We start from the raw sequence: 115343 nt of genomic DNA on the forward strand, positions 1-115343 counted from the left end.
ACGCGGCCCTTTATAAAGGGGAGCCAATTCCACGGGAAGCAACCAAACCATATAGCGAATACATCAAATGGCTGGATAAGCAAAACAAAGAGGAGGCGCTCACTTACTGGGAAAACTACCTCGAAGGCTTTGACCATCAGGCTGATTTCCCCAAGAAGAAGCATGTGGCGGAGGATCGTGCTTATCTGCATATCGATTCTCATTTCACCATATCTCCTGAGAAGACGCAGCAATTGATGCAAATTGCCAATCAAAATCAGGCCACTATGAGCAGTGTAGTTCAATCCCTCTGGGGCATTTTGGCGAGCAAGTACAAAAATTCGGACGATATTGTATTCGGTTCTGTTGTATCTGGTCGTCCTCCCCAGATCCAAGGCATTGAGAGCATGGTTGGCTTGTTCATTAATACGATTCCAACTCGAATCCAAACGAACGGACAGCAATCGTTCAGCGAGCTGCTTAAGACTGTTCAAAAGCAGGCCTTGTCGTCTGCTGCCTATGATTTTGCCCCTCTTTATGAGATTCAGAGTAAAACACAACTGAAGCAGGAATTGATTGATCATTTGGTGACGTTTGAAAACTACCCGGATAATTCCTTGAAGCACATGGAGGATTCCCTAGGTTTTCAGTTCACTGTTGAAAACGGAGAAGAGCAGACCTCCTATGATTTTAACGTAGTAGTAGCTATCGCACCTTGGAACGAATTGTATGTGAAGTTGAGCTATAATGCAGCGGTTTATGAGCAGGCATTCGTAGACAGAGTGGAAGGCCATTTGAAAACCGTCATCGACCAAGTCATTCACAACCCTGATGTGCTGCTTCAAGATATCGGGATCATCACAGATGAGGAAAAACAGCAATTGCTGGTAGCTTATAACGACACAGCAGCTGAATATCCGCGGGACAAAATGATTTTTGAGCTCATCGCAGAGCAAGCAGGCCAAACGCCAAATAAAATAGCGGCTGTCTGCGGGGATGAAAGCCTTACATATCAGGAGCTTTGCGAACGTTCGAACAAGTTGGCCAGAGCTCTTCGCGAGAGAGGAATTACCCAAGGCAGCATCGTCTCGATTATGGCGGAGCATTCGCTGGAGTTGATTGTGGCAATCTTGGGAGTCTTACAGTCAGGCGGAGCCTATTTGCCGATTGATCCAGAGTATCCGATAGAGAGAATTCAGTATTTATTGGAAGACAGTCAAACGACGATTCTCTTAACGCAGTCTCAGCTTCAAGAAAAAATCGAGTTTAAAGGGGATATCCTTTATCTCGACAATCCCTCCTTGTATGAAGGTGACAGCACGAATCTTGTTACCGAGTGCACACCTGATGATTTGGCTTACATGATCTATACGTCTGGCTCCACTGGGAATCCGAAAGGTGCGATGATTACCCATCAAGGTCTGGTCAATTACATTTGGTGGGCTAACAAGGTGTATGTCGAGGGTGAAGCTGTAGACTTTCCGCTCTACTCTTCCATTTCATTTGATTTGACCGTCACCTCGATCTTCACACCACTTATTTCGGGCAACACCATCTATGTTTACAGAGGAGCAGACAAGGTACAGGTCATTTTAGACATCATCCAAGACAATAAAGTGGGAATCATCAAGCTGACACCCACTCATCTGAAGCTGATTGAAGAAATAGACGGCTGGAAGAGCAGCATCAGACGGTTTATTGTCGGTGGTGAGAACTTGCCAACTCAATTGGCGAAGAGAATCTATGAGAACTTTGGACAGAATGTCAAGATTTTCAATGAGTATGGACCTACCGAAACAGTTGTGGGCTGCATGATATATTTGTATGACCCAGAAAAACCCATTCAAGAATCAGTACCAATCGGAGTCCCCGCAGACAATGTCCAGCTTTATTTGCTAGATTCCTCCATGCAGCCGATACCCGTTGGCTCCATTGGTGAAATGTATATATCTGGAGATGGAGTAGCTAAAGGATATTTCAATAGACCAGAACTGACCCAGGAAAAGTTCATCGATAATCCGTTCCGTCCGGGGACCAAAATGTATCGAACAGGCGATCTGGCGAAATGGCTGCCCGACGGCCATATGGAATACTTGGGAAGAATCGACCATCAAGTCAAAATTCGTGGGCATCGGATTGAGATGGGCGAAATTGAGAAGCGTTTGACGCAGCATGAATGGATCAAGGAAGCCGTCGTTATCGCTGAAAAGGATGACAGTGGTCAAAATGTGCTCTATGCCTACATGGTTTCCGAGCAGGAGTTGACCGTATCTGAACTACGAGAGTATCTGGGAAGTACGCTTCCTTCCTACATGATCCCGTCCTTCTTTGTCCGTCTGGAGGAAATTCCGCTGACAGCCAATGGAAAAGTAGAGCGGAAGAAATTGCCGAAGCCTGACGGTGCAGTTGTTACTGGAACAGCGTACGTCGCTCCTCAGAATGAAACGGAAACAAAATTAGCTGAGATTTGGCAACAGGTCCTGGGGGTTAGCCGAGTAGGCGTTCACGATCATTTCTTTGATTTGGGCGGGCATTCACTGAAGGCCATGACCGTCATCTTTCAAGTCTCCAAAGCGTTGGAAGTGGATTTGCCAGTAAAGGCACTGTTCGAGAACCCGACCGTAGCCGAGCTGGCTGCCTTTATCTCGAAATCGGGGAAAAGCAAGTACACAGCCATTCAACCGGTTGAGGTCAAAGAATTTTATCCCGTATCTTCTGCTCAAAAAAGAATGTATATTCTTCAGCAATTTGAAGGAAGTGGCATCAGCTATAACATTTCGGGTGCAATGTTGCTGGAAGGAAAGCTGGATTACGATCGTTTTGCGAGCACCGTCCAACGACTGGCGGAGCGCCACGAAGCCTTGCGCACCTCCTTCCACCGTATCGATGGCGAACCTGTACAGAAAGTCCATGATGAGGTAGAAATCCCAATCCTGATGCTGAAGTCTACGGAAGACAAGGCGGAGCAGATCATGCGAGATTTCGTCCGTCCTTTTGACCTCGGAATCGCTCCGTTGATTCGAACAGGCTTGGTCCAGTTGGGCAAAGACCGTCATTTGTTCCTGCTCGACATGCACCATATCATCTCGGACGGTGTTTCGTCCCAAATTTTGCTGAGTGAATTTGCCAAGTCGTACCAAGGGGAAGCCTTGCAGCCTCTTCCTCTCCAATACAAGGATTTCGCTGCCTGGCAAAATGAGCTGTTCCAGACGGACGTGTACAAGAAGCAGGAGCTCCACTGGTTGAATACGTTTGCTGATGAAATACCTTTGCTCAATCTGCCGACTGATTATTCGCGTCCAACCATTCAAAGCTTTGAAGGGGATCTTGTGCTTTTTGACACAGGAAAAGAATTGACGGAGCGTTTGCGCCAGGTGGCAACAGATACGGGAACAACCCTGTATATGGTCTTGCTCGCGGCTTATTATGTGCTCCTGTCCAAGTATTCCGGTCAAGAGGATATCATTGTAGGCACGCCTGTCGCTGGTCGTTCCCATGCCGACGTAGAAAATATTATGGGGATCTTTGTGAATACGTTGGCGATGAGAAATCAGCCTGCGTGCGACAAAACCTTTACGCAATTCTTGCAGGAAGTGAAACAAAATGCGCTGGCGGCCTATGACAATCAGGATTATCCATTTGAAGAGCTGGTGGAAAAGCTGGCGATTCAACGTGACATTAGCCGAAATCCTTTGTTTGACACCATGTTTTCTTTGGAAAATGCAAATCAGCAGTCACTGCAAATCGAGCAGCTTACAGCAGCTCCGTATGAGTTGTTTAACAAAATTTCAAAGTTCGATCTTGCTTTGAATGCGAGTGAATCGCAATCCGACATTCAATTCCAATTCGTATTTGGAACGAAGCTGTTCAAGAAAGAAACCATCCAAAGAATGGCCCATCATTATCTGGAAATCTTGCGTACCATTCCTGCACAGCCGAATGCCAAGTTAGCAGAAATCGACATGATGACAGAAGCAGAAAAACGTGCTCTCATCCTGAACGTCAACGATACTTTTGTCGAACGTTCCGCAGATCAGGTTTTGCATCAATTGTTTGAAGAGCAAGTAGTGCTTACGCCAGATCAAATAGCTGTAGCCTATAACGGATACACCTTGACCTACCGCCAGTTGAACGCCCGGGCCAATCAAGTAGCTCGTTTGCTTCGGAGTAAAGGAACGCAACCAGATACATTGATCGGAATTATGGTAGACCGTTCCATCGGGATGGTCGTGAGCATGTTGGCTGTCTTAAAAGCAGGTGGTGCGTATACGCCAATTGATCCTACATACCCGCCAGAAAGAATCCAATACATGCTCAGCGACAGCAAAGCTCCGATTCTACTGACACAGCGTCATTTGAAAGAGACAGTAGAGTATGCAGGAGAAATCATCGACGTAGACGATGAAGCGATTTATGCAGGTGACGATACCAATCTTGACAATGTCAATGGCAGGGATGACTTGGCCTATGTCATCTATACATCTGGATCGACAGGAAATCCGAAAGGGGTTATGATCGCGCATCAAGCGATTTGCAATCACATGCTGTGGATGAAGAATGCCTTCCCACTGCGTACAGAAGATGCTGTCCTGCAAAAAACGCCGTTTTCCTTCGACGCTTCCGTATGGGAATTTTATTTGCCGCTGATTACGGGGGGACGCCTGGTACTGGCAAAGCCGGACGGACATCGAGACATCGAGTACATGACTCGCATAATCAGGGAAGAGAAGATCACAACTTTACAGATGGTTCCTTCCTTGCTGGACCTGATCATGACCGAACCGGGATGGAGCTCTTGCACGAGCTTGCAACGCGTATTCTGCGGTGGAGAAGCACTAACACCTGCACTTGTTTCGCGCTTTTACCAGACGCAAACGGCCCAGTTGATTAACCTCTATGGTCCTACAGAATCCACGATTGATGCGACATACTGGATTTGCCCTCGTTTGCCGGAGTATGGTGTGATTCCCATTGGCAAACCGATTGATAACGTCCGTTTGTACGTCGTAAATGCGAGCAACCAGCTCCAGCCTATAGGGGTTCCAGGAGAACTGTGCATTGCTGGCGATGGTTTGGCCCGCGGCTACTGGAATCGTGAAGAACTGACAGCAGCCAGCTTCATTGACAATCCGTTTGAACCGGGGAGTAGGATGTACCGCACTGGAGACATGGTAAGGTACCTAGCCTGCGGCAACGTGGAATATCTCGGACGCATCGACCATCAGGTCAAAATCAGAGGCCACCGGATCGAACTGGGTGAGATCGAAGCAAGACTTTTGCAGCATGAATGGGTAAAAACGGCTATTGTCCTTGCCCGTCCAGATGAAAAAGGGCAAAACAACCTGTACGCCTATATCGTTTCCGATCGGGAAATCAAGACAGCCGACCTGAGAGCTTATATGGCGTCCCATTTGCCAGCTTATATGGTTCCTTCTTATTTTGTTTATTTGGAGAAGCTGCCGCTCACAGCAAATGGCAAAGTGGATCGCAAAGCATTGCCTCAACCTGAGGGAGCAATCTCATCTGAAGCCGTGTTTGTAGCGCCGCGCAATGAAGTGGAAGCCACGCTCGCAGACATTTGGCAAAGTGTACTTGGCGTGAACCCAATCGGGGTACACGATCATTTCTTCGAGTTGGGCGGACATTCCTTAAAGGCGATGAATGTCATCTCTTTGATCCATCGTACCCTTCAAGTAGATGTGCCGTTGAAAACATTGTTTGAATCGCCTACGATTGCTGACTTGTCAGCATATATCGCTACTGCTGGCAAAGGCAAGTATACGACGATTGAACCTGTTCAAAAGCAGGAGTATTACTCCCTGTCTTCTGCCCAAAAGAGAATGTTTATTCTCCGACAAATGGAAGGTGCAGGTATCAGCTACAACATGCCGGGCCTCTTGTACATCGATGGCAAGCTGGATACAGAGCGTTTGCAACAAGCTCTCAAAAGTTTGGTGAGACGCCATGAATCTCTGCGCACCTCGTTCCATTCCATGAAAGGAGAGACTGTTCAGCGCGTACATGAAGATGTCGAGCTGGCAATCTCGTTGATGGAGTCAACAGAGGGAGAGCTCAAACAAATCGTCGAGCAATTTATTCAACCGTTCGATTTGGAAAAAGCTCCACTAATGCGCGCTGGACTTGTCAAACTGGCTCCAGAACGCCATCTTTTCATGCTGGATTTTCACCATATTGTCGTCGATGGGGTATCGATTGGCATTTTAGTTCAAGAGCTTGCTCAGCTTTATCATGGGGAAGAGCTGCCAGAACTGAACATTCAGTACAAGGACTATGCCCATTGGCAGAATCAATGGTTCGAGACGGAAGAGTTTGCTGCTCAGGAAGCCTATTGGATCGATGCCTTTGCGGGAGAAATTCCTGTATTAAATCTTGCAACGGATTATCCGAGACCTTCTGTGAAAAGCTTCGAGGGTGAGCGGTTGGTTTTCGGCTCCGGTGCCCTTTTGAAAAAAGAACTGAATCGACTTGCCCAAGGTACAGGAGCTACGCTCTACATGGTTTTGCTGGCGGCCTACAATGTACTCCTTTCCAAATACTCTGGACAAGAGGACATTATTGTTGGTGCGCCTACCGCTGGGAGGTCCCATGCAGAAACGGATTCGATCATCGGTATGTTTGTCAATACACTGGCATTGCGAAACGAGCCAGTGGGGGCTAAGACCTTCCTTAGCTTTTTGGCAGAAGTAAAAAACAATACGCTGAAAGCCTTTGAGAATCAGGATTATCCACTGGATGAGCTGATCGATAAGCTGAACATTCAACGGGATCTGAGCCGCAATCCTTTATTTGACACCGTATTTATCTTGCAAAATATGGATCAGAAGCCCTTCGAAATGGAGCAACTGACGTTTACACCCTATATGGCCGAAGTGAATCAGGCCAAGTTTGATCTGTCATTAGAGGCGTACGAAGAAGATGAGGAGATCATCTTTAGCCTTGATTACTGCACCAAATTATTTACAAGAGAGACGATTGAAAAAATAGCGGCACATTTCATTCGAATCCTTCATGCAGTTATTGAGCAACAAACCATTACCTTATCCGAAATTACGATGCTTTCTGATGAAGAAAAGCATCGCTTGTTAGTAGAATTCAACCAAACGCATACGGAATATCCGCAGAACAAGACACTACATGAGCTGTTTGAGGAGCAAGTGGACAAAACACCACTGGTTGCTGCGGTTGAAATTGGCGATAAGCAGATGTCCTATCGCGAATTGAATGAGCGAGCAAACCAGCTTGCTGTTACCTTGCGTGAACGGGGAGTAAAGGCTAACGAATTCGTAGGAATCATGGCAAACCGTTCTGTAGAAATGGTTGTGGGAATCATGGCCATTTTGAAAGCAGGTGGAGCCTATGTGCCTATCGACCCCGAATATCCAGAAGATCGTGTGGCCTACATGCTGGAGGATTCCGAAGCCCGTCTGGTGCTTACCCAAAAACATCTTGGAGCTAAGCTGGCTTCTAGTGTGAGGGTGGAATGCTTGTATCTGGAGGAAGAGAAAAACTATTCTCCCAACCGTTCGAATCTCGAGCCGATTCAATCCGCTTCCGATTTGGCTTATGTCATCTATACATCGGGGACAACTGGCAAGCCAAAAGGAGTAATGATCGAGCATCGTAGCATTGTCAACAGCGTGTTGTGGAAAAAAGAGGAGTATCAGTTTAGCGTCCAGGATAGAAATCTGGTGCCTCTGTCCTTTGCCTTTGACGGCTTTGTTCTTTCCTTCTTTACACCGATTCTTTCCGGTTCAACCGCCGTCTTGGCGAAGGATGAAGAAGCCAAAGACCCTGTCTCTCTCAGAAAACTCATTGCAGCTGCGAGATGCACCCAAATGACATGCGTGCCAAGTTTATTCCAAGCGATATTGGAATGCGGTTCTGCTGCGGATATCAGCTCCCTGCAAACCGTCACACTAGGGGGCGAAAAAGTATCTGCACAGCTCGTTGAGAAGAGCAACCAGCAGAATCCGCAACTGGTCATCGCCAATGAATACGGTCCGACAGAAAGCAGTGTCGTCGCCACGTGGCAGCGAATTTCGCAACTGGATTCTACAATAACGATCGGACGTCCCATTGCCAATACCAGCATCTATATCGTGGACAAATTCCATCAGCTACAGCCAATCGGCGTCATCGGGGAAATTTGCATCGGTGGCCACGGTTTGGCACGTGGATATTGGAACAAGCCGGAACTCACAGCGGAGAAGTTCGTTTCTCATCCGTATTTGGAAGGCGAGCGCATGTACAAGACGGGAGATCTAGGAAAGTGGCTCCCTGACGGAACGATTGAATTTATCGGTCGCTTGGATGAACAGGTAAAAATAAGGGGATATCGGATTGAGATCGGCGAGATTGAGTCGGTTATGCTCTCCTTTGAAAAGCTGACTTCGGCTGTCGTGATTGTCCATGAAGATCAACAGGGCCAAACGTCGCTTGCTGCTTATTTTACGGCAGAAGAAAAGCTTGAAGTCTCGAATCTGTGGACGTATCTGGCACAAAGCTTGCCGTCTTACATGATTCCTGCGTACTTGATTCAGCTCGATCATCTCCCGCTTACTCCAAATGGAAAGATTGACAGGAAAGCCTTGCCGAAACCAGAAGGCAGACCTGTAACGGGAGCAGAATATGTGGCGCCAACAAGTCCAGTGGAAAGCAGGCTGGTGGAGATTTGGGAACAGGTGCTTGGACTAAGTGAAATCGGTGTCCTCGACAACTTCTTCCAGATAGGCGGGCATTCCTTGAAAGCCATGTCGCTCGCCGCACAGATCCATCGAGAGTATCAAGTCGAGCTTCCACTCAGAGTGCTCTTTGCGACACCTACCATCCAGGCATTGGCACAGTATATCGAGACAAGTGGGAAAGATACGCATATACCGATCCAGCCTGTACCGGAGCAAGCGTATTATCCCGTTTCTTCTGCACAAAAGAGGATGTTTGTCCTGCGCCAGTTTGAAGGAACAGGCACAGTCTATAACATGCCAAGTGTGATGTTTATTGAAGGCGATCTGGATCATGCACGCTTTGAAACCGCGATACAAGGGCTGGTCAAGCGGCACGAATCGTTTCGGACATCCTTCCACACAGTGAATGGCGAGCCTGTTCAGCGTGTACATGAGACAGTCGAACTGGATGTTAGCTATGAGGATTTGACCGAAGACCAGGTCGAGCAAACCATCGAATCATTTGTGCAAGCATTTGATCTGGAGAAGGCTCCGTTATTGAGGGTCGGACTCTTCAGATTGGGAGAGAAGCGACATCTTTTCCTGATGGATATGCATCACATCATTTCGGATGGGGTATCTGTAGGAATCATCATGGAAGAATTCTCGAAGCTGTATCGAAACGAATATTTGCCAGAGCTTACTGTTCAATACAAAGATTTTGCTGTCTGGCAGACTGATCTATTCCAAACAGACATCTATACAAAGCACGAGAACTACTGGTTGAAGTCCTTCGCGGGTGACATTCCGGTGCTGAATCTGCCCAGCGATTATTCTCGCCCGCTGGTTCAAAGCTTTGAGGGAGATTGCATTACGTTCCAGACAGACAAAACGCTGATGGACGATTTATACAAGCTCGCCCATGAGAACCAAACCACGCTGTTTATGGTCTTGTTAGCAGCTTACAATGTACTCCTTTCCAAATACAGCGGCCAAGAAGACATCGTAGTGGGAACGCCGATTGCCGGCAGATCGCATGCGGATGTAGAAAAAGTCTTGGGGATGTTTGTCAATACATTAGCTTTGCGAAACTATCCTGAAGGAACGAAATCGTTCCAGGCATTTTTGGAAGATGTCAAACAGAATACGCTGCAAGCATACGCCCATCAGGATTATCCGTTTGAAGCGTTGGTCGAAAAACTGGAAATCCAGCGTGATCTTAGCAGAAACCCACTGTTTGACACCATGTTTATTTTGCAAAACCTGGACAAAAAAGCTTATGAGCTGGATGGGCTGAAATTTGAAGCCTACTCCGGAGATGGGCAGCAAGGTAACGCCAAATTCGATCTCACACTGGAAGCGCATGAGGATGAGACAGGAATTCATTTTGGGCTCGTATACTCCACGAAATTGTTCCAAAGAGACACGATGGAAAGAATGGCAGGTCATTTCCTCCAGGTGCTGCGAGGAGTCATCGCGGACCAAACAGCGGCGTTGCATGAAATCAATCTGCTCGATGAGGAAGAAAAACACCTTGTAACTGTTGCATTCAACAACACGTTTGCCGCGTATCCACGTGAAAGCACGATTCAGGAGCTGTTCGAGGAGCAAGTAGAAAGAACACCCGAGCATACTGCGGTTGTGATGAATGAACAGATGCTGACGTATCGGGAGCTGAACCAAAAAGCAAATCAGATCGCAAGTGCTCTTCGCCGATTGGAAGTAGGAAGAGACAGCGTTGTAGGTTTGTTGGCAGATCGTTCTCTCGAGATGATCACAGGCATTATGGGGATCATCAAAGCAGGAGGCGCCTACTTAGGGATTGACCCAGAGCATCCAGGTGAGCGCATTTCTTACATGCTCGAAGATGGCGGCGTGAAGGTTGTCCTTGTTCAAAGACATCTGTTGCATCTCGTCGAAGAAGGTCTCATTCCAATCGTTTTGGAAGACGAGAGTCTGGAGCAAGAAGATGACAGCAACCTGACCAATTTCAATGACGCCAAAGACTTGGCCTATGTGATGTACACGTCGGGTTCAACGGGAAAACCAAAAGGTGTCATGGTAGAGCATCGCAATGTCACCCGATTGGTCAAAAATACGAATTACGTTCAGGTACGCGAAGAAGATCGCATGATTCAAACGGGCGCTATTGGCTTCGACGCCATGACGTTTGAGATTTTCGGAGCTCTGTTGCATGGGGCTGGCTTGTTCCTCGTGAGCAAGGATGTTCTGTTGGATGCGGAGAAGCTGGGCAGCTTCCTGCGAGAGAATCGGATTACAACGATGTGGTTAACTTCACCACTGTTTAACCAGCTTTCGCAAGACAACCCGGCGATGTTTGAAGGTTTGCGTGCGTTAATCGTCGGTGGCGAAGCACTGTCGCCAAGACACATCAACAAAGTGAACAGCACCCATCCCGCTTTGGAAATTTGGAACGGATACGGCCCGACAGAAAACACAACTTTCTCTACATGCTATTTGATTGAGAAGGAATTCGAAGACAATATTCCGATTGGGAAACCGATCACGAACTCCACTGCCTATATCGTGGATCGCTACAATCAGCCGCAGCCAATCGGGGTGCCAGGTGAACTGTGCGTAGGTGGAGATGGGGTAGCCAGAGGTTATTTGAACAAGCCGGAATTAACCGCCGAGAAGTTTGTTCCGAATCCGTTTGTTTCTGGTGAAAACATGTACCGCACAGGGGATTTGGCAAGATGGAAGGCGGATGGAACGATTGAGTATTTGGGACGTATCGACCAACAGGTAAAGATCAGAGGATATCGGATCGAGCTTGGGGAAATCGAGAGCGTTCTGACCAATCTGGAAAAGGTAAAAGAAGCTGTTGTTACGGTGATGGATGATACGAACGGCCAAAAAGCTCTCTGCGCTTATTTTGTTCCAGAAGAGGAACTCGACGCAGCAGAGCTGAGAGAGGCTATTTCCAAAGAATTGCCTAGCTACATGGTTCCATCCTTCTATGTTCAAATGGATAAACTGCCTTTGACGGCAAACGGGAAGGTCAATCGTAGAGCTTTGCCTGAACCATCTGGGGATCGGGTACAGAGCTCCACATATGTCGCCCCGCAAAACGCAACTGAGCAGAAGCTGGCTGAAATTTGGCAAGAGGTTCTGGGTATTCATCCGATAGGCATACACGACAACTTCTTTGAACTGGGTGGTCACTCCCTGAAGGCTATGAATGTAATCACGCAGGTGCATAGAGCATTTCAGGTAGAGCTTCCGTTAAAAGCACTGTTTGAATCTCCTACGATCCATGAGCTGGCTGCTTATATCACTGCGAGTGAAATTGAACAGTTCGAGACCATCCAACCAGTAGAGCAAGCAGACTTTTACCCAGTCTCGTTCGCTCAAAAAAGAATGTACATCCTGCATGAGTTTGAAGGAAGCGGGATCAGCTACAACGTGCCAAATGTGTTGATCATAGATGGCCAACTGGATTACAAACGATTTGAACATGCGATCCGAACACTAGTAAAACGGCATGAATCCTTGCGAACATCCTTCCATTCGAAAAACGGGGAACCCGTGCAACGAGTCCATGAGGATGTCACGCTGCTCATCGGTATTTCCGAGGCGACAGAAGACCAAGTAGAGCAACGCATTCAGGAGTTGGTTCAGCCGTTTGATCTCGAGGTGGCTCCGCTGTTCCGGGTGCACTTGTTGAAGCTGGGAGCAGAACGACACTTGTTCTTCATGGATATGCACCACATTATCTCCGATGGTGTATCGCTTGCAGTCATCGCCAAGGAGTTTGCGAGCTTGTACGAAGAAAAGCAGCTCCCTGACATGCGTATCCAGTACAAAGATTTTGCTGCTTGGCAGACGAAGCTGTCCCAGTCTGAGCGTTTCCAAAAACAGGAGGATTATTGGACGAATGTCTTTGCAGGGGAGATTCCGTTACTCAACCTGCCAAATGATTTCCCAAGACCTACTGTTCAAAGCTTCGAAGGCGACACGGTAGCGATCGGTACAGGAAAGCACTTGCTTGCGGAGTTACGACAACTCGCTGCAAATACGGGCTCCACACTGTTCATGGTGCTTTTAGCGGCCTACAATGTGCTGCTGTCCAAATACGCAGGACAGGAAGAAATCGTAGTCGGTACACCGATTGCAGGTCGATCCCACGCAGATGTGGAACGAATCGTCGGCATGTTTGTCAACACGCTTGCCTTGAAAAATGTGGCAGGAGGCAGCCTGACCTTCCGCGAGTTTTTGGGTGACGTAAAACAAAATGCGCTGCAAGCGTTTGAACATCAGGACTATCCGTTTGAACATCTCGTAGATAAGTTGCAAGTACGGCGCGATTTAAGCCGAAATCCATTGTTTGATACGATGTTCAGTCTGGGGCTTTCGGACTCCTCTGCATTCGAAATTGCTGGACTCAACATGTCTGCTTATCCGGTAGATGGCAAGATCGCGAAATTCGATATCGCTCTGGATGCGATGGAACAACAGGATGAGCTTCTCGTGCAGTTCAATTATTGCACGAAGTTGTTTACAAAAGAATCGATCGACCGCATGGCAACTCATTACGTCAATCTTCTACAGACGATCATTGCCAATCCAGATCGCAAGCTGGCAGAGATCAATGTTTTGTCAAAGGATGAGATGGAGCAAATGCTGCATGATTTCAATGCAACAAAAGCCGCTTATCCAACAAATAAAACGTTCCAGGAGCTATTCGAGGAGCAGGTCGAAAAAACACCGAACCAGGTGGCTGTCATCTTCGAGGATGAGCAGCTAACGTATCGGGAATTAAATGAAAAAGCGAACCAACTCGCACGTGTTTTGCGCCAAATGGGAGTCAAGCCAGAGAGCAATGTCGGCATCATGGTAGACCGCTCCTTGCACATGGTGGTAGGGACGCTCGGTATTTTGAAAGCCGGCGGCGCATACGTCCCGATTGATCCAGACTATCCGTTGGAGCGTCAAGCATTCATTTTGGAAGATAGCGATGCGAAGCTGTTCCTTACCTTGCAAAAGATGAATACACAGCTTGCATTCCCGTACGAAACTCTCTATCTGGATGAAGAGGGGTTGTATCAGGGAGAAGCGAGCAATCTGGAGCCTGTGGCACTGCCGGAACATGCCGCTTACATCATTTATACTTCCGGTACGACTGGCAAGCCAAAAGGGGTCGTGATCGAGCACCGGAGCTATGCGAATGTCGCGTTTGCATGGCAGGATGAGTATCACTTGGATACCTTCCCGGTTCGTTTGCTGCAAATGGCGAGCTTCGCCTTCGACGTATCGACTGGCGACTTTGCCAGAGCATTACTGACAGGAGGGCAACTGGTCATTTGCCCGAATGAGGTCAAAATGGACCCTGCTTCCTTGTACGAAATCATCAAGCGGTATGAAATTACTATTTTTGAAGCGACGCCAGCTTTGATCATGCCGTTGATGCATTACATTTACGAAAATAAGCTCGACATCAGTCAGATGAAGCTCCTGATTCTCGGAGCAGACAGTTGTCCGGCAGAAGACTTCAAGACCTTGCTCGCCAGATTCAGCCAGACGATGCGCATTGTTAACAGTTATGGAGTAACAGAGGCATGCATCGATTCCAGCTATTACGAAGAAACAGATGTCTCATCCATTCGCTCGGGAACGGTACCGATCGGAAAACCGCTGCCGAATATGCAGATGTATGTGATGGATCAACAATTGAATCTTCAACCTGTTGGAGTCGTGGGTGAGTTGTGCATCGGTGGAGCAGGGGTCGCTCGCGGTTATTTGAACAGACCTGAGCTGACGCAGGAGAAGTTCGTACCGAATCCTTTCGCACCAGGTGAACTCTTGTACCGTACGGGTGATCTGGCGAAATGGCGCGCGGATGGCAATGTAGAATTCCTGGGTCGTAACGATCATCAAGTGAAAATCAGGGGTGTACGTATCGAGCTGGGTGAAATCGAGACACAGCTACGCAAGCTGGACGGAATCTTGGAAGCAGTTGTCATCGCGCGAGAGGATCACAGACAAGAAAAGTATTTATGCGCGTACATGGTCGCAGAACATGAGATCGACACAGCACAAATACGTAAGGAATTGCTGAAAGAATTGCCTCAAGCGATGATTCCATCGTATTTCGTAACGCTTGAAGCGCTGCCGCTTACCGCAAATGGGAAAATCGACAGACGTTCCTTGCCGGCGCCAGATGTATCCATGCTTAGAACAACGGAGTACGTAGCACCTCGTACGGAATTGGAAGCACAATTGGCTCGCGTATGGGAGCAAGTGCTGAATGTGGAGCAAGTAGGGGTTCTGGATGATTTCTTTGCAATTGGCGGTCATTCCCTGCGTGCGATGAGTGTGATTTCGAGCATGCATAACGAATATCAAGTCGATATTCCACTTCGTGCTTTGTTCGAAAAACCGACGATTCAGCAATTGGCTGCACACATCGAAGAGACAGCAAGAGGATATGTCATTTCGATTCAACCAGCACCTGGGCAAGAGTATTATCCTGTTTCATCTGCTCAAAAGCGCATGTATATTCTCCATCAGTTCGAGGGAGTCGGCATCAGCTACAATATGCCTTCCACTATGCTGATCGAAGGAAAGCTGGAACCGGAACGATTAGAGACAGCGTTCAAGCAGCTGATTGCGCGACATGAAAGTCTTCGTACCTCTTTTGCCGTTGTAAATGGAGAACCTGTTCAGAAGATTCACGAGGAAGTTTCTTTTGAGCTTTCGTATACAACGATTACAGAAGACCAGGTACATGGGGTTCTTTCATCCCTTGTTCAGCCATTCGATCTGGGGGTAGCGCCGTTGCTTCGCGTCCGTCTCTTGCATATTGGAGAAGATCGTCATGTGCTCTTTACCGACATGCATCATAGCATTTCCGACGGTGTATCCTCCGGCATTCTCCTGTCTGACTTGGTGAAGCTGTACCAAGGGGATGTTTTGCCAGAGCTGCGAATCCAGTACAAAGACTTCTCCGTATGGCAACAGGAGCTTTTCCGATCCGATGCCTTCAACAAGCAAGAAGAGTACTGGGCTCAAGTGTTTGCAGACGACATTCCAGTGCTGAACCTGCAAACGGATTTCACCCGACCAAGCATTCAAAATTTTGCAGGGGATCAGTATGCCATCGGAACTGGTAAACAACTCATGGAAGGCTTGAAACAGCTGGCTCGAGAAACGGGAACGACACTGTACATGGTGCTCCTCGCGACGTACAACGTACTGCTTTCCAAGTATTCCGGGCAAGAGGACATCATCGTGGGCACACCGATTACAGGCAGATCCCATGCTGATCTGGAACCAATCGTCGGTATGTTTGTCAACACATTGGCGATGAGAAACAAGCCGCATGCCGGGAAAACCTTCTCCGAATTGTTGCTGGAGGTCAAGCAGAATGCATTGGATGCTTACGCTCATCAGGATTATCCGTTTGAGGAGCTGGTGGAAAAACTGGACATTCCGCGAGACTTAAGCAGAAATCCGCTCTTCGACACGATGTTTACTGTGCAAAACACCACGGATGAATCTATCGAATTGCGCGGCTTGACACTCGCTCCGTTCATGACTGATCAGGCTGGCAACCATTCCAAATTTGATTTAACGGTGATTGCCACAGAAGAGCGTGAAGAGATTCGCATAGGTGTGGAGTACAGCACAAGCTTGTTTACAAGAGAGACAATTCAACGATTAAGCAACCACTTCATGGCTATTGCCCAAATCGTTGTGCAAAATCCGAATATCCGCTTGAGTGAAATCGACATGCTCTCGACGGATGAGAAGCAGCAAATTTTCGAGAAGTTCAATGATACAGCTGTTGACTATGTACAAGACAAAACGCTGTATCAATTATTCGAAGAGCAAGTCGCGAAGACGCCAAATCAGGAAGCCATTCTCTTTAACGGTCAGTCACTGACTTACAGCGAGCTCAATGAGCGGGCCAACAGACTGGCAAGAGTTCTGCGCACCAAGGGAGTCGGATCTGATCGTCTGGTAGCAGTCATGGCGGAGCGTTCACCAGAGATGATCATTGGCATCCTCGGTATTTTAAAGGCAGGCGGAGCGTATGTACCAATCGACCCAGCGTATCCACAAGAACGCATCCAGTACCTGCTTGCGGACAGCAACGCAGCACTGCTTCTCTGCCAATCTCATTTGTCAGAACTATTGTCTCGCGTGTCGAGCGGGCTTGACTGGCTTGATCTGAACGCAGAGCTTGATGTGGAGATGGATGGCTCCAATCTCTCATCACTCAATCAACCGACCGATCTCGCCTATGTGATCTATACATCGGGTACGACCGGTAAGCCGAAGGGCGTCATGATTCCGCACCAGGGAATCGTTAATTGCTTGCAGTGGAGAAGAGATGAGTATGGATTCAGACCGGGAGACAAGGCGTTGCAGGTATTCTCTTTTGCCTTCGATGGATTTGTAGCCAGCTTGTTCGCTCCGCTTCTCGGAGGTGCTACTTGCGTCTTGCCGAGAGAGGAAGAAGCCAAAGATCCGGTAGCGCTGAAAAAGCTGATTGCCCAGGCGGGAGTTACACATTATTACGGTGTACCGAGTCTGTTCCAGGCGATTCTGGATTGCTCGACTGCTGCCGACTTCTCTCCTCTGCGTTGCGTAACATTGGGAGGCGAGAAACTGCCTCCGCAGCTTGTGCAAAAAACGAAAGAAAAGCATCCAGCAATCGAGATCAACAATGAATACGGTCCGACCGAAAACAGCGTTGTCACCACCATCTCTCGTTCGATTGAAGCAGGGCAGGATATCACGATTGGACGACCGCTAGCCAATGTACAGGTTTATATCGTAGATACGCAACATCAGTTGCAACCGATCGGCGTAGTGGGAGAGCTATGCATCGGCGGACCTGGACTTGCAAGAGGTTATTTGAATAAACCGGAGCTCACACAAGAAAAGTTCGTTCCGAATCCGTTTGTGCCAGGGGAGCTCATGTATAAAACGGGTGACTTGGTGAAATGGCGGACAGATGGCACGATCGATTACATCGGCCGGGCTGATGAACAGGTGAAGGTGAGAGGTTACCGCATCGAGATCGGGGAAATCGAGAGCACGATACTCGCTTACGATGGCATCGATCAAGCAGTGGTGGTTGTGCAAGAGGATGACGTAACGGCCGGACAGTATCTTTGCGCTTATTTCGTCCCAGCAGCAGAGATATCCGTTTCCGAGTTGAGAAGGCATCTGGCGAAGGAACTGCCTGCTTACATGGTTCCAAGCTATTTCGTTCAGTTGGAGCAACTTCCACTCTCGGCCAATGGAAAAGTGGATCGCAAAGCGTTGCCGAAGCCAAAGCCATCGGATGCGGCCACTCGTGAGTTCGTGGCACCAAGGACTGCGACCGAACATCAATTGGCTGCCATCTGGCAGGAAGTTTTGGGGATAGACCCGATCGGCATCACTGACCATTTCTTTGAACTGGGTGGACATTCATTGAAAGCAACGCTGTTGGTTGCAAAGGTGTATGAGTACATGCAGATTGAACTGCCGTTGAACCTCATCTTCCAGCATCCAACGATTGAGAAGGTAGCGGATTTCATCACGCACAAGAACTTTGAAGGCAATTCCGCTGGTGCCATTCTCTTAAATGAAGAGGCGGCGAGAAAGGTATTCTGCTTTACGCCGATTGGAGCCCAAAGTGTCTATTACAAGAAGCTTGCTGACGAAATCAAGGGCGTCTCCCTGCATAGCTTTGATTTCATCGAAGAAGACAATCGACTTGAGCAGTACATCAAGGCCATCGTGGCGATTGATCCAAAAGGACCTTATACGCTCATGGGATATTCCTCGGGAGGCAATCTGGCTTTTGAAGTCGCAAAAGAACTGGAGAACCAAGGATATGTCGTGACCGACCTCATCTTGTTCGATTCGTACTGGAAAGACAAGGTGATGGAGAGGACTTTGGCGGAAACGGAAAGTGACATTGCCCAGTTATTTGCCGAAATCGGAGAGAACATCGAGATGTTCAACATGACGCAAGAAGACTTCAATTTGTACGCTGCCAATGAATTCGTCAAGCAAAGCTTCATTCGGAAAACGGTCAACTACGTGATGTACCACAATCAACTGATCAATACGGGTGCAACGAACGCAGCGATCCATCTCATTCAATCAGAGCTGGAATCGGGCGAGGAAGATTTAGTCGCAGTCAAATGGAATGAAGCCGCTTGGACACAGGCTACGAAACGACTGATGACGTACGAAGGGTACGGAATTCACTCCAGAATGTTGGGAGGAAATTACGTGTCGATGAATGCCTCTATCCTCCGAGACATCCTGCAAGAGCTGTTCATTCTGAAATAAGATCGCGGCTTTGTGATGATTCCCCTTGGGAACGCGTTTTCCAAGGGGAGTTCATCCAATACATCCTTGGAGAGGAGCAGCAAATGATTTTTACCAAGCAAGCTCAGCACAGAAAGAAAGAGCCCGTGTTTGGCTGGGTACTCTCATATGTAAAGCCTTATCGAGGTTGGGTCTTGATCTGTATCATTGCCTCGCTCCTAGTGGCTGTGGCAGACATTTGGATGGGAATCCTGATCAAAACCATGGTCGAACATACGAACAACTTCGACAAGCTGGTCAGTATTGCCCTCATCATTTTTTGTCTGACCATTGTCGGCTTTCTCTCAAAATATTTCATCACATATTCAGCAGCTAGATTCAGTTCAAGTGCCATGAGAGATTTGAAAAACAGCATGGTTTCTCATCTTGAAAAAATCCCCATGTCCACTATGGATAAATATCATTCCGGCGATCTCGTTTCGCGCTTAACAACGGATGCCCAAATCTTGCAAAGTTTTTTGCAAAAGCATTTTTTCCAGTTTTTTTATTTGCCAGTTGTTTTTGTCGGAGCTCTTGGACTATTGTTGACAATCAATTGGAAGTTAATTATCTTTAGCGTCGCAATCCTGCCTGTTGCTATTGCAATCACAGGATGGATGAGCAGACCGATTCAAAAATATTCGGAGCAAATGCAGGACCATCTGGGTCAAACGAACGCGATCGCGCAGGATACGCTCTCCGGGATTCACATGGTCAAAGCTTTTCAATTGGAAGGCGTCCTGTATCGTAAATACCATGCGGGTATGAAGCAGGTTTTGAAAAATGCGTTCCAGGCAGAGAAGAAGCGCGCGTGGATGACAGCACCAGGGATATTATTGTTTTCTTCCCCAATCCTGTTTTTTGTCGCTTATGGTGGGTACTTGATTCAGGTGGGAGAATTGGATCTGGGCAGCTTGGTCATTTTCAGCTATTTGCTTCACTTTATTATCGAACCACTTTCACTCGCCCCCGTGTTGTTTGCCCAAGTACAAGAGATTTCTGGTGCAGCAAAGCGGCTGCAAGAAATTTTTTCACAGCCAGTCGAACAAAATGATCAGCCTGCGATTCCTGTTGATCCACAAGCGATTCCTGTACAGTTTGAGAACGTTACGTTTGGCTACGAACAGGCAAGGATTCTTGATCATGTTAGCTTTACGCTATATCCGAACAAGACCGTTGCGTTAGTAGGGGCCAGCGGAAGTGGAAAGAGCACCATCATGAAATTGCTGTGCGGGTTTTATCAAATGGAACCAGGCAACGGAAGACTGAATGTTTTCGGGCATTCCATGTCGGATTGGAATATGCCGGACATGCGGAGCTATCTTTCCATGGTTTCTCAGGAAACGACGCTATTCCCCGTGTCTATTGCAGAAAATATCTCATATGGACGCATTCATGCGACACAAGACGAGATCATCGCAGCGGCAAAAGCAGCCAATGCGCATGACTTCATCATGGAGCTGCCGCAAGGATATCAAACAAAAGTGGGGGAACGCGGCTCTCGTTTATCCGGAGGACAGAAACAGCGCCTCGCCATTGCCCGAGCGATTTTGAAGGACGCCCCGATTCTGCTGCTGGATGAACCAACGTCTGCTTTAGATACAGAATCGGAAGCTTTGGTACAGGAAGCACTGGAAAATGTGATGAAAAATCGGACTGTTCTCGTCATTGCTCATCGACTGTCTACGATAAAAGACGCGGATGAAGTGCTTGTTTTGGAGCAAGGACAAATTGTTGAACGAGGCACACACTATGATTTGCTTGCCCAAGGCGGCGTTTACACCAGATTGTATCAGAAACAGTTTGCCACAGAGATGCATAGCTCGCTGGCAGCAGGGGGGGTATAGGCATGTTCATCCAGAATTTGATGCGGGAACTACTTCAACTGCTGTCGTTTATGAAATCGAAAAAGCGAGCGTATATTTTGGGGCTCGTGGGTGACGGAATCGGTCAAGCTGCTGTATTGGTATCCTTGCCTTTTGTGTTCAAGGACTTGACGGATTTTGCGAACACAAAAGACCCTGCTTTATTAACCAGAGCGATTATCACAATGGCTGTGATGTTCCTCTTGCTGAGTATCCTGTCTCCATTTTTTAGTTACATCTATCGTCGATGCGTTCGTGAGCTAATTGTCAACATTCGGCTTCAAGTCTATCAACGATTAAGCAAGCTGCCTTTCGATTACTATGAGCAGCACCATTCGGGAGATACGATGTCGAGACTGGGCAACGATGTGGTCCTCATGGAAAACGCGTACGCAGAGCAATTGAAAACATTGAGTATTATCCTGCTGTCGCTGATCGGCTCGATCTTAGGTATGTTTGCTATGGATTGGAAAATTGCCGTTGTCCTATTGCTCGTAAGCGCATTGACTCTGTATGTGAATACGCTGTTTGCCAAGTCAGTACGGCGCATTGGAGATCGAATGCAGCAGCAGATGGGGATTGGGACAGAAAGATTGAACGATTTTTTGTCCGGGTTGCCCATCATCAAAATGTTTCATTTACATAACGTTGTGACCGCACGTTACACGGAAGCAAACGAAGAAGTAGCTTCGTCTGCTATCAAGCAAGGGCATAAACAAGGATTATTGGAAGGAACCAATTTTTTCATCCAATTTGTAAGCTTCGGGGGAATGCTTGTTTTTGGAATCATGATGGTTTCCAAACAAATAATCGGGTTGGGCGTGCTGGTCGCTCTCGTTCAACAACAGATGCTTGTGACACTGGCATTTCTCCAGCTTGGCCAAGTCATCACAGCGTTGCAGAGCTCGCTTGCAGGCGCTTCTCGGGTCGTCGATTTTCTGAAGGAACCTCTCGAACCAGAAGAGTATCAGAAGAGCTCCGACAAACACCAGCATTGCGAAAGCATGCTGAAGCTGGAGCAGGTCGTTTTCGGATACAACGATGCTACAAATGTGCTGGATGGTGTTTCGTTGCGAGTCGAGCAAGGTCAAATGGCTGGGCTAGTCGGAACGAGTGGAAGTGGAAAAAGCACCGTCATGAAGCTTCTGCTGGGGTATTACCCACCTGTGAGCGGCTCTCTCTATTTACTGGGCAAGCCCATGGGAGCTTATTCTCTCGCAGAAATAAGAAGCTTGATCTCGTACGTGCCTCAGGATGCCTTTTTGTTCGAAGGAACCATCGAAGACAATATTCGTTACGGCTGCTTGGATGCTTCGGAAGAGGATGTCATCAAGGCAAGCAAAGCGGCGTATGCGCATGATTTTATTATGGAACTGTCAGATGGCTACCAGACAAAAACAGGAGAGCGCGGTGCCAAGCTATCTGGCGGACAGCGTCAGCGAATTGCCATTGCCAGAGCTATCCTGAAAAATGCACCGATCCTTCTATTGGATGAAGCAACCTCCGCTCTGGATGCTGAATCGGAATATTGGGTGCAGCAAGCATTAGCTGCTCTCATGAAAGATAAAACAGTACTCGTTATCGCTCATCGCCTGTCGACAGTGGAGGATGCCGATGTGATTTACGTGATGGATCAAGGAAAGGTCATCGAGCAAGGGGCCCATGTCGAGTTAATGCAGTACAACGGCACGTATGCCAACTTGTATGAAGTGCAGCAGCGAAAGGATCGAGCAGAACAAGTCAGTAGTCTTGAATTGACAGAAAGAAGAGTGAGTGCTACATGATTGCCATTTACGCTTTGAAATGTCCTGCTGTCATGGAGAAAGAGTTGTTCAACCAATTTTTGCAAGCACTACCCGAAGAAAAACGGGAACGGGTCAACCGTTTCAGAAATCCCGCTGATTCCTATCGGGCGTTGCTCGCTGACGTGCTCGTACGCTCTCTCATTTGTGAAGCCTACGAGATTTCCAATGACGAAATCGAGTATGACTACAATGCATACGGAAAACCTTTTTTGAAATCATTTCCCAACTTCTGCTTTAACGTCTCGCATTCCGGAGAATGGGTGGTCTGCGCCACGAATGATTCGCAGGTGGGGATTGATGTGGAGCAAATATGTCCAATTGATTTGGATATTGCCACTCATTATTTTGCACCAGCCGAAGTAGAAGATCTCTTGGCAAAACATCCGGATGAACAGGTTTCCTATTTCTACGACCTTTGGACTTTGAAGGAGAGTTATATAAAAGCGAGAGGCATGGGGCTGTCTATCCCGTTACAATCATTCGCCATTCGAAAAAACCTAGACCAATCGATTACGATATCGCAAAATGATTCGCGCGATGCTTGGTCATTTCATCAGTATGAGATCGATCCAGGCTACAAATTGTCAGTATGCGCGACTACCAATCAGTTTGCTGCTCAAGTAGTCATGAAGGATTTACAAGATGTACATCAGGCCATTTTTCATAGAAAGATGTCGAGGTAATCACGTAATGAGGAAAGGGCGGGGAAAGAGATGAAATTGTTCTGCTTTCCGTACGCAGGTGGGCTTCCCAGCATCTATTACGGTTGGAAGCGGGTACTGTCGCCAGCGTTATTGGAAATTGATCCATTCGAGGTGCGGCCTTCATTACAGAACGATAGCATGGTTCTTTCCACTTCGTTTTATGAGGTCTTGGAGGATGTATACAAACGGATCACGCCAGAGCTGGGGGAAGAACCTTTTGCTTTTTTTGGCCACAGCATGGGCGGATTAATCGCGTTTGAACTGACGCGAAAGCTGTTGCAGAATGGAAAGCCACTGCCCCAGCACGTGTTCCTGTCTGCATCCCGCGTGCCACATGCCTATCACAAAATGGTGAAAACATACAACCTGCCGCATAACGAGTTCATCAATTCGCTACGTACACTTGGGGGTACTCCCAATGAAGTTTTGGATAATCACGAGCTCTTGGAGCTATTTTTGCCTACGATTCGCGCTGATTTCCAGGCTGTGCAGACATACGAAATGAATAACGAGCTTCCCAAACAAATCCCTGTCAACATGACGGTTTTGTTTGGGAAAGAAGATTCTATTGAAATCCAAGATATTGTGGCGTGGCGAGACTATTGCGGGCGAGAATGCAAATTTTACCCCATGCCTGGTGGGCATTTCTTTATTCATCAGCAAATGAATACGATCCTAGTGATCATTCAAGACACATTGAAGATAGAACAGGCGGTTGCAATCCGTACGCAATTCTAGCGATTGTGTACGGCAACAATAAATCCTAAGGTGAAGGTTGGTGTTCTTTTTATGAATCAGAAAGCACTATCTCGTTTGCTGGCGGCTGTTACATTATCAACGGCGCTAGTCTACCCGCAAGCAGCAAGCGCCGCAGCTCCAGCTCCGGTTTTGCATGACGACAATCCAAGTGGTCATTTTGGTGACTGGTACACAGGTGCAGTTCCTCCCAACGCATCCGACGACAAGCCCGTGATCCTGTTTGTCCAAGGTCTGCACTCCACCTACAATACCTGGTATACAACAGACGGATTTTATGATGCAGCCTATAACGCCGGGTATCGTACCGCCTTTGTACAGTTGAAGGACGCGGATGGCACTGGTGGCAACATGTGGACAAACGGAGCCAAGCTCGCCGAAGTCATCAAAAAGGTCGCAAATTATTATGGTGTTTCCAAAATCAATATTATTGCACATTCCAAAGGTGGCATCGATACGCAGACAGCACTCGTCCACTATGGCGCGCATCCGTATGTCAACGTTGTTCACCAGCTTTCTACACCAAACAAAGGTTCAGAATTGGCTGACATGGCTTACAGCAATTGGGCGGGATGGCTCGCTGACATTCTTGGCAAAAAAGACGATGCCGTGTATTCCCTGCAAACATCATATATGGCCAACTTCCGCGCGCAGACTGACAACCGAAGCGAAAATAGTTCTACAAAGACATACATGGCAGCCGGAACAGGGGATGATGGCTGGTTTAGTGCTACCTGGTTTGCTCATGCGGTTCTTCCTGGTGAAGATGATGGAGCCGTTTCCGTTGAGTCTGCCTTCGGTTTGCCTTATGGGATCAAGAGCTTTACAAAAGACATTTCCCACGGTCAAATAGCGAAAGCCTCGCAAACATGGGATCTGGTCCAGCCTAAATTGCAAAAGTCCTCGATTCGCGAACGTGCAAATAAAGTAAGCAAAGAAAAATTAAAAGAAGCCACTGTGGAAGAGAGCTCCGTCATTCTCCGAGGCGGCGAAGTGGAAGACAACGCCTCCGAAACATTTTTCCTGGAGAGCGGAATCGATAAACTGAGTCTTGACACGATGACCTCGTCAGAAGACACCATTGTGACCTTGATCAGTCCGTCCGGCAAAGAGTATGAGGCGGATATTAGTAAACAAAGCGAATCAGACGATGAACCCGAGATATTCAAAGATGCGGTTCATCACTTCATTGAAGTAGAGGAGCCTGAAGCAGGAGAATGGACACTTGAAGTAGAGGGCTCTGACGACGCCTTTTTCATGGTTGGTTCGGTGGATGGCGGAGAAGAAGCGAAAGTAAAAGCGAGCAAAAAGGTATTCAAGAAAGGCGACAAAGCGAAGATTTCCGTCGACCTGGGCAAAAACGAAATTGATCAATCGTTACTGGAAAAAGCAAACCTGACTCGTTCAATGAACGGCGAAAAAGCGAGCGTCCTTGATGAAGTGAAGTTTGCCGTAAAAGAAGATGAGCTAACTGGCAATTTTACCGTGCCGACGAAGCCAGGTGTTTATAATCTCTCCTTTGACGTAACTGGCATCAATGAGAATGGCGAACCATTTACACGCTCTATTAATTACAACTTTGCGGTAACAAATAGTGATGGAGAATTAGAAAAATAAGAGCAAACCATTTCACGGCCCTGAAAAAGGGTCGTTTTTTTCTGCATACAACTGCATCTCATAGACACGGTATTCATTCTAATGAGCTTTCAAGGTACTATGAGATTAAGACTCATGTAGCATGAGAAGATACTAGTCAGTAGGAGCATATCAAATCAAATCACGATTCAGCCATATTCACAAAGAAAAAAGGTGAGACCATGGATAAAAAGATACATGTACTAGTTGTGGAAGATGACAGCGATATCAATAAACTATTGTGTACGGTTGTCACGAAGAGCGGGTACATTGCCCAAGCAGCCTATTCGGGAACAGAAGCGAATCTCTACTTGGACAGACAGGAATGGGATCTCGTACTACTTGATCTGATGCTTCCGGGACTCACCGGTGAACAATTACTGGAGAAGATCAATGAGGTGTTTCGGACGCCAGTTATTATTATCTCAGCCAAAGATGAGCAACAGACGAAAATAGCAACACTTCGTACTGGAGCAGATGATTTTATTACAAAGCCGTTTGATATTGAGGAGGTGTCTGCACGCATCGATTCCCATATGCGAAGATACATGCGATTCTCAAATCCGACTCCAAGTAATCGATTAACGTACAAGGAGCTGGAGCTGGATAAGGAAACCAAATTCGTGACGATTAACGGTTCCGAAGTAACTTTGACAGCAAGAGAATTTGCTATTTTAGAGCTGTTCATGTCGTATCCGAAAAAAGTGTTTTCGAAGGCGAATGTTTTTGAAAGTATCTGGAACGAGGAGTTTATGGGGGATGACAATACAGTGGGTGTACATATCAGCAATTTAAGAAGCAAGCTGGCAAAAGCCAATCCCAAACAAGAATATATAGAAACGCTATGGGGGATGGGCTATCGACTTCGATAACGGAACCAACTTAATGTTTTCTTAAGATTCTCTTTGGGATCTCTTATGGCGAGCATTTGATAATGAAGGTATCGCCAAAGGGAGGAGGTGTTCGGCAAATGGCTGAGCTAGTTCTTAGAACAAACGATTTAACCAAAGCTTATAAAGGCAACATCGCTCTTGACAAAGTAACGCTTTCGATTAAACGGGGATCGATCTACGGGTTTATCGGACAAAATGGCGCAGGGAAATCTACGTTGATTCGGATTGTGAACGGGCTTGTGTCCCCTTCGTCCGGTTCCGTTGAGTTGTTTGGAGCAAATAGTGAACGGGAGCTTGTCCTTGCTAGAAAACGTATTGGTTCGATAATCGAAAGTCCTGCGTTATTTCCTCATATGACCGCATGGGAGAATCTCGAAGTACATCGCATACAAAAAGGAATACCGGGGCGCAAATGCATAGAGAATACACTGGAGCTAGTTGGATTACAGGAAGCTGGCAAGAAAAAATCCATGCATTTCTCCGTGGGAATGAAGCAACGTCTTGGAATCGCTATCGCTTTACTTGGCGATCCTGAATTTTTAATTTTGGATGAACCTACTACAGGACTTGACCCGACGGGAGTCATAAAATTGAGAGAGCTCCTGAAAAGATTGCATTCGGAGAACCAAACGACGATCTTGATCTCAACGCATATCCTCAGTGAGTTGCATTTGCTTGCCACTCATTATGGAATCATCCATAAGGGAAAGCTGCTGGAACAATTGACGGCAAATGAACTGCATGAAAAGTGTAAGCAGTACTTGCACATAAAAGTAAATGATACAAGTAAGGCCGCTACGATTATTGATCAGGAACTGCATACCAGCAATTTTGAAGTGATGCCAGACGGTGTGATCAGGCTGTATCAATCCGTTCATGATCCCGGTATGGTTTCTTCGATCCTTTTCAAAGCGGGACTCACAATTGAACAGTTCATGCCGATGGGTGAAGATTTGGAGAGCTATTTCGCTAACCGGATTCAAGGAGAACGCTATGTATAATCTCATCAAATCCGAATGGTATAAGCTACGGAAGGACCGTTCCTTCAGGACACTAGCGATGATCATAGTAGCACTATCGATCTTTTGGCCGCTTTACTGGCATTTCGATAATCTGCTGGATGGTGATCCTCTATTTACAGGGTTAGAATCCTTCCAGCGAGCTATTTCCGGCAACACATTCATTATCAAGGTGTCCTTGTGTATCCTGGCAGGCTTCTTTATATCTAGCGAGTATTCAACCGGGGTCATGAAGAACATGGCAACGAGCGGGAATAGCAGAATGAAAATTTTTACGGCAAAACTGTTTGTGTACTCTTGGGGTGTAATCCTTCTTTCCCTACTGTTTCCTGTTTTCAATATGGTTATCAGCACCTTGTTGTCTGGATTTGGGGCGATGGATGACCAAGCAGTAGCGTTGCTAGTCTTGAGAACAATGCTAGGTACCATACTGTATTCAGCGTCATTTGCCTCGGTCGCTGCATTGTTTGCCATTATCTTCACGAACAGCGGTAAAACGATTTCTGCCTCGATCATCTTCTTTTTGACCATCGATGTCATTTTTACAAACATAGGTGAATTTATCCCTGTCTTTGAAACTGTTTATGAGAATAGCGTGTTTTCATTGGTGGAGGATATTGGGGGTATTTCGCCAAGCAACACAGAATTATGGCGCTTGACGGTGGTTCCGATCCTCACATTTGTTGGCTGTGGACTTGCCGGCTGCTGGGTTTACAGGAAAAAAGAAATTAAGTAGGTAGGAAGAAGGAAGGCGGAAGGATCGAGATGCTATTTGTGGTGTTTGCAGCATGTACTATAGCAGCTGCTGCTATGATCCGCTTGTATGGTCTGAAACGAGAAATAAAGCGAATAACCCATCAGCTGGAGTCATATACGAAGGGATCAACCGAGAAAAAGATCGATATTGCCTTGTTTGATCAGGATTTAGAGACATTGACCGAGGAAATCAACAAGTTGCTTACACTTATTGTGGAGGCAAACGCATTGCGTAGAAGGACTGAAAACGAGCTCAAGCAAGGGATTGCGAATATCTCACATGATTTGCGCACCCCGCTCACATCCATTCTGGGTTATATCCAGCTTATGGAGTCGGAAGGTGTAACCGAGGCGGAGAAGATGGAGTACTTGATTATCGCCAAGAACCGAACGAAGCGTCTGCAAAAGTTGTTACATGACTTTTTCGATCTATCGGTTATCGATCATGCTGACTTTGAACTGAAACTGGAAAAGGTGGATATGAACACGCTCATTTCGGAGGTCTTACTGGGATTTTATGATCGGTTCAACGAAAGCAGCTTGGAACCAATGATTCAATTGCCGAATGAGAAAATCTTGCTCTACGCAGATGAATCGGCTATCAAGCGTGTTGTGGAAAATCTATTGGCAAATGCAGCTACTCACGCTGTTGGCCCAGTTAGGATTCGCCTTGAGAAGCAGGAATTGAAGGTTGTTTTTTCTGTAAGTAATCATGCCCGCCATTTGAATCAGCAAGATGTGGCAAAGCTCTTCGATCGTTTTTATACGTCTGATCCGACGAGATCGGGTAAGGGCACAGGCCTGGGTCTGTCCATAGCCAAGAGTCTAATGCTCAAAATGAATGGGGAGCTGACAGCAGAGCTACAAGGAGAATCACTCATTATGAAATGTGAATGGCAGCTTTATGAAGGAAGGGAATAACATGGCGTATGCCAAAATCACTTTGACTCTTATCTTTTGTTTGACTATGATTCTTACCTCTGTTGAGAGTGTCTATGCGCAAACAGACTTTCCAAAGGATCAAATTGATCATTTCATTCGATCAAAAATGGAAGAGAATCATATTCCGGGATTAGCGGTAGCGATTACCCGTGATGACAAAGTCATTTTCTCAAGAGGATATGGAAAAACAGCAGACCAAAGTCCAATATCTGGGGATACCCCATTCGCTATTGCTTCGCTGAGTAAATCATTTACAGCATTGGCTGTCATGCAGCTAGCTGAATCCGGACGAGTGGATCTAGATAAACCGATTGCTCACTATATTCCCTCGTTTCAGCTGAATGATCCCCGTGGAATGACAATCACAGTTCGTCAACTTTTGAGTCATACAAGCGGCTTGACCGACACCGTTTACCCAGATATGACGATTCATCCTCAGCCCGACTCGTTAGAAGAAGTCGTGCAACGATTGCATGAAGTTACCCTCCATAGCGAGCCCGGCAGTGAATTTCATTACAATAATACGAATTACCAACTGTTAGCCAGGCTGGTAGAAGTAGTCAGTAAGGAAAAGTTCCCTGATTATTTGCAACGGCATATTTTCACTCCACTTGAAATGAAACGTACTTTTCATGTCTCAAATACAAAGCAATTGATTGAAAAGTCCAGTACAATTTCTGGCGGACACTATTTCCTATTTGGAAAACCAATAGCTACTGAAGAACCTGAATGGTTCGTTGAAGGCGCGGCAGGGATGGTTTCAACAATCAACGATATGGCTAAATGGTTGATCATACAGGGAAATAGTGGAAAATACAACAATGTGCAGCTGCTTAGTAGCGAGGGGATTAGAACCATGCATTCACCTACAGGCCCTAAGGAATCATATGGTCTGGGCTGGGAAATCTCTAAAACCGCTGATGGAAAAAAACAAATCGAGCATGGGGGAATTTTGTGGACCTATCAAGCGCAAGAGCTTGTAATACCTGATCAGAAGCTTGGCATTGTCATCTTGTTCAACAGTGGCTTGAATACTTTCGTCGATTATTATTCATTTGTGAGTGGATTGTCAGGAATATTGACTAATTCCCCGCCAGAAAATTCTCTTTTCACTCATACCATGCTTGAATCCGGTATGTGCAGCATCATCTTGATCACGGTGCTTTTGGGAATTCGTCGCTTATGGCGGTTAAAGAAATGGGAAGAGCAATACAAGAAGCGTCCTAGTTGGTTGACCTTCTTATCCTTCATCCTAATGTTGTTACCGTTATTCCTGCTCCTTTTCCTTCCGAAAATGATCACATTTTTTGGTGGCGAACGAGTGCTCAGTTTGGAAGGTATCTTTATGATGATGCCGAGTATTATTATTGGGCTGGCAATAGCTTCTTTTCAAAATCTTGTAATAGTGATAGCTCGTGTTATTCGAATTTGCCAAATACGGATACAATCAAGAGGTTCACAGAACCAAACGATTAACCGAACCACTACAGAAGGGCAGTTCATGGGTTAATGTGTAGAGCTTTCGAAACCATTAGGTAGTGACCAATTTCGTTGAAGGTTGAACGTAGCCTATTATCGTTACGTTCAACCTGCGAATTTGGCCTTTTTAACGGCTAGACTTAGGATAAACTTCCCACCGCTGCTCCTTCTTCAATGCTATTCTTTGCAAGGTTCTTGCTATGCCTTACAGGACACTCCAATGCTAATAGGATCTATCCGTCTGTACTAAGCGCCAACAAGCGTTTTAGATTGTCATCAATAAATTTATTATCGGCACTGTTGATTCCGCGCCCGGCAAAATGGCCCCAGAACGATTCAATAGGGTTAAAAATAGCATGAGGTATTAGCTTAGCCTCGTATTCGTTATCGTCTGCCGAGCAGAAGAGATCCGTGCTCCCTGGCATGACGCAGGCAAGCGCTTTAATGCTTGTGAGCGCCTCATCGAAATCTCCGTTATAGGTCGGATTTGCACTTATATCTGCATGTTGTCCTGTCCATAGCATGGCCAGGACATTGTGCGGATCCATTTTCATAAAGCTATCTTCCCAGACGCCAGTGACAAAATCTGTCAATGAGTCAAATCCCAGATCACGATAAAGTTCCTCTCTGTAAAACGCCTGCGATACGCCCCATCCTGCATAGACACGGCCAACGGCGCGCATGTCCGCAGAAGTCAACTGGTTTAGTTTACTTGAATCAAAGCGGGTCGCAGCCAAGAGCGGAGCTTTCAAACCGTCCAGAACTACATACGTTTGGGGCCATGTCTTTGCAACTCCGGCGAAAGGTGCAATTCGTTCCACCATGTCGGGATAACTTGCCCCCCATTGGAATGCTTGAATGCCTCCCATTGACCACCCTACGACGAGAGCGATCTTTTGAATGCCGAATTTTTCGGTCACCAGCCGATGCTGTAATGTAACGTTGTCATAAATGGTTACCTGCGGAAAATTAGCCCGGTCGAATGGGGGAGGCGTGTTACTGGGAGACGAAGATAATCCGTTGCCCAGCAGATTTGGTACGATAATGAAATATTTCTGCGGATCTAGTGCCATGCCGTTTCCAATCAACCATTCATTCTGCACATGCTGGTCACCAAAAGCAGTTGGATAGACGATGACATTATCTTTCTTTTCATTCAATCTTCCATAAGTCTTATAAGCAATAAAAGCGCTCGGTAACGTCACTCCTGATTGCAAGGTTACGTCACCCAAATCAAAAATTTCATAATCCATCGTATTGCCTCTCCCTTCAAAATGAAACCATACATGAAGAATGTATTTCTTGTTGTAAGTATAGATCTGTGATAGTCTCAGCAAAAGTGAATGAAATTCAAAGCTATATTCAAAAATCTTGAAGGGTAAGGGGGATCGTATGATGGAATTGCGCCAACTGATTACGTTCCGCACGGTTGCATCAACTTTAAATTTCAGTCGGGCTGCGGAAGTGTTGAACTACGTCCCCTCCAACGTCACGATGCAAATAAAAGCATTGGAGGATGAGCTTGGTGTTCGTCTCTTTGATCGCTTGGGCAAGCAGCTCGTGCTCACAACTGCGGGGAAACGCTTTTTAACTCATATCCAAAGCGTTCTAGACAAATTGGACGAAGCTCGCAGCGTCGTTCATGATGATGAAAATGTAAGCGGCACCCTAACAGTAAGTGCTAACGAGGTTCTTTGCGCCTATCGGCTTCCAGTTGTCTTTCACCTATTTCGTTCGCGCCATCCAGGAGTTCGTCTCATCTTCCGCTCCGTTCCAAATCAACAACTCAAGCAAGCGCTTTTTGAGGGAACCGCGGATGTCGTCTTTATGTTGGACGAACCCATTCGCTCAAGCGCACTTGCAGTGGAGCCATTGGTGGAAGAAACTTTCCGCTTTTTCGCCGCTCCAGACCACCCACTATCGAAACTAACTGTACTGCAGCTGGAAGATTTTCACGGACAAGTGTTCCTGACGAATGAAAAGGGTTGTCCCTATCGAACCATGTTTGACCGGCAATTTGAGAAAAAGGGCATTGATAGTATTACGTATTTAGAGTTTCAAAATGCCGAAGCCATTAAACAATGCGCAATTACGGGAATCGGTATTGCCTTTCTTCCTGAAATGACAACGAAAGCGGAAGTTGAACGTGGCGACCTTGTTTCTCTTCCATGGCAAATTCCGCACTTGCACGTGTATACACAGATGTTATGGCATAAAGACAAGTGGCTTTCACCAATCATTTTATCTTTCATAGAAGCAGCAAGGGAGGTTATCGCTATAGAGGAGATTAAAATCGTTTAGCCTTTTCGCATATGATAACACCTACGGGCAGGGGGAAAGTCCCGGCAATCCAAGCAGTTAGAGGAACTAAAAAAGCCTAAGCAGCCAGTGTTATTCGGTATTCTACCGGGTACACTGGTTTCGTTTTTTCTGGAACCGTTCATGATTATAAAACCATGTGTAATTCTAAATGGCCAATTTCAAATAAAACAGACGCGAGAGACCATGAATCCGCTTCGTGCCAGAACTTGAAAAAGATCACCATACACCTGGCTAGGCTGGCGTAGGTTGTGCGGAGATCCTTATTTATTCTTCACCAGACTAGTTTTCCATCGTTTTATGAAACTTTCTAACTATTTCACAATTACAATCAAACCGTTTACAGCCTCCTTTCGTTTCCTTTGATAGTACCGTTAAAAAACATGTGTGAAATGGAGGAAGAATCATGAAGAAGACCGTGTTCCTAGTAGCTCTACTGCTTTTTTTCACTACGGCTGCCGGAATGTCAGCCTATGACGGTAAGCCGGCGTCCCAGGCGACACCAAATTCCAGCACAAGTGACCAAGTCATCTGGGTGTACGGACCAGGTGGACCACTTGGACCGATCAAGGAAGCTGCTGAACATTTTTCAGCTAAAACGGGAATGAAGGTGGAAGTAACAGCCGGACCAGAGAGCAACTGGATCGGTCAAGCAAAGCAAGATGCAGATATTATTTTCGGTGGCTCCGAGTATATGCTGCAGGAGTTTATCTTTAAATACCCCGAAATCATCGACACGAAAACACGTACGGAGCTTTACACGCGTGCTGCAGGAATATTGGTGAGGAAAGGAAATCCTAAGAAGATTGAAAGCCTGGCGGATTTAACGAAAAAAGGAGTAAAAATAATGGATGTGAATGGGGCTGGCCAGCTTGGCCTGTGGGAAGACTTGGCGGGCAGAAAAGGGCTGATCGAAGGCATTTCTCAAAATATTAACGTTTCTGTAAAGTCGAGTGCCGAAGCCATTGAACGATGGAAATCGAATTCCAGCCTGGACGCTTGGATTACCTATGAATCGTGGCATTACCGGCTCAAGGATGTGACAGACCTGGTCGAACTGCCCGAAGAAGAAAAGCTCTATCGTGGAACGCCGATCGCCCTGACAAAAATCACTGATCAGAAAAAAGAGGCACAGCAATTTATTGATTATTTAAGAACGAAAGAATCTCACCAAATCTTTCAAAAATGGGGCTGGAAGTAAGGACGAATCTTACATCTAAAAAACTGGGAGGAACATACATGAAAAATGCAGTTTTTACCCTTGCGATACTTTCAATTATTTTTGCTTTGGCTGCCTGCGGAAAAAGCACGGAGGTAAAAACAGAGACGGTTCAACCCGATCAAGCCCAAACGGAACAAACTAAATCGGAACAAGCCCCAGCTGAAAGTCTCCAGCTTTTGGATAATGAGAAAGCTGGAAAGTACCTGGCGGACCCACAGGGAAGGGCTCTGTATTATTTTAAAAAGGACGAAGCAGGAAAAAGCAATTGCAGCGGAGACTGCCTGGCAAACTGGCCGGCATTTACCCAGGAGGATTTCGCCGTCCCGGAAGGTTTTGACAAAAAGGATTTCGATACGATTACAAGAGAAGACAACGGGAAGAAGCAGGTTACGTACAAAGGCTTTCCTCTCTATTATTTTGCAAAAGACCAGCAAGAAGGGGATGTAAACGGGCAAGGAGTAAAAGAAGTATGGTTTGTCGTAAACAGCGAAACAGCATTTGAATAAGCCTGCCCAGGGAACGATCAGTCGCGGTCGTTCCCATCTTTACTTTTAAAATCGTGTTATGGCAGTATATTTTTATCCAAAAGCAGGGAGTGCCACATGAAAGAAAATTACGATGCGGAATTAATGCGATTGGTAAACGAAAAAAATGGTCACGCATTAGAGGAGCTCTATGATCGATATATAAAGCTTGTTTACGGCTTCGTTATGAAGTTTTGCAATGGGAATGAGGATAAGACGAAAGAGATTATTCAGCTGGTCTTTTTGAGGCTATGGACAACAAACAGCCATTACGATCCTGCTCAAGGCAGCTTTGTAAACTGGCTCCTCACGATTACCCGCAATATATGCATTGACTACCTCCGCAAAGAGAAGAGGCATACGCAACACCATCAAGAGGAACATGAGGAGATCGCCGACCCTGCAAATGCAGTCGAGCAACGAGTAAATACGAATGATATTGCGATGGCGAAAAACAAATTGCCGACGGCCCAAAGAAGATTAATCGAATTGCTTTATTGGAAAGGGTATTCTCTTTCAGAGATCGCCAAGCTGGAACAAGAGCCGCTCGGCACAGTTAAAAGCAGGCTTCACCAGGCTCTTAAAGGATTGAGGAAGCATCTGGAACTGGAGGATATAAAATGAGAAGGGTCTGTGAGCAATTAATTTCATATATAGCAAATGAGCTCAAGGAGAGCGAACACATGGCCTTTGCTGAACATTTAAAGAATTGTACGGAGTGTAAGAAAGAATATCAGGAATTATCCCAGGCCTGGCATGCTTTGCCCTTCGATTATACCGAAACCGAGGTGCCTGAATCGCTAAAAGGCGAGGTGCTGGGGTTTGTTTTTGAGCACAATAGGCAAAGTGATACGGAAACATTCATGGCTAAGATGAGCAAGCTCGCCATGATGTTCAAAAGCCAGTTCACTCCAGTTTCAACCAGTATCGTGACCGTCTTGTTGCTCGCGTTTATTGGCCTTGGAATGGCGAATGTACAGGAAAAAAATCGCCATCCTGAAAATATCCCGATAGAAATTTTAACGGAGATTCCCTTAAAAGCAGCCAATCAAAGCCACCCGCGAACAAACGGCATCGCCTATATTGTCCAGCAGGGATCAGAGAAAAATTTGGTGGTGCAGGTTCACGAATTGCCTGGCGTCGAAGGTTCACAGGTTTACCAGGTTTGGCTGTTGAAAAATAGCAAGAGGGAAAATGGTGGCATATTCAAGCCGGACGAAAACGGATCCGGAATACTGACCTACCAGCTCGCCGAAGGGCAAACTTTTGATCAAATCGGCATCACTGTCGAACCGGACGCCAACAGCAGACAACCAAGAGGAAAAAAAATAGCCGGTTCATAGATGGTAACAGAAAAGGATTGATACATGTTAAATATCCGGTTAACCGGAATAGTACGAGCGAGTGCTGATGTTCAAGAAACTTACCCAAAAACGATTAAACTTTTTCGGGAATATTTCATCTGTATTCAAAATGGTAGAATCGATTTTGATCGATCTTTTTTCAAAATGGATTCTTTGAATTTGCCACATTGAAAGGGCTTCAGCTGGAATCCGCATATGTCCACACGGCTCGGCCAGTTCCGCCTTATGGGTTCGATAGTGAAACAAACACAAATAGAGGCTGCTGGAGTTAAAACCGGCAGCCTTTGCTCAACTAACGGGCAGGATAATTCAATATGTTGGAATGTTATGGTATATATTGTGCATGGATACGATCTGATGGGGGTGGGGATGGAATGGATAAAATCAAGCAAGCCCAAATAAATGGTTTTCTGCAAGCTTTCGCCTTATTAAATCTCCATACAAATCATGGATATACATTTGAATGGAATGAACTGGAGTATCATGACGATATTCTTACTGCTTTTACATATAGCTTTAATCTAGAGGGGGATAAAAACTTAGGTGAAGTACGATTGATACCACTTGACGATTGGAAAGCAAAATTAGAGAAAACTTGTGATGATTGGTTCTTTGAAATTGGGTATCCTTATCACCAATTTGATTCATCCTTAAAGTTTGACCCAAAGCATTGTATAAACGGTTTTATTACACTATTATCAGATTTTTTTGAGGGGAACCTAATGGTATATAAAGTGGAATGTCAGCCTAATTTCTGGTATGAAGCTATTTGGGATGATTATATTTTTTATTCTAATAAGAGATTGTTTCTTTTACATTTTGGAGTTTCTGATTAACGGGACGAGCATAGACAATGACATGAGGCTCCACAGTCATTACCAAAACAACGAATGATCGAATGTAACCAGCGACATTACATGGCCTGGAGTCATACAAGACGAAGGGCCATTTTTATTTGATTGCGTTTTGTTTTGAAAATTAGTTATTTTCGGAATTTATATATTGTCGTTTTCTCATCTGCCGCTTATAATTCTACTAGTGCATGAACTTCATATCCCTATTTTTTTGAAGTCTATACTTCGAAATCAAAAAACTGAAATTGCTTTCTTGTTTGTATGTAATGAACCTAAGGAGGCATGACATGAAGATGAATGAGTGGGAAGCATCGTTTGAAGATTACGTCCAAAGACTGATGGATGATTTTCAGGTTCCCGGTGCGGTCATTGCAGTAGCCAAAGATGGGGAGCTCACTTATGAAAAAGCGTTTGGTTATCGGGATCGCGAAAAGCAAGCCCCGATTGATCTGGATACGGTATTTGGGATCGGATCGATTACGAAGTCGTTTACTTGCATGGCGATCATGCAGCTTCAGGAAGAAGGAAAGCTTTCCGTGCATGATCCGGTTATCACTTATTTGCCTGAGTTTCGCACACCGGACGAAGTCCAAACGAAGCGCATCACCATTCATCATTTCATGACACATACCCTCGGATTTCCGCCACTTCCATCTCTCATTCCCGCCATGCTACCCAGTTTACAAGCCGATCCGACAGCACAAGAGTTACTCCAACATTTTGAAGCGCAATGTCAACACCCAATTGATACCTTCGAAGACCTCATGGCATATATAGAGAAGCTGCCCTTTGAATTGTTGGGACCTGCTGGCACAGAATTCAGCTATTCGAACGAAGCTTTTGGCTTGCTTGGGGCGATTGTTGAGCGTGTCAGCGGCAAAACATACGAAGCCTATGTGCAAGAGCATATTTTACAGCCACTCGGGATGGAACGCACGGTTTTTCATGTCGAGGAATTAGCCGAGGATGACAATACGACCATGCTGTACACATGTCGCATGAATGATGGCGTTCGTGAAGTAGTACGTGCCCCCGGTTGGTGGGATGCTCCCTCCATGCGTGCAGCAGGCTTCCTCAAATCGTCCGCACGTGACATGCTTCGGTATGCGGATGTCTATCGGACAGGCGGGCTTTCAAATGGAGCGAGAATCATCTCGGGGGATAGCGTGTCACAAATGACTGCCCCTCATGTCCGTATTGACTTGAGTCGCAGCTATGGTTACGGACTCGGCGTGCTTCCATTTTCCGAAGATTACACGTTACTTACCCATACCGGCGGCTTAAAAGGGATGACCGCGCAAATGTTCATCGTCCCCGAGGCGGGAGTAACTGGCATTCTTTTAACCAACATGGATGATGCCCCCATTACCAATCTGACATTAGGGCTGTTGAACAGCATGTTCGGTCGCCCGCTTGAGACGCAGTTCGCCACGTTTTCCGAATGGGAAGTGCCGCTTGATTACTTGCAGCAATGTCCAGGTACATATAAATCTGGTGAAGGAGACGTAGTAGAGATCAGATTCGATGAAGCGCAAAGACAGCTCGCACTCGTTTTAGGCAATGATGTGTTTCCACTGCGTTCCGTTGGCGAAGATACGTTTCTGTTCAAGCGCCACAACATCGATTCACTCATTCGCTTTGTTCGCCATCCTGACGGTGAGATCAAGCGCATGGCGTTTGGATCGCGCCAAATGCCGAAAGAAGCCTAATCAAAAATAGGGAGGCAGTTTCTCATGAAGGTGTTTATTTCGTTGGACATGGAAGGGATCTCCGGACTAAGCGAATGGGAGGATGTGATCCCCGGTCGGAGACATTACGAAGCGGGGAGAAGACTGCTGACCCAAGATGTTAATGCGGCGATTGAGGGGGCATTGGAAGCAGGAGCTACCCAAATTATCGTCAATGAATCTCATGGGCCGATGAACAATATTATCCTGGAAGAATTACATCCACAGGCAGATGTCATCCGTGGTTTTTTCAAGCCTCTCTGTATGATGCAGGGGATCGACAGTAGCTGCGATGCCGCATTTTTCATCGGTTATCATGGAAAAGCAGGAACAGGGGATGCGGTACTCAATCATACATTGTCTGGCCTCGCTATCCATCGGCTTATCTTAAATGGCAAAGAGGTGGGCGAAGCAGGTTTAAATGCTGCAATCGCTGGAGCTTTTGGCGTCCCTGTCGTACTCGTTACCGGAGATTCTCAAACGGCTAAAGAAGTGGAAGAAGATATCCCTGGAGTCTTTACGGTCGCCGTGAAAACAGGAATAACGGGACTCTCGTCTCAAGCGATGCATCCCGTTCGTGCGAGAGAGCTGATCCGTCAGCAAGCTAAGGAGGCATTGCTCCATCGCCGTACAGTTAAACCGCTTGCGCAAAGAGTAGAGAATACGATAGAAGTCGAGTTTACGAAATCACAATTTGCCACAGCAGTCAGCTGGATGCCAGGAATTGAACTCACCGAAGGACGCACGGTGCGCTTCCATTCGTCTGATCTTGTTAGTATGATGCCCGTCTTGCAAGCGATGCTGTTGATAACTGGGCAAGTGAATCAGATGATTACTGGTTAAGTAAAAAATGCAGCTCCTCATCACGAGGATCGCTGCATTTTTTTGTTTTAGTTCAGAGGCTTATGGTTTTTTAAATACGCAAGGGCATTATAAATCATTTCGGCTGCCTCTTCACGCGTGATTGGCTTTTGCGGATGGAGCTTTTTTTCTTTATCCAATTCGATCACATCTCTTGCCAAAGCTCGTTGAATGGAGCCTTGGTAATCCACGGTGAGTTCTTGATCATCTTGGATTTCCATCGGTACTAGTTTGATCATAGGGAGATTCCCCTTGGTCTCCATGACTCTCATTAGCTGGTGAATGAACTGCTCTTTGGTCCAATCTGCATTCGGATCGAGATCAGCTGGTAATTCCAATCCATTCGCACCCGCTATGATCAGACTCTCTGCATACCAAGCATTGTTATCTGCTTTGGAAAAAAAGTCAGTGGCTTGTGGAGCCTTTATAAAACGGATCGCAGCCAAACTCAAATCAAAGGCATTTACAATCAGTTGAATACCTTGAGCAGCCGTAATCGTTTCGTTAGGTGCAAATTTGCTATCATCTACCCCTTTTATCACACCTTGTTGCTGTAAGGAAAGAATCTTATCCTTCGCTCCTGATTGGGCAAGATCCGTAAAAGGAGTCGTGGCAGCAAAGCTTGGTTGGGCGAATGACACGGTTAACAATGCAAGGATGGAAAGAGAGATCATATTTTGTCTGACATTCATGATAGCCACCTCGTCTATTTTTGAAGTTTCACTCCATTTGACGAGGAACCATTGATAACGTTTCAAAGTATGTGCTTTCAAAGAGAGGATGATTAAATTACGCGTCTTCCTAGCTCAAAGCGTTTTTCCCAGGAAGTCCCTTTGAATTTGGTTGTCGTAACTCCCGGTTTACCGTACGTATGCAGTAGCTTATTGTCTCCAGCGTAGATGGCAACATGGGTAATGCGAGAAGACGAGCTGCCGTAGCTGCGGAAGAACACGAGATCTCCTTTTTGCAGTTGATCCTTCGAGACTTTTTGACCGACTTTGGACTGTTGACGCGAGTCTCGTGGCAACCTTACTCCGACCTCTTTAAAGACTCGCTGTGTAAAGGAAGAGCAATCAAATGTACGCGTTGTTTTTTTGCTCGAACCAAATTTATAAGGGACGCCTTTAAACTTCAATCCTTCTGAAATGACCTGATCGGCAATGTCCGAAGAGGAGGCCGAAGTATTGTGGTCAAATGAAGCAGTAGTATCTTTACTATCTTCAGTCTGTTTATTCAGATTACTATCAGTAGTACTTTCCTCATTGGCTGTCAGGTCGTTATTCGTACCTTCTTGCACCATTTGATCAAATTGATCAATTTCAGCCTGTTCATTGCCTTGATCTGCAACTGATTCTTCGATATTTTGTTGCAGGTTCAGGTCATCCTTATGTTTTTTCTGCTGTTTATCCTGACTATGTGTAGTGGTGGAGGTGAGACTTGTCTCAGAAGCCGCGTAGGCTTGTCCGTTCATGAGAAGAGAAGTTCCCATTAGAATAGCTACGACCGTAGTAGTGGTGCCTTTCCAGTTTCGCTTTGTCATGATGTTCCTCCTTATGAATAGTTGCTCTTGTTGTGCGTTTCTCATCCACGCAACTATCGTACAGAACAAAACTAAGATTCCCGGTAGAATTTCATGAGAGTTTCCTGAGAAAACTGTTGGTAAGATATTCAAACGGAGTTGATATGCATGCCTACGCCAGATGGAAAAGGCTATTTGCTGCTTGTTGAAGATGAGCATAACTTGGCAAGATACTTACAGTTGGAGTTGGAGAATGAAGGATTTTCGGCGGATATTGAATACGACGGGCTTTCCGGATTAGAAAAGGCACTGACGATTGAGTACGATCTCATCCTCCTGGATGTCATGCTGCCCGAATTATCGGGGATAGAATTATGCCGGCGCATACGGGAAACCAAAGATGTCCCCATTATCATGATCACGGCTCGTGGAGAGGTTCCGGATATCGTCACGGGATTAGACAGTGGAGCCAACGACTACCTGGCAAAGCCGTTTGCCATCGAGGAGTTGTTTGCCCGGATTCGGGCCTTATTGCGTCAGCGGGAAACAAAAGCAACCCAGGAAATAGTGGTTGGTCGCTTACGTATCCAGCCCAACGCACGGCGTGTGTTCCTCGATGAAGAGGAAATCATGTTGACGCCACGCGAATTTGATTTGCTTTATTATCTAGTTCAGAACAAGGAGCAAGCGGTCTCGCGAGAACAAATTCTCACAGCAGTTTGGGGGTTTGACTTTATGGGGAATACCAACATCGTGGATGTGTATATCCGGTATTTGCGGAACAAAATTGAGACTGATCCATCCGTTAAACTGATACATACCGTTCGAGGAATCGGATATACACTACGAGATTAAAAGGAGAACGCAGTGCTTACACATCGCAGATACTCACTCAAATGGAGACTCACGCTGTTTTTTAGCTCGGGCATGTTGGTCTTGCTTCTCTTTTTGTCCATTTTTATTTTTTTCAGCACCTCTAATCTCGTCCATCAACATGAGCAAAAATTACTCAATCAGAAGGCGACGGCTATCGCTGCCGATTTGAAAACGGAAATCACCGAAGAAGCATCACTGACGATTGCCTATTTGACTCGTTTGTTAACCAATTACGCCGACGTCAATCAATACATAAATATCAGTGACCAAAACGGCAAGGAAATCGCTTCGATAAGGGGAGCCAATTGGACAAAAGAGCCGGAAGAGTATTATGAAAGGACCTTGGTCGCAAAAGAACCTGTACAGCTGCCGTTCACATCGGAGCTTTTGTTTGTGCAAATTTCTACTACGACAGAAGCGCTTGAATGGTATTTTTCCATCTTGCTCACGATTCTTTTTCTCTCTTCCTTTTTTACCTTGCTACTTTCGGCGATTGGAGGCTATTGGTTGAGTAACTGGGGACTGAAGCCTCTCGATCATCTTATCCAGCAAATCCATTCCATTTTCCCTCAACGTCTCTCCCAACGAATTCACCACCATCATGTAGAGACTGAAATCTACGAGCTGATCCATGCCTTTAATCTGTTGTTAGACCGTATGGAAGAAGCAATGGTCTATCAGCAGCGATTCGTCACAGATGCCTCTCATGAATTGCGTACACCGCTCTCGATTATTGAAGGGTATGTAAGTCTTCTGCAAAGATGGGGACAGCACAAGCCTGAAGTAAGGAACGAAGCACTCGCTGCTGTGGAGCAGGAGTGCAAGCGACTTTTCAAACTCATTGATGACCTGTTGTCGCTAGCCAAATTGCAGCATACCGCTCAACTAGATTCATCGAAAGTCGTGCAGCCATTAACCCCTCTGCTTCTTGAAGTAAAGCAAGCGTGGGAGCCCATTTTCCCTCCACAAATTAAGCTGTTTTTTGAATGGGAAGAAGCCCTTGTCCTTTTCATGGATCGGGAGCGGATTCGCCAGTTGTTGGACATCCTTTTGGACAATGCACGGAAATACACAGATAAAGGACAAGTGAAGGTACGGGCATATGGGGATGAAGACGCCGTGCACATTGTGGTAGAGGATACAGGGATCGGCATTCAAGCAAAGGAAATTCCCCATCTTTTTAAGCGATTTTATCGTGTGGACAAATCTCGTACGCGAAAAAGGGGAGGAAGCGGGATCGGTCTGGCCATCGCCCAAGCGATTGTCGCAGATCACGAGGGAAGCATCTCCATTGCTCCTTCCGCGGAAAAAGGCTTGATTGTTCATGTTTTGTTGAAGAAAGCGGGAATGGATTGACGACATGAATGATGAACGATGGGGCTCTGTGAGCGTTCCAGAGCCTTCGTTTCTCATAGTGTTCTGGTCTATGAACCTGTAAAATGAAAGGGAGTCAATACATAGAGTCATCCTTAACGGAGGTGCTTAAAGTGGGTAAGGCCCATAAATACATACATAGCAAAATCGAAATACGCCAAGATCAGATGAAGGGTTTTCAGCATCCCCAATATGTCATTACAATCAATGACATCACTTTGAATGACTATTTGAATCAAAATACTCGGAGTAGTTCTTTTGATTTATTAGTTCCACCTATCGAACTTTTTGATAATCGGGATCAGCAAAAAGTCCTTGAATTGCTTTCTTTTACAAATGTAGCTCTTCCTATTTTGGTTTGTTCGGATGACATGGATTTCTCTTGTATAGTTGTCGCCGCGAATGTAGAGGAGACGAAGGATTACATCATTTGGAAAACGTTCGGCTATGGCATGGACATGTCAAAACCGATCCATGTTCCGCCATTAACTTTCGAAAAAGACGTGTATAGAGAATTTGTTGAAGCGTTCAAAGGTTTTATTCAAAAGTACCTTGCGCATGAAGCATCCTTAAAAGAATGTCCTGACCATATTTCCTCCGGGAATGACTAAATAATGATAGAGAATACCTATCGAAATGATAAAAAGGATGCTATTGAACAATCATTCGCCTCGTCATAAACTGATCTTGACTCCCGCATCATCGACCTTCATCACGCTTTACCGAGGCAATCAATTGCTCCATAAAAACTCGGCTTGCTGCGCACAAATATTTGTTTTTCCGGTAAACGATACCGATTTGCGCCGTGATATCGGGCTGTTGGATCGGTATCGTGCGAATCCGTTTATCATCGAGATAGTCGAGGTAACCTTTCGAAAGTACCGTGACCCCGACACCTTGCCCGACCATATTTGTAATGGATTCCATTGTGGTCATTTCCAAAACAGGCTGTGGCGAGAAGCCTAGCTCCTGACACCTTTCATCAATCAACTGACGCAAAAAGTAGGTGTTGGGCAATAAAATGGAGGGGGTTTCTTTCAAAATCGCAAGGGAAACAAACGGTTCCTTCGCGAGCTGATGATCCACAGGCACTCCTAATGCCAGATTTTCCGTATAGAGCGGAATGGTTTCCAGGTCGTCGTGCTCCATAGGCAAAAAGACAATCCCCAAATCGAGTTCGTTTCTCAAAAGTCCTTCATAAATATCACCGGTTCTCAACCCGAAAACAGACAATTCAACCTTCGGATAACGCTGGTGAAACGCGATAACAGTAGGCGGGAGCAAGTAATTGACAACCGTCAGCAGTACGCCAATCTTTAATGCGCCTCTGCTTAAGCCTTGCAGTTCGCTAATCGCTGCACGTGCCTGTGACAACTCATGAAACACATGATAGCTATGGTGAAGCAATATTTTGCCTGCTTCTGTCATAACCGTTTTTTTGCCGATGCGATCAAACAAGGGCATGCCGATTTCATGCTCAAGCAGACGGATTTGCTGACTGAGTGAAGGCTGCGCAATGCCCAATTTCTCGGCTGCGCGGGTAAAATTCAACTCTTGGCACAATGCCATAAAGTACTCTAATTGCTTGAGCTCCAACGACCATCCCTCCAGCGATTCGTGATCTAACAATAGGTTTTTCCTATTATTATAAGATAAATCATTATGAAATGATATGAATGTAGTGTGCAATGCCCACTTCCATAAAAGAATGAGGTGATCGCTTGTGAATATCGAAATCCTTTCAATAAATGTAGGGAAACCCAAACAGGTACAGTATCAAAACAAAGAGGTTTCTACCGGCATTTACAAAACCCCGACCACAAAAGCTCTTTATTTATCCTTTTTGAACTTGGAGGGGGATGGACAGGCTGATCTTGTCCACCATGGAGGGAAGGAAAAGGCTGTATGCGTCTATCCCTATGAGCACTACCCATTTTGGGAGGCTGAATTACAGAGAGAGCTTCCAATCGGTGCATTCGGAGAAAATCTGACAATTCGGGGATTAATAGAAACGGATGTTTGTATCGGTGATACTTTTCAACTAGGGGAAGCGGTCGTACAAGTCAGTCAACCGAGACAGCCCTGTTACAAATTGTCTGTGAGATACGGTGTACCTGAAATGGTGCTGAAGGTACAGGAGACAGGCTATACCGGCTTCTATTTTCGCGTGTTGAAAGAAGGGCAGGTATCGCATTCAGATGTTCTGACAATGCTCTCGCGCCATCCAAAGGCAATAACGGTATCGTATGCAAACCGAATCATGCATCAAGAGAAAGACAATATCGATGGCATGAAAAAGCTGTTGGAAGTAGAGGAGCTGTCCACAAATTGGCGAGCGACCTTTACCAAACGATTATCCGGCGTGGAAATTGATACCCGTGAAAGGATGACTGGCAACCAATCATAGCTACAGCAACTGAATGGGAAGAACCATCTGAAATTGCTCTTCAGAATAGTTACCTGTCATCAGGTAGCCACATAGCCTAAAGGGTAAATCCTTTACACTGGAGAGGAGATAGGGATGTACAACAACTATTACCATTACTATCAAGGGTATTATCCCGTGCTTGCCGGCTGGAACAACAACCATTTTCGCTATGGTTGGAGTCCTCATGATTACAACTGGGGCCATGCAAATGGGAATCGATACTGGAATCGTTATCAGAATACCATCGAATTGAGAGATTATGGACCAAAGCCTTTTGTCGTGAATATTGAACAAGCCACAAAGCAAAACAACACATTCCGTACAGTATTATGGACAGGGAAGCACTTGCAGGTGACACTGATGAGTATAAATGTTGGAGACGACATCGGTTTAGAAAATCATCCGAATACGGATCAATTTATCCGAGTGGAAGAAGGTCAAGGACTTATTCGTATGGGGGATCGCAAAGATCATTTAGATTTTGAACGAAGAGTCAATGATGACGATGCCATCATGATCCCTGCGGGCACATGGCACAATTTTATCAATACGGGTAATACGCCGCTTAAAGTATATTCCATCTACGCGCCACCTCAGCATCCATTTGGCACCGTTCATGAGACGAAAGCCAGTGCCATGGCTTCTGAGGAAAGCACTCAATAAGAATCGAATCGATAGGAAAAGGTGCCAAACTATGCCGCTCCTCTTTAAGGGGCGGTATTTTTTAGTGGGATAGATATTTTCTCAAGGATATTTTCAACAAACATAGAATATTAACCTTATTCACAATCTTCGTTTAAGGAAGGTATAAGCCTATGGATAAAGAAGCTCAGCGAATCAACCTTAGACAAGAACAGATCAACATGAACGAGCTGCTTCAGTCATTGGTTGAAACGACTACGGACGCGATTTCAATCAGGGACATGCAGGGTAATATACTTTTTTTGAATAGTGCTTTTGAAAAAATCTACGGCTGGACATATCAAGACCTCCTGAAAGACCCGTACTGTCTCGTACCTGAAGATCTCATTCAAGAGACAAAGGAAATTTTCCACGAGATTAAATTTAAAGGAAAAAATATTACGGGCTATGAGACCGTGCGTCAACGAAAAAATGGTGAGATCGTTCAGGTTGGTCTAACCGCTTCTCCGTTAAAAGATACGGAAGGAAGGATCGTCGGAACTTCAGTCATCGCCAGAGATATAACGGACCGCAAAATGGCGGAAGAAGCACTCGTGAAAAGCGAGGCAAAGTACCGCATCCTCGTAGAAAATACGAGCGATGTTATTTGTCAATATGATGTACATATGAATAACCTTTTTGTATCTCCTTCTATCGAGCACCACTTGGGATACACACCGGAAGAATTCCTTGAAACGAATAGTTTTGATCACATTCACCCCGATGATGTTCATATCGTGAAAGATCTGCGTTCCTTAATTTCTATGCATCCCCAAAATGTTCAAATGGAGATCCGATTACGTCATAAAAATGGATCGTGGGTGTATTGGGAGTCGCGTTGTGTTCCGATCATGTCTGAGAGCAATGAGGTTGAAAGCTTTTTATTCGTTTCACGCAATATCACCGAGCGAAAACAATCCGAAGAAGCCTTGCGCAAGAGCGAGGAACAGTATCGATTTATTGCCGAACACACGGCAGACTTCATTTCCGTCATAGATAAATACGGTCACGTATCGTATAGTTCACCTTCTCATGTGAAGAAATTAGGTACGAGGCAAATTATTTTTGAAAACATACATCCTGAAGATGCAGCACTCGTCTGTGAGCGATTTTCCACTATGACTCAGTTCGATATCCCTATTTCATGTGAGTATCGATATAAACTAGAAAACGAGAAATGGATCTACCTCGAATCAAGAGGGATGCCGTTTTTTAGCTCAGATGGCGGAAATCAATACTTCATCAACATTACACGTGACATAACGGAGAGGAAGCAGAACGAAGAACTTCTTCGCAGAACAGAGAAGTTGTCCGTAATCGGTGAATTGGCTGCAAGTATCGCGCACGAAATAAGAAATCCGCTTACGGCATTGAAAGGCTTTATCCAATATTTGCGGCCAACACTATCAGGCGGCACCACGTATACAGACATAATGTTGTCCGAGCTAGATCGAATCAATTTTATCGTGAGTGAGCTACTTGTATTGGCCAAACCGCAAACGCTGAATGTGAAGCGAATTTTTTTACACCCTCTTATTGAAAGTGTGGTAAAGTTTCTCGAATCAGAAGCAAATCTAAACAACACGACGATCAACACAATATTCAGCCAAATACCGATAGCGATTAATGGAGAAGAAAATCAAGTAAAACAAGTCTTTATCAATATATTGAAGAATTCCCTGGATGCGATCACGGCAAATGGCATAATCAGCATAGAAACCACATGTCTACATAATAACCACGTCCTGATTCGCTTTACCGACAATGGATGTGGCATTTCCCAAGAGCTGCTGCCCAGGCTTGGCGAACCGTTTTATACCACGAAAGAGAAAGGAACAGGCTTAGGTTTACTGGTCAGCAATAAAATAATGAAAGATCATCAAGGAACCATAACCATCTCAAGTGAGATCAACAAGGGTACCATCGTGGAAATCATGTTTCCCATTTCGAAATAGGAAGGTGATCCTTATGAATTTGCAAATCGTTCTTGATAAGGTAGCATTCACCAAATCTCCACCTACAGGTACTGTAAAAGCTAGAATGATTAGAGGGGGAGAAAATCATGTGGAGGAAGTTCCTGTTTCATCCGCTTGCAGTTCGATACAGTGTGTTTATGATCGGACTGGCGGTCATGGCGTTTGGCATTGGCATGATGATTGAGGCTCATTTAGGTGTTGCACCGTGGGATACACTGCATATCGGATTACAGAAGACATTTGGGCTGACCATCGGAATATGGTCGCAAATCGTGGGAGCCATGATCATCCTCGCTTCCTACATCATTGGCAAGATCCGGCCTAACATAGGTATGTTTTTAAACATGTTTTTCTTCGGGCTGTTTATTGACTTATTCATGTGGCTGAACTGGATTCCTACAGGAGAGACCGTTGTGGAACGAGCTATTTTGTTCGTTGTTGGTCTGCTCATCTATACGATCGGTACAGGCATGTATATTTCACCGCGTTTGGGAGCTGGTCCACGTGACAGTTTTATGTTAGCTTTACATGAACGAATGGGATGGGGCATCGGTAAAGTCAGGATCGGTATCGAGTGCACGGTCATGGTGTTGGGCTTGTTGCTTGGCGGACCCGTTTCGGTGGGAACATTTGTGACGGCCCTTGCCATAGGACCGCTGATCAAGCAGTTTATTCCGATGTGGGAGCGAATGTTGGCAAAACCGTACGGAACAGCTTAGAGCAGAGTAAAAAGAAAAAGGGTGCTCAAATTGAGTACCCTTTTCAACTTTGTTGCAGCTTGCGTTCAGCCAGATAGGATGCGGTTCCTAAAATCAGACCCAGTCCTACGAGCACGGCACCGACCCATGGGAGGGAAGTAATATCAAGATGTGTAATAACCCATCCGCCAACGAAAGCGCCAGTCGCATTTCCTAGATTTCCGGCAGAATGACTGGAAGTGGAAGCAAGCGCTGGTGCATTCTGAGCGAGGTTCATCACACGTACTTGCAGCCCTGGAAATACAGCGAAAGATGCAGCGCCCCATAGAAAAATGGTCAATACGGCAGCTATAGGATTATACAGCGTAAATGTAAAGAGCGTCAGAATAATGCATATCGCTAAGTAAAGTCCGAGAATGGAAGGCATCAGTTTCCAATCTGCAAGCTTTCCGCCCACGATATTGCCGATGGTCACTCCACAGCCGAAGAGAACAAGAATCCACGTTACATGATACTCAGCAAAACCGGTAATTTGCGTCAGCAGTGGCGTAATATACGTAAATATGGTGAATAAACCTGCATTGCCCAGCGCTCCGATCAAGAGGTATAGAAGAAGCTTTGGTTTGAGAAGGGCAGTAATTTGCCCAGTGATACTCCCCGTATTTTCTTGCCGCATTTTTGGGACGAAAACGAGTATTCCGATCAGTGCTATTATTCCCATGATCGCAATAGAGCCAAATGAGGCTCGCCACCCCATGTGTTGACCGATGAAAGTCCCCAGAGGCACTCCAATAATATTAGCAATCGTCAGACCTGCCATCATAATGGAAACGGCTGCGGCACGTTTGTCAGGACTTACAAGACTGGAAGCTACAACAGCCCCAACCCCAAAGAATGTCCCGTGCGTCAAAGCGGTGATCAGGCGTGCTCCCATCAATATTTCGTAGTTGGGAGCAAAAACAGAGATTCCGTTCCCAAGAATAAATAGCATCATGAGGAGACAGAGTAGCTTCTTTTGGGGAATCCGGTGAGTGAGGACTGTCAGTATCGGTGCACCGACAGCTACCCCTAGAGCATACATGGTAATGAGTTGACCCGCAGAGGAGATACTAACATTCAAATCCTTTGCAACATTCGGCAAAAGCCCCATGATGACAAACTCCGTCATCCCAATAGCAAAAGAACCTACGGTAAGAGAGAGCAAAGAGATAGACGACTTTTCCTTGTTGGCCTGTTTCTTGGTAGTAGTTTGAGATAACTCCATGAAGTCAATACAACCTTTCTGTACGATAAAATCCCGTTTGTGGTGCGGGTAAAGATTACCTGTTCCACTTTGTTAAGTCAAGGTATTCTTCTTGTATATAGGGAAAAATCCTACTAGAAAATACTAGAACACATACCTGGAAGGGGGGCGACTTCGAGAAGAGGAATAAAGAACTACAAGTGTACAGTTGACAGACACCCAAATTGTGGTTATGATTTACTCGTTAATAATCGTAATCATTACGGTTTATTTTTTTAAGTTTTAAATCGTAATGATTACGTTTAATCCAAGGGAATTTGCTGTTCATCAAAAATTTGGTAAGAGGGTAGGTTGAGATGAAACGGGAAATCGATTTTATAAAGTTTAATCCCACACAAAATATGACCATTCTTGTGAAAAACAATCATCCAGCTGAAGAGTATACGCACATCGCGTCAAAAATTATGTCCTACGCTAGTGTTCATGCTGAACAAGTGGGTTTTATCGAAAAACCGAATAAAAATGGAGCAGCGGCAAATCTGCAAATGGCTGGGGGTGAGTTTTGCGGCAATGCATGCATGGCATTAGCGTCGCTTATCGCGCATGAAAATGGTCTACAGCATGATGATTTGACCGAAATTGTTTTGGAAGCTTCGGGAATAGATCACTTCGTTGTTTGTCAAGTAAAAAGAATCAAAGATGAATATTTCTGCCAGGTTTCGATGCCTCTTCCCAAAAAGATCGAGCAGCAATCAATCAACTATGATGGCGACGAAATAAACATGGTGATTGTGAGATATGAAGATTTCTTTCACATCGTGATTGAAGTAGATCGGGTCAATGAGGCGGTAAGAAAACGTGTACAATCTTTAGCCAAGCTGCTTGGAGTAACTGGAGGGGTGAGTTTAATCGGGGTGCTATTGTATCAGCCAGCCTCGAATGAACTGGCTCCACTTATCTTCGTTCCGTCATTAGATAGCATGATCTGGGAAAGCGGCTGTGGGTCAGGTACTGCTTCACTTGGAGCCTATCTGGCTTGGAAAAAACAAGGCGATATCGCTGCTTCCATCAGACAACCCGGAGGCACGATTCATGTAACGGCGGATTGGCAAAGAGAAGAAGTAAAAAGTCTCAAAATTGAGGGTGCAGTCGGAATCGTGGCACGAGGCAAAGCATTCATCGAGATTCAAGATAGCAAGGGGAGAACGGAATGAATAGACCAGAACAGTTGCATCAACACTTGACTGCATTTCTAGAAAGGTTCACCCATTTAGCAGATCGATATGACGGTACCATCCAACACAGCTCGGAGTTAGAGAGGATCATCGATGAGTATTCTACTTTCATAACGGACGAAAGAAACAAAGAAGTCTGGGAGCAGCTAGAACAGCCAATCGTAAACCAATTGAACCAGCTTGTGGAGAGTGTAAGGAAATCGTCGGCGATTTGCGTTGCGATTATGGAGAAATATCGTGCGTTGAAGCTGCTAAAAGGGATTGCCGATAAGACCGACTACTTTCAAAACATAGAATCTTGTATTGAAGAAGAATTTGGGAGTTTTCAAGTTACTGTTGATTCAAAGGTGTTGATGGTAGGTTCAGGTTCCTTTCCCATGACGCCATTGTTGATTGCGAAGCGGACAGGAGCGGAAGTAGTGGGGATCGACATTGATGAAGAGGCCATCAAACTAGGGCGGAGTGTTGTAGAAAGGCTGGGAAGTGGATTGTCTATCCGCTTGGAGAAAGAGTTTGTGGAACGACTTGATATGACGAAGGATGCAACCCATATCATCTTTAGTTCAACGGTTGCAAATAAGTATGACCTGTTAGAACAATTGCATCCATTAACAAATGACCAAGTGATCGTGGCGATGCGATACGGCAATCAAATGAAATCCCTTTTTAACTACCCCATGAGAGAGGTAGATGAGCGGAAATGGAGGCTGATTGAAACCATCTTGCGTCCCGACCATGTGTTTGATATCGCGTTGTATAAAAAAGCATCGGCTGCATGTTGATCTTAAAAGGAGGTTTCTATGGGTGATATGAAACGAATCTTGCTATTGGGAACAGGTCCTGCTTCCATTCAAATGGCTGTCATGCTTAAAAAACATTGGAATTGCTGTGTTGGGATCGTTGGGCGCGAGTCTGTTCGTTCCAAATCATTCTTTACTGCACTTAAGCAAAGCAATCTGCAAATTCGCGCAGATGTTCAAAATGAGAAGCATCAAAAGATGGAAGGCGAATGCCAAATTGATCATGTATTCCATGGGTATGGGAACGTTACAGGGGAATGGGATACCTTCATATTATCTGTCACAACAGATGCTTATACTGAGGTTTTACAACAAATAAATGATCAGGTTTTACAACAAATAAAGTGCATCGTTTTGGTTTCTCCAACCTTTGGTTCCAATAGTTTACTACGCCATTATGTAAACAAGGTTCATTCGAATGCGGAGATTATCAGTTTTTCTACATACCTTGGCGATACACGCTGGTTCCATGATAAGCCATCAAATCGAGTGATTACGACAGGGGTTAAGAAAAAGCTTTACATCGGCTCGACGCGCTCTCCTTCCCCGAATGTAAAAATACTTTGTGAGTTATTTGAGCAATTAGGTATTAATTTGGAAGTCATGGACTCTCCGCTCGAGGCGGAAACGAGAAACATATCACTATACGTGCATCCGCCACTGTTTATGAATGCTTTCTCCCTTCGTGTGATATTTGGAGAGGAACCAATCAAAAAGTACGTATACAAAATGTTTCCAGAGGGCCCCATTACGCAAGATCTCATACGCGATATGCTGGCTCAATGGAAAGAGATTACCAAAGTGGTGGAAAAGCTCAATATAAAAGGGCTCAATTTGCTAAAGTTCATGACGGATGACAACTATCCGGTGAGACTGGAAAGTCTATCACGTGATGATATCGAAAACTTCGTTCATTATGAAACGATTCATCAAGAGTATTTATTGTTCATTCGGTATACCTCACTGTTGATTGATCCTTTTTCAGAGCCAGATTCAGACGGAAGATACTTCGATTTTTCTGCTGTCCCCATCCGGAAACTGTTTATCAATAGGGAAGGGTATTGGGATATCCCGCGCATGCCAAAGGAAGATTACTATCGGATAAAAATCATACAGGGCATTGCAAGATACATAGATATCAGCTGCCCGACGATCGATAGATTCATTGAAACGTACGAAAGTAAAATTTTGGAGGCCGCGCGAACACGTAAGGGCGAACAGTTATCGGATGCGTTCGTTGTGCAAAGCTTTGCGGAAGATTTGAAGATGATATGCAGTGAGATCGATACGGGTATTGGATCAAAGAAACCATACTAACACGCATTTTCTGGAGGAAATGGCATGACAAGAAATATGGGATTTTTATTAAAGACTTTCATGGTCTCCATCGTTCTGTTGGTGGGCTGCAGTAACGGTGATACGGAAAAAACAAAGTCAGCCGATACAGGGAAAGAGATCGTGTATGCCACTTCGAAAGATATTAACGATATGAACCCGCATTTTTATTCCGGCTCCATGCCAGCTCAAGGGATGGTGTACGAATCGCTGGTAGAAAATACGGAAGAGGGGATCAAACCTTCGTTGGCTGAATCTTGGGAAGTTTCCGAAGACGGAAAAGTGTACACGTTTCATTTGAGAAAAAACGTGACGTTCCACGATGGAGAGCTGTTCAATGCGGAAGCAGTGAAAAAGAATATCGAAGCGGTGCAAAGCAATGCAAGCAAGCATTCCTGGATCAAGTTATCAACAAAGATCGTGGCCTGCAATGTACTCGATGAATATACGGTTGAACTGGTCTTATCCGAACCGTATTACCCGACGCTGGTTGAATTGTCGATGACAAGACCTTATGTATTCATCTCGCCAAAAAATTTTGTGAACGGGGGAACCAAAGATGGCGTTAATGGTTATAACGGAACTGGTCCCTATAAGCTCACTGAGCATAAAGTCGATCAGTATGCCGTTTTTGAAGCAAATGAAAATTATTGGGGCGGCGCGCCTAAAGTGAAGAAAATCACAGCAAAAGTACTTCCCGCAGGAGAAACTACTTTCTTGGCACTCCAAAAGGGAGAAGTCAACTTTGTATTTACGGATGATCGAGGCGCTAATAGTCTCGATGTAGAAGCCATGAATCAATTTGTTGAATCAGGTGAACACCAAATGATTCAGAGTCAACCAATGAATACAGGCATAGTTGTCGCTAATAGCAGCAAATCCGAGAGCCCTGTACATGAAAAGGCTGTGCGCGAAGCGTTTTGGCATGCGATTGACAGAGAGACCATCAGTAAACAAATATTTGAAGGTACGGAACAAGCAGCCTATACCCTTTTCTCGTCGAATGTCAATTACGCCAACGTGGAATTAGAAAAGCGGGGATACGATTTGGAAAAAGCGAAGAAGATTTTGGAGGAGGCAGGCTGGGTAATCGGGAATGCGGGCGAATTCAGAACGAAAAACGGAAAGCCATTAGCCATGAAGCTTTATTATGATGTAAATTCGTCCACTCAAAAAACGCAGGCTGAATTGATTCAAAATACGGTAAAAAGGATTGGGGTCCAACTGGAGATTATTGGCGAGGAGTCTTCTTCGATTGCGAACAGAAGGTCTACAGGTGACTATGACCTGCTCTTCAATCAAACGTGGGGACTTGCGTATGATCCGCAGAGCACAATCGCTGCTTTTACTTCCAAGTCTTCCTATTACCATACGACAAGAGGCATCGCGCAAGCTGATGAGCTCTATAAAAAAATTGAAGACGTCATGGTGTCGACTAATGAAGAACATAGAAAATCACTATATGCTGATATTTTGACCATTGTCCATAAGGAAGCTGTATTTATTCCGATTACGAATGGAAGAGTCACGATCTTGGCTCCCAAAAACCTGCAGGGTATCTCGTTTAAGCAAACGCAATTCGAGCTTCCATTTGAGCGGATGTACTTTGAATAAATACGCAAAAAAGGAGCTTGCTTATGGGTAGCTATATCATCAAAAGGTTAATGCTATCGATTCCTTTGGTCCTGATCATATCGTTTGTAACGTTTGCCTTCATTCATCTATCTCCCATGGATCCTGCCGAAGTGGTACTGCATTCGCAAGGCATCCCCACAATAACGGATGAGTTACTTGCGCAAACCAGAGCGAAACTTGGGATGGACCAACCCTTTTTGACTCGGTACCTTAACTGGGTTGCTTCATGCTTGCAGTTAGATTTTGGAGATTCATATATAACGGGAAAACCCGTGTGGTCTATGCTAGGACCAGCCTTTCTCCATACAGTAAAGCTGACGTTGATTTCGTCATTTGCCATAGTTGCGCTGTCCATCGTATTGGGAGTGGCATGCGCATTGAACGCAGGCAAATGGGTGGACAAATCAGTCAGAGGCGTTTCGTTTTTCCTGACATCGATGCCGTCCTATTGGCTCGCTGCTCTGCTGATCTGGTATTTTTCCGTCAAGCTGGATTTGCTTCCGACAAGCGGAATGGAGTCATACAAAAGCTATATATTGCCCGTTGTTGTGATTACAATCAGCTATGCTGGCATCTATTTTCGAATCATCAGAAGTTCCATGTTAAGCAACATGAATGAAGACTATGTTCTCTACGCAAGGGCATGCGGTTTACCGGAGAAGAAGATCACGATGCACATTCTTAGAAATTCATTGCAGGTGGCCATTTCCGTATTTTGCATGGCGATTCCCATTATTTTGGGAAGCACAGTCGTCGTGGAAAACATCTTTGCTTGGCCGGGACTCGGAACGCTAAGCGTCAAATCCATATTAAGCAGGGATTTTCCAATCATTCAAGCCTATGTTCTTGTGTTGGCAGTCGTCTTTATCCTGTTCAACACCGTTTCCGACATCATCAATGCCGCATTGAAACCCAAAATAAGGGATGGTCTCTAGATGAAGCGATTACAAAATGTGTGGAAAGACAAGGTTGCTGTCCTATCCTTATCCATTATCACGGTTACAACTATGGCTGGGATATTTGCGCCTTTCGTTGCACCGCATGATCCCGCAGAAGTACATATGGAGCTTCGATTTGCATCCGCATCATGGGAGTATCTCTTGGGCAACGACCACCTAGGGCGATGCGTTTTATCCAGACTCATTTACGCTATTCGTCCCAGCATGCTATGGGTCTTTGTTGCACTGCTCCTATCTGTATTCATTGGGTCAATTGTAGGGGTTCTTGCGGGTTACTTTCGTGGAAAAACAGATGCCTTCTTGATGCGCGTTTGCGATGTGGTCCTTTCTTTTCCTGGATATGTCATGATCCTGGCGATCATCGGCATTTTGGGAGTAGGTTTTGAAAATTTGATCATCGCCTTTGTATTGATGAAATGGGCGTGGTTTGCTCGAATCATCAGAACGTCAGTCATGCAATATACGGAATCCGACTATGTAAAATTCGCAAAGGCAATCGGATCGAGCAATATGGCAATTATGATCAGGCACATTGTTCCGGTTGCATTGCCCGACATTGCTGTCATTTCAAGCAGCTCCTTCGGTTCGATGATTTTGCAAATATCGGGATTTTCTTTCCTCGGTTTAGGCATACAAGCACCGGAAGCAGAGTGGGGCATGATGCTGAATGAAGCGAGAGACGTCATGTTTTCACGCCCGGAATTCATGCTAGCTCCCGGTTTGACCATTGTAATCGTCGTTTCGGCCATTAACTATTTGTCTGATGCGCTTCAAGTAGCTTTAGATCCCAAATTGATGACTTCTACCTATAAGCAGCAAGGATTAGAAGCTGCTTCTACCGTGAAGCTTGAGGGAAAGGGGGTGGCATAACTGGATGATGAACATTTTGGAGGTAAATAACCTGAAAATCTGGGACAGCCGCAATGATCGAGTGATCGTTCCAAACAGTTCATTTCATGTGAAGCAGGGAAGCTGCCTGGCCATTGTTGGAGAAAGCGGAAGCGGGAAGTCGGTGACTTGCAAGGCCATCATGAGATTGAATAGCGCCGGGATTCGCCAATCGGGAGACATTCTATTACGAGGAGAAAACCTCATGGAGCTCTCAGAACAGGAGATGAGGAAAAAGAGGGGAAAGCAGCTTTGCATGATTTTACAGAATGGCATGCGTGCCTTTGATCCCTCTTGCGTGGTGGGCGTTCATCTAAAGGAGACGCTAGTGGAACATTTTGGATGGAGCCGTGACGAAATCACAACCAAAATGAAAAATGCCATGGAAAGCGTCATGCTGAAAGACCCGATCGAGGTAATGAATAAATATCCCCACCAGCTGTCGGGTGGAACGCTGCAGCGGGTCATGATTGCGCTGGCCATCGTATTGGAGCCTGACATTCTGATTGCTGATGAACCCACGACAGCACTCGATACAATCTCGCAGTTCGAAGTGGTTGAGCAGTTCCTGCAATTGCGCGATCGACTAGGCAGCTCCATGATCTTCATTTCTCACGATTTAGGGATTGTCAAATTATTAGCAGATGAGGTTCTCGTCATGAAAGAAGGAGAAATTGTTGAAAAAGGGACGACCCAAGCCATCTTCTCTGAACCGCAGCATACCTATACCCGTTACTTGCTCTCCTCGAAGCTAGCGATGAATCAACATTTTAAGAGGGTCATGGGAGGAGTTAGTATTGCTGAGCGTTGAGTGTGTGGAGAAATCATACGGAAGGGGCGGATTGTTCTCAAGGGAAAGAGAGCATGTGTTGAAAAACATTAGCTTCGAATGCAAGTCTGGGGAGTGTCTCGGCATCATCGGAGAAAGCGGAAGTGGTAAATCAACATTAGGAAGATTGCTATTGGGGATTGAAAAGCCTGATCGAGGTGCCATCTTGTTTGAGGGCAAAAAAGTAGAGGATCGAAAAGGAAGAACAGGGAACATCAGCGCTGTATTTCAAGATTACACTTCTTCGATCAATCCATTATATACGGTTGAGGACGCCATACGGGAGCCTTTGCAAATGAAAAGAAAGGGACGAGAAGATGTTCGAAGCGAGATTGATCATTTATTAAGTCAAGTAGGGTTGGATTCTTCCTATCGAAAGAAATATCCTCATGAGTTATCAGGGGGGGAGGCTCAGAGGGTATGCATAGCGAGAGCCATTTCAACGGAACCGAGATTCATTCTATTTGATGAAGCAATCAGTTCACTGGATGGGTCTGTGCAAATGCAAGTGCTTGAATTACTAAAGGACTTGAGGAAACGTTACAAGATTGGCTATATCTTCATCACCCATGATATACAGGCTGCCGCCTATATATGCGACAGAGTCATGATCATACGAAATGGTGAGATCGAAGAGATTGTGAAGGTTGAACAATTAAAAGATGTTCAATCCGCCTATACGAAGAAACTGCTGCAAATGATTATTGCCTAAAGGAATTGGCAACGAGAGTGAGCAGAGGATCAGAGGAAGGAGCAAGAACTATGAGAGGGGCTCTGTCTTGGCCATTTTTACGATTATACATATTGACTCTTTTGTATTTTAGTGCGAACTCTATTCTGAATGTCATTATTCCGTTAAAGGGTGCAGAGTTGGGTGCGACCAATACAACAATCGGAGTCGTTATGGGAGCGTATCTGTTTACAACCATGTTTTTTCGGCCGTGGGCAGGTCATATTATCCAAAAATATGGACCAATCAAAGTGCTCCGCACGATTCTTATTTTCAATGGAGCGGCTCTCATTTTGTATACGTTTACTGAATTAGAGGGTTTTATTGTTGCCCGTATTCTGCAAGGGGTGTGTACCGCTTTTTTCTCCATGGCATTACAGTTAGGGATTATTGATGCGTTGCCGGACGAGGATCGTTCTCAAGGAATTTCCCTGTATTCCTTATGTGCTTATTTGCCTGGTATTCTTGGCCCTTTACTCGCTTTAGGCATCTGGCAAGCGGGGGATAGCTCTTATTTTACAGTTGCTATGGTCACCATTGCGATCCTTACAGGAGTGGTGGGTTATAGCGCCAGCATGGACAAAAAAGTGGCTGAGCCTGCTCCGGGTCAGACTGAACAGGGAGCAACCATGCTTGGTTCCATGAGCCAATTAGTCAAAAACCCGTATTTATGTAAATGCAGCGTCCTGATGCTGGCTGCATCTATTATATTTGGAGCTGTGACAACCTTTATACCGCTGTACGCTGTACAAATCAACTACGGGAATGCGGGAATTTTCCTGATGCTTCAAGCGGGTACCGTCGTATTATCGCGGTTTGTATTGAGAAAGAAAATCCCTTCAGACGGCAAGTGGCGTTCCTCTTTTATGATGGGAATTATGCTCATTCTTGCGGTAGCGGCGTTAAGTGTAAGCTTTTCTAGCTTGGGTGGAGCAGCCTTTCTCTACGTAGGGGCCATATTAATGGGAATCGCTCAAGCCCTTCTCTATCCTACGTTAACGACGTATTTGACATTTGTTCTGCCAAAGACGGATCGCAATGTGTTAATCGGGTTATTCATAGCTATGGCGGATTTGGGTGTTTCTCTGGGAGGAGTCATCATGGGGCCAGTCGCTGATCATTTCTCTTATTCCTTTATGTATATGATCTGTGCAATCTTAGGCGTGACGATGATCATTTTTGCCTATGAACGAAGCAAAACTTCTGTTGGGTTACAACAAGACAGATGATTTTCTTTGCCGAGGCTCAATCGTGGAAGGAAGAAAAGGGTTATCTGTAAATAGTGGTTGGACACGTAAGAAAATATTCAGGTGGCAAGCCTAGTACATGTTAGGAGATGATACCTAGCGTTTACTCGGCTTTTTCATATTAGGATGCGAATCAAAAAACAGTACCTATTTGACCATCATTTAGCGTCATAAAAGATAGGGGAAGGTACCTATTTGAAAGGTGCTTCCCGTCTTTTACGATTGGGTTATAGAAGAAATGATCTCGATACCATTCAGTATGGAGGACCAATGATGGATCAAAGTCTGAATTATTTTGAACACTCTGGTGATGAAGGAAACGCGATCGACAACGGGTATCTAAAGCAAATCTTCGACCACTTGCAAGACGGAATTATTCTCATGGACCAGGAACGAAAAATTATGGTGATGAACCCATCCGCAGAGAAAATGACCGGTTGGAAACGAGGAGAAAAGGTCCCGTTCTGCTCCTACTGCCAAAACAGAGAGTTGGAACCGGGAGAAGAACGATGTTATTTGCTCGCCAAACGGGAGGTTCCCTATTTTCTTTCTGCGATGCCTACATATGAAGGACGGTACGTAGACATGGAGATGAGTACGGCTGTCATCTATGAAAATGGTGAACAAAATAGGCAGGATGTCCTTTTGGTCTTAAAAGATATGACGGTCAAGAAAAAAGAAGAGGAGGTCAGAATCTCCAAGCAGGTGCTGCAAAAAACGCTAGAAGCTCAAGAAAATGAACATAAGCGCCTGGCCCGGGAGCTGCATGACGGCGTAGGACAATCCTTGTATTCCGTTTCGGTAGGTATTCAAGCGATTCAAGCTCGCCTAAACGAGAAAGGACAATTCCGGGAATACATGCAAGAGATCGTGAATGAGCTGGAAAAAGCGATGCAAGACGTCAAGCTGTATTCTCTACAGCTGCGTCCGCATAGTCTCGATCAACTGGGGCTGATTCCTACTGTACAACATCTTGTTTCCAGCTTGAACAAAGCACATCAGGATGTTTCCATTACCTTTTCCTACAGCAATGTCAGCGATCATTTTCAGCCAATCTTGGAAATCAACCTGTACCGTGTCATCCAAGAAGCCTTACATAATGCACTGAAATACGCGAAGGCGACACTCATTGAAGTCATCTTGTACAAGGAAAACGACCTACTGACGTTACTGATTCAGGACAACGGAATCGGATTTGTGCGCGATCGGGTTCAGGGTGGTCTGGGACTCAAACATATGGAAGAACGAGTGGATCAGATGGAGGGGACTCTTCAGATTCAATCCGTGCTCCACGAAGGTACATTGATCAAGGTAACAGTAGTAGGACAAGGAGGGAGAGCAGAGTGATACGGGTGCTTTTGGTTGATGATCACACGATGATTCGGAAGGGATTGCGTGTGCTTCTCGAAAGTTACTCTCAAATAAAAATTGTCGGAGAGAGTCATACAGGAAACGATGCCATCCTTAAAGCCAATCAGCTGGAACCCGATGTGGTGCTGATGGATTTGTCATTGCCAAATGGGCTGGATGGATTTACCGCGAGCAATGAGATTCGCAAGTCGAATCCTTTCGTGAAAATCGTCATATTGACCATGCATGACGAGGAGATTTTTGTCCAGAAGGCTATTACTGTCGGAGCCGATGGGTACATCTTAAAAAACAGTCATGGCGAGCTGCTGTTTCAAGCCATTGTGGAGGTCTATAGAGGTAAGCGCTTTTACAGAACATCCGTATCGCAAGAGGTCATCAATCTATGGCTGAAATCGGATGCCAGGACGCTGCCTTCTGTATTAACGCTGCGAGAAAAGGAGCTTGTCAGACTCATTGTGCTTGGCTATACCAATAAGGAAATGGCAGATAAGCTGTTGATCAGCGTCAAAACTGTGGAGAACCACAAAACGAATATCATGCAGAAACTAGGACTGGATTCTAAGCATCAATTGATCCAATACGCCATTAAAAATAGATATCTCGATCTGGCGTTTTAATCGCATAGATCAAAAAGTAGGGGACTTCCCCTATATAGAAAAAATAACAGGCGAATAAACTGAATATAGTGACTACATCGCATGAACCATCATCGTACGATTGGAAACCATACCGTCGGCGAAGGAGGAACTATGGCAAAACAAGTTCATTATACGGTTGTCATCGTGGGAGCAGGCTCAGCCGGTATCTCTGTTGCTGCCCGTATCGTCCGGGCTTCCAAAAGGCTCAGGGGACAAGTCGCCATCATCGATCCCGCATCCAAGCATTATTATCAGCCTCTGTGGACATTAGTCGGAGGGGGCGCCGCGAAAAAGGAGGAATCCGAGCGTGACCTCTCCTCTCTCATTCCCGCAGGCGTCGATTTGATTTGCGATGCAGTCACCATGTTTCAACCAGAACAAAACACGCTCAGCACGAGGCAGGGGACCATCTTTTCCTATGACTACCTCGTTGTTGCTGCCGGTCTGCAACTAGATTGGGAGGGCGTAAAGGGTTTGAAAGATGCTGTTGGGAAGGACGGTGTTTGCAGCAATTACTCATACCAAACGGTAGAAAGTACATGGGAAGCCATCCAGAGTTTTAAAGGCGGCTCTGCCATTTTTACGCACCCGAATTCACCCGTAAAATGCGGCGGAGCTCCTCAGAAAATCATGTATCTGGCCGATGACTACTTTCGCAAGTTACATGTTCGCAACCAGTCAGAGATCATTTTTGCATCAGCGAAGGGAAGTATTTTTGACGTTCCCACGTATGCCAATACCCTCAACAACGTCATTCGTCGCAAGAACATCGAAACGAGATACAAGCATAACCTGATGGAAGTGCGGGCAGATACCAAGGAAGTCGTATTCGAGAATCTGGACACCAAAGAGCAGGTAGTATGGAAGTATGACATGCTTCATGTGACCCCTCCCATGAAAGCGCCCGATTTCATTGCAAACAGCGCATTGGCAGACACAGGAGGCTGGGTCGATGTCGATCCATTTACGCTTGCGCATAAAAGATACCCCACTATTTTCGGCATCGGCGATTGCACGAATCTTCCCACGTCCAAAACCGGAGCTGCGATTCGCAAACAAGCGCCAGTTTTGGAGAAAAACCTGCTCGCACTGATCGATGGTACCCCTTTGGCTGCCAAGTACAACGGTTATACATCCTGCCCACTCGTAACAGGGTACAACAAACTGGTACTAGCCGAATTTGATTACAACCTGACGCCGTGTGAAACCTTTCCTTTTGACCAATCTAAAGAGAGGTTCAGTATGTACCTGTTGAAAAGAGAACTGCTTCCCATCCTTTATTGGAATGGCATGCTTAAAGGATTGATGTAAGGAAGTTTTTAAAAGAAAGGGGGAGAAGCAGCTTTTGAACGACAGGAAGGTAGCGAGTAGATGGTCAACTGTCCCGTTTCTTTGTGTAAAAAGAATCGATAGACGCCCTGTTCACCTTGCTTGATAAGCTGCCAAAGCTCGTTAAGTATGTCAGCGTTTTACAAGCTCATGAAAAAGCCCACCGTCCAAAAAACACTTCGTTTTATCCAATCACTGCTCGAAGTACACGCGGAAAAATCAAACAAAAAACAGACCTGTTAAAGGAGGAATGCACCATGTTGTTGCGTTACTTTTATGATGAAAAGCTGGCCCATGCATCTTATCTGGTCGGCTGCCAAAAAACCGGGGAGGCGATTGTTATCGATCCTGCCCGCAATCTGGCTCCTTATTTTCAAGTCGCCAAAGCAGAGGGAGTTACCATTGTAGCCGCCACTGAAACACACATTCACGCTGATTTTGTATCTGGTGCCAGGGAACTGGGCGTAGCTCATCAGGCGAAGCTGTTTTTATCCAATGAGGGCGATGAAGAATGGAAATATCAATACTTGGAAGGTTTGAACCATCAGCTCGTCCACGATGGAGATCGTTTTTTTATTGGAAACTTGCTATTTGAAGTCATGCATACTCCTGGCCATACACCTGAGAGCATCTCTTTCCTTTTGACAGACGTCGGAGGGAACGCAGATCGCCCCATCGGGATCTTCACGGGAGATTTCGTTTTTGTCGGCGATATCGGCAGACCGGACTTGCTCGAAAAAGCAGCGGGAATGAAGGGGACGTCCGAGTTAGGTGCAAGAGCCATGTTCCAGTCCCTCCAAAAATTCAAGCAACTGCCGGATTATATGCAGGTATGGCCAGCTCATGGCGCAGGAAGTGCTTGCGGGAAAGCACTGGGGGCCGTGCCGTCTTCTACCGTCGGTTATGAAAAGCTCTTTAACTGGGCGCTGTTACTCTCCAATGAAGAGGAATTCGTCAACGCACTCCTGGATGGACAACCAGAGCCGCCTACGTATTTTGCCGTGATGAAACGCGTGAATAAGGAAGGCCCTGCCTTGCTCAAGGAACTCCCTGTTGTTCAAGAGTTCAACTCGCTTGAAGCGGTAAAGGAATCGCTGGGAAACGGACAGCTGATCGATACACGCCCTTTCCAGAAATTTGCGAAGGGGCATCTGGCGGGAACACTTCACATTCCTTTTAACAAATCATTCGCCAACTGGGCGGGCTGGATCGTCGAGTACGATCGCCCGGTTTACATCCTGGCCACTCCAGATGAGCTGGACGAGATTTTGCAAGCCTTGCATTCCGTAGGGATTGATCGTGTCACAGGCTTTATCGATAGCGGTAAGCTAATAGAAAGTGAAGAGTCTTCGCTCGAGATAATCGAAGACGTAACACCGCTGGAGATTGCAGAACGGGTGGAAAAAGGAGAGGTTCACGTAGTGGATGTACGCAATCTGGCTGAGTGGAAGGAAGGACACATTCCGGATGCGCAGCACATCATACTCGGTACTCTCGCCACGCGGCTGGATGAGATTCCTCGCGAGAAGCCTGTTCTCGTACAGTGCCGCTCCGGTGCCCGATCCGCCATTGGAGCAAGCATCCTGAAAGCAAACGGATTCAAGGATGTAATAAATTTGAGCGGCGGAATCTTGAAATGGCAACTAGACGGCTTGGCAGTTGTAGAACGAGGATAAAACGAAGCGAGGAGTTGCAAAGGGTGAGCCTATGACTATCGATCTTGTGATCACACTGTTTGTTATCGGTTTCGCGGGATCGTTTATCTCTGGTCTCGTCGGAATCGGGGGCTCTATCATCAAGTATCCGATGCTTCTGTACATTCCGCCCGCCCTTGGATTTGTTGCTTACACAGCTCACGAAGTATCCGGAATAAGTGCCGTCCAAGTATTTTTTGCCACCCTAGCTGCTGTTTGGACTCTGCGCAAAGATAAGGTTATCCATTACCAGCTCGTTCTGTGCATGGGAAGTGCCATTATTGTCGGTAGCTTGCTTGGAGGATATGGAGGAAAATATCTTTCCGCAGAAGCCATCCATATCGTTTACGCCATTCTGGCCACCATTGCTGTCATCTTGATGTTCCTGCCAAAAAAGCGAGTGGATGAACGTGAAAATACCAAGGTTATCTTTCATAAACCAACAGCCGTATTATCCGCTTTGATTGTAGGAGGAGCCTCCGGAATTGTTGGGGCCGCTGGCGCTTTTATTTTGGTTCCCATCATGTTGATCATCCTCAAGATACCGACGAGAGTTGCGATTGCTTCCTCTCTTGCCATTACCTTTCTTTCTTCCATTGGATCGGCGATAGGGAAATGGATGGCGGGGGACATATTGCTGTGGCCATCCCTGATCATGGTAATCGCAAGCATGATGGCAGCGCCGCTCGGTGCGAAGGTCAGCAAACGTTTGGGTACCCGTATTCTCCAAACTATTCTTGCCTTGTTGATCCTAGCCACCACGATTAAGATTTGGGCAGACATTCTTATATTTCCATAAATAATAAAGAAAAATCAATTGTCATTGAACAGCATTGACATATCCGAGTAAAATGATAAGATAAAAAAGAATTTTACGATGAATTTAAATTTCATAGAACATTCTTATCGAGAGTGGTGGAGGGACTGGCCCGATGAAACCCGGCAACCTTGGTCTGATTGACCTTACGGTGCTAATTCCTGCGGAGTTATTCTGCGAGATGAGAAGGTGGGAACTGTGCAATCACCCCTCTTCTTTTCGGAGAGGGGTTTTCTATATTTTTAATTCATTGTATTCATATGTTTTTACTTTGTATTACGAAGGAGGAAACAATGTGCTTCTTTATGCAGTCAAGCGTGGCTTTCTCATGATCGTTACGCTGTGGATTATTGTCACGGTAACATTTGTGACCATGCACCTGATTCCGGGTGATCCATTCGCGTCTGACGCCAAAATGCTTCCGGAAGAAGTAGTGAAGAACATGCGGGCGGAGTACAACCTGGATCAGCCAATCACGGTACAGTACCTGCTCTATCTGAAAGGACTGCTGCAATTTGACTTGGGGCCCTCTATCCAGTCCAAGACGAGGGATGTGAACACGCTGATTGCAGAGGGATTTCCCGCCTCGGCTGTTCTGGGACTCCAGTCGTTTATTGTCGCGCTGGCAGGTGGAATCACACTGGGAATCGTAGCGGCACTCTATCACAATCGAACGCTGGATTTCTTGTCTATGTTTGCAGCGATCATCGGGATTTCCGTCCCCAGTTTTATTCTGGCGCCACTGTTGATCAAGTACTTGGCGGTCAAATGGGAGTTATTTCCTGTTGCTGCGTGGGAGAGCTGGGAACACTCGATTCTTCCAACGCTTGCGCTTGCTATCGGTCCGCTCGCCATTATTGCCCGTTTTGTCCGAGCCAGCATGCTTGAGGTTTGGCAACAGGAATACATAAGTACAGCGCAGGCAAAAGGGCTTGGCACCTTTTCCATTGTCGTTAGACACGGGATGCGCAACGCCATACTGCCGGTTCTTACTTTTATTGGTCCGCTGTTTGCCAACCTGATGACCGGAACCTTTGTGGTGGAAAAGATTTTCGCCATTCCCGGGCTCGGCAAATACTTCGTGGAAAGCATTTTTAACCGCGATTATCCTGTTATTTTGGGAACGACAGTGTTTTACAGCTTTGTGCTCATTTTTACTTTGTACATGATTGACCTGCTGTATCGGGTGATTGACCCGCGCATCAGATTGACGAGTGGAGGGAAGTAGCGTTATGGCCAATCAGGCAACACAACTGGATTCCCTGTTTCGACCAGTCGACCGAAACCGGCTATCCGAGGAAACTTCGGAACGTCCCAGTCTTGGGTATTGGCAGGAGGTATGGCAGCGGGTATGCAGCAACAAGCTGGCAATGCTCGGGTTCTTCCTGCTCATGGCAGTGGTGACCCTCTCGATCATCGGTCCGATGCTCGTTCCCCACAGCCCGCATGAACAGTCATTGACGAAGGGAAATCTGCCATTGTCGGGCGAGCACTGGTTTGGAACGGATGACTTAGGCCGGGACATGTGGGCTCGTACCTGGGCAGGCGGTCAAATCTCTTTGTTTATTGGTGTGGCGGCAGCTGCGATCGACCTAGTCATTGGTGTATGCATCGGCGGGATATCCGGTTACATGGCTGGGAGGAACAAGCTGGGCGACCGTGTGGACAACATCCTGATGCGGTTGGCTGAAATGCTGTACAGCATCCCGTATTTGCTAGTGGTAATCCTGCTGATGGTGGTTCTGGAGCCTGGTCTCTCAACGATCATAATTGCCCTTTCCCTGACTGGCTGGGTGGGGATGGCCCGCCTGGTCAGAGGACAAATCATGCAGATCAAGCGTCAGGAGTTTGTACTGGCCGCAGAAAAGCTGGGCACCTCTCATGTCAAAATCATCATGAAGCATCTGCTGCCGAATACGATCGGCGTCATCATCGTCAACCTGACCTTTACGATCCCGCACGCGATTTTCGCCGAATCGTTTCTCAGCTTTCTTGGGCTAGGTGTGCAAGCGCCAACCGCGAGCTGGGGAACCATGGCTAACGACGCGCTGGCGGTTATGCTGAGCGGGCAGTGGTGGCGTCTGTTTTTTCCTGGATTCATGATTTCGCTTACCATGTTCGCGTGCAATGCACTCGGGGACGGCTTGCAGGACGCACTGGACCCACGGATCAGGAGATGAGGGGGAGTACATCATGAAGCCATTGTTGGAAGTAGATCAGTTGCGCGTCTCCTTTCGCACGTACGGTGGAGAGGTGCAGGCAGTAAGAGGGGTTTCTTTTTCTGTGAAGGAGGGAGAGACACTGGCAATTGTCGGGGAAAGCGGCTGCGGAAAAAGTGTGACTTCTCGGGCATTGATGGGGATGATTCCTCCGCGATCCGGTCAGGTAAAAGGCGGCAGCATTCGGTTTCGCGGGCGTGAACTGACTGGGCTGACGAAGATGGAATGGCAGCAGGTTCGCGGCTCGCAGATCGGCATGATCTTCCAAGACCCGATGACCTCGCTGAACCCTACGATGAAAATCGGTCAGCAGATTGCGGAAGGGCTGATCAAACATCGAAAGCAGACGAAGACGGAAGCAAAGGAAGAGACACGGAAACTACTGGAGAGGGTGGGCATTCCGGAAGCGGCGAGACGATTTGAACAATATCCGCACGAGCTAAGCGGAGGCATGCGGCAGCGCGTTGGAATCGCCATGGCGCTTGCTTGTCAACCGCAGTTGGTTATCGCCGACGAGCCGACGACAGCGCTCGACGTGACCATTCAGGCCCAAATCCTACGTCTGATGAAGGAGTTGCAGAAGCAGTTGAACACGTCGATCATTTTGATCACCCACGATCTGGGTGTAGTCGCGGAGGTGGCCGATCATGTAGCGGTAATGTACGCAGGCGTAGTGGTGGAGAGCGGCCCCGTGGGAGAAATCTTCGACAACCCGCGCCATCCATACACACAAGGGCTGTTGCAGTCTGTCCCACGCCTCGATGCAGGCAAAAAAGAGCGGCTGATCCCCATCGAAGGAACACCGCCGGATCTGTTTCGTCCGCCTGCTGGTTGCCCCTTCGCTGCCCGTTGCCGGTTTGCCATGGAAATTTGCATGGAGCATATGCCGCAATCGAATTCGTTTTTCAATCAGCATGAGGCGAGCTGCTGGCTGAACGACCCGCGTGCCCAGAGAACAGAAGCGTGTATGGTAGCAGGGAGGGAGACACATGGTTGACAACATAGTAGGGGTGGAGAATCTCGCTAAATCGTTTGAGATTGGCGGAGGCCAACGGGTTAGAGCTGTTGACCGCGTCTCTTTTGAAATCAGGCGAGGGGAGACGCTCGGAATCGTTGGGGAAAGCGGCTGCGGCAAGTCTACGCTGGGCAGAACGATCGTGGGGCTGTACCCGGCTACTGCAGGACGCATCCTGTTTCATGGCAAAGACATCGCCAGGATGGATAGAAGCGAGCGACGGGAAGCAAACCGCCACATGCAGCTGATCTTCCAAGATCCGCAGGCCTCACTCAATCCGCGGTTGCGGGTAGGCGACATCATCGCTGAAGGTATCGACTCCTATGGATTGGCAAAAGGAAAAGAGCGAGAAGAACGCATCTATCGGCTGCTGGAGTTGGTAGGATTGCACCCAAGCCACGCAAAACGCTTTCCGCATGAATTTAGCGGCGGACAGCGACAGCGTATCGGCATCGCCCGCGCGCTTGCGGTGGAGCCCAGCTTTATCGTGGCAGACGAGTCCATCTCTGCACTGGATGTGTCCATTCAGGCGCAAATCGTCAATCTTTTAGCCGATCTTCAGGCAGAACGGTCCATCACCTATCTGTTTATCGCCCATGACCTATCGATGGTGAAGCACATCAGCGACCGGATAGGCGTGATGTATTTGGGGCAGATGATGGAGCTGGCACCGGGCGAGAAGTTGTTTGCTACGCCGCTACATCCATACACGCAGGCCTTGATCTCGGCTATGCCCGTCTCCCATCCAGCCCAACGTGAAGAGCGGGAGCAGATCGTGTTGACCGGAGAACCGCCCAGCCCGATCCATCCGCCAAGCGGTTGTCCGTTTCGCACCAGATGTCCGGTTGCCCAAGGCGTTTGCGCCGAAACAGCGCCTGACTGGAAGGAGGTGAGGCACGGACACTGGATCGCATGCCATCTTGTACAGTAGACAGAGGAGAACAAGGAGGAAATCATCATGAAAAAAGGATTGCTCGCTTTTGCCGCATTGCTGGCACTCGCTGTGCCTGCGCTTTCTGCGTGCGGCAGCGATAAACCGGCTGCTTCTTCCGATCAACAGACGGGGACAGCCGTCAAACAAGTCATGACCGCTAACCTGCGGGGCGAACCATACACATTAGACCCGGCATTCGCTTCCGATACCACCTCGTACTGGGTGATTGACCATCTGTACGAAGGATTGTACCGATACAGCCAGAATGGGGACATCAGCGAAGGCGCAGCCGAAAAGGTGGAAGTCTCCCCGGACGGCAAAACCTACACGTTTACCTTGCGCCCCGAGATGAAATGGTCGAACGGCGATCCGTTGACCGCGCATGATTACGAATACTCCTGGAAGCGCGTGCTGAATCCGCAGACTGCCGCCTATGAACCATCCGCACTCTACTACATACAAGGCGCGGAGGCATACAACACGGGCAAAGGCAGCGTAGAGGACGTTCAGATCAAGGCAAAGGATGACCGAACACTCATCGTTGGGCTGAAAGACCCGATCACCTATTTCCCGAAAATCATGATGAGTCGCGCCTATCTGCCCGTGAACAAGAAAGTCGTGGATGCAGACAAAAACTGGGCGGCCGAAGCGAAAGGCATCGTGACCAATGGCCCGTACACGGTAGAGAGTTGGGACCACAACAGTCAGCTGACAATCGCCAAAAGCCAGAGTTATTGGGAGAAAGAAGAGGTAACGATGGACACCGTCCATTTCAAGATGGTAAACGAAGCGACCACCTATTACCAGATGTTCAAGACAGGAGCGCTTGACCTGATTGACTCCCTACCGATTGATGTGATTGAGCAGGAAAAAGAAAAAGAAGAGTACAAATCATTCCCGGACTACAGCATTTATACGTACACGTTTAACGTAGAGGAAAAGCCGTTTACTAATGCGAAAATTCGTCAGGCCTTTTCCTACGCGATCGACAGGGACATCCTGACGAATAACGTGACCAAGGGAGGCCAGCTCCCAGCGTACGGTTATACGCCATTTGGGGTGAAAACTCCTTCGGGCAAAGACTTCCGAGAAGAAGTGGCGCCTTACTATCAGTTTGATCCGAACAAGGCGAAGCAGCTCCTGGCTGAAGGCTTGAAGGAAGAAGGATGGACAGAGCTTCCTCCGATTACATTGAAATACAGCACCGCGGAAAACCACAAGAAGATCGCCGAAGCGCTGCAAGAAATGTTCAAGCAAAATTTAGGCGTGCAAGTGAAGCTGGAAAATCAGGAGTGGAAAACATACATCGATACGTTCAAGCAGAAAAACTTCCAGATTGCCCGCATGGGTTGGGGCGGCGATTACCTCGATCCGCTCGCGATGCTGGAGCTGTATACAGGGAAAAGCTCCCGCAACTTCACCAACTGGGCCAATCCGAAATTTGACGAGCTGATCGAAAAAGCAAAGGTCGAGCAAAACGAGGAAGCACACATGAAGCTTCTGCACGACGCTGAAACCATTTTGATGCAGGACATGCCAGTCATCCCGGTTTATTTTAATAACGAAAACTATCTCAACAGCAAAAAGATCGATGGCATCCGCTTCAGTGTAACCGGGACACCGGACCTGCGTTGGGCGAAAAGAGTGGCAGAGTAACGTTTAATAAAAGGCAGTCGTAATCTACGATAACAAAGAGCAGTTTGCCAAAAGCAACTGCTCTTTGTTGAAACTCGTTTCCCAAATCATGAAAGTATTCTAAAATATAGGAGAAGGGAGGATACATGACGATTTATCAAAGTGAAATAGGTTTGATAATTGTCAGATTATACTGAACTATAAGTGATCAATAGCGCTTTCACAAGCTATATCAATCTATGAAGAAAATTATGAACGAAGGGGTATAAAACAAATGACAATAACCATGACTTCAAAAGAGTTCATCAATCGCCGTCAAAAGCTCGCGGAAAAAATGCCTGACCACAGCGTACTTGTCCTATTTTCGGGGGTTGTCAAGACACGCAGCAATGATGATAAATATCTGTTTTCACCGAACCGCAACTTCTATTATCTAACCGGCATCGCGCGCAGCAACCTCATTCTCATGATCACGAAACGCGCTGGCATCGTGAACGAAACGCTATTTCTTCAGCGTCCAAATGAACTCGAAGCGAAATGGACAGGGGCCGTTTTATCGGATCAAGAAGCGAAAGAGCTGTCTGGTATCGAACACTTCGACTATCTCGATGAATGGCTGGAGTCATTTGGAACCTTTATGAGGCGCTGCGAAGGCAAGTGCTCGCTCTATCTTGACTTGTATCGCTATCTGTGGAGCGACGAGCTGACCCTAGCAGATACTTTTGCCGAAGACGCGCAGAAGAAATACCGGACTCTGCAGATTCACGATGCGGGCCCGTGGCTGAAAGAACTGCGTATGGTGAAGAGTCCGGCAGAGATTGAAGAAATCCAACGTGCGATTGCGATTACGGATGAAGCAATCCGGCGCATGTGGTCGCATGCACGTCCTGGAATCATGGAATATGAGCTAGAGGCCCACTATGATTTCACGTTGAAGTCGCATGGTGTTCGCGAGCTTCCTTATTTACCCATCATTGCTAGCGGTATCAATGCTACTATCTTGCACTATGAAGCGAATAATCAGCGTGCAGAAGATGGTGACCTGGTCCTCCTTGACCTCGGTGCAGCATCGAACTACTATGCGGCTGATATTTCGCGAACATTTCCCGTGAATGGTCGCTTTACAGAACGTCAGAAAGCGATCTATCAACTCGTGCTCGAAGCAGAAATCAAGACTATCGAAGCAGTCAAGCCTGGTGTCACACTTTCACAACTCAATGATGTCACAAAACAAGTCCTGACAGACGGCCTGTTACGTCTCGGTCTCATCCAAGAGAGCAGTCAGCTGTCCAAATACTACTATCATTCCGTGGCTCATCACCTTGGACTGGATACGCATGATGTCTCGGATTACAGTGCTGCTTTGGAACCAGGTATGGTGATCACGATTGAACCTGGCCTGTACATAGAGGAAGAAGCGATTGGCATTCGGATTGAAGATAATGTGCTAGTAACAGAAGACGGCTGCGAGGTGCTCTCAGCGCAGATCCCGAAGGAAATCGAAGAAGTGGAATTGTTGGTTGGGAAAAATGATAAAGAAATGTCTTAAGTACCTTCCAAAAAAACCCATTTAATTGTAAAATAAAGCAAAACAAAAAGGGTGATCCATTATGGGGGGACTGCTAGGGACATTGCACCAGTCGCTGCGGTCAGAAATCGAACAACATCGGCGAGCGCGCGGTTATACATTGAGCAAACTAGGGGACTTAACTGGTATTAATCCGGGGACATTGAGTGAGATTCTAAATGGGAATCCGCCTCGGGCTATCACCATAGGTCAATTAGACGCGCTCGCTGTGGTGTTTGGCTATGAGCCAGGCTGGATGTATGAACTATATCCCGATGAATGTCTATACGAAGGAAAAATCTCGCGCCCCCGATTATTACCTTACCTGATTCGAAGTGCTGAGAATGGGCGAAAGGATTGCATCGAAGCTGTTGCCTCCCAATTGCTGGAGAATCCCAAAAATATCTCCATCCTTTTTACTGTGGCGGAGCAATTATATGAGGATGGAAAACTGGGAAAGGCGGTGCCATTCTATGAGTACGTAATTGAGAATGAGAAAGATAGCTACTCTACCCAGTTTGTGATGAGTCACTACCGATTATTTCAGGCAATTCTCGGGACAAATGCTGATGAAAATGATAAAGCTGTTATTCGCTTTTCGCCATATCGAAAGCGATTACCAGAAACGGATCAACTAGATGCTTTATTAAATTTGGCGAAGGTTTGTTTTACTTTGCAAAAATGGAGTGAAGCAGAAACCTACGCAGATGAGCTGCGAGAGCTTTCCAAAATTATCTATCAAGACGAGCTGCAAAAACATAGAAAAAATAGAGCAACAGAGTTGATAAAAACAGAACGTCCGCTCGTCTACTACTATGGAATGGGTTATTTATATAAAGGATTAGTCCTACAGATGCAAGGCGCCTACTCCCAATCCAAAGAATATGTACAAGCATACGCTGATTTACATTGGTTTGAACTTCTTGACGATGAAGGGATAACAATCGTTGAGCGGTTTGCTGTCTTTGCGAAGGCCAATTTTTACACACTGGAAGTATTAATGGGGAATGAAGAAATCATTAAGGAATATACCAACTATCTGGCGGAGCAGCCTGTTGAAATACTTCCGGGCCTCGTTACGATTATGGAAGCTGCTAATAAATATCATTTTTGTGTGGATGAGGTTTTATTACGCCTCTCTGAAGATATTGCTAGATTCCATGAACGAACGTTGTTGGTTAATATGGTTCAGCATCTCCAATATCGATATCAGAAAGCAAAATATGATTTTACAAAGGGTCGCATTCAAAGTGGACTCAATGAAACCCTGAACTGCTTGGTTCTATCGGATTTGATGAATCGACATTATGATGCTCTGCAATGTGTACAGTTGTTTGAAAAATATCGCCATCTTGCCTCGCCATCACAAATCCTCCAATATCAGACCATTGTCATTGGAGAGAAGAAGGCTGAAGCTACATTTATAAATCACTAAAAAGATGATAAGTAGAGAGGATGAAAAAAATGAAATATGTATTCCTTGCACTTCTGCTAACGTTTGGGTTTAGCAGTGGCATCGTTTTTGAACCCCAAAAGTCTGACAAAACACGCGTCATTAATTATCAGCATGGGGCAGATTTTTAGAAATAGTTGATAAGATACGAAAAAAACATCCTTTCGATAGGATGTTTTTTTCTATTCCATTTTTTCTTACTTGGTGAATTCTTGCATATTCATTTATAGTTATTAATGTCATATTTTGTAAATCATAGGAGGTGCTTAACATAAAAGCTATCGCAAGTTCATTAGAAAGGGACGTCTCTGTGCACCCAGGAACATCCCCGAAAAGCAAGTGCACAATCTGGGGCGCGGGAATAGAAGCAAATCGCCAGCACTTAGATCTAGAAACAAGCATCGAACAACTACGACAACAAATGATTCAATTGGCAGGAAAACATGGTCTTACAAGTGACGTAGTTTTGGGGGTAAGTCAGCAATTGGACAAGTATATTGTAATGGCTCAAAACAACCATAAAACGGATAGCATCTGGTAAAGGATTCTACCAAAAAATGATTGCAAAAGAGGAACCCTTAGGAAAAATGGGTTCTTTTTTACTTTCATTTTTACCGCTGGATGGATGCTGATCGCTTTAGAGGAACCACCGAAGGATGAAAAATCCAATGCGGTGGTTCTTTTTTTCTCTCGTCTTCCGTGCCATCATTATAGACGGGGGCGATGAAGGATGTTCCAGGATTTCAAGCTTGTTGGTGACCGGCCAGTCGCGATACAAGTGAAAGAATACGTCAAACGTTTAATAATCAAAGGCGCGCTTCAGGCAGATCAAAAGCTGCCCTCCACACGAGAAATGAGCAGTCTGCTAAAGGTGAGCCGCAATACAGTCATTGCTGCCTATGAAGGCTTAGAGGATGACGGATTTACGTATACGATTCCGGGAAAAGGAAGCTATGTAACTGCAATGGTGGGCCATTTGGCTGCGGATAACGAAGGAACTGCCTGGCAAATCGACTGGAAGGCACGAATGAACGAATATGCTATATCTGCTGTAGAGCTGGACATGATGAAGCAGGGCATTCGCGCTGAAAAAGGAACCATTTCATTCACAAGCATCGCGCCGGATGAACAGTTGTTTGACATGGGCGATGTAAGGCGAGCTTTTATGGACCGGATGGCAATCGAAGGGCAGGTGCTGCTCAACTACGGCTATGCCAAGGGCTACAAACCACTCATCGATTACTTGATGCGTTATATGGAAAATAAAGGTGTCGATTTAAGCGGTAAGGATATGGTGATTACAAACGGGTTTACAGAAGGTTTTGACATCGTGTTGTCGGCACTGCGTCCTTCTACGCGCCGTGGGGCAGCTATTTGTGAAAATCCGACTCATCATACAGCGATCAAGAATTTGAAGCTGCAAGGGTTTGAGATTACCGGCATTCCAATGAGGAATGATGGTATGGATGTGGAGCAGCTCGAGGCGGTATTGCACAAACAGAACAGTTTCGATCTGGCCTATTTGACTCCTTCCTATCACAATCCAACAGGCATTGTCATGTCGCCGGCGAAGCGCAGTGCTGTTATGAAATTACTGATGCACTATCAGATTCCAGTGATCGAGGATGGATTCAATGAGGAGCTGCGCTACTCGGGAGCGCATGTTGCGCCATTAATCGCGACAGTAGGGCAAGGGAACGGAGTCATCTATATTGGTAGCTTCTCCAAGGTACTGTTTCCTGGATTGCGAGTGGGCTGGGTGCTCGGAGACAAGGCATTGATCGACAATCTGGAAAGCATGAAACGTGCGCGCACCATTCATACTTCAACCATCGATCAATCGATACTCTATCAATATTTGCTGAATGGAAATTTCGATAAATATGTAAAAAAAGCACGTATGGAATATAAGCGCAAATATGAACTGACGAAGGCATGCTGTGAAGCACATCTCCCTGAGGCGCAGCTATCTGGCGACGGGGGCTTGCATTTGTTTCTTACCTTTCCGTCAGAGGTAAATACACGCCAGCTGCTAGAAGCGTGCATAGAGCAGGGTGTCATTTTTACACCGGGGGACAAATTTTTTATTCAGGAAGGAACAGGGACGAATACCTTGCGACTAGGTTTTTCACGAGTAACGGATGAGAATATCGTACGGGGTATTCAGATAATCGGTAAACAGGCGCGTCGATTTCTTGAGACATAACGGTTACAAATTGCACAACCATTTAGCAGAAAAATGAGGTGTCATCATGAAGATAGGCGTTATTATGGGTGGTATTTCTTCGGAGCGTGAGGTTTCTCTGAAGACTGGTCAAGAGATGATCAACCATTTGGATCGCAGTCGCTACGAGGCAGTTCCCATTGTCGTTACGCAACGAGTGGATTTAATCACGCAGGTTCAGCAGGCAGGCATCGATTTCGCGCTGTTGGCGCTGCACGGCCAATATGGTGAGGATGGCACAGTGCAGGGAGCGCTGGAGATACTCGGTATTCCCTATACAGGAAGCGGTGTCCTGGCAAGCAGCCTTTGCATGAATAAACAACTGTCCAAGATGCTGTTGAAGACGGCGGGCATTCAAACACCTGCGGGACATTACTGGAGGGACGTTTATGATCCACAGGCGGTGGAGCAATTGGGTTACCCGGTGATTGTGAAGCCAAATTTGGGGGGCTCAAGCATCGGTGTCCAGCTTGTGCAAAATGAGAAGGAGCTGCTGTCGGCTGTTCAGGAAGCCAGTTATTTGGATCAGGGGATCTTGATTGAGCCCTATTTGAAAGGGATGGAGCTAACCTGTGCGATTCTAGATGGCGAGGTACTACCAATTATCGGCATTCGCTCGGCGCATTCAGAGTGGTTCGACTACCGAGCGAAATATGAGGATGGCGGCGCGGAAGAGAAGGTGACCGAGCTTCCTCCGGTTATCGAGCAGCGTGTACGCGAGGCGGCGCTCGCCAGCTACCAATTGCTGCAGTGCAAAGTCTATGCAAGGGTTGATATGATTTTGTGTCAGGATATTCCTTACGTGCTAGAAGTGAACACCTTACCGGGAATGACCGCTAACAGCCTATTTCCAAAGAGTGCAGCTGCAGCAGGCATGACCTTTACACACCTGCTAGACCGTATTATTACGAGCTCGCTCCATGAGCGGAAACGGGAATGGGGGAGCCCTGCAAACGGATAGCATTTATACTCGTGATCAAACGGATGAGAAACCCTACATATAGTGGGGTTTCTCTTTGTTTTCATTGACTGGAGTAGTGAATGACTATGGAACACTTTACAATACAATCTCCGTTGTTCCGATAAATGTGAGGCCTGTCCGCTTTAAAAATAAGAGTATCCTCTGGCTCAACTACATAAACTTGTTCATTGACAACAACCTCTAGCGTGCCTTCGTTTACGAGAATAAATTCTTCAACCCCAGTTGTATGCGGTTCTGCGATATGCTCGCATCCCGGTTCGAGGGTTACTGAAAAGATCTCAAACTGTTGTTCAGGATTATAGGGGACAAGTGGATACACACGATATTGTCCGTTATTTTCAATAATAGGATTTACTTCCTTCTTTTTTACGATCGTAACATTCGGCTTGTATTGACTAATGAGTGAAGAAAAGGACAAGCGCAGCCCACTAGCTATTTTCCAAAGGGTTGTGATGGTTGGAGCAGACTTGCCTCTCTCAATTTGTCCTAACATCGTTTTGCTAACCCCTGTTATTTCAGAAGTTTTATCCAAGCTCAAGTTTCTTTCTTTACGGATACGCTTTATGTTCTCTCCAATATTTGTCTGAAACTCTTCCATAAATGCCCTCCATCAAATTTGGTCGTTATCTTGCACGTATATACGTGATCTTCAATCAAACTGTATATAGTTCAGGTCAGACACTATATAGTCCAAAATATACGAAAAGAGGCACTATGTCTATGGAAAACACGATTTTATCAGGCGTTCATCAAGCGGTTAGTGATACTCCCCTGGTTCATCTTTTTAGTCTTACGGAAAATCTCGCTGGATATGTTACTAGAGAACTGGCAAGAAAAGAAGGAATATTCATCTTCGCATGATTTTCTTCAGGAGCAAATGTTGCGGCTGTCTTACTCCTTTATTCATGTTGCCCCTTGAATCTCAAGTTACTTGAGGTTTTATAATTGGTTTGGAGGTGTTGTAACATGCACGCAAAGGCGAGGAACAGATCAGACACCACACAAAATCAACAGAATGATCAAACAACAAAGGACGCAAAGTTCTCCATAGGACAAGTGGCGAAAATGACAGGGTCTTCTGTACCCACTGTTCGTTATTATGACGAGATCGGCCTGCTTTCCCCTGCTGAGATAACTCCTGGAGGTCACCGTATGTATACGGCAGAGGAAATATGGCGGTTAAAACTGATCCTAACCCTTCGCTATTTAAACTTTGGCATTGATGAGATAAAGAGAATGCTAGCTGGGGATATCCCTGTTGATATGGCGATAGAATGGCAAATCGAAGCTTTGGACCTCCAAATGCGCACACTTGCCAGCATGAAATCCATTTTGGAACAAACAAAAAAGAGTGAGGGTGATTCTTTGAGCTATATGCACGAGCTAATAGAATCCATTTCCGAAGATGCATTGGAACGGGAAAAGTTTATTTTGGAAAAAATGTTTTCATCCGTTTTTCCTGAACAATTTCCGGTTGAATGGCGAGAGATAGTTTTACTAGGGGTTAACATCTCTTCGTTGCTGGAAGGCAAGCTTTCGGCAGCGCAAACAGCTGCATTAAATGAGCTGGAGGAAATGTTTAATGATCCACAAATTGTCCGGGAGATGAGGCATGATGTTATGTCCTTCCTGGAAGTAGTTCACCTGCCTAAAATCAGTGTTGAGATGTGGACTGCCAGAATGCTTAAAAACCATAAACAGCTGTTGAAAGCAGCGGAGCAATATGCAACTCCAGACAGTCCTGTCGTACAGGCGAATATTCAAGAGTATGTGTTGCTGTTTGCCGATGTTGAAGAACTCCCTGTCTCGCAGTCTTTTTTCCGTCGATTTGCTGAAAGGTTGCTTTCAAACCAATCCGAAAATCTGGAACGCTTCCGAAGAATTTGTTCAATCCTGTACCCTGGTCTGCAATCGTATATGAAAACAAATGAATTATTCTACCAAGCATTACAGTGGAAGCTTCAACAAATGGATAAAGAGTAATTATACGCTTTGTGACAGCTTGCGAAGGAGGTGAAATTGTCATCATCGGAAGTTTCAAAAAGAAAAGGGTAGGAGGTGGCATGCTGACACATGAAGAAAAACAAGCGAAAAACGTACAGTGTCTATTGGGGGGGATTTGTCACGCTATGTATGTTCTTGGTGGTTGGTTGCAGTACGCAAACAACTGTGCCAGCCGAGCAACAGGAGGGCTCTAAACCCAAAACGGGCGGAACGATTACAGTAGCGTACCCTTATGAACCGGATACGCTAGATGCTCACATGTCTTCTGGACCTGCTGGGGTCTATACCTGGTTGCTCGGTGGATCACTGCTGTATAAGGATCCTGCCACAAACGAATACAAGCCTTTTCTGGCAAGTGACTATAAAATTTCTGAGGATGGCAAAACGTGGACCTTCACTATTCGTTCCGGGATTACTTTTCAAGATGGGACAACTCTGACTGCAAAAAGCTTTAAGGAAACCTTCGATCGTGCTCTCAATCCGCAGACAAAAGCAAAAACAGCCGCTGAAGTAATGGCCCCAATAAAAAGTGTGAAAGCGCCAGACGATCAGACCCTCGTCCTGGAACTACACGAACCAAATACTGCCTTCCTCGATTCGCTAGGGAATTCTATTACGCAGCCGTTATCGTTGAAAGCGATTGAAAAGGCAGGAGAGGATTACGGCCGGAGTCCTGTGGGAGTGGGGCCGTGGAAGTTTGAGAGCTGGAAAACGGGCGAAGGTGTCACCTATGTTAGAAATGACGCTTTTCAATGGGGAGAGCCATATTATGAAAATCAAGGTCCTCCAAGAGCCGACAAGCTTGTTATAAAAGCGATTGCTGACAGCCAACTCAGGTTGTCAGCGCTAGAGAGTGGTGCGATCGATGTAGCAACCGAAATACCTGTGAAAGACGCGGGATATTATCGGAATAATCCGAAATATAAAGTGATAGAGCGCTTACGCCCTGGGCTGGGTTTATTGATGGAGATGAATTTGAGGCGACCGCCGTTTGAAGATATTCAGGTGAGAAAAGCATTTCATATGTTCATCAATAAAGAAGCCATTGTCCAAGCTGTTATGCAGGGAGAAGGGGAAGTAGCCCATATGCCGTTATCTCCATCGACGCTAGGGTATGATAAATCCTTAGAAAAGTACAGGTACGCGTATAATGTGAACGAAGCCAAGAAATTGTTGGACGATGGTTGGAAAGTAAATGGAAGTGGTGTGAGAGAAAAGGACGGAAAAACACTGAGTTTGAATTTACTCAGTACCGCAGATTTTCACAAGGAAGCCCAATTGCTCCAAGCCATGCTGGGAGAGGCTGGAATCAACGTAATGATACAGAATCTAGAAATAGCAGGGTACATGCAGGAAGTCGTCAAAGGAAATTTTGATGTAACGTTGATATCGGGCGCCTATGAAGACCCTGATATTTTATACTTCTATTTTCATTCCAGCGGGGCCTACAACCTGTCTGGTGTAAAAGATGACAAACTGGATGCTCTCTTATTGAAAGGGCGTACAACCATACAGACTGATGCCAGAAAGCAAGTGTATATGGATGTACAAAAGCATCTGATTGAGCAAGCGTATGTTGTCCCTCTCTATTACGATAAGACCTTTACTGTCATAAATTCTCGAGTAAAAGGAGTAAAGTGGACATCTGTCATGCCGACATATAATGACAGCTGGATCGAGAAGTAACTACATGTCAACAAAGGAGAGAAGCGCATGCAAAATAACGAATGGATGGATTCCTTTGAACAGTATGCTCAAGAATGGATAACAAAAGGTCAGGTTCCAGGTGTTTGTATGGGAATAGCAAAGGATGGTCAAATCTTTTACAGTAACGGATTTGGTTTCCGTGATGTGGAACAGCAGTTAGGGGTTACGATCGATACGGTATTTGGAATTGGATCGATAACAAAATCCTTTACCTGTGTGGCGGTTATGCAATTACAAGAAGCGGGTAAGTTATCCGTGCATGACCCTGTTGTCAAATACTTGCCGGAATTTCGTCTGAAAAATCTTGATGTAGGGCAAATCACGATTCATCATTTTATGACGAATACGAGTGGAATTCCTCCCTTGCCAACCTTTTATGCAAGTGTGATGCGAAGCTTGGAAGAGAATGAGGTAGAAGACCATCCATTTCTGCAAAACCAGACAGATGATGTGGTACCAATCGATACGTACGAAGACCTGATGAATGTAATCGCTACCTTAGATTTAGAGCTTTTAGGGCCACCAGGGACAGAGTTCAGTTATTCTAATGATGGTTTTGCCTTGCTGGGAGCGATCATTGAACGCGTCAGCGGGAAGTCGTATGAGGCTTATGTCAAGGAGCATATCATAGATCCAATCGGGATGGAGCACACAAGCTTTTTTCTGGAAGAGCTGAATGGCTACGAGAATATTACAAAGCTGTATATCATGCGGGACAAAGGCGATCACAAGGAAGTGATTCCATCTCCGAATTGGTGGGACACTCCCACTTCTCGGGCGGCAGGATTTTTAAAATCAACGGTGCGGGATATGTTGCGATATACGGACATGTTCTGCAAAGGTGGGCTTACAGCCGGGGGAAATCGTATCATGACACCTGAAAGTGTACAACGAATGATAACCCCGTACTTTCCGACTGAGTTGGTACCTGGTCAATTTTACGGGTACGGATTGGTAATCACTTCTGACTACTACGGAAAAAAGTTAGTGGAACATAGTGGTGGTATTAAAGGGGTTACGGCTCAGATGTGCTTTTTTCCCGAAACAGGACTGGCCGGAGTGGCACTGTCCAATCTAGAATTGTCGCCGGTTCTGGCGGTTATGTTGGGTGCGCTAAATAGTCTGGAAAACCGCCCTCCTGAATCCTCTCATCTGGTTAGCAAGATTGATTTCCTAACCGAGGAAGAAATGAATCAATTCGTGGGGGATTATCATTCCAGTGAGTTTGGGACAGTGCCGATCCGATTGGAAAATGATCAGCTGATACTCTCCTTTTTGGGAGAAAACTATGTAATGAAGCCGTTTGCTGAAGATATCTTTGTAATCCGGGCTTTTGGGACAGATTTCTCGGCACGCTTTATCAGAGTTGGGAAGAACGAGATTGTTCGAATGGCTTTTACGGGGAGACAATTTACAAAAACGAGTGGGGGAAACGAAAAATGACACTGCGAGCAAACGTAAGTGATGAAAGATGCCGACAGCTTGATGAGCTTTTTTCTACCATTGCCAAACAAAACAATTGGAGCGGCAACATCTTGATTTTGGAAGAAGGAAAACCTTTTTATCAAAATTCCATAGGAATGGCCAATCTAGAAACAGCTGAGAGATTGTCACCGCATTCTGTATTTGAACTTGCATCGGTTTCCAAGGCGTTTACGGCAATGGGCATCATGATCTTGCAAGAGCAGGGGAAGCTCGACTATGGAGATAAAGTAGACAGCGTCTTTCCAGATTTTCCTTATACTGATATTACTGTAGAGGATCTACTTCTGCACACATCCGGTTTGCCAGATTACATGGAGTTATTTTCCCAATATTGGGATAAATCACAGATCGCTACGAATCAGGACATACTCGAACAGCTAATCAAGCATCGCCCCAACGTCTTATTTCTACCCAATGAAAAGTATGAGTACAGTAATACTGGCTATGCTTTATTGGCTTCTATCGTAGAACACGTAGCCGATACACCATTTGCTGATTTCTTGCAGCAACACATTTTTCAACCACTAGATATGCAGCATACGAAAGTATACAACCGAAGATATTCTCCTGAGTCGATCCAGCATTATGCCTATGGATATTTGTATTCTTCTCAATCGGAAGCATTCGTGTTACCGGATGAATCAAGCGAGCAGGATTTTGTCATTTATCTGGATGGCATTCAGGGAGACGGCGCGGTCAGTTCAACACTGGATGACTTGCGTAAGTGGGACAGAGCTCTTTACACAGAAAAGCTGGTCAAAAAAGCGGCACTGGAGAGAGCGTTTTCCCCAGTGCAGCTTGCTGACAACAGTCTATCTCATTATGGATATGGCTGGCGGCTGCGTGAAGATCAGGTGACGGGAAAAGTCGTGCATCACGGCGGAAGCTGGCCGGGGTATAGAAGCTGGCTAAGACGTTACATTCAAAAAGATAAAACAATTATTTATCTCACAAACGTGGATCAGGAACGGGAGTGGACGGAAAAAGTAGTAGAGGCAGTCGAGAATATTTTATTTGAACAACCGTATGTGATGCCGTAGCCATTGCTAGTTACATAAAAAGAGAGGAGCCGCCATTTACGGTTCCTCTTTTTTTCGATCTACACAAGCATTTTTTTCACCAACTGTGTCCGGTTGCTGACATCCATCTTTTCAAAAATCGATTTCAAATGCTTTTTCACCGTGACTTCGCTTAGATACAAGCGGGCAGCAATTTCCGCGTTTGTTAATCCCTCTAGCACAAGGGCGGCTACCTCCCGTTCTCGTGCCGTCAGCATGCTCATGTCCAGTGAGGTGACCGTGTTCTGTGAAGCTGGTTGAGCAAGTGATGGAACTGCTTGTTCTTCCAGTCGCAAATCCGCATCCAATCCAGATCGCTTAAGCAGCTTTTGCAAGTAAGCGGGCAAATGCTCACCTTGCGTATCACGAAAAAATACGAGCGTGGGTGTTACACCGTCGTAGTTGGTGTGGGTGGCAAATTCGGCAATATCAAATCCCAAACTTTCATGGGCGGCTTTGAAAAAAGGAAATGGTGCAGGTGAACACAACAAAAACTCTCCAGTGAACATCAAGCCGTGGAGCATATGGCCAATGGCTGTATGCTGGGAAACATCCTCGTAATCGTCTTGATGAATCGTGTGAATGAACCAGCCTGCCCGTGTGTGTTCTGGTACCTTGAACCGTTCTAGCTCTTGTTTGGATAGAGCAGTGAAATAGGAACGGGAGCCGGAATGTTCCATCAGGTAAGGAAGGGTTTTTTCGTTGATGGGAACAACTGCGGCAAGTGCTGAGATCGCTCCGTTTTCATTGCGCAAAACGCGAAGTACGTCATAACCCAGAGAGAATAGACGGTCATGATCAAGCCAATTCAATGGGTACAAGGTTTGTTCTGCTGTCAGGTGAAAATCAAAATGGCGGTTTGTATGCGGATCAAACAGCTTGATCGTTTTAGAGGAGGGACAGTGCCGCTGATTGCGGATATACTCTAGCAGTTCTTCCCGATGACCAGTGTGGATCGATTCGAATGGTTTAGGTAATGGGTCGAACCAATTTAAAAAGGCGCGAATGAGTGCGTCACCCAGAAAGAAGGTCAGCTCCAAAGCCTCTGGTGTGCGGACCGAATGGGCTGACTTGGTAAACTTCTCATAATAGTAGTGAACGGCACGCTTCTGCAAATCAGCAAAATGAAGCGGAGTACGTGCCCGCATATCCTGGGCGATGGCTTCTCTCATCAAAGAATGAATCGTCCAGCCGCTGTCCACTTTCCGTACAAACGAAAATCGAATCAGTTGGAAAAACTCGGACGCCGTAATTTCCCTTTTCAATAAAAAAGACAGATTATCCTGATTGAAGTGACGCAATACGGCAGCAGCTTCCACGAGCGGACGCAAATGGTCGCCGGGAACTTCGCGCAGCCATTGACTCACGACAAATGGCAGCGTGTCCATTTCCTCATGAAAAGCACCGTTTCCTTCTTGATCTTTCGGTTGCAAGGTAAAAGAAAGCAATGAAAGGGTAAGGGGATGCCCTTTGGAGCGACGCCACATTTCTTGGATGATAGGCGGTTCAAAAATGTGACAGTAATGCGCATACCGCTCGACGGCATCGTAAGGTAGATGGGACAAAGGGACCCTGCTGATAAAGTACCGCCAACCGGGCGAAAGAAGCCAAGCTTCAGACAGCGGATGCCGCCCTGCGATCACGATCAGGATATTCGCGCTTAATCGTTTGAAAAAATATTCGCGCAGCCAATGGTCCAAACCGTCCAAGTTCTCGTAAATGTCGAGAAAGAGGACGAGTCTCTGATCAGCTGCTTTTTCATTCAGCTTCGAAACACATTCCTCCAACAATCGGGCAGGATGCTGCTCTTCTCTCTTATGATAAACGTGCAATGCCTGCAAAATATGCAGGCAAAAATCAGAGGGCGTGTGCCAAAATTGCTCGCTGTCCAAAGAAAGAGTAGCTGCTTGACGCAGATGAGCTTGCCTCTTAAGCTCGTCGAGCAAATAGCTTTTTCCTACGCCTGCGGTCCCGAAGAGATTCATGATTTTTTTGGAGCGCCGCTCATCCGCAAGCAGCTTCAAAAAATGAAGGACTTCCTCGGTTCGTCCTACCAACAGACGACTTTCCAGCTCTTCAAGGCTATCCTGATAATTCATCGCATCACCTGCTCCATCACAAGGTTTTACCTTTTTCTTCCTACGATTTTACTATGCTTCTTTTGTACTGGATACTCCTATTTATCGCACGGGTATCCTTTTGGATGTATCCTTTCGAGTAATATCGAAACCTGTATTCCCGGTGTTAGGATGAAACAGGCGAGTCAATACGAAAGGATGGAGGGAACATGTCAAAGCTAAGCCGCTTGGGTCACATTTCCTTATATGCGCATGATGTTCGCAGATTGGCCTCTTTTTATGAAACCGCACTTGAATTGGCAGTGGTGAACCATAGCGACGAAACGGCATGCTTGGCGATTGATCCGCAATCGGGCAGGCAAGATTTGCTCATCCTGAACAATCCGCATCATGTGCATCTGGCATTTTGGGTAGATACGTTAGATCACTTCAAGGAAGTGTGGAGGAGGCTGACGGATCACGGTATTTTGGCACATGGTCCGTATGTGGAGAGCGAATATGCACGTTTTTCTTTTCTTGATCCGGAAGGCAATCAGGTGGAGATCATATGGGCGCATCGAGGGGAAATACCTCATCCACACAGAAGAAAAATCAGCTTTCGGGAGTTAGAGAAATTCGGCGTTAGCCAAGAATGATCGTCCGTGCAATGAAGACTGGCTCGCACAAACTATTTCATTCATGGTGATAAGGGAGAGGAAAAAAGAATGTCAACTTCTACAAACACGTTCAATGCAGGGGGTAATACGCTCGGGATTACGACCATGGCTGTGAATCCGGCTACCTTCCAAGCAGCACCCCAAATGGTTCAGGATCGAATGACGTACCATAAAGCGGTGCTGGAGTCATTCGGGATTACTTCCCTGACCAGTCTAGGGTCGCTCAAGATCCGCGGAACGGTTGTACCTCAGTCGGGTCTGACGAAACCAAGCCCCACGCTCGTCAGTGGGAATACCATGATTCAGTCTGCGTTTCGAATCGACTCAGCCAAACCAACACCAGCATTGCAAATGTTAAGCGGAAAAGCAGAACTGTTGCAAGCCATCCCGTTTCCTAAAAAAATGACGGCTACATTAGCTGTACCGTCTCCTTCTTCGGCTTTGAATATATCGGTAGACACCGCCTATTGGGCCGCATCGGAAATTTATATCGAGGATGGAACCAATGTCATTTTGAAATATCCGCAGCGCTACTTGATCATCATCGCCGAAAAGTTGACGGTCGGACAGAATGTCACATTTACATGGGAGCGTCCTTACCGCTATGTTCCAGCCAAACGCCAAAAACCGGCAACACCGCCAGATGCACCGATGTCTTCGACGCTCTCCGGGATTCCGGGGACACCTGGAACACATGGTTTGCCCGGGGACCGTGGATTCGACGGCGCTGCTGCTCCTGAACTCGAATTATGGGTCATCGATATGGCGGGACGACCTCATTTTGACCTGAAAGGGCAAGATGGCACACAAGGCGGCCCCGGGCAAGACGGAGGAGATGGTGGCCGTGGAGGGAAAGGCAAGCCAGCCGAATTGGATTGGGCAGGATTTTGCAAAGCCGGAGCAGGAGCAGGTGGAAACGGCGGACGTGGCGGTGCAGCAGGCTACGGCGGCCCGGGAGGAAATGGGGGCGCTGGAGGGCGGTTGACCTTGTACGCGCCGCAAACCATCATCGAAAATTATTCGAAAGGCTTTGCGATCACGATTGAGGGGGGCAGCCCAGGTGCAGGCGGAATCCCCGGCAATCCAGGAGCAGGCGGGCCAGGTGGAGCTGTGGGTGACAGCAAGAATGCAAAATTCGGTACGGCATGCGGTCCCGGTCCGAGAACGGCAGGTCAACCGGGAGCGCAGGGTTCATTCGCCGATGCCGGTCGTGTCGGATATGCGGGAGGCAGATTGTCTGATCCTGTCAGCTTTAGAGCCATTGACGCAGATGAATTCAGACGTAAGCTCTTGGAGCCGTCGATCAGCCATGTCTCTCCGCTATATGCATTCGCAGGTGATACAGTGACGCTGGAAGGAAGTCGTTATACCAAAACCGATGTCGTGCTGATCGATGGCATGGAAACGAAAACCCAGGTAGTTAGTGATACCATGCTTCATTTTGTATTGCCTTTCGTGACAGGAGGTTCTCATACGCTCCAAGTGCGGCAATCAGATATGACTCTTTCGAGCAAGGCATCCGTCTTCGTGAATCCACGAGTCATTTCCGCCCAGCAGGAAAATCAAGTGAAAACGCGGTTGAGACCCGGACAAAAAGTGATCGTGAACGGAAGCGGCTTTTCCGAAGGGACTCTGGTCTTGGTAAACAACCAAGAAATGCCAGATGTCCGGATGTTAAGTTCGACGCAAATGGAATTTACTTTGATTCGACCAGCCGAGGTGGAGAGCAATCCAGCGGGTGAGCAGGTGACCCTGAAAGTACGGCTTTCCGATGGCACACCTTCGAATGAAATTCCACTGACCCTAGAAACCTTCCATATGCTCGTAATGGGTGATTCTGTGAGCTGGGGGCAAGGCTTGCAAGAGCATGAAAAATTTTACTCCATCGTGGGTGCAGCTGTTCAGGCCAGAGAAGGAAATATCAAGCAATATACACAAGTACTCGCCCATTCCGGCGCTATCATTGGTGAGGGTAAGCATGACGTAGTGGCCCCAGTAGACGGCGAGGTACCTAAATCATTCCCGACGATCTTGCAGCAATGTGCGTTCTTCAAAGGCGAGGCTGAACGGGTGGACCTGATTCTATTAGATGGAGGCATGAACGATGTCGATGTTCGGACAGTTCTGAATCCTTTCCATCCAGCAGACTTGGGGAAATTACATTACGACTATTTTTATGTAAGCATGAAGCAATTGCTGGTCGAGGTAACCAATAAATTTACACAAGCGAAAGTCATCGTTACCGGTTATTATCCCCCTGTGTCTGAAAAGAGCGATATGACTGCGGTGGAAGCACTGTTGATCGGCGTAGGGGCTATTGTCGGAGGAGTCGGCGGCGGTGCAGCCGGAGGAATTCTCGGGCTGGCTGAGTTGGAAAAGGTATACAAGCGCTGCGCCCAGCTAGAAGCGGAATCAAAGCTCTACCTGCGAAAAGCCATCGATGAGAGAAATGCGGAGCTCGGTCAACAGCGTATCTTTTTCGCCGATCCGAATTTTGGTCCGGAGCATGCGGCCCTTACGGATGACCCTTATGTATTCGGCATCAATTTGGATTTGACACCACAAGACCTGATCGCAGCAGAGCGACTCGTCTCCTGCACAGAAGCTGGGTGCACGGGCTTGGATTTCGAGATTTGCAAACGTGCCTCCATCGGTCATCCCAATCAAAAGGGGGCCCAGGCGTACGCGAACGCAATTTTGCCTCTTCTGTAAGCAAGCAAACAAACTTAGGATGTTTTGACACTGAAAAGCTGTTGGAGGAACTGATGTTCCCTAACAGCTTTTTCATGGTACAATGCAAATATAAGTAGAAATGAATACTATCGGAAGGGTGATGGGCGTGAGCGAATCTAATCAGGAGTATATCGTAATCTCCGGTGCGAGGGAAAACAATCTCAAGAACGTATCCTTGCGAATTCCCAAGCGAAAGATTACGATCTTCACCGGTGTATCTGGATCTGGCAAGTCATCGATCGTCTTCGATACGATCGCCGCAGAATCCACACGATTACTGAATGAGAACTTCAGCATGTTCGTGCGCAATTTCCTGCCCCGCTATCCGCAGCCGGACACGGACGCGATCGAGAACCTGAGCATGGCGGTTATTGTGGACCAGAAGCGGCTGGGCGGCGGTTCCCATTCCACAATGGGGACGATTACCGATATCTCCCCCATACTCCGTCTTCTCTTCTCCCGAGTGGGTAAGCCCTATGTTGGACAAGCGCACATGTTCTCTTTTAACGATCCACAAGGTATGTGTCCCGAATGTAACGGGATCGGTCGCAAATTAGGCGTCGACATCAGCAAGGCGGTGGACATGTCCAGGTCGTTGAATGAAGGGGCAATCATGCTGCCGGACTATAAGGTAGACAGCTGGGATTGGACGATCGTCGTGCAGTCGGGGTCCTTCGATCCAGACAAGAAGCTGAGCGATTATTCGGATGAAGAACTGGAGCAACTGCTCTACGGCAAGGCGAAAAAAGTGAAGATGGATTTCGCTGGGAAAGCAACGAATATTACAGTGGAAGGTGTCATTGAGAAGTTCACCAACAAATACATCAAGCAGGATGTAAAGACGAAGTCTGAGCGTACACAAAAAGCTGTTGCACCTTTCATCTCTGAGGGTCCCTGCCCAAGCTGCCGCGGAGCAAGACTCAGTCAAGCTGCGCTCAACTGCAAGATCAATGGGCTCAACATTGCGGAGATGTCCTCCATGGAGGTCGGTCAGCTTATCCGAGTTATTCGGGAGATTGACGATTCGGTCGCCGCGCCGATGATCAAGTCGCTTACGGAGCGGTTGCAACATCTGGTGGATATCGGACTAGACTATTTGACGCTGGACCGTGAGACGGATACATTGTCCGGCGGCGAGTCGCAGCGTGTAAAGATGGTGAAGCACCTGAGCGGCAGTCTGGTGGATGTCACTTACATTTTCGATGAGCCCAGCGTTGGATTGCACCCCCGTGATGTACATAGACTCAATGAATTGCTTCAGAAGCTGCGCGACAAGGGCAATACCGTCATTGTCGTCGAGCATGATCCTGATGTGATCAAGGTGGCAGATCATATCGTCGACGTCGGGCCTCACGCCGGCAGCCACGGCGGTACCATCGTGTATGAAGGCAACTTCCAAGGCCTGCTGGAGTCAGGGACACTGACAGGCACGCATATGAAGCGGCCGATCCAGCTGAAGCAAGCTTCCAGGAAGCCATCCGGCAAGCTAACTATCCAAAATGCCACACTGCACAACCTGCAAAACGTAAATGTTGATATTCCAGCTGGAGTGCTTACAGTCGTCACCGGTGTCGCTGGCTCCGGCAAGAGTACGCTGATTAACGAAGTGTTTCTCAGTAGCCATCCGGATGCGATCGTTATCGACCAATCAGCGGTAGGCGTGTCAACACGCTCGAATCCCGCGACCTACACAGGGATTATGGATGATGTGCGCAAGGCGTTTGCTTCCGCGAACAAGGTCAACCAAGGCTTGTTCAGCTTCAATTCCAAGGGAGCTTGCGAGAACTGCCAAGGTCTAGGTGTTGTGTATACAGACCTTGCATTCCTTGAAAGTGTAAAGCTGCCGTGCGAAGTATGTGGAGGTAGACGCTTCAAGGAAGAGGTGCTCGCTTACAAGCTGAACGGCAAGTCAATTGCAGAAGTGCTGGAGATGACTGTGGAGCAGGCATTGGAATTTTTTGAGCTAAAAGAGGTTGTACGCAAGCTCCGGGCGATGAGTGATGTGGGACTGAACTATATTACACTCGGCCAACCGCTCAGCACGCTCTCGGGCGGGGAATGCCAACGCATCAAGCTGGCAAGCGAGCTGCACAAGAAAGGCAGCATCTACGTGATGGACGAGCCAACAACTGGCTTACATATGTCAGATATCGGTCACCTTCTTGAGATCATGAACCGACTCGTGGATGCAGGCAATACGGTAATCGTCATCGAGCACAACCTGGACGTGATCAGCCAAGCAGATTGGATCATCGATATGGGACCGGACGGAGGCAGCAACGGCGGTCAGGTGGTCTTCGAGGGCACACCTTCACAGATCATCCACGCGGAACAGTCGATCACGGGAAGATACTTGAAGTAATCCATCAAATCCGCTTTCGTAATGGATGGGATTCCGATGTAAAGCTGTTATGGCATAACGAATTCAGATCTCCTCATGGGAAACCAGGGGAGATTTTTGTTATGCAAAATCAAATATCAGAAAATAAAAAATAATCTTGACATTAAATCAGGTGATTAGTAAAGTGGTGATTACAAGCAACCTATCGATCGATCGATCGACAAAACCAAAAAAGCAGATGATGGTACCGCCACAAGTAGCTGGACATGAGAGACTCTCGTTTCCTGCAATCATCAGTAGAAGGGAGCGCGCTTTTTTGACGAAAGAAAAAATATTTCAAGCAGCATTACGGCTATTCGCAAGAAAAGGTTTTGAAGCAACCAGCATACGCGATATTGCGTTAGAGGCAGAGGTAACTTCCTCCACCCTCTATCATTACATGAAAACAAAAGAGGATCTGCTCGTTGCCATCATGCAAGAAGGGTTACAGACCCTTCTTGGAAATGCAAAGGAAGTGCTCGCTGAGCTTGAAGCGCCCGAACAACAATTGGCGGCGCTTGTGCAGCTTCATGTTACCAGCCATGCCACTGACAAGCTAACGGCGCTAGTAGTAGATACCGAGTTCCGTGCGCTGACAGGAAATACCCGCGTAGAAATTGCCAGGTTGCGCAGTGAATATGAGATGCTCTGGCAGCGTATTTTAACGAGCGGATTAGAGGGGGGCGTATTTACGATAGAAAATACCAAGCTTGCCGTCCTGGCTTTGCTTCAAATGTGCACGGGTGTCGCCCATTGGTACTCGCCCGATGGCCCAAGCTCATTGGAAGAAATCAGCTTGAATTTTTCCGATATGGCGCTTGCACTCGTTCAGGCAAAGCGAAATGGTCAGCAACTGACTGTCTCCGATTTGGCTCTGCCTGAACCCGCGCGTTTTTTTGTGAAACCTTGGCTGGGGGCTGCTGCGCATGAACATTCTTGATGCCCGTGTCCGCTTGCCACAGCACTTCCGTGAGGCACGCATAGGTGACATGCGAAATGAGTACGTCGCTCAATATGATGCGGTGTTACAAGTAAGATCGACTATCGAGAAAACGCTCGACGATTTGATTCAAGAAATGAAAGAATCAGGAGTAGACCACGCCATTATGCATGCAGAATACGAATTCGGCGAGGATGGGGATGCGCTGAATGAAGCATTGGCAAAAGTCATATCCGCTCACACCGAGCTCTTCTCAGGATTCGGTACGATTTCAATGGAGCATTTCAGACCGATGCGCGCTGTCCAACAAGTGAGCCGCATCAGAGAGCTGGGCTTTCTGGGAGTAAACATCCAGCCTGCATTTTTTGAGATGCCGATCGATGATCGCAAATTATATCCCGTATACGCAAAGGCCGCCGAGTTAGGCTTGGCAGTTGCCATTCATACGGGAATTAATTATTCGATGATTCATCCCATCCGGAATGAACACCCGCTGTTGCTGGATCAAGTCGCCTGTGATTTTCCGGAATTAACATTGATCGCGTGTCATGGGGGGTGGCCCTGGGTGCCTGAAATGGTTGCCGTAGCGCGCAAGCACCCCAATGTTCTGATGGATTTGGGCGGGCTTTCTCCTAGGTATTTGGGGGTACTAGGAGCAGGGTGGGAGATGATGTACAGGTTAGCAAACAACCTCTTGCAAGATCAAATCCTCTTTGCAACAGACTGGCCTGTATTTCCTCTGAAACGCGCGATTGCAGAATGGAAGGAATTAAGCATAAAGCCCGAGGTGCTAGAGAAGGTGCTCGGTTCGAATGCAAAAGCATTGTACTCCAAAATAAAGGCGGAGGTAAAAAAGAATGACAACACGTAAGGCGGTGGTAGAGTGTGAGATCCATCAAGAGATAGGCTGGATTCATCTGAATCGCCCCGAGCGGTTAAATGCGGTGGTTCCACAATTGGTAGAGGAGCTGTATGGATCGCTCGATAAGTTGGAACGGGAAGGAGTAAGGGCAGCAATACTGGCTGGCCGCGGGAATGCTTTTTGTGCAGGACATGATTTGCGTCATGAAGAAAAGCCTGCAAATGAGGCTGAGCTTCGCTTTAATTTACAGAAGATTCAGGATATAACACGAAAGATCCAACGTGTTCCTTTCCCGGTGATCGCTGCGGTCCATGGTTATGCATTAGGAGCAGGGTGTGAGTTTGCGCTCGGATGCGATTTGATCATCGCCGCTCAAGATGCCGAATTCGGCTTTCCGGAAGTGAGTGTGGGGCTTAGTGTTACCGGAGGAATCTCGCATATGCTTCCTATCGCGATCGGACTGGTCAGAGCGAAAGAATTGCTGTTTTCAGGCGAGAGGTTCGGTGCATCGCAAGCACTGCAGCTAGGACTCATCAACAAGGTAGTGGATCATAAAGTGTTAGCCGAAGAAGCTGACAAGTGGGCGAAACGGTTAGCGGAGCTCCCGCAAGTAGCGCTTGCAAAAGCCAAATTTGCGCTAAATCGCGGGGCCCAATGCGATCTGGAGGCAGCTTTTGAATTGGAGATCGAGCATGCGCTGGCAACCGTGCAAACGATCGAATCCAAGCAGGCGGCTGAATGGTTCCGAAAAAAAGGATCGGTATAGAGAAGGAGGGCTGAACCTTTTGGACGTGCAAGAAATCAAGTCTTTGACGGCACGGGCGGCTAAACGATGGGGAGAAAAAATCGGGCTTGTCTTTGATGAATGGAATGAACAACTGTCATTTCAGGAGATAGAAGACCGTTCCAACCAGATCGCCAACATGCTCCAAGTGCTGGGCGTAGGCTATGGGGATCGGGTAGCCGTCATGCTGAGGAACCAGCCGGAATTCCCGCTTACCTGGCTGGCGTTGGCAAAACTGGGCGCGAATATCGTTCCAATAAATGTCAATTACAAAGATTACGATGCACAGTATATCCTCCACCACTCCGAAGCAATTGTTATCGTAACTTCACAGGAGTTTATATCCCTGGTACAGAAGATCAGACCTTCCGTACAAACCCTCAAAACAATCCTCTCAGTAGACCAATCAGACGATCCCAACGTCGTCGATTTCAGAACGATGTGTGAAACAGCCCCCACGACTCCAACAGCGCTTACCGTTTTTCCTGAAACTTTAGTCAACATCCAATATACTTCCGGCACGACAGGCTTCCCCAAGGGTTGTATGCTTTCACATGAATATTGGCTCGCCATAGCCAAAAAGATGGTCGAGCAGCATCCCAATTTGACCCATTCAGATGTACTGTTAACGGCGCAGCCCTTTTACTATATGGACCCGCAATGGAATTTGCTGGGCGCGATCGCTGTGGGGGCAAAGCTAGTAGTTCTCGATCGATTTCATCCCTCTACATTTTGGCAGAAAGTACGGCAATATGGCGTTACCTTTTTCTATTGCCTGGGGATCATGCCCACGCTAATGGTCAAAGCACCACGCTCGCCATTGGACAGGGAAAATAACGTTCGCACCATCCTTTGCTCGGCCATTCCCCCGCATCTGCACCGCGAATTGGAAGAGCGATGGGGCGCACCATGGTATGAGGTTTTTGGCATGACAGAGACAGGTGGAGATATTTCGGTAAAACCACACGATCATGACCGATTGCTCGGAACAGGCTGCATCGGAAAACCAGATAAAGACCGGACCGTCCGTATTGTTGATATTCACAACCGCCCCGTATCGAGGGGAGAGGTTGGCGAGCTCCTCCTACGGGGCTTGGGGATGATGGATGGCTACTATAAAGATCCTGATGCGACTTGTGCTGCCTTTCGTGGCGGCTGGTTCCACACCGGAGATTTGGTGCGTATGGACGAAGACGGATACATCTATTATGTCGGCAGAAAAAAGGAGATGATTCGCCGGAGCGGGGAAAATATTTCGGCTGCTGAGGTTGAGGAAGTCATGAAAATGCACCCAGCCGTGGAGTATGCTGCCTGCCTTCCAGTGAAAGACGAAATGCGCGGGGAAGAAATCAAGGCATACGTGGTAGTGAATGAGGGACTAACGGTGCCTCCTCATGAATTGATCTCCTATTGCACCGAGCATCTTGCTTACTACAAGGTTCCACGATATTGGGAATACAGAAGTGAATTGCCTCGTACCCCATCTGAACGAATAGCCAAGCATGTACTGGCGAAAGAAAAGGAAGACCTTCGCATCGGTTCCTATGATCGTATTGATGATCGCTGGAGATAACAAGCAAACGGAGAGGAAGATATGGATGAATAGTTGGGTAAAGGTACTGAAAGAGCTGACAGAGGCTTCGGGAGTTCCCGGACATGAACAGGAAGTACGAGAATTAATGCACACGTACTTGGAACCGCTTACAGAAGAGGTGTTCACAGATAATCTAGGAAGCATAATCGGGCGAAAAACAGGCCTGGCCAATGGACCCAAGATTATGATGATGGGCCATATGGATGAGGTGGGGTTCATGGTAACGCGTGTCATGAAGGGCGGATTCATCGCCTTCCAGCCTCTTGGTGGCTGGTGGTCGCAGGTGATGCTGGCACAGCGTGTGAACATTAAAACACGCAAAGGAGATATTGTCGGCGTACTCGGGTCAAAACCGCCGCATCTGCTGTCTTCGGAAGAACGCAAGAAAGTGGTTGAAATCGAGCGGATGTACATCGATATCGGAGCATCCAGCGAAGAACAGGCAAAGGAGCTGGGAATTCGCCCAGGTGATTCGATTGTGCCAATCTGCCCTTTTACGGTGATGGCGAATGACAAGATGTATATGGCAAAAGCGCTCGATAATCGCGGCGGTTGCCTGACAGCCATTGAAGTACTGAAACAGTTGCAAGAAACGGAACACCCCAACATCGTATTCAGCGGCGCCACTGCACAGGAGGAAGTGGGATGCCGCGGCGCATTCACGAGCACGCATTTGGTGGAGCCGGATATATTCATTGCATTGGAGACGGGGATAACGTTTGACACGCCGGGAAGCACCGACTCTCCCAATTTGCCTGATATCAAGTGCGGAGGCGGACCTACGATTGGTCTGTTTGACGGCTCGCTCGTACCCAATCCGAAATTGCGGGATCTGTTATTTGATACGGCTGAAGAGGAGGGCATCCCGTATCAATATGCTGCTATTTCAGGTGCAGGTACGGATGCAGGAGCTGCTCATATGGTTGGCAAAGGGGCTCCAGCTATCGTCATTGCAATCCCTGCGCGTTACATTCACAGTCACGCTTCGATTCTCCATCATGATGATGTGGAAAATACGGTGAAATTGCTGACGGCTCTCGTCAAAAAGCTGGATCAAAAAACGGTTGATTGGCTTAGAACATAAAAATCCCAAACAAGGGGAGTGGAGTCATTCATGGGGATAAGAAAGCGAGGCCCCTTTCCGATTGTTAGCATTGTCCTTTCCTGTTTCGTACTGCTGGCAATCGTGTCCGGATGCGATGCGCCTGCAACGAAACCAGGTACTGATGAAGGAAAAAAAGATGTCAATATAGCCAATCAAAAGGGCGGAACAGTCACCGTTGCGATCAGCAGTGAACCAGATACACTGGATGTCCACAAATCGACAGCGTTAAGCACGGAGGGGGTCGCGCTCAATTTAGGGGCAGCTCTCCTTTACAGAGATCCCCAAACAAATGAGGTCAAGCCCCATCTGGCTGAATCGTACTCCATTTCCGATGATGGGAAGACATGGACATTTCGCATTCGCAAAGGCGTTACCTTTCATGATGGGACACTGCTTACTGCACAGGCGTACAAGCGAACGTTTGAGCGGGCCATGTCTCCGGAAATCGCTCCGAAAGGCGTAGGGATGGTTCTGGGCATCATCAAATCGATCAAAACTACAGATGATCGGACGCTTATTTTGGAGTTGAATGAACCGTCTGCCACGCTTCTCACCTATTTCACTTCCGCTAGCTGGATGCAGCCGCTTTCAGTGGACGCGGTGCAAAAGTCTGGGGGTCAATACGGAAGGAATCCGGTTGGTGTCGGTCCGTGGAAGATGGAGAGCTGGAAATCAGGAGACTCTATTACGCTGATTCAAAACGATGCGTATCGCTGGGCTACGCCCTTCTTTAAAAATCAAGGACCGCCGAGGCCGGACAAATTAGTTCTGAAATTGATTCGAAATCCGCAAACGGCTGTCGCTGCTTTGGAAAGCGGAACCATCGACATCGCTGATCTGCCTGCGAAAGACGCGAAGAAATTCAAGAACAATAATCGCTTTACCGTCCTTGAGCAGATAAAGCGCGGTTTGGGGCTGTTTGTCGAGCTGAACTTGAAAAACGAGATTTTACAAGATAAAAACGTTCGCAAAGCGTTACAGATGGCAGTGAAGAAAGAGGCTATCGTGCAATCGCATCTGCAAGGGGAAGGTATTGTTGCAGATGGTCCGCTGCCAGCAAATTTGTTCGGATACGACCAGTCCATTGCCCAATATGCATACAAATACAACCCCGAGGAAGCGATGAAGCTCCTGGAAGAAGCCGGATGGAAACTGAATGCGCAAGGGATAAGGGAGAAAGCAGGAAAACCGCTTCATCTCGAATTGTTGAGTATGGAAGCATGGTCTCAACCTGCCCAATTGATGCAAGGAATGTTCAAAGCGATTGGGGTAGACGTGAAAATCATTACTCTGGAAGGCAGCGCAGTCGACCAGTTAACTGCTGCCGGCACATTTGACTTGGCGCTGGATGGATATGTCGCTGATGACCCTGATATCTTGTTTCCGTTCATGCATTCAAGTCAGATCGGTGGGATGAATCGTTCAGCCATCCATGACAAAACGATCGATTCCTTGCTGGAAAAGGGACAGGTGACGATGAAGAGCGACGATAGAGCGAAAATCTATGAAGATCTTCAGAAGCGCGTTGTGGAGGAGGCGTTTTGGATTCCCATTTACACGGAAAAACGGTTCGTCGTGGTAAACAACCGTGTTCAGGGACTGATGCTTGATCCATCCGGACTGAAATTGTATCAGGACGTGTGGGTTAAGTAAGGAAACAAAAAAACGAGGAGAACATGTCATGAACAATCAGGAATGGATTGTGAGTTATGAGGAGTTTGTCCGAGAAACAATGTTGGGAAGCAAGGTGCCTGGAGCTGCAATTGGAGTGGCCAAACACGGACAGCTCGTTTATGCCAAAGGCTTCGGCTATCGAGATGTCGAGCAAGGTCAGGTAGTTACAGTTGATACTTTGTTCGGAATCGCTTCGATTACGAAATCGTTCACCGCTATTGCGATCATGCAGCTACAGGAAGCCGGAAAACTGACGGTTGCCGATCCTGTTTCCCGTTATTTGCCAGAGTTTCATGTAAAAACGGGAAGTAAAACGGAAGCAATCACCATTCACAACTTTCTAACCCATTCCTCAGGTTTGCCGCCATTATCTTGCGCCGATGAAGCACTCAAGCGTGGGATGAACACCTATGAGGAATTGATGACCTATATGGCACAACTGGATTTTCCTTTATTGGGTGTACCAGGTACGGAGTTCAGTTATTCCAATGATGGCTATACGCTACTGGGAGCAATTGTTGAGCGGGCTAGCGGCAAGCCATATTCGACTTATGTGAAGGAGCATATTCTCCAACCAGCGGGAATGAAGCATAGTTGCTTTTCTTTGGTGGAGTGGCACGGGTACGAGGATAGAACACCGCTATTTGAGACACCGCCGTTTCAATCCTCCGGCGGATTAAAATCAACGCTCACCGACATGATGAGATACACCGAGCTGTTTCGAACAAAAGGTTTGATTGGCAAGGAACGAATTCTTCGCGCGGAAAGTGTGCAGCAGATGACCACCCCTTATTTCCGATGTGAACATAACCAATATTACGGGTATGGTGTAGCGATTACACCCAATTTCTACGGTGCTGTGATGCTGGGCCATAGCGGTAGAGAGAAAGGGATCCAAGCCTGCATGAGCATCATCCCCGAGAACGGATTGGCTGCCGTGGTGCTCACCAATCTCAGCGGTTCGCCGGCTGCCGCATTGGCACATGGCACGTTTCACTGCATCGAAAATCGTCCGGCGAAATCAACGCATGTCACGTATAAGGAATATGACCTTCCAACAGATCGTCTGCTTGAATATGCGGGCGAGTACGGCTCAATGGAAGGAATTCATCTTCAGGTAAGCGTGGATGCAGGCACGTTGATCGTAACGGTCGATCATTCGGACTCATTCTCTTTAAAAGCGATCGACGAAGACGTTTTTCTCGCGAACGTTGACGGGTCGGATCAAACCGTACGCTTTATACGAGACGGAAATCAAACGGTAATTCGTATGATGGGCTCCTATCGCCAAATTCCCAAGCGAGTTTAGCCGTAAGCAATGAATACGCATCCTGAAAGAGAGGAGGGAACGAATCATGAAACAGTATTTGTTGAATCGGATGCTATCAGGAGTGATTGTCCTCCTCGGCATTTCCATCTTTTCGTTTGCGCTCGTTCATTTTATTCCTGGAGATCCGGTACGGATCATGTTAGGGGAAAAGGCTACAAAAGCACAAGTGGAACAGTTACGTGAACAAATGGGGCTAAATCACCCCCTTCCTCAGCAGTACCTGACCTACATGGAAAAAGTCATCCAAGGGGATTTCGGGACTTCCTTACAAACGGAAAGGCCTGTCATCGCGGAAATATTGGAACGGTTTCCGGCAACGGCCAAGCTAGCCTTCGCTGGGATTGGCATCGCGGTCGTGATTGGCTTAACGATGGGAATTATCGCTGCGAAATACAAGAATACGCTCTTGGACTTTATGCTGATGGCGGCAGCTTCGATCGGATTATCACTCCCGAGCTTCTGGCTGGGGTTAATCGTAATCATGTTATTTTCCGTGCAATTAGGCTGGTTTCCAATCGCGGGTGGTACGGGATGGAAGGATCTTGTTTTGCCTGCTTGTACCTTGGGCGTCTTGTCTTCCGCGATGATCAGCCGACTGACGCGTTCAGGTATGGTCGAAGTGCTTTCCCATGATTACATTCGAACGGCACGGGCCAAGGGCTTGAGGGAGACGATCATCCTATTCCGGCACGCCCTGTGCAATGTCATGATTCCTGTTGTTACGGTGGTAGGCTTGCAAATCGCGACTCTGCTGGGCGGTGCGGTTATCATCGAGCAAGTGTTCAACTGGCCTGGGATCGGCACATTGGCTATCCGTGCGATTTCAGCCCGTGATTTTCCGATGATTCAGGGCATTGTGCTGCTTATGGGCTTCGTCTACGTCGTGGTAAATATGATGGTCGACCTGCTCTATGGTTTGATTGATCCGCGTGTCGACCTTATTGCGGAAAAGGAGGGGCGGTAACTTGAATGAGGTGAGCAAAACCGCCGTACATGGAGCGACACATGCCAAATCCCCAATTTTTCCCGAGTTTGCATTTTGGGGGAAAATCAAGAAACAACGAGCAGCAAAACTAAGCTTGGTGGTGCTTTTACTCATTTCTGCGATTGGAATCGTCGGGCCTTGGATCGCTCCTTATGACCCTACTGAAAGTAACTACGATGCCTTTTTGCAAGGCCCGTCTGCCAAGCATGTTCTCGGAACGGATGCGATCGGCCGCGATTTGCTTTCCCGTATTTTATACGGAACACGCGTTACGCTTGTGGTTGCTGTCATGGCAGTCGGCATCACAGTAGCGGCAGGAACGATGATTGGTGTCATCAGTGCATATGTGGGAGGATTTATTGATCACCTGCTCATGCGGATTATGGATATTTTGCTCGCCTTGCCTGGGATCATTTTGGCCTTGGCCATTGTCGCGGCTCTTGGACCGAGTCAAACCAATGCGATGATCGCAATCGGTATTTCTTCGATTCCGAGCTTTGCGCGTCTGACCAGAGCAGCGACGCTCGTCATCATGTCGTCTGGATATGTGGAGGCCAGCAGATCGATCGGGACGCCGAGCTGGTGGATCATTCTTTTTCAGGTGCTCCCCAATATTACGAATGTATTGTTCGTTTACATGACACTGTTCGTCGGGGGAGCGATTCTCGATACGGCTGCATTGGGCTTTATCGGCTTGGGCGCACAGCCACCGACTCCCGAATGGGGGACCATGCTCAATGAAGGAAAAGATTATTTGTCCGATGCCTGGTGGCTTGCGACATACCCGGGATTGGCCATCACGATCGTCGTGTTGGCAGTAAACCGGTTGGGAGATGCCTTGCGTGATATTTTTGATCCTCGTACGCAAAAGTAAAAGGCCAATAAGAGGATTGGAGAGGGGGTTCCCTATATGGACAATGTATTGGAAGTGACAGGGCTGACAACCCGGTTCTCGAAGGAGTCGGGTACGATTACGGTTGTAGATCAGCTTGATTTGCATGTAAAAAAAGGGGAGACACTCGGAATTGTCGGAGAGTCGGGGTGCGGCAAGAGCGTCACTTCGCTCTCGCTCATGCGACTGTTGGACAATAATGCCGCTTTGACTGGAAGCATTCGATTGAACGGGAAAGAAGTGCTTGCGCTGAGTGAAGCCGAGATGCGCAGTCTCAGAGGCAAGGAAATGGCGATGATTTTTCAGGAACCGATGCATTCGTTAAATCCGGTGTTGACGATCGGCCGACAAATCAGTGAGGTACTTCACGAGCATGAGGGTAAAAGCAAAGCGGCGGTTAAGCAACGGGTACTGGATTTGCTTACTGTGGTGGGCATTTCCCGAGCCGAAGAGATTTACAGGGATTATCCGCACCGTTTGTCAGGCGGAATGAGGCAGCGGGTGATGATTGCCATGGCGATCGCATGCAATCCGTCATTACTGATCGCTGATGAACCGACGACCGCATTGGACGTGACCATTCAAGCGCAAATCTTGAATCTGATCAAAAAAATCAGAAGGGATATCGGCATGTCAGTGATCATGATTACGCATGATCTAGGAGTGGTCGCTGAAATGTGCGACCGCGTCATGGTAATGTATGCGGGACAAGCGATTGAAACAGCGGACGTACGGTCGTTGCTGCGCAATCCGAAGCACCCGTACACCGTGGGCTTGCTCCAATCGACGCCAAGGCAACGCGCAAAGAGACTCCACAGCATAAAAGGCAGTGTGCCGACACCGGAAAACAAACCCAATGGGTGCCGGTTTGCCCCGCGATGCGATAGAGTGATGGAGATATGTTGGGAGCGGAATCCTGTGCTCCGCCCAGTGGATCAGTATTCTTCTTGTCGATGCTGGTTATTTACCCAAGACAAGGGTCATGAACAGGAAAGCTCGGTGGTAGGTGGATGACGACTCCAATCTTGGAAGTGAAAGGGCTGCGAAAGCTGTTTCGCTTGAAAAAAGGGTGGTTTCAACAACCGCATTATGTTCATGCTCTAAACGGGATTGATGTGAGCGTCTATGAAGGAGAAACGCTGGGGATTGTCGGGGAGTCAGGCTGCGGAAAGTCTACACTGGGAAAATGTATTCTGCGTTTGCTGGAGCCGGTCCAAGGTGAAATTCGTTTCCAAGGTAACGAAATAGGAAAAATGAACAAAAATGAAATGCGTGCAGTAAGGCGAAATATGCAAATGGTTTTTCAAAATGCATTTGAAACGTTGAACCCGAAATTAACGATCGGGCACATCTTGACGGAACCGCTGATTTCGCACGGTATTCCCCGAGAGCAGCGACAAGCGCTGCTGGAAGAAACGATTGAGATTGTCGGCATGAGCAAGCAGCATCTCTCTCGCTATCCTCACGAATTTTCCGGAGGGCAAAGACAACGAATTGGCATCGCCCGCGCCCTGATTCTTCGGCCAAAGCTGATTATCGCAGATGAGCCTGTCTCCGCACTAGATGTGTCGATTCAATCGCAAATCCTTAATTTGCTGCAGGATTTGCAAGAACAATTTTCCTTGACCTATATCTTCATTTCGCATGATTTGAGCGTAGTTGAGCACATTGCCGATAAAGTGGCGGTCATGTATTTAGGTGAAATCATCGAGTATGCTGAGAAAGAGAAGCTGTTTGGACGACCGCTGCATCCCTATACACAAGCATTGCTTTCAGCCAAACCTGTTACCGATCCGGATGATACACGAGAGCAAATTGTGTTGTCGGGAGATCTCCCGTCTCCGTCTAATCCGCCGGTGGGATGTAAATTTCATCCACGCTGCCGTTCCAGCATGGAAATATGCAAAGTCGAATTGCCAAAGCTGTGTGAAATAGAAGGGCAAAAGGTCGCTTGTCATCTCTACCAATCATATCCCGCAATCGATCCTTCTTAGAGCAAGATGACAGATCTCCAGTCCATCCTGTGGAGCAGTCGTTTGGATGAAAACACGGTACATCGGAAAAAGGAGGATCGAAATGTTTGATCTTGGAATCCCGTTTAAAAAAATGAATGGCTGTGGCAACGACTTTATTGTGGTAGACAATCGCGATGGCCTGTTGAACGAGGTTGCGCTTTCAGCCTTTGTCCAAAATGTATGCAGGCGAGGCACTTCAATCGGTGCGGATGGGTTCATGCTGCTGGAGAACTCAAGCATCGCCGATTTTAAGATGAGGTATTTTAACGCAGATGGCAGTGAAGGAGAAATGTGCGGCAATGGTGCAAGGTGCATGTCGCGCTTTGCTTATCACATCGGAGCAGCCAAGACGAAGATGAGCTTCGAAACGATGGCTGGCATCTATCAGGCAGAGCTCAATCAGAACGGCGTGAAGGTCAAGTTCCCCGACGTTCAATTGCAAGCACTGGAGCTAAATCAACCATATGAATGGGACGGACCGAGCGGCGTCTACCACTATGGTGTTGTCGGAGTTCCCCACACGGTCTGGTTTGTCGAAAATGTTTTCGCGATAGCGGACGACCAGCTTAGAGATTGGGGACGAATGGTCAGAAATGATTTACAGCGGTTTCCCAATGGTACTAATGTAAATTTTGTGGAACGGATTGATCGGCAAACGCTTAGCATCAGAACCTATGAGCGCGGAGTAGAGGCAGAAACCTACGCGTGCGGTTCCGGATCGACTGCTGCTGCAATCATTGCTGGTATTTTAGGACATGTAGACACTTCTGTGAACCTGCTTACTCGAGGGGGACCACTTAAAATTTCTTACCATCTCTCAGATTATGCTGCCGATTCCGTTTATTTGGAAGGCAACTCAAAGCTGGTAGCAGAAGGACATTTATTGCCCGATGCATGGAGCACGATGATGAAATAGCCTCACGTCATAAAACAGCTCACTCATTGGTATCTACCGCCAATGAAGTGAGCTGTTTTTATACTGCGAATAAGACACAAGGTGACATATTTACAGGTCTAAAATGGGTGGTAGATCAACGAAAGGAGTAACCACTCATGACACGAAGAATCATATTAGATTTAGCCGTTACTTTAGATGGGTTTATTGAAGGGAAGAATGGAGAAGTTGATTGGTGCATAATGGACTCAGAGATGGGGTTTGTTCATTTCTTACATCAAATTGACACGATTCTATATGGAAGAAAAAGTTATGATTTATGGGGACAATTTACGCCGGAAAATGAACATACGCATAATGAAAAGGAGATTTGGTCATTGGTTCATAGTAAAGAAAAATATGTGTTTTCCAAGACACAAAAAGGGACTGATAATAAAGCAATATTCATCAACGATAATATTATTGAAGAAGTGAACCTACTAAAGAATAAGCCTGGGAAAGACATCTGGCTATATGGTGGAGCAAGTCTTATTACAACATTTATCAATTTAGAGCTTGTAGATGAATTTCGCTTATCTGTTCACCCTGTTATTTTGGGAGAAGGAAAACCGTTGTTTATGGATATAAAACAGAGGTTGAATGTAAAATTGGTGAATACAAGAACGTTCTCCTCTGGCGTTGTGCAACTCATCTATCATTTGAACGGGAAGTAATATATTTCAATCAAACCAGCGGTGAGTCTAAGACTGTATTTTCAGGTCTTGGCTCGTTGCTGGTTTATTTTTCTGAGTCAGTCCAAAACCAATGTTTATGAGGCTGGGGGCCAATAGATTGAAGAATCGATGGGGATCATGGTAGAATTTGTCACGAGATCATGTGTTTCTAAAACAGCTTTGACTAAATGTACCGGAGTGGAGATAAGACCATGAAAACGGAAATCATGAATAGATTCATCTCTTACGCACAAGTTGATACACAATCCGATGAAAACAGCGAAACTTGCCCTTCAACACCAGGGCAGCTTGTACTTGCCCAAATGCTTGTTGACGAACTGAAAGCCATCGGTATGCAGGAAGTTGCGATGGATTCGAACGGTTATGTAATGGCAACCCTACCGTCCAATACAGACAAAGAAATTCCCACAATCGGTTTTCTTGCTCATATGGATACGGCCACGGATTTTACCGGGGCTGACGTGAAGCCGCAAGTCATTGAAAATTATAACGGAGAAGACATTGTCTTGAATGAAGCACAGAATATTGTCCTTTCGCCGCGCGAGTTTCCAGAGCTGGCTAGCTACAAAGGCCACACCTTAATCACGACAGACGGTACCACATTGCTAGGCGCTGATGATAAAGCTGGTATTGCCGAAATCATGACCGCCATGGCTTATTTGATTCGCCATCCAGAACTGAAACACGGGAAAGTAAGAGTAGCCTTCACTCCGGATGAAGAAATCGGCAGAGGCCCTGATAAATTTGATGTGTCCGCCTTCGACGCAGTATATGCCTATACGATGGATGGCGGCCCTCTTGGCGGGATCGAGTACGAGAGCTTTAATGCTGCATCAGCCACTATTACCTGTAAAGGGAAGAACGTTCACCCCGGATCGGCTAAAGGCAAAATGGTCAACGCTGCTAAAATAGCCATGGAGCTGCATGGAATGCTGCCGGTTGAGGAAACGCCTGAGGAGACGGAAGGCTACGAAGGCTTCTATCATCTGTTTTCCATTCAAGGTGACGTCGAGCAAACGCAGCTTCGTTATTTAATCCGGGATCACGATCGTAATCGGTTTCAGGAGAGAAAGTCTGAACTGGCTCGTATCGTAGAAGAGTTACAGAAAAAATACGGAGAGAAGCGAATTGAGCTCGAAATCAAAGACGAATACTTCAACATGCGGGAAAAGATTGAGCCTGTAATGGAAGTAGTGGACATTGCTATACAAGCGCTCGAAAACCTCGGAATCGTGCCGAGTATTCAGCCGATTCGCGGTGGTACCGATGGCTCCCAGCTATCCTACATGGGGTTGCCAACACCGAATATTTTCACAGGCGGGGAAAACTACCACGGGCGGTTCGAATATGTTTCCGTTGACAACATGATGCACGCTGTGAACACCATCATCGAAATCGTGAAGTTGTATGAGCAAAGAGCCTGATGGCGAGGTAGCCTTGTGATGATATATGAAAGGAAAGTAAGTTAGCAGACTTATATCCAACTGACATTGAAGCAAAGCGAGCAAAGGGCGGATGTCTAGTAGAGTCGATTCGCCCTTTGTCATGAGTCATTTTAAAACTGCTCTGCCTGCACGTACAAACTTACCTTGTCTAGGATTACAGTGGTGAATCTTCACCTATTGACACATCATACATTACGAAGATATTATAGATATAATAAATCCATAATGGTTATAAAAAGCATCCAGAGCTTGTTATATAGCGATGATTTGCACCAGGAAATATTTTGATCAAGGGAGGCCGATAAGTATGGGGAATATTTGGAATGAGCGTTATAATACTGACGAATATTACTACGGGGAAGAACCAAACGTATTTATTCAACAACAAGCTTTTCGCTTCGAACAATCTCAAAAAGTTATTGCGTTTGCAGAAGGTGAAGGCCGGAATGCCGCTTTTTTAGCAAAAGGGAATCTAGAAGTGACAGCCATTGACTATGCGGAAAGCGGATTGCAAAAAACGAAAAAACTGGCTCAGAAGCATGGCGTTCACGTACACACCCAAAAAATTGACTTGCTGGAGGAAGATGTCCCGCAAGAGGAATATGACGCCGCGATTATGGTATATGGACATTTTCATAAAGACGCTCAGACCACGGTTCTTAATAAAATGAAAAAGGCGATAAAGCCCAAAGGAATTCTCATGCTTGAGGTATTCTCCGAGAAACAACTACAGTATGGTACGGGCGGACCTTCAGAGCTTGAACTGCTATATGACCCCAAAGAAATCCTTGATTGGTGCGAAGGGCATGAGGTGATCCATTTCTTCTATGGCGAACAAGAGCGTGTGGCAGGAAAGGCACACACTGGATTAGCCCATGTTATCCAGCTTGTATTAAGAAAATGATAGAGAATCATCGTAAGTGAATTTGAACCGATTTCGTACTAAAAGCCCACATTCCGTTACGGGAGAAAAGTGGGCTTTTTGTAATGGATCGAATGGAAGTTCATGCAGGAAAGCGGCTAACGAGCTGGTGAGAAGATCATAATCTACACGGTCCATGCATACGTTAGAATCAGCATAAAATAGAAAATGAAAGAGTTCATATATTTTATCGTGTTTATACGATGCCACTGGCGACTGTCCATAATCCTTACCATGAAAAAAGCAAAAAGATGTTGATTTCCCCTGTTAACTGCTATATAACTTAATTAGAAGTATTATTATTTGATACTTAATTTAAATGACGGGAGAGGGACAAATGGACTCTATGGCAACTGCTAACACTGGAAAGTGCCCGTTTTCGCACGGTAGCACTACGAATCACAACCCTAGTGCTACATCGAACAAACACTGGTGGCCCAACCAGTTGAACTTGAACATCCTGCATCAGCATGACAGAAAATCTAACCCTATGGGCGAAGACTTCAATTATGCAGAAGAGTTCAAAAAGCTGGACTACCATGCCCTCAAGCAAGATCTTTATGATCTAATGACAAACAGCCAAGATTGGTGGCCTGCCGACTACGGACATTACGGGCCATTATTTATTCGTATGGCTTGGCACTCCGCTGGTACATATCGTACAGGAGACGGCCGTGGCGGCGCTGGAACTGGCACACAGCGTTTCGCTCCGCTTAACAGTTGGCCAGACAATGCCAACCTTGACAAAGCTCGTCGACTTCTATGGCCGATTAAGCAAAAATACGGCAACAAGATCTCTTGGGCCGACTTGTTAATTCTAGCAGGGAACGCTGCTATTGAATCCATGGGCGGGAAGACAATCGGTTTTGGAGGCGGACGCGCGGACGTTTGGCATCCAGAAGAAGATATTTACTGGGGTGCGGAAAAGGAATGGTTAGGCGATAAGCGTTACACCGGCGATCGTGAGCTCGAGAATCCGCTTGCAGCAGTTCAAATGGGTCTAATTTATGTGAACCCCGAAGGTCCGAACGGGAATCCAGATCCGCTTGCGAGTGCTCGCGACATTCGCGAAACCTTCAAACGCATGGGAATGAACGATGAAGAAACGGTTGCACTCGTGGCAGGTGGCCATACATTTGGGAAGGCTCACGGCGCAGGAGATGCTGCTCTTGTAGGCCCAGAGCCGGAAGCTGCTCCTTTGGAAGCAATGGGCTTAGGATGGCAGAGCACACACGGTTCCGGTAAAGGTCGCGACGCCATTAGCAGCGGTATTGAAGGTGCATGGACTGCAAATCCGACACAATGGGATAATGGTTTCTTTGAACTATTGTTCGGATATGAATGGGAGCTGACCAAGAGCCCTGCAGGTGCACACCAATGGGTTGCTGTAAACCCTGCTGATGAGCATCTTGCACCGGATGCAGAAGATGCGTCCATTCGTGTTCCAACGATGATGACCACTGCGGATATGGCCTTGCGTATGGATCCAGTATACGAAAAGATTTCTCGTCGTTACTATGAGAATCCAGAGGAGTTTGCAGATGCATTTGCAACTGCATGGTTCAAGCTCACACACCGCGACATGGGGCCTCGCTCAAGATATTTAGGCCCAGAAGTTCCAGCAGAAGATTTTATCTGGCAAGATCCTGTACCCGCTGCTGAATATGAATTAACAGATGCAGATGTAGCAGAACTGAAAACACGGATCTTAGACTCGGGTCTTACCGTCAGTGAGCTGGTAACAACGGCGTGGGCTTCCGCTTGTACCTTCCGTGGCTCGGATATGCGTGGTGGCGCGAATGGTGCTCGCATCCGTCTTGCTCCACAGAAGGAATGGGAAGTGAATGAGCCGAAAAAGCTTGAAAAAGTACTTACGATCCTAGGAGTCATTCAAGAGGACTTTGGTAAAAAAGTCAGTATGGCCGATTTGATTGTACTCGGCGGTAGTGCCGCAGTAGAAAAAGCTGCACAAGATGCTGGCTTTGATGTGACGGTTCCTTTTGCTCCTGGACGTGGCGATGCAACACAAGAGCAGACAGATGAAGAAAGCTTTGCTGTACTCGAGCCAATCGCTGATGGTTTCCGGAACTATCAGAAGAAACAATATCGTGTCAGCCCTGCGGAACTCCTGATAGACAAAGCACAGCTACTAAACCTTACTGCTCCAGAAATGACTGCACTCGTTGGCGGTATGCGTGTTATCGGGACAAACCACGGTGGCACACAACACGGCGTATTCACGGATCGCGTCGGTACACTCACGAACGACTTCTTTGTTAACTTGCTAGACATGGGAGTACAGTGGAAGCCTGTAGAAGGTGGCATTTTTGAAGGACGTGATCGCAAAACCGGGGAAGTGCTGCGTACAGCGACAGCTGTTGACCTCGTGTTCGGTTCAAACTCCGTACTTCGTGCCATTGCAGAAGTTTATGCACAAGACGATAACAAAGAAAAGTTTGTGCGTGACTTCATCGCTGCATGGGTGAAGGTAATGAATGCAGATCGTTTCGATCTTAAAGAAGCATAATCTGAAAATGTAAAGCAAAGAACAGTATTTGTTGTAGAATACTGTTCTTTGCTTTTCTTTTCTATAGTAATATTAGTAATTGAATCGGTTAAAGAAATGCGAGACCCGCTCTTGAAAACCACCTGAAGCAAGCCGCCAGGTGGTTTTAATCTTCTCTAGAATTTACAACTTAGAGACAACTGAAAGATACTTTTAACATATGAACGCTATATTCTATGAACTGTAACAAGGGTTTTGTGCACAAACCAAAAACAAAAAATTTCAGGAGGCATTACTATGAACAAAAAAAATATTCTCGTTTTTTCTATGGCACTAACAATTGTAGGCGGTGCTACAGCAGCTGTATTTGCAGCCGAAAACGCGGTTCATTCTACTAAAAACAAAGTCGTAACAGTGGCAAGCAAAGCAGGAAATGGCACAAATCAAACCACTGTAGCCAAAGTAGCAAATGGAAAGATTAGTGATGAAGAAGCCGTAAAAATGGCAACCAAAGCTCTAAAAGACTATATGGGGCTTGACGCGAAATCTTTTGGTGAGGCACGTGTGAATAGAACGAACGCGCAAGAAGATTTTAAGTTCTTCATGGATTTATATTCAAAAGAAGATGCAGCTGTATTAAAAGAAAACGCGAAAAAAGATACCGCAAATGTTATCGTGGTACAGTTTATTCGAGCTGAAGACTTAAACCAGCCAATGCCCGCATCTAATCGCATTGTCATAAATGAAGCAACAGGGGAAATTGTTTCTTTAACTGCTTTCACTAATGAAGATCGAAGCTCAGAGACAACAATCGATGATGCGAAAGTTAAATCTGCGGTTATCAACTTTTTTGATAAACAACAGAAAAATGTTAAGAAAAATACGATGAAGGTTAGTAAGACGGCTAATTCCGGAACCATACGTGTTCTTTGCGATCTGGAAGATGGAAGGGATGTAACACTGACAATGAGTCTGAAGAATTATTCAGTATCTAGTTATGAGATTAATTATGACAGACTACTCCCTCTACCTTCTGAAGAAAATGATTACCGTGAGAATTTCAGAGAACTGTAAGTAAATTAAGATATTGCAGGACGGATAACATGGAGTAAGTGCCCGAGATGGTACTTACTCCATCTAACAGTTACAAAAGGAATGAGGTAAAAACAGAATGATCAAAATTTTAGTTGTTGAAGATGATATCGCAGTAGCAAATTTAATAAAATTGAATTTAAATACCGCAAATTATGAGAGTTCAATCGTTTTTAATGGAGAGGAAGCCCTGAGTGTAATTGAAAGCGATCGTTTTGATCTCATCCTTTTGGATGTCATGCTTCCAAAAGTGGATGGATTTACTTTATTTGAAAAAATTAAACCTTTAGGAATACCTGTCATTTTTTTAACTGCGAAAAGTTCTGTCACAGATAAGGTGTATGGATTAAAAGCGGGAGTAGATGACTATATTACGAAGCCCTTTGAAGGAATTGAATTGCTGGCTAGGATTGAAAATGTATTAAGGCATTACAATAAAAAAAGCAACATCATAAATTTTAAAGACACAGAAGTATACTTGCAAGAAATGAAGGTGAAAAAGAACGGTGAAATAATTGAGCTTACCTTGAAGGAGTTCGAATTATTGGTGTTTTTAGTGCAAAATAAAAACATCGTATTAACGAGGGAAAAAATCATAGAAAAAATTTGGGGATATGACTACGTTGGCGAGACTCGAACGATTGACAACCATATACAAAAGCTAAGAAAAAAGCTGGGATGGAAAGATGAAATTAAAACAGTATTTAAATTGGGATATAGGCTGGAAGAATAAATGAAATTTTGGCAGAGGATATTTTTGTGTACATTAATCATATTCGAAATCTTTTTTGTACCAGCATCCATTTACCTTATTCATAGCAGCTTTGAACTCAATCTCAATATGGAGATCCGTTCCGGGATAAGTGAACAGGATCGATTTGCTAACTCCTTAGAATCAAATCTATATCTACTTAAAGTCCAAAAATCTTCAACCCCAGATGCAGAAGGAGTTGGCAAACCAAACATAGATTCCATGATTCGTACGTACTTGGACAACCTCGGAGAACAGGATGTGTATCTGGATGTAATAGATGAAAATAGCAAAGTTATTTTTAGCCATTTTAAAAACAACAAGATAACTCTTACTAATCGTGAAGAATTAAACATCCCATCAGATAAAGTAAATTACATCATACGGGATGTAGGGGAAAAGACGTACTTATTTATCGCTAAGAATATTTATTTGGAAAATAATCACTATAAGCTTTCTTATGTGAAAGATATTTCGAGTGTTTATGAAAATAGAGAAGACTTATTAAGCCTTTTAATCAAGCTAAATGCTCTTATTTCAGCAATTTTGGTCATTGTTACCATAATCATGAGCATGTTTATCGTAAAACCGATTAATAAACTGATCCAGTCAACAAGAATAATTGCAGGCGGGAATTTCAGCGAAAGAGTCATGGTCAAATCGAAAGATGAAATCGGGTTGTTAGCTGAAAATTTCAATTTGATGGCCGTTGATGTAGAAGATAAAGTAAACCAGCTTAAAAAAACTTCAGAAGACAAGCAAAGGTTTATCGATAACCTGGTACATGAACTTCGGACTCCTTTAACTTCGATCATAGGCTATGCGGATTATTTACGAACGAATAAATATGATGAAGAGACTTATATCAACTCATTAAGCTTTATCTATGATGAAGGAAAGCGGCTAGAGAAACTGACATTTAAGCTTATGGAGCTCATTGTTTTGCGAAAAGAAGATTTTGAGTTAAAAAAGGGAAAGCTTGACGAACTTTTTGTGGAAATCAAACATTCCTTTATTCCAAAGCTGAACATAAAGAATATGGATTTGGAAATATCGTCGGAGCATGTGAGTGTTTTAATGGATAAGGATTTGATGAAAATTTTACTTGCAAACCTGATAGACAATGCGATTAAAGCATCGAAGAACAACGATAAAATACTTCTACGTTCATACAGAGATACGGAGTCAAAAATTATTCTTGAAGTGAAAGATACAGGGATCGGTATTCCTGATGACGACATAACAAAAGTTTTTGAGCCATTCTTTATGTCCGACAAATCGAGAGCAAGAGCCAATGGAGGAGGCCTCGGCCTCGGGCTTTCATTATGTAAGGAGATTGCCAAAATTCATGACGCTGAAATAAGAATAGAAAGTAAGCTCGGTGAAGGTACCATTATCCAATTGGTTTTTCATTGTTAACAACCGGGAGCGGATCGGTTCAATCTTAAAAAAGCATAATCTGAAAACGTAGAGAGGACTGTCCCAAGTCATGAACAATGACTGCGAGACAGCCTTTTTCTGTCAACAAGCATGTCATTATCTCCATTCTTACTAAATTGTAAGAAAGAAGGTCAAAATCGTTAGACTAGAGTCATTCAATTACAGGAAAGTCTCGTCTATAATCCAGACATAAATAGTTTATAAGGGAGCAATTAAGATGAAAAAAGTAATAGGTTTCTTGTTGGTTATTGTCATTTTTGCAGGGATTGGATTCGGAGTAAAACGATTTGTAGAAGGTCCATCGCAACCGGTTGATGGTGTTCTCGTTATTGGCACAGAAAAGGATGCGAATAAGGTCAAAGAGTTGTATAAAGATAACACCAAACAAACGATGGACTATAAAATGAAATTGGTTACAACGAAAAAAATTACGAAATTGTCAGAGCAAGATCAGAAAGAAACGGGTCAAGAATTTGAAACCAGAGATATCAAATATTCGGTTGTAACTCGATCCACAGCTGAGCAATTCGTCAAGAAGGGGATTCTCAGAGCCAGACAAGATCCAGACAGTACGTCTATTATTTCAGACCCTGTTACTGGCATAAAAGAATTATCGAATGGTCAAAATCTGTTTTACTCTTCAAGTGATTATGAAATGAAGAATGGCCAAATTGATTTGAACGGTCAGATGGTACCTGTAGAGTATGTGAACCATCAGATGTGGATCGGGTATATACCACAAGCGGACCTTGTTATTGTTAACGAACAGACTTACAACCAATTAACCGAAGCAGAGTCAACGCTCTCCTTGATCCAGTTTGAAAATGACAGCTTCGATTTTAAGAAGAAAGATAAGGTGAACCATGTCTTACAAGAAATCGGGAACGTATACGCAAAAAGTGAAGACAAAGTAAACTTCGTAGACGTACAAGATTGAGTTTGGGTGGTGAGAGGGTGAGCTTTATGGAAGTTGTACGAATGGAAAACGTAGTAAAAAGTTATGGGGAAGGAAATAGCAGGGTAGATGCGTTAAAGGGGATTCACCTTTCGATTCAGCAAGGAGAGTTTGTTTCCATCGTTGGTGTTTCCGGCTCTGGTAAAAGTACACTGCTGCATATTTTAGGCGGGTTGGATCGTCCAACTTCAGGACAAGTATTCATTGGGGATCATAATATTTACGATTATACAGATGATGAGCTTTCGATATTCAGAAGAAGAAAAG

General features: G+C 46.2%; 86 protein-coding genes and 1 riboswitch (1 of these 87 running past the window's edge). Of the genes, 79 read left to right on the forward strand and 7 right to left on the reverse strand.

Annotated features, from left to right (window positions below):
* From C7R91_RS09435 to C7R91_RS09485, 11 genes are all read left to right on the forward strand, one after another.
* On the forward strand, positions 1-18980 hold an 18980-nt coding region (locus tag C7R91_RS09435), incomplete at its 5' end, for a non-ribosomal peptide synthase/polyketide synthase (protein ID WP_106786181.1).
* A gap of 83 nt (positions 18981-19063) precedes the next feature.
* A complete protein-coding gene (locus C7R91_RS09440) occupies positions 19064-20845 on the forward strand; it encodes an ABC transporter ATP-binding protein (RefSeq protein ID WP_047069312.1) in 1782 nt (593 codons plus the stop codon).
* Positions 20846-20847: 2 nt separating this feature from the next.
* Positions 20848-22647 (forward strand): ABC transporter ATP-binding protein, encoded by a 1800-nt coding sequence (locus C7R91_RS09445; RefSeq protein WP_047069313.1) that lies wholly within the window; start codon positions 20848-20850, stop codon positions 22645-22647.
* Positions 22644-23351 carry a 4'-phosphopantetheinyl transferase family protein gene (locus C7R91_RS09450; RefSeq protein WP_047069314.1) on the forward strand — a complete coding sequence of 236 codons (708 nt, stop codon included), beginning with the start codon at positions 22644-22646 and terminating at the stop codon, positions 23349-23351. Before C7R91_RS09445 ends, C7R91_RS09450 begins: the two co-directional genes overlap by 4 nt.
* Positions 23352-23381: 30 nt before the next feature.
* The gene (locus C7R91_RS09455; RefSeq protein WP_047069315.1) at positions 23382-24110 is read left to right on the forward strand and encodes a thioesterase II family protein; all 729 of its coding nucleotides are present in this window, start codon (positions 23382-23384) and stop codon (positions 24108-24110) included.
* Between the two features lie 51 nt (positions 24111-24161).
* Entirely contained in the window at positions 24162-25745 is a 1584-nt protein-coding gene (locus C7R91_RS09460) for a lipase family protein (protein WP_047069316.1), read from the forward strand.
* Positions 25746-25945: 200 nt separating this feature from the next.
* A complete protein-coding gene (locus C7R91_RS09465) occupies positions 25946-26635 on the forward strand; it encodes a response regulator transcription factor (protein WP_047069317.1) in 690 nt (229 codons plus the stop codon).
* A 98-nt stretch (positions 26636-26733) separates the two neighbouring features.
* Positions 26734-27657, forward strand: coding sequence for an ABC transporter ATP-binding protein (locus C7R91_RS09470; protein ID WP_047069319.1), 924 nt, complete (start codon positions 26734-26736; stop codon positions 27655-27657).
* Entirely contained in the window at positions 27650-28411 is a 762-nt protein-coding gene (locus tag C7R91_RS09475; RefSeq protein WP_047069320.1) for an ABC transporter permease, read from the forward strand. The genes C7R91_RS09470 and C7R91_RS09475 overlap by 8 nt, the downstream gene beginning before the upstream one ends.
* A gap of 29 nt (positions 28412-28440) precedes the next feature.
* Positions 28441-29352, forward strand: a complete 912-nt coding sequence (locus C7R91_RS09480) for a sensor histidine kinase (protein ID WP_047069321.1) — start codon at positions 28441-28443, stop codon at positions 29350-29352.
* A 1-nt stretch (position 29353) separates the two neighbouring features.
* Positions 29354-30883, forward strand: a complete 1530-nt coding sequence (locus C7R91_RS09485) for a serine hydrolase domain-containing protein (RefSeq protein ID WP_052773375.1) — start codon at positions 29354-29356, stop codon at positions 30881-30883.
* 202 nt (positions 30884-31085) lie between these two features.
* On the opposite strand, the gene C7R91_RS09490 is transcribed toward C7R91_RS09485, so the two are convergent.
* Positions 31086-32105, reverse strand: a complete 1020-nt coding sequence (locus tag C7R91_RS09490; protein ID WP_047069322.1) for an alpha/beta fold hydrolase — start codon at positions 32103-32105, stop codon at positions 31086-31088.
* Positions 32106-32247: 142 nt separating this feature from the next.
* Between C7R91_RS09490 and C7R91_RS09495 the strand changes: the two genes are divergently transcribed.
* The 8 genes from C7R91_RS09495 (at position 32248) to C7R91_RS09530 (ending at position 39705) form a co-directional block, all read left to right on the forward strand.
* On the forward strand, positions 32248-33153 hold the full coding sequence (locus tag C7R91_RS09495; protein WP_047069323.1) for a LysR family transcriptional regulator: 906 nt from the start codon (positions 32248-32250) through the stop codon (positions 33151-33153).
* A 424-nt stretch (positions 33154-33577) separates the two neighbouring features.
* A complete protein-coding gene (locus C7R91_RS09500) occupies positions 33578-34372 on the forward strand; it encodes an extracellular solute-binding protein (protein ID WP_047069324.1) in 795 nt (264 codons plus the stop codon).
* Between the two features lie 38 nt (positions 34373-34410).
* Positions 34411-34899 carry a hypothetical protein gene (locus tag C7R91_RS09505; protein ID WP_052773376.1) on the forward strand — a complete coding sequence of 163 codons (489 nt, stop codon included), beginning with the start codon at positions 34411-34413 and terminating at the stop codon, positions 34897-34899.
* 96 nt (positions 34900-34995) lie between these two features.
* Positions 34996-35541: an RNA polymerase sigma factor gene (locus C7R91_RS09510; RefSeq protein ID WP_047069325.1), complete on the forward strand. Its 546-nt coding sequence runs from the start codon at positions 34996-34998 to the stop codon at positions 35539-35541.
* Positions 35542-35600: 59 nt separating this feature from the next.
* Entirely contained in the window at positions 35601-36260 is a 660-nt protein-coding gene (locus C7R91_RS09515; protein ID WP_236697839.1) for an anti-sigma factor, read from the forward strand.
* Positions 36261-36655: 395 nt separating this feature from the next.
* Positions 36656-37117: a hypothetical protein gene (locus C7R91_RS09520; RefSeq protein ID WP_047069327.1), complete on the forward strand. Its 462-nt coding sequence runs from the start codon at positions 36656-36658 to the stop codon at positions 37115-37117.
* Between the two features lie 305 nt (positions 37118-37422).
* The gene (locus C7R91_RS09525) at positions 37423-38844 is read left to right on the forward strand and encodes a serine hydrolase domain-containing protein (RefSeq protein WP_052773377.1); all 1422 of its coding nucleotides are present in this window, start codon (positions 37423-37425) and stop codon (positions 38842-38844) included.
* Between the two features lie 24 nt (positions 38845-38868).
* Positions 38869-39705: a M55 family metallopeptidase gene (locus tag C7R91_RS09530; protein ID WP_047069329.1), complete on the forward strand. Its 837-nt coding sequence runs from the start codon at positions 38869-38871 to the stop codon at positions 39703-39705.
* 47 nt (positions 39706-39752) lie between these two features.
* Here the strand turns inward: C7R91_RS09530 and C7R91_RS09535 are convergent, their stop codons facing one another.
* A complete protein-coding gene (locus tag C7R91_RS09535; protein WP_047069330.1) occupies positions 39753-40415 on the reverse strand; it encodes an S-layer homology domain-containing protein in 663 nt (220 codons plus the stop codon).
* A gap of 92 nt (positions 40416-40507) precedes the next feature.
* Positions 40508-41263: a C40 family peptidase gene (locus C7R91_RS09540; protein WP_052773378.1), complete on the reverse strand. Its 756-nt coding sequence runs from the start codon at positions 41261-41263 to the stop codon at positions 40508-40510.
* A gap of 147 nt (positions 41264-41410) precedes the next feature.
* Between C7R91_RS09540 and C7R91_RS09545 the strand changes: the two genes are divergently transcribed.
* The 3 genes from C7R91_RS09545 (at position 41411) to C7R91_RS09555 (ending at position 44103) form a co-directional block, all read left to right on the forward strand.
* The gene (locus tag C7R91_RS09545) at positions 41411-42097 is read left to right on the forward strand and encodes a response regulator transcription factor (protein WP_047069331.1); all 687 of its coding nucleotides are present in this window, start codon (positions 41411-41413) and stop codon (positions 42095-42097) included.
* Between the two features lie 12 nt (positions 42098-42109).
* A complete protein-coding gene (locus tag C7R91_RS09550) occupies positions 42110-43474 on the forward strand; it encodes a sensor histidine kinase (protein ID WP_047069332.1) in 1365 nt (454 codons plus the stop codon).
* 131 nt (positions 43475-43605) lie between these two features.
* On the forward strand, positions 43606-44103 hold the full coding sequence (locus C7R91_RS09555) for a hypothetical protein (RefSeq protein WP_047069333.1): 498 nt from the start codon (positions 43606-43608) through the stop codon (positions 44101-44103).
* A gap of 88 nt (positions 44104-44191) precedes the next feature.
* Here the strand turns inward: C7R91_RS09555 and C7R91_RS09560 are convergent, their stop codons facing one another.
* Complete coding sequence (locus tag C7R91_RS09560) at positions 44192-45088, reverse strand: LysR family transcriptional regulator (RefSeq protein WP_047069334.1); 897 nt, start codon at positions 45086-45088, stop codon at positions 44192-44194.
* 127 nt (positions 45089-45215) lie between these two features.
* Here C7R91_RS09560 and C7R91_RS09565 point away from each other — a divergent pair, with 127 nt between their 5' ends.
* The 4 genes from C7R91_RS09565 (at position 45216) to C7R91_RS09580 (ending at position 49296) form a co-directional block, all read left to right on the forward strand.
* Positions 45216-45899, forward strand: a complete 684-nt coding sequence (locus tag C7R91_RS09565) for an MOSC domain-containing protein (protein WP_047069335.1) — start codon at positions 45216-45218, stop codon at positions 45897-45899.
* 114 nt (positions 45900-46013) lie between these two features.
* Positions 46014-46583, forward strand: coding sequence for a cupin domain-containing protein (locus tag C7R91_RS09570; RefSeq protein ID WP_047069336.1), 570 nt, complete (start codon positions 46014-46016; stop codon positions 46581-46583).
* A gap of 152 nt (positions 46584-46735) precedes the next feature.
* Positions 46736-48556: a PAS domain S-box protein gene (locus tag C7R91_RS09575; protein ID WP_047069337.1), complete on the forward strand. Its 1821-nt coding sequence runs from the start codon at positions 46736-46738 to the stop codon at positions 48554-48556.
* Between the two features lie 107 nt (positions 48557-48663).
* A complete protein-coding gene (locus tag C7R91_RS09580; protein ID WP_047069338.1) occupies positions 48664-49296 on the forward strand; it encodes a YczE/YyaS/YitT family protein in 633 nt (210 codons plus the stop codon).
* A 43-nt stretch (positions 49297-49339) separates the two neighbouring features.
* On the opposite strand, the gene C7R91_RS09585 is transcribed toward C7R91_RS09580, so the two are convergent.
* Positions 49340-50539: an MFS transporter gene (locus tag C7R91_RS09585; protein WP_047069339.1), complete on the reverse strand. Its 1200-nt coding sequence runs from the start codon at positions 50537-50539 to the stop codon at positions 49340-49342.
* Positions 50540-50874: 335 nt separating this feature from the next.
* On the opposite strand from C7R91_RS09585, the gene C7R91_RS09590 reads away from it, so the two are divergent.
* The 24 genes from C7R91_RS09590 to C7R91_RS09705 all read left to right on the forward strand — a co-directional run bounded on the left by C7R91_RS09590 (position 50875) and on the right by C7R91_RS09705 (position 78033).
* Positions 50875-51732 carry a histidine racemase CntK family protein gene (locus tag C7R91_RS09590; protein ID WP_047069340.1) on the forward strand — a complete coding sequence of 286 codons (858 nt, stop codon included), beginning with the start codon at positions 50875-50877 and terminating at the stop codon, positions 51730-51732.
* Positions 51729-52535, forward strand: coding sequence for a class I SAM-dependent methyltransferase (locus C7R91_RS09595; protein WP_047069341.1), 807 nt, complete (start codon positions 51729-51731; stop codon positions 52533-52535). The genes C7R91_RS09590 and C7R91_RS09595 overlap by 4 nt, the downstream gene beginning before the upstream one ends.
* Positions 52536-52553: 18 nt before the next feature.
* Positions 52554-53870: an opine metallophore biosynthesis dehydrogenase gene (locus tag C7R91_RS09600; RefSeq protein WP_047069343.1), complete on the forward strand. Its 1317-nt coding sequence runs from the start codon at positions 52554-52556 to the stop codon at positions 53868-53870.
* A gap of 24 nt (positions 53871-53894) precedes the next feature.
* On the forward strand, positions 53895-55502 hold the full coding sequence (gene cntA, locus C7R91_RS09605; protein ID WP_047069344.1) for a staphylopine-dependent metal ABC transporter substrate-binding lipoprotein: 1608 nt from the start codon (positions 53895-53897) through the stop codon (positions 55500-55502).
* A gap of 23 nt (positions 55503-55525) precedes the next feature.
* Positions 55526-56458: a nickel/cobalt ABC transporter permease gene (gene opp1B / locus C7R91_RS09610; protein WP_047069345.1), complete on the forward strand. Its 933-nt coding sequence runs from the start codon at positions 55526-55528 to the stop codon at positions 56456-56458.
* Positions 56459-57352, forward strand: a complete 894-nt coding sequence (cntC, locus tag C7R91_RS09615; RefSeq protein ID WP_047069346.1) for a staphylopine uptake ABC transporter permease subunit CntC — start codon at positions 56459-56461, stop codon at positions 57350-57352.
* A 7-nt stretch (positions 57353-57359) separates the two neighbouring features.
* Complete coding sequence (gene cntD / locus C7R91_RS09620) at positions 57360-58181, forward strand: staphylopine uptake ABC transporter ATP-binding protein CntD (RefSeq protein WP_047069518.1); 822 nt, start codon at positions 57360-57362, stop codon at positions 58179-58181.
* Positions 58168-58911, forward strand: coding sequence for an ABC transporter ATP-binding protein (locus tag C7R91_RS09625; RefSeq protein ID WP_047069347.1), 744 nt, complete (start codon positions 58168-58170; stop codon positions 58909-58911). The genes cntD and C7R91_RS09625 overlap by 14 nt, the downstream gene beginning before the upstream one ends.
* 50 nt (positions 58912-58961) lie before the next feature.
* Positions 58962-60158, forward strand: a complete 1197-nt coding sequence (gene cntE / locus C7R91_RS09630; protein WP_047069349.1) for a staphylopine family metallophore export MFS transporter CntE — start codon at positions 58962-58964, stop codon at positions 60156-60158.
* 288 nt (positions 60159-60446) lie between these two features.
* Entirely contained in the window at positions 60447-61523 is a 1077-nt protein-coding gene (locus C7R91_RS09635) for a PAS domain-containing sensor histidine kinase (RefSeq protein ID WP_236697840.1), read from the forward strand.
* Positions 61520-62164: a response regulator gene (locus C7R91_RS09640; RefSeq protein WP_047069350.1), complete on the forward strand. Its 645-nt coding sequence runs from the start codon at positions 61520-61522 to the stop codon at positions 62162-62164. Before C7R91_RS09635 ends, C7R91_RS09640 begins: the two co-directional genes overlap by 4 nt.
* A gap of 132 nt (positions 62165-62296) precedes the next feature.
* Positions 62297-63496 carry an FAD/NAD(P)-binding oxidoreductase gene (locus tag C7R91_RS09645; protein ID WP_047069351.1) on the forward strand — a complete coding sequence of 400 codons (1200 nt, stop codon included), beginning with the start codon at positions 62297-62299 and terminating at the stop codon, positions 63494-63496.
* 275 nt (positions 63497-63771) lie between these two features.
* Positions 63772-65190: an MBL fold metallo-hydrolase gene (locus C7R91_RS09650; protein ID WP_047069352.1), complete on the forward strand. Its 1419-nt coding sequence runs from the start codon at positions 63772-63774 to the stop codon at positions 65188-65190.
* Between the two features lie 31 nt (positions 65191-65221).
* On the forward strand, positions 65222-66007 hold the full coding sequence (locus tag C7R91_RS09655) for a sulfite exporter TauE/SafE family protein (protein WP_047069354.1): 786 nt from the start codon (positions 65222-65224) through the stop codon (positions 66005-66007).
* 101 nt (positions 66008-66108) lie between these two features.
* A riboswitch (SAM riboswitch) is annotated at positions 66109-66213 on the forward strand.
* Positions 66214-66320: 107 nt separating this feature from the next.
* A complete protein-coding gene (locus tag C7R91_RS09660) occupies positions 66321-67253 on the forward strand; it encodes an ABC transporter permease (RefSeq protein WP_083995049.1) in 933 nt (310 codons plus the stop codon).
* Positions 67254-67257: 4 nt separating this feature from the next.
* Complete coding sequence (locus tag C7R91_RS09665) at positions 67258-68205, forward strand: ABC transporter permease (RefSeq protein ID WP_047069355.1); 948 nt, start codon at positions 67258-67260, stop codon at positions 68203-68205.
* 13 nt (positions 68206-68218) lie between these two features.
* The gene (locus tag C7R91_RS09670) at positions 68219-69241 is read left to right on the forward strand and encodes an ABC transporter ATP-binding protein (RefSeq protein WP_047069356.1); all 1023 of its coding nucleotides are present in this window, start codon (positions 68219-68221) and stop codon (positions 69239-69241) included.
* Positions 69234-70190, forward strand: coding sequence for an ABC transporter ATP-binding protein (locus C7R91_RS09675; protein ID WP_047069357.1), 957 nt, complete (start codon positions 69234-69236; stop codon positions 70188-70190). The genes C7R91_RS09670 and C7R91_RS09675 overlap by 8 nt, the downstream gene beginning before the upstream one ends.
* A 27-nt stretch (positions 70191-70217) precedes the next feature.
* The gene (locus C7R91_RS09680; protein WP_047069359.1) at positions 70218-71849 is read left to right on the forward strand and encodes a peptide ABC transporter substrate-binding protein; all 1632 of its coding nucleotides are present in this window, start codon (positions 70218-70220) and stop codon (positions 71847-71849) included.
* A 253-nt stretch (positions 71850-72102) separates the two neighbouring features.
* Positions 72103-73377: an aminopeptidase P family protein gene (locus C7R91_RS09685; protein ID WP_047069360.1), complete on the forward strand. Its 1275-nt coding sequence runs from the start codon at positions 72103-72105 to the stop codon at positions 73375-73377.
* A gap of 61 nt (positions 73378-73438) precedes the next feature.
* Positions 73439-74830: a helix-turn-helix domain-containing protein gene (locus C7R91_RS09690; protein ID WP_047069361.1), complete on the forward strand. Its 1392-nt coding sequence runs from the start codon at positions 73439-73441 to the stop codon at positions 74828-74830.
* A gap of 328 nt (positions 74831-75158) precedes the next feature.
* The gene (locus C7R91_RS09695) at positions 75159-75389 is read left to right on the forward strand and encodes an aspartyl-phosphate phosphatase Spo0E family protein (protein ID WP_083995050.1); all 231 of its coding nucleotides are present in this window, start codon (positions 75159-75161) and stop codon (positions 75387-75389) included.
* Between the two features lie 189 nt (positions 75390-75578).
* Complete coding sequence (locus C7R91_RS09700) at positions 75579-77054, forward strand: aminotransferase-like domain-containing protein (protein ID WP_047069363.1); 1476 nt, start codon at positions 75579-75581, stop codon at positions 77052-77054.
* 46 nt (positions 77055-77100) lie between these two features.
* Entirely contained in the window at positions 77101-78033 is a 933-nt protein-coding gene (locus C7R91_RS09705; protein WP_047069364.1) for a D-alanine--D-alanine ligase, read from the forward strand.
* Positions 78034-78094: 61 nt separating this feature from the next.
* Here the strand turns inward: C7R91_RS09705 and C7R91_RS09710 are convergent, their stop codons facing one another.
* Positions 78095-78652: a helix-turn-helix domain-containing protein gene (locus C7R91_RS09710; RefSeq protein WP_047069365.1), complete on the reverse strand. Its 558-nt coding sequence runs from the start codon at positions 78650-78652 to the stop codon at positions 78095-78097.
* Between the two features lie 122 nt (positions 78653-78774).
* Between C7R91_RS09710 and C7R91_RS29300 the strand changes: the two genes are divergently transcribed.
* The 5 genes from C7R91_RS29300 to C7R91_RS09730 all read left to right on the forward strand — a co-directional run bounded on the left by C7R91_RS29300 (position 78775) and on the right by C7R91_RS09730 (position 84290).
* Positions 78775-78915 (forward strand): hypothetical protein, encoded by a 141-nt coding sequence (locus C7R91_RS29300; RefSeq protein WP_160309979.1) that lies wholly within the window; start codon positions 78775-78777, stop codon positions 78913-78915.
* A 105-nt stretch (positions 78916-79020) separates the two neighbouring features.
* Complete coding sequence (locus C7R91_RS09715) at positions 79021-80037, forward strand: MerR family transcriptional regulator (protein WP_047069366.1); 1017 nt, start codon at positions 79021-79023, stop codon at positions 80035-80037.
* 90 nt (positions 80038-80127) lie between these two features.
* On the forward strand, positions 80128-81744 hold the full coding sequence (locus tag C7R91_RS09720) for an ABC transporter substrate-binding protein (RefSeq protein WP_047069367.1): 1617 nt from the start codon (positions 80128-80130) through the stop codon (positions 81742-81744).
* 27 nt (positions 81745-81771) lie between these two features.
* Positions 81772-83208: a serine hydrolase domain-containing protein gene (locus C7R91_RS09725; RefSeq protein WP_047069368.1), complete on the forward strand. Its 1437-nt coding sequence runs from the start codon at positions 81772-81774 to the stop codon at positions 83206-83208.
* Positions 83205-84290, forward strand: coding sequence for a serine hydrolase domain-containing protein (locus C7R91_RS09730; RefSeq protein ID WP_047069369.1), 1086 nt, complete (start codon positions 83205-83207; stop codon positions 84288-84290). The genes C7R91_RS09725 and C7R91_RS09730 overlap by 4 nt, the downstream gene beginning before the upstream one ends.
* Before the next feature lie 59 nt (positions 84291-84349).
* Here C7R91_RS09730 and C7R91_RS09735 read toward each other — a convergent pair whose 3' ends face one another.
* On the reverse strand, positions 84350-86407 hold the full coding sequence (locus tag C7R91_RS09735; RefSeq protein WP_047069371.1) for a LuxR C-terminal-related transcriptional regulator: 2058 nt from the start codon (positions 86405-86407) through the stop codon (positions 84350-84352).
* Positions 86408-86595: 188 nt separating this feature from the next.
* Between C7R91_RS09735 and C7R91_RS09740 the strand changes: the two genes are divergently transcribed.
* The 24 genes from C7R91_RS09740 to C7R91_RS09855 all read left to right on the forward strand — a co-directional run.
* The gene (locus tag C7R91_RS09740) at positions 86596-87021 is read left to right on the forward strand and encodes a VOC family protein (protein ID WP_047069373.1); all 426 of its coding nucleotides are present in this window, start codon (positions 86596-86598) and stop codon (positions 87019-87021) included.
* A 69-nt stretch (positions 87022-87090) separates the two neighbouring features.
* On the forward strand, positions 87091-89754 hold the full coding sequence (locus C7R91_RS09745; RefSeq protein WP_047069375.1) for an IPT/TIG domain-containing protein: 2664 nt from the start codon (positions 87091-87093) through the stop codon (positions 89752-89754).
* 127 nt (positions 89755-89881) lie between these two features.
* Complete coding sequence (locus C7R91_RS09750) at positions 89882-92137, forward strand: ATP-binding cassette domain-containing protein (RefSeq protein WP_047069521.1); 2256 nt, start codon at positions 89882-89884, stop codon at positions 92135-92137.
* A 166-nt stretch (positions 92138-92303) separates the two neighbouring features.
* Entirely contained in the window at positions 92304-93095 is a 792-nt protein-coding gene (locus tag C7R91_RS09755) for a TetR/AcrR family transcriptional regulator (RefSeq protein ID WP_236697841.1), read from the forward strand.
* A complete protein-coding gene (locus C7R91_RS09760; protein ID WP_047069376.1) occupies positions 93082-93966 on the forward strand; it encodes an amidohydrolase family protein in 885 nt (294 codons plus the stop codon). The genes C7R91_RS09755 and C7R91_RS09760 overlap by 14 nt, the downstream gene beginning before the upstream one ends.
* A complete protein-coding gene (locus C7R91_RS09765) occupies positions 93953-94723 on the forward strand; it encodes an enoyl-CoA hydratase/isomerase family protein (protein ID WP_047069377.1) in 771 nt (256 codons plus the stop codon). Before C7R91_RS09760 ends, C7R91_RS09765 begins: the two co-directional genes overlap by 14 nt.
* Before the next feature lie 25 nt (positions 94724-94748).
* The gene (locus C7R91_RS09770; RefSeq protein ID WP_236697853.1) at positions 94749-96314 is read left to right on the forward strand and encodes an AMP-binding protein; all 1566 of its coding nucleotides are present in this window, start codon (positions 94749-94751) and stop codon (positions 96312-96314) included.
* Between the two features lie 25 nt (positions 96315-96339).
* Positions 96340-97419, forward strand: a complete 1080-nt coding sequence (locus C7R91_RS09775) for a M42 family metallopeptidase (RefSeq protein WP_047069523.1) — start codon at positions 96340-96342, stop codon at positions 97417-97419.
* Between the two features lie 30 nt (positions 97420-97449).
* A complete protein-coding gene (locus C7R91_RS09780) occupies positions 97450-99093 on the forward strand; it encodes an ABC transporter substrate-binding protein (protein ID WP_047069379.1) in 1644 nt (547 codons plus the stop codon).
* Positions 99094-99121: 28 nt separating this feature from the next.
* Entirely contained in the window at positions 99122-100423 is a 1302-nt protein-coding gene (locus C7R91_RS09785) for a serine hydrolase domain-containing protein (protein ID WP_047069380.1), read from the forward strand.
* A gap of 46 nt (positions 100424-100469) precedes the next feature.
* A complete protein-coding gene (gene nikB, locus C7R91_RS09790) occupies positions 100470-101408 on the forward strand; it encodes a nickel ABC transporter permease (protein ID WP_047069382.1) in 939 nt (312 codons plus the stop codon).
* Between the two features lies 1 nt (position 101409).
* Positions 101410-102303, forward strand: a complete 894-nt coding sequence (locus C7R91_RS09795; RefSeq protein WP_047069385.1) for an ABC transporter permease — start codon at positions 101410-101412, stop codon at positions 102301-102303.
* A 36-nt stretch (positions 102304-102339) separates the two neighbouring features.
* Entirely contained in the window at positions 102340-103335 is a 996-nt protein-coding gene (locus C7R91_RS09800) for an ABC transporter ATP-binding protein (RefSeq protein WP_047069386.1), read from the forward strand.
* Positions 103332-104315: an ABC transporter ATP-binding protein gene (locus tag C7R91_RS09805; protein WP_047069388.1), complete on the forward strand. Its 984-nt coding sequence runs from the start codon at positions 103332-103334 to the stop codon at positions 104313-104315. Before C7R91_RS09800 ends, C7R91_RS09805 begins: the two co-directional genes overlap by 4 nt.
* Positions 104316-104397: 82 nt before the next feature.
* Positions 104398-105252 (forward strand): diaminopimelate epimerase, encoded by an 855-nt coding sequence (gene dapF / locus C7R91_RS09810; RefSeq protein WP_047069389.1) that lies wholly within the window; start codon positions 104398-104400, stop codon positions 105250-105252.
* Positions 105253-105389: 137 nt separating this feature from the next.
* Positions 105390-105944: a dihydrofolate reductase family protein gene (locus tag C7R91_RS09815; protein ID WP_047069391.1), complete on the forward strand. Its 555-nt coding sequence runs from the start codon at positions 105390-105392 to the stop codon at positions 105942-105944.
* Positions 105945-106156: 212 nt separating this feature from the next.
* The gene (gene pepT, locus C7R91_RS09820; protein WP_047069392.1) at positions 106157-107389 is read left to right on the forward strand and encodes a peptidase T; all 1233 of its coding nucleotides are present in this window, start codon (positions 106157-106159) and stop codon (positions 107387-107389) included.
* 328 nt (positions 107390-107717) lie between these two features.
* Positions 107718-108314, forward strand: coding sequence for a class I SAM-dependent methyltransferase (locus tag C7R91_RS09825; protein ID WP_047069393.1), 597 nt, complete (start codon positions 107718-107720; stop codon positions 108312-108314).
* A 355-nt stretch (positions 108315-108669) separates the two neighbouring features.
* Positions 108670-110859, forward strand: coding sequence for a catalase/peroxidase HPI (gene katG, locus C7R91_RS09830; RefSeq protein ID WP_047069394.1), 2190 nt, complete (start codon positions 108670-108672; stop codon positions 110857-110859).
* Positions 110860-111135: 276 nt separating this feature from the next.
* Complete coding sequence (locus C7R91_RS09835; protein WP_047069395.1) at positions 111136-111912, forward strand: hypothetical protein; 777 nt, start codon at positions 111136-111138, stop codon at positions 111910-111912.
* 97 nt (positions 111913-112009) lie between these two features.
* Positions 112010-112663, forward strand: coding sequence for a response regulator transcription factor (locus tag C7R91_RS09840; RefSeq protein ID WP_047069397.1), 654 nt, complete (start codon positions 112010-112012; stop codon positions 112661-112663).
* Positions 112664-114100 (forward strand): sensor histidine kinase, encoded by a 1437-nt coding sequence (locus tag C7R91_RS09845; RefSeq protein ID WP_047069398.1) that lies wholly within the window; start codon positions 112664-112666, stop codon positions 114098-114100.
* A 238-nt stretch (positions 114101-114338) separates the two neighbouring features.
* Positions 114339-115058, forward strand: coding sequence for a lipoprotein BA_5634 family protein (locus C7R91_RS09850; protein ID WP_047069399.1), 720 nt, complete (start codon positions 114339-114341; stop codon positions 115056-115058).
* A 26-nt stretch (positions 115059-115084) separates the two neighbouring features.
* Positions 115085-115343: the 5' end (the start) of an ABC transporter ATP-binding protein gene (locus tag C7R91_RS09855; protein WP_047069400.1), read on the forward strand. 428 nt of this gene lie beyond the right edge of the window; the window shows 259 of its 687 coding nt (coding positions 1-259); the start codon lies at positions 115085-115087; the stop codon falls past the right edge of the window.

The organism is Brevibacillus formosus, assembly GCF_003013405.1.
In the GTDB taxonomy this organism is placed as follows: domain Bacteria; phylum Bacillota; class Bacilli; order Brevibacillales; family Brevibacillaceae; genus Brevibacillus; species Brevibacillus formosus.

Bases quoted from the DNA above. Each gene is read 5' to 3' on its own strand.
- pepT (WP_047069392.1), top strand. From the start codon at position 106,157: ATGAAAACGGAAATCATGAATAGATTCATCTCTTACGCACAAGTTGAT.
- C7R91_RS09825 (WP_047069393.1), top strand. From the start codon at position 107,718: ATGGGGAATATTTGGAATGAGCGTTATAATACTGACGAATATTACTAC.
- C7R91_RS09545 (WP_047069331.1), top strand. From the start codon at position 41,411: ATGCCTACGCCAGATGGAAAAGGCTATTTGCTGCTTGTTGAAGATGAG.
- C7R91_RS09670 (WP_047069356.1), top strand. From the start codon at position 68,219: ATGAAGCCATTGTTGGAAGTAGATCAGTTGCGCGTCTCCTTTCGCACG.
- C7R91_RS09570 (WP_047069336.1), top strand. From the start codon at position 46,014: ATGTACAACAACTATTACCATTACTATCAAGGGTATTATCCCGTGCTT.
- C7R91_RS09745 (WP_047069375.1), top strand. From the start codon at position 87,091: ATGTCAACTTCTACAAACACGTTCAATGCAGGGGGTAATACGCTCGGG.
- C7R91_RS09815 (WP_047069391.1), top strand. From the start codon at position 105,390: ATGACACGAAGAATCATATTAGATTTAGCCGTTACTTTAGATGGGTTT.
- C7R91_RS09685 (WP_047069360.1), top strand. From the start codon at position 72,103: ATGACAATAACCATGACTTCAAAAGAGTTCATCAATCGCCGTCAAAAG.
- C7R91_RS09655 (WP_047069354.1), top strand. From the start codon at position 65,222: ATGACTATCGATCTTGTGATCACACTGTTTGTTATCGGTTTCGCGGGA.
- C7R91_RS09845 (WP_047069398.1), top strand. From the start codon at position 112,664: ATGAAATTTTGGCAGAGGATATTTTTGTGTACATTAATCATATTCGAA.
- C7R91_RS09635 (WP_236697840.1), top strand. From the start codon at position 60,447: ATGATGGATCAAAGTCTGAATTATTTTGAACACTCTGGTGATGAAGGA.
- opp1B (WP_047069345.1), top strand. From the start codon at position 55,526: ATGGGTAGCTATATCATCAAAAGGTTAATGCTATCGATTCCTTTGGTC.
- C7R91_RS09460 (WP_047069316.1), top strand. From the start codon at position 24,162: ATGAATCAGAAAGCACTATCTCGTTTGCTGGCGGCTGTTACATTATCA.
- C7R91_RS09470 (WP_047069319.1), top strand. From the start codon at position 26,734: ATGGCTGAGCTAGTTCTTAGAACAAACGATTTAACCAAAGCTTATAAA.
- C7R91_RS09530 (WP_047069329.1), top strand. From the start codon at position 38,869: ATGAAGGTGTTTATTTCGTTGGACATGGAAGGGATCTCCGGACTAAGC.
- C7R91_RS09585 (WP_047069339.1), bottom strand. From the start codon at position 50,539: ATGGAGTTATCTCAAACTACTACCAAGAAACAGGCCAACAAGGAAAAG.
- C7R91_RS09775 (WP_047069523.1), top strand. From the start codon at position 96,340: ATGAATAGTTGGGTAAAGGTACTGAAAGAGCTGACAGAGGCTTCGGGA.
- C7R91_RS09680 (WP_047069359.1), top strand. From the start codon at position 70,218: ATGAAAAAAGGATTGCTCGCTTTTGCCGCATTGCTGGCACTCGCTGTG.
- C7R91_RS09705 (WP_047069364.1), top strand. From the start codon at position 77,101: ATGAAGATAGGCGTTATTATGGGTGGTATTTCTTCGGAGCGTGAGGTT.
- C7R91_RS09580 (WP_047069338.1), top strand. From the start codon at position 48,664: ATGTGGAGGAAGTTCCTGTTTCATCCGCTTGCAGTTCGATACAGTGTG.
- C7R91_RS09535 (WP_047069330.1), bottom strand. From the start codon at position 40,415: ATGAATGTCAGACAAAATATGATCTCTCTTTCCATCCTTGCATTGTTA.
- C7R91_RS09665 (WP_047069355.1), top strand. From the start codon at position 67,258: ATGGCCAATCAGGCAACACAACTGGATTCCCTGTTTCGACCAGTCGAC.
- C7R91_RS09850 (WP_047069399.1), top strand. From the start codon at position 114,339: ATGAAAAAAGTAATAGGTTTCTTGTTGGTTATTGTCATTTTTGCAGGG.
- C7R91_RS09505 (WP_052773376.1), top strand. From the start codon at position 34,411: ATGAAAAATGCAGTTTTTACCCTTGCGATACTTTCAATTATTTTTGCT.
- C7R91_RS09700 (WP_047069363.1), top strand. From the start codon at position 75,579: ATGTTCCAGGATTTCAAGCTTGTTGGTGACCGGCCAGTCGCGATACAA.
- C7R91_RS09715 (WP_047069366.1), top strand. From the start codon at position 79,021: ATGCACGCAAAGGCGAGGAACAGATCAGACACCACACAAAATCAACAG.
- C7R91_RS09765 (WP_047069377.1), top strand. From the start codon at position 93,953: ATGACAACACGTAAGGCGGTGGTAGAGTGTGAGATCCATCAAGAGATA.
- C7R91_RS09650 (WP_047069352.1), top strand. From the start codon at position 63,772: ATGTTGTTGCGTTACTTTTATGATGAAAAGCTGGCCCATGCATCTTAT.
- C7R91_RS09495 (WP_047069323.1), top strand. From the start codon at position 32,248: ATGGAATTGCGCCAACTGATTACGTTCCGCACGGTTGCATCAACTTTA.
- C7R91_RS09485 (WP_052773375.1), top strand. From the start codon at position 29,354: ATGGCGTATGCCAAAATCACTTTGACTCTTATCTTTTGTTTGACTATG.
- C7R91_RS09800 (WP_047069386.1), top strand. From the start codon at position 102,340: ATGGACAATGTATTGGAAGTGACAGGGCTGACAACCCGGTTCTCGAAG.
- C7R91_RS09760 (WP_047069376.1), top strand. From the start codon at position 93,082: ATGAACATTCTTGATGCCCGTGTCCGCTTGCCACAGCACTTCCGTGAG.
- C7R91_RS09720 (WP_047069367.1), top strand. From the start codon at position 80,128: ATGAAGAAAAACAAGCGAAAAACGTACAGTGTCTATTGGGGGGGATTT.
- C7R91_RS09835 (WP_047069395.1), top strand. From the start codon at position 111,136: ATGAACAAAAAAAATATTCTCGTTTTTTCTATGGCACTAACAATTGTA.
- katG (WP_047069394.1), top strand. From the start codon at position 108,670: ATGGACTCTATGGCAACTGCTAACACTGGAAAGTGCCCGTTTTCGCAC.
- C7R91_RS09600 (WP_047069343.1), top strand. From the start codon at position 52,554: ATGGGTGATATGAAACGAATCTTGCTATTGGGAACAGGTCCTGCTTCC.
- C7R91_RS09740 (WP_047069373.1), top strand. From the start codon at position 86,596: ATGTCAAAGCTAAGCCGCTTGGGTCACATTTCCTTATATGCGCATGAT.
- C7R91_RS09735 (WP_047069371.1), bottom strand. From the start codon at position 86,407: ATGAATTATCAGGATAGCCTTGAAGAGCTGGAAAGTCGTCTGTTGGTA.
- C7R91_RS09465 (WP_047069317.1), top strand. From the start codon at position 25,946: ATGGATAAAAAGATACATGTACTAGTTGTGGAAGATGACAGCGATATC.
- C7R91_RS09475 (WP_047069320.1), top strand. From the start codon at position 27,650: ATGTATAATCTCATCAAATCCGAATGGTATAAGCTACGGAAGGACCGT.
- C7R91_RS09490 (WP_047069322.1), bottom strand. From the start codon at position 32,105: ATGGATTATGAAATTTTTGATTTGGGTGACGTAACCTTGCAATCAGGA.
- C7R91_RS09840 (WP_047069397.1), top strand. From the start codon at position 112,010: ATGATCAAAATTTTAGTTGTTGAAGATGATATCGCAGTAGCAAATTTA.
- cntD (WP_047069518.1), top strand. From the start codon at position 57,360: ATGAACATTTTGGAGGTAAATAACCTGAAAATCTGGGACAGCCGCAAT.
- C7R91_RS09440 (WP_047069312.1), top strand. From the start codon at position 19,064: ATGATTTTTACCAAGCAAGCTCAGCACAGAAAGAAAGAGCCCGTGTTT.
- C7R91_RS09590 (WP_047069340.1), top strand. From the start codon at position 50,875: ATGAAACGGGAAATCGATTTTATAAAGTTTAATCCCACACAAAATATG.
- cntA (WP_047069344.1), top strand. From the start codon at position 53,895: ATGACAAGAAATATGGGATTTTTATTAAAGACTTTCATGGTCTCCATC.
- C7R91_RS09645 (WP_047069351.1), top strand. From the start codon at position 62,297: ATGGCAAAACAAGTTCATTATACGGTTGTCATCGTGGGAGCAGGCTCA.
- C7R91_RS09455 (WP_047069315.1), top strand. From the start codon at position 23,382: ATGAAATTGTTCTGCTTTCCGTACGCAGGTGGGCTTCCCAGCATCTAT.
- C7R91_RS09675 (WP_047069357.1), top strand. From the start codon at position 69,234: ATGGTTGACAACATAGTAGGGGTGGAGAATCTCGCTAAATCGTTTGAG.
- C7R91_RS09525 (WP_052773377.1), top strand. From the start codon at position 37,423: ATGAAGATGAATGAGTGGGAAGCATCGTTTGAAGATTACGTCCAAAGA.
- dapF (WP_047069389.1), top strand. From the start codon at position 104,398: ATGTTTGATCTTGGAATCCCGTTTAAAAAAATGAATGGCTGTGGCAAC.
- C7R91_RS09575 (WP_047069337.1), top strand. From the start codon at position 46,736: ATGGATAAAGAAGCTCAGCGAATCAACCTTAGACAAGAACAGATCAAC.
- C7R91_RS09690 (WP_047069361.1), top strand. From the start codon at position 73,439: ATGGGGGGACTGCTAGGGACATTGCACCAGTCGCTGCGGTCAGAAATC.
- C7R91_RS09730 (WP_047069369.1), top strand. From the start codon at position 83,205: ATGACACTGCGAGCAAACGTAAGTGATGAAAGATGCCGACAGCTTGAT.
- C7R91_RS09515 (WP_236697839.1), top strand. From the start codon at position 35,601: ATGGCCTTTGCTGAACATTTAAAGAATTGTACGGAGTGTAAGAAAGAA.
- cntE (WP_047069349.1), top strand. From the start codon at position 58,962: ATGAGAGGGGCTCTGTCTTGGCCATTTTTACGATTATACATATTGACT.
- C7R91_RS09805 (WP_047069388.1), top strand. From the start codon at position 103,332: ATGACGACTCCAATCTTGGAAGTGAAAGGGCTGCGAAAGCTGTTTCGC.
- nikB (WP_047069382.1), top strand. From the start codon at position 100,470: ATGAAACAGTATTTGTTGAATCGGATGCTATCAGGAGTGATTGTCCTC.
- cntC (WP_047069346.1), top strand. From the start codon at position 56,459: ATGAAGCGATTACAAAATGTGTGGAAAGACAAGGTTGCTGTCCTATCC.
- C7R91_RS09780 (WP_047069379.1), top strand. From the start codon at position 97,450: ATGGGGATAAGAAAGCGAGGCCCCTTTCCGATTGTTAGCATTGTCCTT.
- C7R91_RS09725 (WP_047069368.1), top strand. From the start codon at position 81,772: ATGCAAAATAACGAATGGATGGATTCCTTTGAACAGTATGCTCAAGAA.
- C7R91_RS09450 (WP_047069314.1), top strand. From the start codon at position 22,644: ATGATTGCCATTTACGCTTTGAAATGTCCTGCTGTCATGGAGAAAGAG.
- C7R91_RS09480 (WP_047069321.1), top strand. From the start codon at position 28,441: ATGCTATTTGTGGTGTTTGCAGCATGTACTATAGCAGCTGCTGCTATG.
- C7R91_RS09540 (WP_052773378.1), bottom strand. From the start codon at position 41,263: ATGACAAAGCGAAACTGGAAAGGCACCACTACTACGGTCGTAGCTATT.
- C7R91_RS29300 (WP_160309979.1), top strand. From the start codon at position 78,775: ATGGAAAACACGATTTTATCAGGCGTTCATCAAGCGGTTAGTGATACT.
- C7R91_RS09510 (WP_047069325.1), top strand. From the start codon at position 34,996: ATGAAAGAAAATTACGATGCGGAATTAATGCGATTGGTAAACGAAAAA.
- C7R91_RS09595 (WP_047069341.1), top strand. From the start codon at position 51,729: ATGAATAGACCAGAACAGTTGCATCAACACTTGACTGCATTTCTAGAA.
- C7R91_RS09520 (WP_047069327.1), top strand. From the start codon at position 36,656: ATGGATAAAATCAAGCAAGCCCAAATAAATGGTTTTCTGCAAGCTTTC.
- C7R91_RS09500 (WP_047069324.1), top strand. From the start codon at position 33,578: ATGAAGAAGACCGTGTTCCTAGTAGCTCTACTGCTTTTTTTCACTACG.
- C7R91_RS09785 (WP_047069380.1), top strand. From the start codon at position 99,122: ATGAACAATCAGGAATGGATTGTGAGTTATGAGGAGTTTGTCCGAGAA.
- C7R91_RS09710 (WP_047069365.1), bottom strand. From the start codon at position 78,652: ATGGAAGAGTTTCAGACAAATATTGGAGAGAACATAAAGCGTATCCGT.
- C7R91_RS09445 (WP_047069313.1), top strand. From the start codon at position 20,848: ATGTTCATCCAGAATTTGATGCGGGAACTACTTCAACTGCTGTCGTTT.